Source organism: Vibrio sp. B7 (genome assembly GCF_963888765.1).
Lineage (GTDB): Bacteria > Pseudomonadota > Gammaproteobacteria > Enterobacterales > Vibrionaceae > Vibrio > Vibrio anguillarum.
Window position 1 is genome coordinate 57,672 of record NZ_CAWPKR010000037.1, and the last position, 115,343, is coordinate 173,014.

Genomic DNA, 115,343 nt, shown 5'->3' on the forward strand with positions numbered 1-115,343 from the left:
TCAACATCTTCTTGATGCCCTTCAACTCGATCACTGACTTTTTCGTAGTAAGTATCCGGTGTTGGCATGAAATCCATCCCTCGTTCGCGCAGAGTACGTACCGTCTGGTAGATATCATCAGTGGATAAAGCGATGTGTTGGATCCCCTCACCATTGTATTCACGAATAAACTCTTCTATTTGTGATTTATCGTCAGACGATTCATTAATTGGGATGCGAATTTTGCCGCAAGGCGCTGTCATTGCACGGCTAACTAGCCCCGTTAGCTTCCCTTCAATATCAAAATAGCGAATTTCACGGAAGTTACCGATCCGCTCATAAAAGCCAGACCAAACGTCCATGTGGCCTTGTTTGACGTTATGCGTTAAGTGGTCAATTTCGAACAAGCCAACATTGGCGTGAGTCATTCGTTGTTTGGCATCGGCATAGAACTTGAAATCCACATCATAAATGCTCTGGCTACCATAACGATCGACAAAATAAAGCAAGCTATCGCCAATTCCATAAATCGCGGGAATACTCAGTTCCATCGGGCCAATTTGTGTTTTGTATTCTCGCCCGCCATTTGCCTGCACATGCTGCATGGCGACAGATGCATCATGAACGCGAAACGCCATCCCACACACTGAAGGTCCATGCACTTTGGCAAACGCTGCAGCTTGGCTATGGGGTTGAGAGTTAACGATAAAATTGATATCCCCTTGACGATATAACCACGCCTCTTTTGAGCGATGTTTGGCTATCTCAGCAAAGCCAAGAGAAGTAAACAGCTCTTTTAACTGCGCGATTCCAGCGGGATCAGCCGCGGTGTACTCCACAAATTCAAAACCGTCTGTTCCCAATGGGTTAAATGTTGAGGTCATCTCACGCTCCTTTTTTGTTAACGCTTGTGTTGAGTATTGCGAACATGGCGTAATTTTCAGCAAAAATGAACCCTATAACAAAAAACGGTTTAGCGGAGAACAAATAGTGTCAATGTAATTAAAATGTTACACAAATCTATTAATGAGCAGTAGGATAGTAAATTAGCGAATTTCACAGAGATGATTTGTTTTTATTTGACTGAATAATAAGCACTTTTACTTAATTGGCCACGTTAATCACAAGTCAATCATAACCAGTTGCTCAGTAAGATAAATAGCACGGCGTAACATTTTAGCTACATTTATCAAAAGCCGACACTGCCTCCGGCAAAAAACACACAATCGGGCGAGGTGTTAGGCGCACATGATTTTTATATGTCGAGCTACACGAACAAAACATTAGGCCAACACAAGTGAATCATTAAGTTAAAAACAATAGCCATTGGCTATATGTAAGCGAAAAATTCGGTTGTTTTGTCGTGCTTCTTTGATTTATCGCAGAACATCGCGTCATCCACACGCGATATGGTATGGCTTCTGTTTCCTACGAGATAACAAAATGACCATGATAAATGAACAGCGCTTGGTTGAGCACTTTCTACAACTAATTCAAATTGACAGCGAATCGGGTAACGAAAAACAGATTGCAGAAACGCTGTCTGAACAATTGGGTGAGCTTGGTTTTTCAGTCCAAAAACTGCCCGTACCTGAACATGTTTCCAATGGCTTTAACCTTTATGCTCGCCTAGCAGGACAACTCGATGACAGTGTCGTACTGAGCTGTCACATGGATACCGTCAAACCGGGGATTGGTATCACACCCGTCATTGAAAATGGCGTCATTCGCTCTAACGGTGACACCATTTTAGGCGGCGATGACAAATCGGGTATTGCGGCCATTATGGAGGCGATCCGAACGATTAAAGCGCAAAAACAACCTCATAAAACCATTGAAATTGCATTCACCGTCCATGAAGAAGGCGGGCTACAAGGCTCCAAACACTTTGATATGTCTCATATTCAATCGGCTAAGGCGATTGTACTCGACACTGGTGGTCCAATAGGAACCATCGTTAAAGCCGCCCCAGGGCAGCAAAAAATCATCGTTAATATAAAAGGCAAACCCGCACACGCAGGCCTTGCTCCTGAAGAAGGTATTAGCGCTATCGCCGTCGCAGCCGATGCGATTACCCAAATGAAATTGCTGCGTATTGATGAGGAAACCACGGCGAATATCGGCCTTGTTCATGGAGGTGGCGCAACGAATATCGTCATGCCTGATCTTAGAATTGTCGCTGAAGCCCGTTCATTGAATGATGATAAGTTGAGCCTACAAGTTGAACATATGGTGTCAACATTTCAGGCCGCGGCGCACAAGCATGGCGCGCAGGTTGAGATTGAATCTACTCGTGCTTACAACGCCTTTGTATTGGATGAAGAGCATCCGCATATCGTTGCGATCAAAAAGAGCTTTGAATCGGTTGGGATTGCACCAAAAACCAAACGTACTGGTGGAGGCAGTGATGCAAACAACTTTAACGAAAAAGGATTAGTGACCGTCAATTTGTCAACGGGCATGGCGAAAGTTCACACCACCGAAGAGTATATTGCGATCAGTGATATGGTGAAGATTGCAGAATTCCTAACAACGTATTTGACCGAATAAGCCTTACGATAAAACAGGCCTCATTTTCGCGAGGCCTGCTAAAGAAACATTGGTGGGATTTATATAAATTATAAGCCTATATTTTCCGTTAACGCTTTGATTTGTTCTAAATCCATGCGGTGAACTTGGATCATCTGATCGATTTGGCTAATTCTTGAATTCGCTTCATCTTGCTTATCACATGCGTCTGATTTTGCATCCCACGACTTACCTTCTAGGTAGACATCACAATCGGTTTTGAGCGTTTTGAGCTTCGGTACTAAACTTTCTTTCTCTTTTTGCAGCGCTTCTAACTCTTGCTTAATTTTCAATTCACGTTGGAACAGTTCGCGTGAACGTTCAAAAATCGTTGCCTGCATATCGGCTTGCCGATTTAATTTAGAATTTTTGTTCTCAACTTGCGCTAGTGCATTTTCCTGTGTATTAAGTTTCGCTTGCAGCGCTTTATTTTCTGCCATTAACGCTTGGTATTGGCTTTGCGCTTGATCCAGCTCTTGTTGATACTGCTTTTGTTGCTCTTCTAATGCTTGTTGAAGTTTATTTGCTACTTCAGCGTCGACACTGGCGACTTTTAATTGCACTTTTTCAGCTAATTGGCTTTTATCTTGGGTGAGCTGTTCATATTTTTCTTCTAGCTGATGGTATGTTTTTTGCCAGTTATTCGTGGTGATACTTGAACCGATTAAGCCACCTAATGCTAACCCCAACACCCCTGCTAACGCGATGTAGACGTAGGTGCGTTTGTCTCGTTCTTCAATCACTACGACATCGTCTTGTGCATCAATGTCCGTCTGTTTGTTCACTCTTTCGCTCCTATCTATCTCAGCGAGTTAATTCAGTAATCACAATTGAGGCAGCATAAATGACAAAAGCAGTGAGTAAAGAAACCACCACACCTTTTTGCAACTTTTCGTTGGTACGATAACGAATAAAAATAAAAGCAATGGCGATCAATAAAATAATGGTGATGAGTCGTGTCATTAGCCTATCCTCTCACGTAGTGTATATCATTTATAACACGCGATAAGTCAGAAAAAAGTAGAACAATCGACAACAAGCGTAAAGTTTTCACCCCTCATCCTACGTTTACGTCTATAAATGGTTAACAAACCACCAAACGGCAGAAAATTGAGATCAAAAGCACAATTTTTCTTGTCTTGAAAAACGCTTTATGTAACATATCTCGCCTTGATGGTAAGCGCACTTATCATCAGTTCCGATGAAGACTGCAGGAGAGTAGCCTTAGTTTATTCAAAGTATGAGTAAACAGGCTCGCCGAAGAAGTAAATCTTTCAGGTGCTAATGCTCTCTCTTATGAGAGCTGGCGAGGACTGTAGTTGGAGGAACCTCTGGAGAGAACCGTTTAATCGGTCGCCGAAGGAGCAAACCCTATTTGGGGTGAAACTCTCAGGCAAAAGGACAGAGGAGTGGAAAGTTACAATCATAAATAGGTGTGGTTTCTTCACCACCGGCCTGCTGTGATCTTTTTGTGGGATCTTTTCAGATTACTGCCCTTTCCCTCTTCTCCTTAACTGTCGTTTTATTAAGGGGAACTAATGAACAACCTGCAATCTATTCTTGAATCTATAGACAACTTTGTCTGGGGACCACCACTTTTAATTTTATTGGTCGGTACAGGCATCTATTTTACGTTTCGTCTCGGTCTTATCCAATTTCGACATTTACCTACCGCACTTAAGATGGTGTTTAGTAAAGACAAAGACGCCGGTAAACAAGGCGATGTATCAAGCTTTGCCGCCTTATGTACCGCACTTTCCGCGACTATTGGAACCGGTAATATCGTTGGCGTAGCGACAGCGATTAAGCTCGGTGGGCCGGGCGCGCTATTTTGGATGTGGTTAGCCGCGCTGTTTGGTATGGCGACCAAATACGCTGAATGTTTACTGGCAGTAAAGTATCGTCAAGTGGATGACAAAGGCCAAATGGTTGGTGGCCCGATGTATTACCTGCAATATGGCGTGGGCTCGCGAACTTTGGCGGTTTTATTCGCCCTATTTGCCATCGGCGTCGCTTGTTTCGGCATCGGTACATTCCCACAAGTCAACGCGATTTTAGATGCTACTGAAATCTCTTTTGGTGTGTCACGCGAAATATCAGCAGTGGTTCTAACGCTGTTAGTCGCATTTGTCACGGTCGGTGGTATTCAATCAATTGCTAAAGTGGCTGGGAAAGTGGTACCTGCCATGGCCCTTTTTTACATCCTTGCGTGTTTGAGTGTGATCATCAGCAACAGCGATCAATTACTCACGGCCATCAGTTTAGTTATTACTTCTGCCTTCACTTCCACAGCCGCTACTGGTGGTTTCTTAGGAGCGAGCATCATGCTGGCGATCCAATCAGGGATTGCGCGCGGTGTATTTTCTAATGAATCAGGTCTTGGTAGCGCGCCAATGGCCGCGGCGGCAGCGAAAACTGACTCTTGCGTAAAACAAGGGTTGATTTCAATGACTGGTACTTTCTTTGACACCATCATTATTTGCACCATGACCGGGCTTGCGCTGATCTTAACTGGCGCATGGCAAAGTGATTTTTCTGGTGCCGCCATGACAACCTATGCATTTGCCGTGGGCTTAAATGCGCAAACCTTGGGCCCGATGATGGTCTCCATTGGTTTGATGTTTTTTGCTTTTACGACGATTTTAGGCTGGAACTATTACGGTGAGCGCTGCGTGGTGTTTTTGTTTGGCACCAAAGCAGTAATGCCTTATAAGCTGATTTTTATCGGTTTGGTAGCATCAGGTGCATTCTTGCACCTTGATATGATTTGGATTATTGCTGATATCGTTAACGGTTTAATGGCTATCCCTAATCTGATCGGATTAATCGCATTACGTCATATTGTGCTTGAAGAGACCAAGCTATTTTTTGAAAAACAGTCAGCGCCTTTGGCGCGTAATCCTCAAACTCAATACTGAGTAACCACATCGCAGGTAGGCATTAAATCGCCTACCTGCGGTTTGAAGCCTGTCTTTTCCGCTTTTTAATCTGTTTATCCAAACAAGAATACGATAAGTTTAAAACAGCTAAGATGATTATCGAGGTAGGAACACCGTATCCCAAGGCTAATCCTTCCAGAAACAACAAAAAACACACTAAGATAACTGCACAAATAACCAATATATTCAAATTACCCTCAACACGTGATGTCTCGTAATCCATGCAAGGTTTTATATCGTAAATTTAAAGCAGTAACTTCAAAAAAATGTCATTCTAGCTTTGTTCAGAAAACTCCTACAACTAATTGATTAAATTATCTTTTCTCAAGCATTAATTTTAGACCCAGAGCAACTAGAACCACGCCTGTTGTCCCTTCCATCCATTTCATAAACGACGCATTCTTGAGTAAGTTTTTTGCAAAGCTTAATGCGCCCGCTAAACCGCACTGCCAACACATAGCGATAACAAAATGAATGGAAGCCATCAAAAGCGATTGCAACAACGGAGAATATTCTGGGTTAATAAATTGCGGCAAAAATGCGAGATAAAATACTGCCGTTTTAGGGTTCAACACATTGGAAAGAAAGCCTTCACGCAATGACCGCTTCAGCGTAAATTCACTGTGTGAAATCGCCGTAACCTGCATACCTTGGCTATTTTTCAGCAACGCTTTTAAGCTGGATAGTCCCAGCCAAATTAAATACGCCGCACCAATCATTTTAACCACATGAAACAGCTCGGCCGATTGTGCCAAAATCGCCGAAATACCAACGGCGGAAAAGGTCGCATGCACAAATAGCCCCATGCAAATACCCAAACTTGTTATGCTGCCGTCAGTGAACCCTGCTCGTGATGTGTTACGAATCACCAGTGCCGTATCTAGCCCTGGAGTTAGCGTTAATATAGTAATTGCGATCAGAAAGGCTTCAACGTTTTGGATATACATACCCGTCCTTGTATAAAAGAAATGTCATCGTTTGCCTTTTTATACCTGAGCTCTTTTATAAAGTCTTTAACAGTTTTCACTGGATAAGAAAATAATGAAATACTCACAGCCTTGTCGGTTTGGGTCACGCTCTTTCACCTTGATTGACTTGGATAGCCTTGGTTAGACACTTAATGGTTGCTACACTAACTCTTCTTTTACGTCACGGAAGGCTAATTCCATGGATGCATTCAATCAATTAGTTCAACATTCTAAGAAAATTTCACATTTCAATCATTTAGCGGCTATTTGTGACTGGGATCAAGCCGCAGTAATGCCTGCTGGCGGCGCTCAAGCTCGCTCGGAAGCGATGGCGCACTTGTCCGTTCATATTCATAGTTTACATACTCAACCTCAATTGGCTGAATGGTTTGATAAAGCACAAAATGAGCCATTGGACGATGAGCAAAAAGCAACTCTGCGTGAACTCAAACGCCACTGGCAGCAGGCAAACGTACTGCCTGAAGCTTTGGTGCAAGCGAAATCTCTTGCTGGTTCAAAGTGTGAACATGCTTGGCGTACCCAACGCAAAAACAATGATTGGGTCGGTTTTGAGAAAAACTGGGCTGAGGTGGTCACACTCTCACAGCAAGAAGCGCAGATCCGCGCTGATGCTACAGGTTTAACGCCTTATGATGCGATGCTCGATCTTTACGAACCGGGTACAACAACTCAATCACTGGACGCTGTTTTCAGCGATGTTAAAACTTGGCTGCCAACGTTAATCGATCAAGTCATAGAGAAGCAGCGCGCCGAAGAGATAATCATACCGACTGGCCATTACCCTGCTGAAAAGCAAAAGGCGCTAGGATTAGAAGTCATGAAACTGCTTCAGTTTGATTTTGAACACGGTCGCCTTGATGAAAGCGTTCACCCTTTTTGTGGCGGTGTTCCAACCGATGTTCGGATCACCACTCGTTATAATGAGTCGGAGTTTATTCAGTCTCTAATGGGCATTGTTCATGAAACGGGCCACGCACGTTATGAGCAAGGCTTGCCTAAACATCTTGCTGGTACACCAGCAGGAGAAGCGCGTTCGATGGGTATTCATGAATCTCAATCGCTCTTCTTTGAAATGCAGATGGGCCGCAGTGAACCCTTTATTGAGCACTTAGCCACCCTAGCCGCCCGCTATTTTTCAGGTAGTGAAGATAAAGTATTTGCACAAGCGAATTTCCAGAAGATCTACACTCGCGCCGAAAAAGGCTTTATTCGTGTCGATGCCGACGAGCTCACTTATCCAGCGCATGTCATTTTACGTTATGAAATTGAACGTGATTTGATCAATGGTCATATCAAACATACCGACGTGCCTGAGCTATGGGATCAAAAAATGCAGGCTTACCTCGGCCTTTCTACCCAAGGAAATAACCAAAACGGCTGTATGCAAGACATCCACTGGACAGATGGCGCTTTCGGATATTTCCCAAGTTATACACTTGGCGCGATGTACGCTGCGCAGTTTATGGCAGCAATGAAGAAAACGGTGGATGTTGATGCCGCCATTCGCAGTGGTGATTTATCACCAATATTTACTTGGCTTGCCGATAATATTTGGCAAAAAGGTAGCCTATTAACAACCGATGAATTGGTGAAACAAGCGACTGGGGATGTGCTTAACGCTCAATATTTCCAAGACCACCTAAAGCATAGATACCTTTAGCGCTAAACTTAAAAAGCAGCTTAAATCGCTGCTTTTTTTACACTTAGTTAACGCTCAATAACACGCAGGAATTCATGATGAACTTTTCATCAATGCATCTTTACGCAAGCGCCATACTGTCAGTAACATCGCCAGTAGCGCTAGTACGCTCATGCCAATATAAACCAAGCTAAAACCTTGTGATAATACCTGAGTGGAAACGCCAGCCTGCTCGGCACCGTGTTCAGTAACCATGACTTCGCTCGGCACTCTCAGATAAAAGAGCGCGGAACAGAACGCAACACCGAGTGCACCGCCGAGTTCTCGTCCAAAATTAAACAGTGACATGCCAATGCCGCGATCACGTGCGGGTAAGACACTTTGTACAACAACGCCTAAGGCCGGTAAGGTTAAACCAATACCTATACCCGCAAAACCCAATGCAAATTTCACCCACATATCGTAATGAACTTGCCACAATGCAGCCATAGCCAAAGTAAAACCGACGATCACTAACATCTTATAACGGCCAAACTTCGCGATGAGCTTCCCACCCACATAAGCGCCAGAGGTAATACAGACCATGAAGATCACCATAATGGCACCGCTTTCTGACGGAGTGAGTCCTTTTTGCCACTGAAACTGCAGTGGTAAATAGACCAAAAGCGCAAACATCAGCATTTGCGATCCCATAATAAGAACAATCGCGGTCAGATAATTCGGAAGACGTGCTAAACGCGCCGGTAAAATAGGATCACTCACTCTGCGTTCAACAACCACCAAAGCAACTAAACACGCCAGTAATGCAAACGCGCCCCAGCCAGTAGGCATAAATGAATGTGAAGAAAGTAATAACAGCAGCAAAGTCGTCGCACTCATGAGTAACGCTGCTCCCACCCAATCAAAGCGACTATCTCTGCGTTTATTGAGATGCTTCAAATAGCGGTTAACCATGTAAAGTGCCACCAACCCTAGCGGTAAATTAATACCGAATACCCACCGCCAACTGAGGTAGTCAGCAAAATAGCCGCCAAGCAGTGGCCCTGCAATACTGGACACCGCATAAACCGCTGAAATATAACCTTGGTACTTGCCCACTTCGCGCGCAGGAATGGAATCGGCGATAACAGTAAATGCCAGAGCTATTAAGCCTCCACCGCCAATCCCTTGAATCACACGAGCACCAATTAAACTGGGTAGATCAAAAGCAAAGGTACACAGCGCGGAACCCAACATAAAGATCACGATACTGACATTTAGCATCCGAACTCGTCCAAACAAGTCGCTCAGTTTACCGTAGACGGGCAATACAGCGGTCGATGCTAATAGATAAGCAGTAATCACCCATGTTAATGCTTGTCCTGCCGAGAGATCTTGCCCAATAAGAGCCAATGGTGTGGTAACGATGCTTTTTTCAAGCGAGCCTAAAGCGATGACTAAAGCAACGCTGGCAAAAATAATTTTCGGATTAGCCGAATAAGTTGAATCGGTAGGCATGTGCCCCTCATATGAACTTGATTAGAATGCGCGACCGACACGATAACGTAATAGTGCACATCCTAAAATAGGATAGAATGGGATGGCTTATTGCATAAATGGGATTAATGATGAAACTTGATGATTTATCACTCTTTTTAACGGTAGTGAAATGTGGCAATTTTACGCTGGCAGCAAAACAAAAAGCCTTGTCCACCAGTACTTTGAGCCGCAGAATTCAGCAGTTGGAGCAAGATATTGGCAGCATTCTACTGATCAGAAACAGTAAAGAAGTGGTACTAACGAAAGAAGGCGAGCATTTGTTTGAAACCTATGCCAACCTATTTAGCCAAATAGAAGATAAACAAGCACAAGCTTTAAAAGCCAAACAAGAGTTTAGAGGCGAGATCGTCATTAACGCGCCAATCCTACCCATTCGGCATCAGCTAAGTCCATTAGCATTGGAATTTTGTCAGCAACATCCTAAAGTCAACATTCGTATTCAAGTCGGTGCAGGGCTGGATTATCATACCCAGCACGACCTTGATATAGCGCTACGTTTTGGTCCACAACCGCAATCCGATTGGGTTGCGCGCAAACTAGCTAATAACCCTTCCGTGTTGTGCACAAGTCCTGACTACTCGGCCTCTTTGCTGCTAAAACATCCAGAGCAATTACTTTCTCTGCCACTACTCACTTTAAATACCAAACAAGCGTGGATATTTGAACATTAGCAAAGCAAAGAACGTTTTCAATTTATCCCTCAGGCACGTATTAGCTCTGAGGAAATTGATACGATTTTGCAAGCCACATTCATGAATATGGGTATTGCAAGGTTACCTAAAGGATTAATTGATAAGGAGTTAGAGGAGAAACGATTAGTGCCATTATTGCCTAACTGGCAGATTGAAGGAGCGGATGTTTATTTGCTGCACCCTCAGAGACGTTTTCTTCCTGAGCGAACTCAGGCATTTATTGACTACATCATCAATCACTGGTCACGCTTTGCTTTCAGTTACTGGCGTACTTGAGAATGTACACCACACCATACTGCTCAAATAAAAAACCACTTCTTGCTACTAACGAGCAAGAAGTGGTTGAAAGCGATTGAGTGACTAGATTAAAGAAAGTGGAAGGTCGCGTTGAATGAAACCGTACCAATATCGTCATCGCCCAAAGTGTAATTCATGTAACTTGCACCAACTGAAATTGGCCCCATCAGGAAGTATTCAGCGCCTACACCGTACATGATGTCAAAACCATCATCTATTTTATTGCTGTTTAATTTTTTATCCCAAGAATGCAAACCACCCTTGGCATACACATGCAGAGGGCCAAAATCAATGCTTGGCTTTACCGCAAAATAAACAGAAGAGGCCGCGATTTCATTCGTGGCAGTGACTTCAAATTTGCCATGGTCGGTGTAACCCGCTTCGAGGCCAATCAGAGGAAGAATACCAGTACCGGCATGAATGTTGTACGAAGTACCGCTTTTACCATTCAAATCCGATTGGCCTACCGATGCGCCGCCATAAATCCAAGAGTCAGCAAACGCCATTGAAGATGTACTGATCAGCGCCAGTGCGATTAAAGTCTTTTTCATGATGAACCTTCTTTATTTAATTTGGCAGTGGCCTCAAAACGGCGACCGATTGCCACATAGCGTCAAATTATAGTGAACTGTTGGTTAGATGCAAATCTTATACCTAACAAGCATCAATCGCATTTTTTATACGTTTATCTGAAACTGGATAAGGAGTGCCAAGTTGCTGAGCAAATAAACTCACGCGAAGCTCTTCAATCATCCAACGGATCTCTTTAACATTTTCAGGTACTTCTGCACCACGAGGTATCTTGTTTAGTAGCACTTTGTAATCATTGGTTACCGCTTCAATTTTCAACATGTGCAAACGATCCTTATTTGGATCAATGGGTAACTTCTCCATCCGACGTTCAATCGCGCGCATGTAACGCAGAATATCCGGCAAACGCTTCCAGCCGCATTCGGTGGCAAAGCCTTTAAAGATCAAACCTTCGATCTGCGCTTTGATATCCGATAACGCAAAGGCCATCGTAAAATCGATTTTCCCTTTCAGCTTTTTATTAATGTTGAATGCCGTGGTAAGAATCGTCTCCACTTGTTGGGCGATATCGACCACAGTATCGCCCAATTCAGCGCGCACAAACTCTTTCAGTGCCTCAAACTGCTCCGGCTCCCACACTAAACCGCCTTGCTGTTCAATTAACTTATCAATCCCACAAGCAATACAGTCATCAATCAGGTCCAGTACTTTGCCATACGGGTTAAAGTAGAGCCCCAATTTTGACTTGTTCGGTAAATTGGTGTGCAGATATTTAATCGGTGAAGGAACGTTCAGCAAAATCAGACGCCTTTGCCCTGCTTTCATTGCATTAAGTTGTTCTTGCTCAGTCTCAAAAAGCTTAATTTCAACACTTTCTTTACTATCCACTAACGCTGGATAGGCTTTAACCTCGAAACCGCCGCGCTTTTGTTGGTACACTTTCGGTAATTCACCAAAGCTCCACGTATGCAGACCTTGCTGTTCAATATCATCGTCTGCCACTTGAGAGAGTGTTTCTTGTACTTTCTCTTTCAAACTCTCTTTCAGCTGATATAAATCTTTATGCTCGTTGAGTTTGCGATTTTTATGATCCACCGCGCGAAAAGTGATTTTTAAATGATCCGGAACTTGCTCTAACTTCCAATCTTCACGCTTCACCTCGACGCCCGTCATGCGTCTTAACTCTTTTTCCATCGCATCCAATAAAGGCAATTCCATCGGTGTGACACGAGCTAAAAACGCATCCGCATAGTTAGGTGCCGGTACAAAGTTTTTGCGCAGTGTTTTAGGCAAAGACTTGATGAGGCTGACAACCAATTCATGACGTAACCCGGGGATCTGCCAATCAAACCCTGTCGGCTCAATTTGATTTAGGATCGGCAATGGTAAATGCACCGTGACACCGTCACTATCCACGCCAGGTTCAAATTGATAGCTGAGCTTCAGTTTAATACCGTTTTGGTGCCAAAAGTTGGGATAATCTAAATCAGTGATGTGGCTAGCATCACCTTTAAATAACATCTCTTTTTCAAAGTTGAGTAGATCTGGGGTGGCTTTGCTGACTTTTCGCCACCACGCATCAAAATGACGCCCAGAGACCACATCCGTTGCGACTCGCTGATCGTAGAACTCGAAAAGCTGTTCATCATCAATCAAAATATCGCGGCGGCGAGATTTATGCTCAAGCTCCTCGACTTCAAGTAATAAGCGACGATTTTGCTTGAAAAATGCGTGTTTGGTTTCCCAATCACCTTCAACTAATGCACTGCGAATGAAAATCTCACGACACAATGGCTCGTCAATGGTGCTGTAGTTAATCAAACGTTTAGGCACAATAGGAATGCCATATAACATCACTTTTTCATAGGCCATGACGGCGGCTTGTTTTTTTGACCAATGCGGTTCGCTGTAGCTACGCTTGATCAAATGCTGTGCCAGCGGTTCCACCCATTCAGGCTGGATTTTAGCTGCAATACGCCCCCACAGTTTAGAGGTTTCCACCAATTCGGCGACCATCACCCACTTGGGCTGCTTTTTAAACAGACCAGAAGCGGGAAAGATATTAAAGCGGGCGTTACGAGCCCCTTGGTATTCATTTTTCTCTTGGTCTTTGATACCGATGTGCGACAGTAAACCAACCAAAATTGCACTGTGGATACTTTGGTAATTGCCCGGTTCGTCGTTCAATTTGTAATCCATTTCACGCATCGATTGGTGAATTTGGAAGTAGACATCCTGCCATTCGCGTACCCGCAAATAATTGAGGTAATCTTGTTTGCACTGCTTACGAAATTGGCTGCTGCTTAACGCTTTTTGCTCAGTTTGAATGTGGTTCCACAAATTCACTAGGCTCAGGAAATCGGACTCTTCATCAAAAAATCGGCGATGTTTCTCATCTGAGGCTTGTTGCTTATCTGATGGGCGTTCACGTGGGTCTTGAATCGAAAGTGCAGCGGCAATCACCATCAGCTCTTTTACGCAGCCAAGCTTTGGCGCTTCGAGCACCATACGCGCCAAACGGGGATCAATCGGCAAGCGTGCTAATTTGCGCCCCATATCCGTCAACTGCTTTTTGCTGTCGTGACCATTTTTATTGGTATCAGGAACAATCGCACCAAGCTCTTCAAGCAAACGCACACCATCTTGAATGTTGCGTTTATCCGGCGCTTCCACAAACGGGAATGCTTCAATATCACCCAGCCCAAGTGCGGTCATTTGTAAAATAACCGAGGCTAAGTTGGTACGCAGTATTTCCGGATCGGTAAATTCTGGGCGTGAAAGAAAATCCTCTTCGGAATAGAGGCGTATGCAGATCCCTTCTTCAACACGGCCACAACGTCCTTTACGCTGATTTGCACTCGCTTGAGAAATTGGTTCAATCGGCAAACGTTGGACTTTGGTGCGGTAGCTATAACGGCTGATACGCGCCGTACCTGGGTCAATGACATATTTGATACCCGGAACGGTAAGGGATGTTTCTGCCACGTTGGTGGCTAAAACAATGCGCCGCCCTATATGGGGCTGAAAGATTTTATTCTGCTCTCCGGCGGATAATCGTGCATAAAGCGGCACAATTTCAGTATCACGTAAGTTACGTTTACTGAGCGCATCGGCCGTATCACGAATTTCTCGTTCACCATTCATGAAGATCAGAATATCGCCAAGCCCTTCAGCACAGAGTTCATCGACGGCTTCAAAAATACCTTCAAGTTGATCGCGGTCTGCTTCCTCTTCACCAAGCAGTGGTCGATAACGCGTATCGACCGGATAAGTACGACCCGACACTTCAATGATAGGCGCGCCACTAAAATGGTTAGAGAAGCGTTCAGGATCGATGGTGGCCGAAGTAATGATGACTTTGAGATCCGGACGACGCGGCAGCAGTTCTTTCAAATAACCTAAGATAAAATCGATATTTAAGCTGCGCTCATGCGCTTCATCGATAATGATGGTGTCGTACTGATTGAGAAAACGATCATGCTGGATTTCGGCCAACAATATCCCGTCAGTCATCAATTTGATCTGAGTCTGCTCGGAAATTTGATCGTTAAAACGAACTTTATAGCCAACAAAGCCACCCAGTTCTGTTTCCATCTCTTGCGCTATTCGGCTCGCGACCGAACGCGCAGCAAGGCGACGTGGTTGCGTATGGCCAATCAGGCCATATTTACCGCGCCCAAGTTCTGCGCAAATTTTGGGTAACTGAGTCGTTTTGCCTGACCCTGTTTCACCCGCCACAATTACCACTTGGTTTTCAGCAATCGCTTTGGCGATATCATCGCGTTTTTGGCTTACGGGCAATAAATCAGGGTAGTCGATGGTAACGCGGTTGTTGAGACGCTGATGCGCCACCATCATTGACTGAGCAATATCGAGCGCAATTTGATCAAAAACGGCATGTTTGGCTTGCTCATTTTTTATTTTGCTCGCACCAGAGATGCGTTTACTCAGACGAAAACGATCACGCATCATGCATTCTTTCAATGCATTGCGCAGAGATGCCGCACTGTTGCTGCTAGCGTTCATTGACTTGTGTTGATTGGGCTGTGACGAGGTCAAAGCATTTCCTATTCATTTCATTACATAAAACTGAGCGGATTGTAGCATAATCAACGCTCCTGCAATCAGTTATCCTTTCACAAACGGCGAGCATTTATTCGCTTCCTCCTCGATTCCGGTATGTTTTGCCATCGTTTGTATGATTAAGCGATTTAAAATTGGGTAATCGGATCAGGATTTCTTATGTTTATAAGAAAATCGCCGCTACAATAGCGACATGATTACTGAAACGATAAAACTGTGAAAGCATCTGAACTGAAACACATACTCGATTCACTACCCGATAACACCGATCCAGAATTGGTGATGGGTGAGGCTTGGTTGCCTGAACGTCTTATTGACACACAATTGGACGGCCATTTTCTGTTTCTGGAGTTTGATAATGCGCCCGAGGAAGGTGAAGGAGAGGAAGAAGGTCGCGGTTTTGTTGAACATGAGATTGCCATGATACGGCGACGCTTTGAAGAAATTTTGCTAGAAAAAGCGGACAATAAATCCAAAGCCGATGCCATGTTAGCGCTTTTCCTGATGGGGCATGAATACTCAAGTTCAGAAGTCATTGAAATACTAGAAGACCCTAGCGTTCCTCAAGATCCGAATGATTTTTATCACGAGAACGATGAAGATGAATCTCTTGATATTTAGAATCTCACTTTATTCTGACTTGTGTTTTGCTCAATACGTCACTATTTAAACAATAATGACTCGAAATTTTCAGTAGGTTTTTTATGTTTAATGCCATTACATCGCTATTCAAGCAACTCTTGGACGGAGAAGATTTAGGCCAGCGTTCCAACACTAACCCCAACCTAGCGATTGCTTGTTTGCTCAGAGAAGTGGCAGGAGCCGATCATCAAATTGACACACGAGAAAATGACGCTAAGTTTCAATTAGTTAAACGACTATTAGCGTTAGATGATACAGAAACCACGGAACTGCTCACTCGGGCAGAACAAAGCGTCAAACAATCAGCTTCATTGTATGATTTCACTTCACAATTACGTGAGCTCTCGCAAGACACGCGATATGAACTTATCAAAGCGATGTGGCAAGTGGCACACGCGGACGGTGAGATAGACCCACTCGAAGAGGCGGTGATCCGCAAAGCGGCAGAATTATTGTATGTCGACCACAGTGAATTTATCCGCGCTAAACTTTCCGCTCAAAAATAGAGCGGATTACAACATTGTTAACGCCAATTTCGCAAGGTTGTAAGCATCCACATAAGCGGAGTGCTGTCGCCCTTCCCACTCAATACCTTGCGCTTCTTGTGCGGCGCGGTGACCGATACGTTTTTCTTTCATTCTCTGCTGAATACGGTAGAGCGTTGCTAGGTTGATGAACTCGCTAAAAGGCATAACGATCCCCTTCTGCTCACACTCTTTAGCTAAAATTTGGTCATCACGCCCCCACGAAACATAAATCTTATTTGGGCCGCCAAAGTTCTTAACCATTGATTGAATGACACCTGCGAGTGATCGCCCCTGTTTTTCAATTTTACGCGGAGTTATCCCGGTTAACTCACTACAAAACAGCGAAATATCGTCTTGCTCTGGCCTGACATAATATTGAGCACGCTTCACAATCGTGCCCAACTGCACATCAATTTCAGCTAAACCCACTTCAATGATTTCACCCGTTGTCCCAACCCCATTTTCATTCCAGCAGCACATTTCTAAATCGAAGCAGACAACTCGGTTATAGTTCATTGTTCAGGCGTATCCTTTAAAGATAAGTAGTCAAAGAACGTTATCTTACTCGACTCCTCTCAAAAACTCGACTCTCACCCTTTCGTTCGGACAGTTATTGGGCGATTGAAACTCGGTTGCGACCATTTTCTTTGCTTTCGTATAACTTGCTGTCTGCCAAATGTAATAAAGACTCTTGATCATAAGTATGATTGATCGCCGCCCCAATACTGAGCGTGCAATACAGCACCTCATCCATGAACTCATATCCGGTTGATTCAACAGCCGCTCGTAACGTTTCTAAATAACACTGCAAAGGTTGAAGTTCTGACAATTCACAAATAATGCAAAATTCGTCCCCACCTAACCGAGCTAAAACATCATTATTTCCCATATGACGTGAAATAACCGTTGTGATATGTATTAGCATCTCATCGCCGGCAATGTGGCTATGGTTGTCATTAATCAGTTTAAAATCATCAACATCAAACATTACCAACGAAAAAGCTTTTTTCTGTAAGACGTCCTCTTGCAGTAAACGTCCGAATGCCCGTCGGTTATACAACCCAGTCAAACTATCGTGGTCCGCTAAAAAGCGCAGTTCTTCAGTACGTTCTTCTAGCATCTCGCTAAGATGAAGTTTTTCTCTCATCAACAAATAGACAACATAACCTAACAAGATCGAAATAATTAAACCACCGACGCTGAGCGCCACTAAAATCCACTGTATGTTGCTCGCTATTGGTTCTGAGAACTTAAAATCAATTTTCCAATCACGGTTAGGCAGAGATAAGCGTTTCTCTATTTCTATGCCTTTGATTGAATCCCAATCTGGGCTTTGGAATAGAATCGGATCATCTTCGGCATCAAATCCGAGATCGGTTACTTTCATATACAATCGATGATCGGATGCCGTGCGGCTCACCAATCCATCAAAATAAGTAGAGAGTCGAATAACACCCACTACCACACCAATCATTTCCTGTTTGTTGTAGTTAAAAACAGGATGATATACCAATAATCCATCCTTTTTGTGGTGTGCTTCTATGCCATCTTGCAATAGGCGGACCTTATCGGATATAGCAGGTAGCCCCGTTCTCTCAATATGTGCAGCAATTCTTTGAAAGCGAGGGCGTAGCGAATAGAAGCCGAGCAATTCAAGGTTACTTTTGGTTTGAGGATAAATATCACTCAGAACATAAACGGGTTGTTCATTCTCTTCAGAAAATCCAATCACCTTTTGACCCGCTTTAGGTACTGTAAATAACTCAAATTGAGGCAAACGATCCCTCATTAATGTTACAAATTCGTCAGCATCATCTTTCGTTACTTTCGCTAACCATTGCAAACCGATAAGGCTGTAGGATGTTGACATAACACCATGAGCAAAAACGTCAAATCCTTGCACATTACCCCCCTCGGTAGCATGCAAAAAATTGGCAGCCGAACCAATAAAACTGACATCATTTCCAACCAACGTGTCTAATATGCTTGCTTGATGTTCAGCGTGGCTATCAAACAACATGACAATATGATTCTTTTGATTAATGTAGAGTAATGAGATGACTGACGCTGTCATCATTAAGGTAATAATTGAAATACATAAAGGGTAGATCACCTTTTTGTCGCTCTCTAACATAACAGCCTCTCCGTGGCTCAGGACTCAGGACTCAGGACTCAGGACTCAGGACTCAGGACTCAGGACTCAGGACTCAGGACTCAAATTACTCTTATAAAAGTAGGTAAATCAATAGCCAGTCACCAATTTATTAACCAATTAATCTTAAAGTTGAACCAGAATAGAGAATTAATGATTGATACTGCTCAAAACGCAAGCAATCACTTTAGCTTAAACGTGATGATGCGGACTTTCTATCCTGTATTCGCCTTGAATATGGTAAGCTGCGCCCCTATTTTTAAGTCTATTCACCGTAGGCTCACGAGAATTCCCACGCCTACTTCATTGTGTAAAGAGAATTGTGATGAACTTCGATTTAAATATGATCCCTACCACCTTTGATATGCTGCATGCTGGGCTCAGTGTATCAAGCCTTTTGCTACTTCTCATTGTGGTATCACGCAAATCAAAAGTCGTTGAGAAAGTTGTTGAAAAACCTGTCGAGAAAATTGTCGAAGTCGAAAAGCCGGTTGAAACGATTGTTGAAGTCGAAAAAATCGTAGAAGTAGAAAAAGTGATTGAGCGCGTAGTTGAAGTCGAATCTAAATTAGCGACAGCGCCAACCGATTCCGCCCTACAACTTTTGTCGTTAATGCAGCAAGAAGCTCGTCTGATTGACTTCTTAAATGAAGATGTCACCGCTTTTTCAGATGAGGAAGTTGGAGCCGCGGCGCGCGTGATCCACGCAGGTGGCAAAAAAGTCCTACAAGATTACATTCAGCTCACGCCCATTCGCGGCGAAGATGAAGAAAGCCGAATTACCATTGAAGCTGGTTTCAACCCGCAAGAAGTTCGCTTAACGGGTAATGTGACAGGTTCAGCACCCTTTAATGGCACCTTAGTCCATAAAGGCTGGAAAGCAACAGCTATCACTTTGCCTAAATTGGCTGAACAGTATGATGCTTCAATTATCGCACCTGCCGAGGTTGAATTGTAATGGAACAGACAGCGCCAAAATTTAGTATTGGTATTGACTTAGGCACAACACATTGCGTGCTCTCTTATGTTGATACACAGGATGAAAACGCTCGCGTTTCAGTAATGAGCATCCCTCAACTTACCGCGCCCGGTACGGTTGAAAGCCGTCATCAATTAGGCTCGTTTTTATACCAGCCTCATGAACATGAGATGAGCCCTGCCGCACGCGTTTTGCCTTGGTCGGCCGAGCCAAAAGCTTTAGTCGGTGCCATTGCGCGCAACCTTGGCAGTAAGACACCGATTCGTTTAGTCGCCAGTGCCAAATCATGGCTATGTCATGGTGGCGTCAATCGACGTGATGCATTTTTACCCGTGGGTAGCAGCGATGAAGTGGAAAAGATCTCGCCATTAAAAGCCACTGAGTATTATCTAGAGCATTTAAAAAGCACTTGGGATCACGCTCACCCTGACTTCCCCTTAGCCACACAAGATGTCACGTTAACAGTACCCGCTTCATTTGATCCAGCCGCCCGAGATTTAACCGCTGAAGCAGCACGCAACGTTGGTTTTGAGCAATTAACGCTGCTTGAAGAGCCACAAGCGGCTTTATACAGTTGGATAGATAATAGCCACGATGCGTGGCGCGATGAAGTCAAGGTGGGTGACATTGTTCTTGTGGTTGATATTGGTGGGGGAACCACTGATTTATCCTTAGTGGAAGTGACTGAAGACGCTGGTAACTTAACGCTCAATCGGATTGCGGTTGGTGAGCACATTTTACTCGGCGGCGATAATATGGACCTTGCCCTTGCTTACCGTTTAAAAATGAAATTGGCGCAAGAAGGTAAAGAATTAGCACCTTGGCAAGTACAAGCGATGACGCACGCTTGCCGAGATGCCAAAGAGGCGCTTCTGAATGACAGTGCCCTAAATTCCGTACCGATTGTGGTACCAAGTCGCGGTTCAAAACTGCTCGGTACAACGCTTAAAACCGAATTGACTCAACAAGAAGTGCAACAAACCTTGGTCGATGGTTTTTTCCCACAAGTGAATATCACTGATCATCCCGTACAAAAAGCACGTGGCGCATTAACGCAAATAGGCCTTCCCTACGCGCAAGACGCTGGAATTACCCGCCATATCGCCGCGTTCTTGGCAAAACAAGCCCATGCAATGGATGGCGACATATCCGCTCTGAATGATAATCCATTTGCTGGCATGCCCGGTATGGGCGAAGCTCCGGAGATGGATTTTATCAAACCGACCGCCATCTTACTAAACGGTGGCGTGTTAAAATCCGATTTATTAGCAAACCGTCTTCTCAGCACTATTAATGCTTGGTTGAGCACTGTGGGAGCACCACAGATGAAGCGCTTAACAGGCTTAGACCTTGATTTAGCCGTCGCCTGCGGCGCAGCGTATTACGGCGCAGTTCGTCGTGGACAAGGTGTGCGTATTCGCGGTGGCATTGCCTCGAGTTATTACGTCGGTATTGAAAGTGCTATGCCTGCCATTCCGGGGATCACACCGCCGATGGAAGCCTTGTGCGTCGCTCCATTTGGCATGGAAGAAGGAACCAGTGTCCGCGTACCAAGCCAAGAGTTTGGATTGGTCATTGGTGAGCCTGTACATTTTCAATTCTTTGGTTCAACAATACGCCGCGATGACGAAGCTGGCATGCACTTAGATTATTGGGCTCCAGAAGAACTTGTAGAGCTGCCCGAGATCCACGTCACCTTGCCTGTTTCTGAAGGACGTCGACAAGGCGAAGTCGTTCCGGTTCACTTAGCCTCAACGATCACAGAACTCGGGACACTTCACTTAGAAGCCATTGCGACCGACAACGGCCAAACATGGCACGTTGAGTTCGATGTGCGTGAAGATCCTCAAGTCACTCAATAATCCCCACACGGCATCTTCGGATGCCTTTTTTGAAATTCAGGAGCCTCCATGTCTTCTCCTCGCTTTCTCGTCGGTATCGATTTAGGCACCACCAATACTGTGGTGGCATTTTGTGAAATCACCGAATCGTTAGAAGACTCACCCGTGCATCTTTTTGAGGTCGACCAATTGATTGGCCCCGGTGAAGTGGTTCGAAAACCACTCCTTCCGTCATTTCGTTATCACCCAGCCAACGGGCAGATCGCACCTGATGCCCTATCGCTCCCTTGGCAAATTGAACCGGTTATGGGCGATAGCAAAGAGGTAATTATTGGCCAATGGGCAAGAGATTTAGGTGCAAAAGTAGAAGGGCGACAAGTATCCAGCGCGAAAAGTTGGCTCTCCCATCAAGGGGTTGATCGCAAGCAAGCCATCTTACCGTGGGCAGGCGCTCACGATGTGGCGAAAGTTTCCCCTGTCATTGCCAGCGCCAGTTATCTCAATCACATCCGGCAAGCATGGAACTACCGCCATCCAAGTCATCGACTTGAAGATCAAAATGTCATTATCACCGTACCGGCATCATTTGATGAAACGGCTCGTAAGCTCACCATCGAAGCTGCAACACTGGCTGGCTTAAGCTCAATTGTACTACTTGAAGAGCCACAAGCCGTTTGCTATGACTGGTACGCACGTCACCGCCATTGTGCCTCACAGCAACTGCAATCACTCCCTTTGATCTTGGTTTGTGATGTGGGCGGAGGTACGACTGACCTCAGTTTAATTGAAGCGAAACACAGCGCAGACAACCAACTTTCTCTTGACCGAATTGGCGTGGGCGAGCACTTAATGCTCGGAGGTGACAACCTTGATTTAGCATTAGCTCATCTAGCTGAGCAACGCTTTGACGGTTCGAAAAAATTAACCGCCGCCAGTTTGAGCAAACTAATTCAGCAAACTCGCCAAGTCAAAGAGCAACTCTTATCAAACCAAGCCCCAGAGCAGCTAAAAATTACGCTCCTTGGCAGTGGTTCAAAGCTATTAGGCGCAGCAAAAAGCATTTCCCTGACGAAACAAGAGGTGCATGACATTGCACTGGAAGGCTTTTTCCCACTTTGCTCGGTACAAGAACGTCCAACTAAACGCCGCAGTGCTGTGGTGGAATTCGGTTTGCCCTACGCAGCCGACCCTGCCGTGAGTAAACATATCGCTGAATTTTTAGCTGAACACCAAGCCGTTTCTCGCCTTGCGCTCAAGCAAGAGTCAAACGCAACGGCAATTCCCGTTGGGTTGCTGCTCAATGGCGGCGTATTTAATAGTGAGCTTATCACAAAGCGCATCACTCAATTATTGACCGATTGGCGAGGTTCGCCGATCACCCTGCTTGATAATCCTCACCCTGATTGGGCAGTCGCACTCGGTGCTGTCGCGTATGGTAAAGCTCGCCAAGGTGCACAGCTTAAAATCGGCGGTGGATCGGCACGCTCTTATTTTTTACACCTGCCTGAAAAAAACAGTGCGGGACATGCTCTGTGTGTCTTGGCTAAAGGCACCGAAGAAGGACAAGAGATACGCTTAACCAGCCGTCGATTTTCACTGACGTTAGGTGAACCCGTACGCTTCAACATCCTGACCTCGACTCACGATATGTTTGCTGATCGCCGCGTTCAAAATGGTCTGTTATTGGCTGTTGAACATGAGCTTTTTACGCCACTGCCTCCTTATATAACGGCGTTAAAAGGAAATGATGATGCTCTATTGCATGCTAACCAAAAGCAACGGGTGGAAGTTCAACTGGCTTGTCAATTAACTGAAGTCGGCACGCTCAAGATTGAATGTGTCAGTATTGAGGACGAAAAAAACCGATGGCAACTTGAGTTTGAAGTTCGCAAGCACAGTGAGTCAGACAGTGAAATCCAACGTCATCCTCGCTTGTCAGAGGCGATTTCGCTCATCACACACCTTTATAGTGGCAATAAAAAAGCCTCTGATAACAAAGCCATTAAAACGCTTGGCAAAGATTTAGATAAGCTTTTAGGGCCACGTGATGAATGGGATTTCGCCACGCTACGACCGCTCTTTGATGCATTTTCTCAAGGCCGTAAACGTCGACGTCGCTCAGAGCAACACGAGAAAAACTGGTTGCGTCTGGCTGGATTTGCCCTGCGACCAGGATTTGGCGATCCAACTGATCCTTGGCGTATGGAACAGATGTGGAATCTGTATCAACAAGGTATTCAATTCCAAAATCATCAAGGCTGGAGCGATTGGTGGGTATTTTGGCGGCGTGTGGCTGGCGGACTGAGTCAAGAGCAACAAGAAACGATTCTAGCGGATATCGCTAAGTATCTTCACCCTAGCGCAATCAAAAATCCAAAATCAGCTCAAGAAGCGCACGACAAAGGGTACGAAGCCATGGTACGGCTTGCCGCTTCGCTGGAACATCTAGAAGTGGAAGATAAAGTATTACTTGCAACGTGGTTTTTGAACAAAGCGATTAATCAAACTCAATGTGAACAAGCACACTGGTGGGCCGTTGGGCGGTTAACCTCTCGGACGCTACTGTATGGTAGTCAACATTCAGTCATCCCAAGAGCGCAAGTGGAACAATGGTTACCGAAGTTGCTTGATCAAAACTGGCAAAAAGAACCGATGATTGCCTTTGCCGCGGTAATGATGTGCCGCAAGACAGGAGATCGTCTTTTTGATATTAGCAATGATGTTCGTCAGCTCGTTTTAGCCAAGATAAAGCAAAGTAAGGTTCCAGAAACTTGGTTTACTTTGGTGAATGAAGTGCATGACCTGTCTGACACAGAATCCAAACGTGTCTTCGGTGATACTCTGCCAAGTGGGTTGATACTGCTTAAAAAATGAATCGACCTAATTTGACCACTCTCGTTGCTATGATGACGAGAGCGGTCAAAGATAACGCTGAATGTAGATTACAATTTCCTAAAAATCGCTTCGCAATCCGTTTGCTGCATGTATTTTGGCGCAGGATAATTCCAAAACGCTTCACGAAAAGCTTGTTTGGCCAATTCTGGAATATGCTCTGGCATGAGCCCCTGTAACTGTGTAGGTATATGCAGTGTGTGATTGAGCTCTTTCACATACCCAATGAAGGCGTCCGCTTTCATTGAATCGGTCAAATGTGGATCGGTTATTTTGAGTACGTCGGCCAGTTTAGCCAGCTTATCTTTCGCCGCCTCTTTGGAGTATTCCAATACATGTGGCAACACAACCGCATTCGCTAAGCCATGCGGGAAATGGTATTTCGCCCCAACAGCATGGGCGATGGCATGTGTATACCCTAAACTGGCTTTGGTAAAAGCAAGTCCAGCGTAATAAGAGGCCAGTGCCATGTTTTGTCTCGCCGTCAAATTTTGGCCAAAGAACGCCGCTTTTTCCAAGTTATCGTGGATCAGTTTAACCGCAGCGATAGCATAGCGATCAGTCTCTGGCGTGGCATTACGTGATATAAAGGCTTCCACTGCATGCGTGAGTGCATCCAACCCCGTTTGCGCAGTAATATGAGTAGGTAGGGCCATCATCAGCATCGGATCTAACGCTGCAATAAGTGGCACAAGTTTCGGGTCAGTAATCGGTGTTTTTTGCTGAGTTTGAGGGTCAGAAACCACCGCAATGACGGTCACTTCAGAGCCCGTACCTGCCGTTGTTGGGATCACAAACAGCGGCGCAGGTGTTTTCCATACTTTTAACAGCCCCACTAAACGTTTGATCGACTTGCGGTTAGTAGCACAAGCGGCGATCACTTTTGCACAATCGATTGAAGAGCCGCCACCAATAGCGACAACGCCTTGGCACTTCTCCAATCGATACTGATGGAGGCCGGCTTCAACTTGATCATAAGTAGGATCAGGCAATACATGGTTAAACACCACACAACTGACACCAACGCGCTCAAACTCAAAGGTTAGTTTTTTTACATAACCAAGCTTTTCAATGCCTTGGTCTGTTACGACAAGCACGCGTTCAATACCCATCAAAGAAACCGAATAACAGAGTTGCTTGAGCGATTCTTTACCAATAAACAAGGTTGGCTTGGAGATGGGCAGAATCGCTGCGGCCAATTTGAGCACTTTCATGTATAGCTTATGCTGCCACTGCTGGTACTTGATCTCCATGATTGGTCTCGAGTTGTGAAGTTCTATTAACTAGACTAGGCAATACAACGAGTTATCTCTACCTAGAAAGTCAAATTTTGCAAGATAAGGCAAATAATCGCTGATCATTATTAGATTTAACGCCAACTTAAGCTCGCATTTTAATGCAAACCTTGTAAAATCCACCTCGCTCACTTTTTATACTTATAATTGAAATCATTAGCTGAGTACTCTGCACATAATTTTATGTGTCATAAAATAATCGACACGTCGTTTGGCTTTCGTCTTTGAGGTGCATTCCCTGCACTCAAATGGCATTCAAAAATTGTATTTTATTCAACCAATTACTGTAGAAGTCATGAACGAAGATAAGTTTACCAATGTCTATCGCTTGCCTGGTTCATTGCAAATTCGCATAGCCACATGGCAGCAAACCTTTAAAGGCACTTCTGATTTAGTGCTTCATCAAGTATTAACCGCTAGAAATAATCAGTATAAACAGGCTGACTTTTGGCCTAAGGGCTGGTGTGTGAATCTGTTTGATGAGAGCGATATTTCCATTACGCAGCACGGTACCTACATTCAAACCAGTATGCGAACGATGATTGATCGCAAAATCTCGTATAAGCGCGTTTATCTCTCTCGACTACCTTTAGAAAAAGCCGAGCCCGCCTTGCTTCGCTTTAAGAAAGAGTGGATCCGCAACTACAATAATGTCGCCCAAGAGTATAACAAGAGGAAAAAGAAAGAGTTTATGGCCTTTGCCAGAGAAGAGGTCGAAACACTTTATCCTGCCATTCCTAAAGAACCTTTTGATAAAGCGCTATGGAACCGTTTAGTGGTTTCGATTGTTGGTCACGCCAATAAATTCAACAATCCTTACTTTGTTAAACATGCTGATTTTTAACGTAATAAAATTTAGCGTAATAAAAAAGCCTGAGTAGTTTCACTCCGGCTTTTTTGTCAGACATCGCAAATGGAAAGCACTGGCTGAATAACGTAGAATAGAAGAGCAATTAAGCGTAATTGGCATCCACTAATTCACCAGCAACAACTTTGCTAACTTCAGCACGATTTTCTAACCATTTTACAACCAACGCTTTATCTTCTTCTGTTGCTGAACGGTAGCGATCGGCTGCGCACACAAAGCCGTCAAAGATCTCTAATCCACCACCACCGAAACAAAGACCGATGTTATCAACGTAATCAATAAACTCATCAACGAAGAGATCGTATTGTTCAAAGTCTTTGATAGACGTTGTACAGCTAACTTCAAAACCGAGGATCGCAAATTCACCTAAAAACAGTTTCTTACGGATACGGCGGTTTTTATTTTCTAGCTTGTCGATTTTCATCATATTTTCTCTCTCTGTTTGAATGCGGCATTTATACACCTTTCAGCACCATTTCCAAAATGATTCTTTATATAAACCGCCACAAGCGGACACTTTCACAACAAATTGTTTCAAGATGTGCCAAGACAAAACAAGTTAAAACAAGCCGCTCGTCAAGCTTAGTGACGTCAAATTAAAGTCAAGAGAATCATAATTATTGACTGCTTCGCAACTTAATCTAAAAACTTCGCACAACTTTTGAGCCTGCCACCCATGCACATTTTTATTTCATAGTGCATGGTTAAATCAGCTCATTTAGCCCTTGTAAATCGTATTTTTTGAGGTGGATTTATGTTTGATTTAAACGGTGAATGGCGATTGAGCTCACCCGAGTATCCCGATATCCAAATCGCGATGACACTGCCCGGTGACCAGTATCATGCATTACTGCAAGCGGGTTTGATCCCTCATCCCTATTATGCATCCAATGAGTCTCAGGTTCAGTGGGCTGGTTTATGTCATTGGGTATTAACAAAAGCGATCACTTTAAATGCGGCAGACCTTCAGTGCCCAAACCACTTACTGGAGCTGAATAAGGTCGATACGTTTGCTGATCTATGGATCAACGGACAGAAGGTTTTACAGTGCCATAATGCTTTTCAAACCTATACTGTTAATATTCGCCCTTATCTGCAAATTGGTGTAAATCATTTTGAATGGCGATTTGAACCTGCCGCTTCGGTAGCCAAGCAAAGAGCCGATGAGCTGCCCTTTCCCATTCCGTGGGCGCAAGGGAATAATCAACTTCCTCACATGAACACCGTGCGAAAACCTCAATGCCACAGTGGTTGGGATTGGGGTATATGCCTTGCTGTTTGTGGTATTTTTGCACCAATGCAATTAAAAACGGTACAAGAATATTCACTGCTGGGTGTGGATATTGAACAAGTTTGGCATGCTTTAACACACGTTACGCTGCACGTGAGAATACGGCATAGCGAATCGCTCTCCACACCCATCACACTTACTTTTGGCGATCAAACTATTACGATCGATAGTGAGGCATTTTGCAACCAAAGCAGTGTAGATATTGATGTTCACCATCCGCATCTCTGGTGGCCAAACGGTTACGGTGACCCTTATTTATACACACTGTCTATTACCATGGCACAGCAGCAGATCAACCGCCAAGTTGGCTTAAGACGTCTCACGTTGCGCACTGAGCAAGATTCCATCGGCAGTGAAATGACCTTTACCGTGAATGAGGTCTCGATATCAGTGAAGGGCGCGAATTGGATACCAATGGACGCCATGCCAAGCAAAGTCAATTTTTCCCGTTATCAACAGCTGCTACGAGCCACACAAGAAGCTCACATGAATATGATTCGTGTGTGGGGAGGGGGTGATTATGAACACGATCATTTCTATCAACTTTGCGACCAACTCGGATTATTAGTCTGGCAAGATCTGATGTTTTCCTGTGCACAATACCCTTCAACACCGAGTTTCTTAGAAGAGGTAAAGCAAGAAGTCACACAACAAATACAACGTTTGAAGCACCATGCTTGTCTTGCCATTTGGTGTGGTGATAATGAGGTGATTGGTTCATTAACTTGGTATCCAGAATCTCGAGAAAACCGTGAAAAATACTTAGTCAATTACGACCGACTCAATCGTTTTTTAGAAATCCTCGTCAATGAACAAGATCCAAATCGCCGTTTTTGGGCAAGCTCACCTTGCAATGGTGAGTTAGATTTTGGTGACGCTTGGCATGATGATAATAAAGGTGACATGCATTTTTGGGATGTGTGGCATTCAGGTAAATCCTTTGACGTTTACCATTCAATATCCCCACGATTTTGTTCAGAATTCGGTTATCAGTCTTGGCCTTCATTTAGTGAAGTGAAGCAGATTATCCCAGAAAGCGACTGGAATATCAGTGCGCCTCATTTTGAACATCACCAAAAGAATGCTCGTGGTAATAGCATCATCACCGAAATGTTTACTCGCTATTTCCGTTTCCCGAATGGCTTCCAGCAGATGCTTTATTTGAGCCAAGTTCAGCAAGCCATGGCAATTAAAACGGCTGTCGAAGCGTGGCGGGCAACCTCACCGATTTGCCGTGGCATATTATATTGGCAACTCAATGACAACTGGCCCGTCGCGTCTTGGTCAAGCATTGAGTATTCTGGACGCTGGAAACAATTACATTATCACGCCAAACGGTTTTATAACCCGCTTTTGGCCTGTTTTTCTGAAGATGAGAAACACCTATCACTGAGAGCCATTAATGATGCGCCCGGTGAGCAATACCTTGTGGGTGACATATATTGGTTTGGATGGGAAGGAGAATTGCGAAAGCATTGGTCAATCAATGAACGACTGCCTCAAGAGAGTAACCAAATCGTGTGGCAACACACAATAAAGGATTTCACACCAGAAAAAGGAGCGATCTACTTTGTCAGTACGGATGGCCAGCGGGATAATTTTTGGCTGCCGGATGTACCCAAACGCTTGCCCTTAAAATCGGCCCGCATATTGTGTGAATATCGTGCGGGCAGTCTCTGTTTGACCACTGACCGACCTGCACTTTACGTTCACCTAGAACATGACAACGTACTACAATTTTCTGACTCCAGCTTCTTTTTGCTCCCCAACCAAATGCGGACAATCGCCTTTAGATCAGACGATAAATCTCACTTAAACTGTACTATTTATCAACTGGCTGAATGAACTGAGCCGAATAAAGACAAACGCTCAGCCTTAAGGAAGGAAACGAAAAAGAGCTGCGCATCAAGCAGCTCTTTGCAAGCTAAACCATTTTTACTAATGCATGTTCAACATTGGCTCATGTCGAACACTGACTAATGTTGAACACCAGATGGGTTTTCACCAAATTCAGTCTGTTGATAAATATCTGCAAGGGTTTTTGCACGTTTTGCTGCCTTGCGTCGTTTCGTTGGTTCAAAGTATTGCTCGACCTGCTTCAATGTCTCTTCATGGTCTTGCGCGGATTGGACAAAGTCTGGGTTGGCTAACGCTTCTTGGCGAAGGCGGTTAACTCGTTCTAGCGTTTCCCACAACATATTTCACCTCCAACTTCACTGTGCATACATACAGCTTAGTAAAGAGTGACATAATGTCAAGCAATTAACTGTGGATTTATACAGTTAATTAAAATAAATGCTCATTATTTCAATGAGTCATTAATCTGCGAGGCCTCTTAAGGTGCGCACGTTGATTCTCGAAGCACCAGCTTACCTAGATAGCGATGTATCTTGGCATCATCCGAGCCCTTCCCTTCAGCCAATTGTAGGGCCAAGGCTACTGCGTCCTTCGTCAGTTGCTCAATGGGAAGCGATATTGTTGAGAGATTGGGCACCGAATACGCAGCCGCAGGCTCATCATCAATCCCCATTACAGAGACCTGATTGGGTACCAAAATGGCATGTTCGTAAAGTGCGCGCATTGCTCCTAGTGCCATATCATCGTTACAGGCAAAAATAGCGCTGAACTCACTCTGTTGTTCTAATAACCGTTGAACCGCGGCATAACCCGCCAGCATAGAATTATCACCTTCAACAACGAGCGTGTGATTGAGCTTAATACCAGTCTGCTGCAAGCCTGACTGGTAAGCAGCAAATCGCTGTTGTCCTGTATCACTGTCCAAAGGGCTAGTGATGCAAGCAATGCGGCGATGGCCAAGTTCAAGCAAGTGATTAATCGCTAAAGAAGCGGCTTGATGCTGCTCAAAACCAAAACTATGCAAACCGACTTCTTCCAAGGTTCGATTGAGTACAATCAGTGGCACTGAAACATCAGATTGCAATGATGCCAGCTCATGATTCGACAAATGGCGGCTGTAAAGCATGATGGCGTCACAACGCTGAGTGAGCAATGAGCGCACTGCTGCTAATTCGCCTGCCGCGTTATCGTGACTGTCCATGACAAGTAAGGTCTTACGTGCTTGCTCGGCACCTTGTGCTGCTTGATGCAATAAGCTGCCAAAATAACTCCCTTGAAACTGAGGAAGTATCAGCCCAATCGCATTTGCACTGTTTGTGGCTAATGCTTGCGCCAACACATTAGGTTGATAACCCAAGGTGGACATGGCTTGTAAAACGGCTTCTCGCGTACTTGCTTTTACTTGGCCAGTTTGATTGAGTACGCGCGATACGGTGGCTTTAGACACGCCCGCAGCTTTACAAACGTCATTGATTGTCGCCATGGTGACTCCTAATAAAAACCCCCGACTCTTGGAAGCCGAGGGAGTTTACCTAATTTCCTAAGCTGGATGAACGCTCTCAATCAACAATTATTATTGTTATTCTACGTTTATAATTGTTCGCCATTGGTTTTGATCACGGACTGATACCAGTAAAAGCTTTTCTTTTTACTGCGAGCCATTGAACCAGAACCATCATCGTGTTTGTCTACATAAATGAAACCGTAACGTTTTTTATATTCACCAGTGGTGAACGACACACAATCGATGCAGCCCCAAGGGGTATAGCCCATGACATCAACGCCGTCTATAGCAATGGCCTTCTTCACTTCTCGTATATGTGCTTGTAAATACTCAATCCGATAATCATCTTGCACTTGGCCTTGCTCATCGACTTCATCGATCGCCCCAAAACCATTTTCAACAATAAAAATCGGTTTCTGGTAGCGTTCATACAACTCAGAAAGCGCGTAGCGAAGCCCTACCGGGTCAATTTGCCATCCCCAATCAGACGCTGTGAGATAAGGGTTTAAGCGACTTTGTTTGAATAAACTGGTTGTTTCACCTTCAGCGTTGCGATCATCAGAGACAATATTCGTCATGTAATAGCTGATCGCAAGGTAGTCGGCACAACCCTTACGCAGTATCGCTTCATCGCCATCGAGCATATCAACGGTTATCGATTTTCGCTCCCATTCACGCCAAATATAGCTTGGGTAATAGCCACGAACTTGCACATCGCTGAACAAGTACTTCTCTCTCATCATTTCTTGAGAGCGGATCATATCTTCTGGACGACACGACGCGGGATAAAGCGGCATCATATGAATCATGCTACCCATTTGAAATTGAGGGTTGATCTTATGACCGAGATCGACCACTAAAGCACTGGCAATAAATTGGTGATGCATGACTTGGTACATCACCTGCTCTGGGTTGTCATGTTCAGTGAAGATCACCCCTGAGTTACAGTAGCCAAACAGTGGGAATTCCCAATTTCGCTGGTTATTGATCTCATTGAAGGTAATCCAGTATTTCACTTTCTGTTTATAACGCTCCATCACCACTTGGCTAAAGTTAACGAAAAAATCCACAAGCTTGCGATTTGCCCATCCCCCGTATTGTTGTACAAGGTGGAATGGCATCTCAAAATGCGAAAGCGTAATAACTGGCTCAATGCCGTATTTCAGCAATTCATCAAAAAGATCATCATAAAATTGTAGCCCTGCTTCATTGGGCGAGACTTCGTCACCTTGTGGAAAAATACGAGTCCAAGCAATTGAGGTTCTAAAACATTTAAAACCCATCTCAGCAAAAAGTGCAATGTCACCTTTGTAATGACTATAAAAATCAACGGCTTCATGATTAGGATAGAAATAATTTGCATCCACACCGGAGGTCATCACCCTAGGTACTTCATGCGCTCCTTTTGAGAGCACATCGACAATGCTGACTCCTTTTCCACCTTGGTTCCATCCACCTTCAACTTGATGTGCTGCTACAGCCCCACCCCATAAAAAATCTTTTGGAAAACCATTCGTTGCCATCGTCATCTACCTCGTCTTCATTTGCTGACTCAATGTACCCTTATGTCGATCTAATATGCTATTTCACGCCATGTGGACACGTTGTATAGAAATACATCATCGCTTTGCTACTTTGCGTGACATCATAAACGATTATCGTAAAAATGTAACCGGTTTCGGAAACCGGTTACATTTAAATTAATAATTCTAATGTTCTCGGAAGAAAATACGCACTATTTGTTACTGACAAGTGGCAAACAGAGACATTCCGTAGCACTTTTGCTGTGACTACTGTATGCTTGCGCCTTTCCGCAACGTGATGCGGATCACTTCCTTATTTACATATCGAGACATTTTAATGAGTTTTGCCTCTCTGGGTTTATCCCATGCCATCCTGAAAGCCGTTGCTTCTCAAGGTTACGAAACACCATCGCCAATTCAGGCGCAAGCTATTCCAGCCGTTCTTGAAGGCAAAGATGTGATGGCAGCGGCCCAGACAGGTACCGGGAAAACAGCAGGATTTACCCTGCCCATTTTGGATCTATTAGTTAAAGGCCCAAAAGTAGGCCCCAACCAAGTGCGTGCATTAATTCTGACGCCGACACGTGAATTGGCCGCGCAAGTTGCCGACAACGTGGCAACTTACGGACAAAACCTTCCACTACGCTCTGAAGTTATTTTCGGCGGTGTGAAAGTTAACCCACAGATGATGAAAATGCGTCGTGGAGTAGATATTTTGGTCGCGACACCGGGTCGACTGTTGGATTTATACAACCAAAATGCGATTAAATTTAACCAATTAGAAATTTTGGTCTTAGACGAAGCGGATCGCATGTTAGACATGGGCTTCATTCGTGACATTAAAAAGATCCTTGCACTGCTGCCAGCAAAACGTCAAAACCTACTCTTTTCGGCCACTTTCTCTGATGAAATTCGCCAACTTGCGAAAGGGTTAGTTAACAACCCAGTCGAGATTTCGGTTACGCCACGCAATAGTACCGCCAAAACTGTCAAACAGTGGGTACATCCTGTAGATAAAGCGAAAAAACCAGCACTATTGATTCAACTAATCAAAGAAAATAATTGGCAACAAGCGTTGGTATTTACACGAACTAAACACGGCGCTAATCGCTTAACCGCACAACTTGAAGGCAGTGGCATCAGCGCCGCCGCTATTCATGGCAATAAAAGTCAAGGCGCACGCACTAAGGCATTGGCCAATTTTAAAAGTGGTGAGATCCGCATTTTAGTAGCAACGGATATTGCCGCTCGCGGCATTGATATTGACCAATTACCACAAGTGGTAAACTTTGAATTGCCTAACGTCCCTGAAGATTATGTTCACCGAATTGGCCGTACAGGCCGCGCAGGCGCTGAAGGAAATGCGATCTCTTTGGTCTGCGCCGATGAAGCAAAAGACATGTTTGCCATTGAGCGCCTTACCCAAAATTTACTAGAACGAATTGAGGTTGAAGGCTTTGCGCCAATGAACAAATTACCGGCATCTCCTTCGCTACAACCGATTAAAGCGAAAAAGCCGAAAAAGAACAAACCAGAACATAATGACGGACAGCGCTCTGGTGATGTAGCAAAAGGTCACAGCATAAGCGCGAATACCAGAACTAATGACAGAAAGCCGAAAGCGGCCAATTCCACTCGTTCAAACAGTAACAAACCAAGTGCAAACCAACCCACGAGAAGCGGATCGGCTGGACAAAATAGACCTCGTAGAGCAAAAAAAATCGCGGCGAGCTGATATTACTCACTGACTACGACTCTCTGATTAAAAAGTAAAGGCCACTCTCATCTAGTGGCCTTTTTGCTTTTACGCGCCTTTGGGCGGTGTGAATGCAGTTAGAGGAAGTGGCTCTCCTACATATTTCTCTATTTTCACAATTGAAGAGTTACCAGCACAGCCATTGGCTAACCTTGAAGTAGGTATGTCAGCGGTCAGTACGTTGCATCCTCCGTTTTTACATAAACCATGAGGTTTATCAAAATCAGGCCATGCCCCTTCATGAATACAGACCGAACCTTGCTTAATTCCATCCGTGATCAGCGCGCCAACTAAGACTTGGCCACGTTGATTATAAGCACGAACAAGATCGCCATCTTTGATCCCTCGAACTTTTGCATCTTCTGGATGAATCCAGATCGGTTCACGGTTTGCTATCGCATATTGCTCGCGTAGTGCCGCATAGTTTAACTGGCTATGGAGACGATGAGCCGCATGCGATGTCATCAATTGCAGTTCATCGGCTTGAGCATTCCCTACCCACTCCGTTGGCGGCATCCACATAGGATGTGGCGGGCAATCGCTATATTTGAAGCCTTCGATGGTTTTGGAGAAGATCTCAATCTTGCCACTTGGTGTACCAAGAGGGTTCAGGATAGGATCCTCTCTGAAAGAGGAATAACGCACAAACTTCGCGTTCGCTTCGTTCCATTTCATCTCAATGAGCTGATTTTGTTTCCAAAAATAGCTGAAGTTAGGCATTGCAATCCGATTCTGGCGACCGATAGCTTGAGCTCCTTTATAGAAACCAGCCAACCATTCCATTTCGGATTTATTTTCCGTATACACTGCACGTCCGCCCGGTTTTAACAGCTCCGCCATATCAGCAAATACATCAAAATCATTTCGCGCTTCAAATTGAGGCTCAATTGCCTGTTTCATCGGCACTAAATGTTGATTGCTATAATCCCCTGTCATGGTGAGATCATTACGCTCAAATGACGTCGTGATGGGCAGTACAATATCAGCGTGTTTTGCGGCCGCAGTCCAATAAGGCTCAGAGATAACGATGAGTTCCGGCTTTTGCCACGCTTTAATCAAACGGTTGGTATCTTGGTGATGAGTAAAGTTTGCACCGCCCGCCCACCAGATCATTTTGATGTTAGGAAACGTTTTCTCATGCCCGTTGTGTTGATATTGACCGGATGGGTTTTCCAACGCTTCAACAATACGAGCCACAGGAAAACTATTTACTGCTCCAGAAACGGCCCAATCATTACCCGCAGATGAACCACCATCAATAGCCGCTGATATAGCAGGTAAAACACCCGCAGTTCGCGTTGGGTTACCACCATTGGAATAGTGATATGAAAAACCAAACCCACCACCGGGTAAACCGATCTGCCCTAGCATTGCAGCCAGAGTGACAAGCATCCAGTGTTTTTGTTCACCATATTGCTGACGTTGGATTCCCCAACCAGCCATGATCATAGTTCTATTTTTGCTAAAAATATCAGCCAATAGCTCTAGTTGTTTGGCAGGAACGCCACAAATTGCCTCAGCCCATTGTGCTGTCTTTGGCGTGCCATCAGAATGACCTAGCAGATAAGCTTCAAACTTGTCGTAACCAGCGGTGTATTTATTCAAAAATTCGAGGTTATGTTGGCCCTTTTCAACTAATGAGTGGGCGATCCCCAACATCATCGCAACGTCAGTACCAGGATGCGGTGCAATCCACTGAGCGTTTTCACCAAAAAATTCGATGGTTTCCGAACGCATAGGATCGATAGCGATAATGGTTTTTTTAGAATGTTTGAGTTGATTAAAAAACTCAAGCCCCGCGCCGTCGGTACTGCTCCATGCTATTTTCAGTGTATTAATAGGGTTAAGCCCCCAAAGCACCACAACATCACTACTTTCAAGTACAACAGGGTAAGTTGTTTGTTGTTCATACACTTCTATTGAGCCTACAACGTAAGGCATGATGACTTGCGCAGCACCCGTAGAATAATCACCTAAATGACCCGAATAGCCTCCCGCCATACTCATATAGCGTTGCAGTAGGGTTTGGGCTTTATGTAAAATTCCACTGGATCGCCAGCCGTAAGAACCCGCAAAAATTGACTCGGCTCCATAAGCAGTGCGAATACGAGCATGCTGTTGGTGGATTAATTGCAGCGCTTTTTCCCAACTAACGCGGACGAACTCATCGTCTCCTCGTTTACCATCTGGCATATGGGGATTGGCTAGAAAACCTTTACGCACCATCGGGTATTTGACCCGAGCTTGAGTATGCACTTGATCTGGCGCTGAGGTTTGTAGACTATTGGGTACGGTTTGCGGCAATGCATTCTTGGAGGAAATAATTTTCCCATCCTTAACTTCAACCAGCATAGCGCCCCAACGCCCAGCAGTCAGTACACCGGCTCCTCGCGGTGCGGAAGCGAGAACTGGCATGGGTTTAACCGAAAAAATAGCGACCGCACCTGCAGTTGCACCAGCGCTTTTTAGAAAACTTCGACGTGTGAGAGTAGTCATCACTGAATCCTTATTTCATTTTTTATTGGGCAACAACATCTTTCGCATTGTATTGGAAATATTTCGTGAGGATTTCTAGATCCTCTGCGGAAATAGAGGTACGGTCCCCCATACTTTTTGCCACAGAAGGCCACGCGTTAACCGTAAAATGGTTACTCGGAATTTTGGCATGACATGTTGAACAGTAAACATTGTCCAATTGCTCAGCGTATGCCCAAAGCGAATCCATTTTACTCAACACTGGCGTGTCGATGTCCCCGGCAAGTGTTACTTGACGCCACTGATTTCCGTAGGCATCTTCGTTATACTCTTTTACGCTCAATGCTTTTTGCCCTGCTTCAGTTAACATAGCAATCACAGCACGCTTACCTTCACCCATATACAAGACTTGTTCTGCACCTTGCATCTGATAACCACTCAATTCAACGGTGCGCTTGCCATCGCTTTCATTCAATACTTTCAGCGGCGTCGCTGGATTGATCGTTCCGAAATCAGAAATGGGCGTAGATTGCATCGCATAAACAATAGAAGTGCCCACAGGGGTTAACTTTGCCTCTTCGACCAAATGGGCTAATGCTTGGCTGTCCATTTTGACTTCAGGAAGCATGTGCGCCACACCTTTATGGCAATCAATACAGGTTTGATTATTGTCGATACCGTACTGATGCATTTTTTGTGCTTGCGCCGTTTGGTCGTAAATCTCCATCGCATCTTCACTGTGACATGAACGACAGGTCGCAGAATCGTTCGCTTTTAATTGCGCCCAGACAGTTTCAGCCATCTCGGCTCGATGCGCTTCATACTTTTCAGGTGTGCTGATCTTCTTGGTAATAAACTCATGATAGATATCTTTGGACGCCCTGATTTTAGTGACTAAATAATCCATAGTATCAGTGGGTATATGGCAATCAGCACATTCTGCACGGATGCCTTTGGCATTGCTGAAGTGTACCGAGCCTTGATACTCCTGAAAGGGTGCTTGCATAGTATGACAAGAGAGACAAAATTCCGTACTCGACGTTTTTTCTAAGATGACATGAGTTCCTCCAAGGCTTAACCAACCGAGCAGCACCCCAATAGCAAGAACTCCCACTATCATTCTTTTTTTAATATTCATTATTCCTCACAAATCTCAACGGATGTGGTTTTGACAGAACACGTTGCATTTATGTGATGCGCATCGTATTCCATAAGGAAATCATACCCCTAAAGAGGGATGTCAACTTGACAGTAGTCAATTTAGACAAGGAACAGGCGTGACCTATGTCACCTTTCTTATAAATTGATAAAATAGAAAATAAATAGCCACACAGATGATAGAAATTAAAAATACATAAAACACAACCGATTGATATTAAAAATAAAAGATAAAAACCCCAAAGACCCACCCCAAAGGCCAAAAGATAGGCAGAGCCTTATCACTGATAATGTTGACTAAAAATGGTTTGAAAAGTAACAAAAATCACGAATAACCTGCTCAGATTCCTAATGCTCAATTATTTTAAAATAAATGCTTTACTTTGATTGAGGACCATGCGATTATGTGTCCGCTCTGTTGAACAGGGTTATTAATGTAACAAGTAAGCCAAAGTTCCCTTTCAGATTCAATTCAAAGTGTCCTCTAGTTTCATGGTCTCATTTAAATAATTCGTCTCAAAGCAACACCTGTATTTTAAAATTTTTTATTTTTATAAGGGACATAACATGTCTAACACTACTACTGGCACTGTAAAATGGTTCAACGAAACTAAAGGTTTTGGTTTCATTTCTCAAAGCAACGGCGGTCCAGATGTATTCGTACACTTCCGCGCTATCGCTTCTGAAGGTTTCAAAACTTTAGCAGAAGGCCAAAAAGTATCTTTTGTTGTAGAACAAGGTGCTAAAGGTCCTCAAGCTGCTAACGTACGTGCTGAATAATTTCGCATGAATGTGTGAGCGTTGGCACCACGCCAGCGCTCTTATTTTTACCTAGATTATAAATTATAGTTATCAACGTTATCGCTCAAACTTCTGCTCCGTTCCCTCTGCTTATCCCGTTCGAACATTCAGCCATTTTTGCATAAACCGTTTTGACAATCCTATTTCTATCTATGTAATATTTTCATTTTTACAAAGGAGATTTACTATGTCTCGTACAACCGGTAGAAAGCGTTTTTGGTTTGCTAAATCTAAAGCAACACAAAAATTACGCTCACTATGAATATTCATTTTAATATTAAACATTGCTCTTGGAATGCGACTATTCATCAACTTAATAGTGACATATTGACACGTCATATATTAAGTCAGATAAATTGCAATTTAGACACTCTTCATCTCAATTTTATTTATGATGAAGAATCTTCTCAAGGACAAATATTGAATGCTGATGACAAGCTTATTGGCCATTTTAATATCATCGATTAATACCCAAACACTTTAATAGCCGCCGTTAAAGTTATTTGGGCATTATTCACTTATCTCAGTTTTGCTAGCACTATTTTCTGATCTAGTTCGTTGTGATAGTCTTTATAATCTAAACCTACTTCAAAGATGAATTCTGTTACTAAAGTGCGAACACAATCTACCAGCTCTTTTGCATTCCACGGTTTCTCAAAATACCTATTTACACCTGCAGTGTTAATCGCATTGATAGTATCTGTGTGTGTTGCTTGCCCTGTTAACAGAATTTTCTTTGTTTTCTTAAATCTGGAATCTGCTGCGACCTCGGTTAATAATTCGACTCCTGTCTTTCCTGGCATCACATGATCTGACATCAGCAGCGCAATATGCTCACCTTGTTCGTCAAACTCATCCATTAGATCCAATACTTCATAAGCCGATTCACAATCTTCAATATTCAACCAAGAAGTGAGTGGTTGAAGATCTTGCAGTATCGCACTTAATACTTCCCTTTGATCATCGACACAAATGATATTAAGCTTCTCCATAATCGCTCTCCGTGGGTAATTTAATTCTAAATATTGTTCTTTCATTGTCACTTTTGAGTACGACATTTCCACCATACCCAGAAACAATGCGTTTCACTATTGATAACCCTAGTCCCAAACCAAACGACAACCCTCCTTTTTTGGTGGTGAAGCTTGGTTGGAATATTTTCCGTCTAGTGGCTTCGTTAATTTCAGGACCGTTATTAGCAATGGTTACCAATATACGTTGTTTACTTAATTTGGTTTGTATCTCTATCATTGGCTCTGCTATGTTAGCCATCGCATCACAGGCATTTTTGATGATGTTTACCCAAATTTGTACCAGCTCTGTCTGAGATCCTTTAAATAAGGGTAATGCAGCTGGCCTAATACGGACACTGACACGTCGTAAATCACTCTGTAATAGTGACAATGCTCGATTGATCGTATCGTTAATATCGAACTCTTCATCTTGAGTAATTTCAGTTCGGCCCAGTTGTTTTACTGATTTAACAATGCCAACAGTATGTTTAGAGGCCAAACGTAAATCATGCAAGTCACGGCCCATTTGCCAATAACGGATAGCTAAATGTGGATTTTTCAGCCAGTGCGAAGATAAGTAGTCTTCTGGAACCGCTTTTGCTAAATCTCTTGCCACATTTTTAGGCAGGGCGTATTGCTTTTCGAAAAGAGCACCTCGCCTTCTAGCTTCGTTTGACGATACTTTCTGACCATATATCAAGCCAAAATCGAAAAAGAGGCTCGCTTCAGGATGAACCTCTTCGAGCAGCTCCATAAACAGTACTTCTAATCGCTCAGATTTGCTACTCACTACCCCGATGGCATTGTTCAATTCATGGGCAATGCCCGCCGCTAACTGGCCCAAGGTCGTCATTTGCTCAGCCGAATATAACCTTTCTAATGCTTTTTCTTTTGCCACTGATTCTTGAGTTGCGCGTCGTTGACGGCGGGATAATTCATTCACAATAACGGGGGTAAACTGGGCGGTTAAAGGTCCATATTGATCTTCTTCTAAAACAGCCGTAGTTCGGTCGATCCAGGCAAGCTCTACCGTAGATTCAGCCACCACTGTTGAAGAAGCTATCCATTCACCAGAAAAAAAACTGTGCACGCCAATAAAAGCACCAGCACCGGCTGAAAAAACTTTTATCGGTTTATCGCCTTTTTCATTGTAATAGCCACTCAATTCTCCCGACCATACGAAATAGAGTCGATCATTATAACCTTCTTGCTCAATGACAATTCTTCCCGAAGGCAGTTTCACCATCCGTTCAGGATGGCGAAAATAACGATCAATGAGTGCAACAAGTCTTTTATCCGACATAATGCTACCTAACCGATATGACCAACCGCATGAAGTAACCAAACCATAACAAAACTGAGCAGCACCCCAATCACACCGAGGACAACCCCTACTTTAGCCATTTGGTTACTTTGAACGTGCCCGGTAGCATGCGCCAACGCATTAGGTGGTGTACTGATAGGTAATGACATACCAAGTGATGCAGCAAAGGTAACCACGAGAATCAACGTGATTTCTCCACCTAATGGAGTAAGCGAAGTCATTGAAGCACCAAGCGCGGCCATAATCGGCATTAATAAGTTCGCGGTAGCGGTATGTGACATAAAATTGGCCATAATGAGACACAAAAATGCCGCACCAAATAAAACAACGTAAGGTGAATACTGTGCAAAAGGAATGCTGTTCACCACTAGTTGCGCTAACCCCGTTTTGTCTAATGCAAGTCCTAGCGCAATACCACCAGACACTAACCACAGCACATCCCAAGAAATTTTCTTTAGATCTTCTTTGTTGATGATGCCAGTAAGAGAAAAAACAGCCACGGGTATCAGTGCAACAGTATAAGAGTTCATACCATGGGTTGAGCCCATCAACCAAAGAAGAATGGTCAGAGCAAATGTGACATACACAATAATGGCTTTTGGTGTTTTTAAAAATTTACCTTTAATGGTCAATTCAATTTTTTGTTGCTCTGCTTTAAACATGGCGCTAATCAATACCCATGCGAGTGCCATCATTATGATCACAAACGGCACCCCAAAGGCCATCCATTCACCAAAGGTAATTAAATTTTCACCGACCAGATATTTCAATGCGATCGCATTGGGAGGAGTACCTATTGGCGTACCTATACCGCCAATATTAGCGGCGACCGGAATACACAAAGCAAAAGCAATTCGCCCTGGATCTTTTGGGCCAAACACTGCGATGACAGGCGTTAAGATGGAAAGCATCATCGCTGTTGTTGCGGTATTGGACATAAACATCGAGAAGATGCCAGTAATTAACATTAAGCCTAACATGACATACTTGGGGTTCTGGCCAAATGGTTTGAGCAGCACTCGGGCAAGGTTGACATCCAAGCGATACTTAGTGGCGGCCATGGCTAAGAAAAAGCCACCCAAAAACAACATAATAATTGGGCTGGCAAACGTCGCCATGATATCAGTATGTTTTAGCAAGCCACCAAAATGAGCTTCTCCCTCAGCAAGCCTCATAAACCAGATACCTTTATCCGATACCATTAGGAGCTCTAGCACGATCACGACTACCGATGTGGCATAGATTGGGATCGGTTCAAATACCCAACAAAGAGCGGCGAGCAAAAAGATGGCAATCACTCGCTGCTGTATTACAGTCATCCCTTCAAAAGGGAAAGCGGTCATAGGCAACAATAAAATAAGTAATGGAACTAAAATAGGGATGATAAATTTTAAGTAAGGACGCACCATATAAACTCTTCCTGAGTACTCATAGAAACGATAATTAGAGGTGTACTTGAATCTCGAACAACGTTGCCATTATGTTACAGTTACTCAGCAAAAAGTTTGGTGTTAGATCAATGAACAACGATTACCACTAAGGCAAATACTCAGAATGAGGGGTCGCTTGCAAATCCTCTCACCACTCTTAGGTGTTAAACCAATAATCAACCACCCTCACATCATTAAAATTAATCAATCGTTTTATCTTTGCACAATCAAACATCTGCTACTTTAATAGTATAGGTATCGTCAATTTATAGATAACATGATAATATCCGCGACCAATTAGGATGTAGATCACATTGTCGGTAAATGGATGTTGTTCGCTCAAGCGACTTTTGACAAAAACAATCAAAGGTAACTCATTCATGTTTTTAAAAAATCTATCCATCAGACAGAAAATTGCAGGCTCATTTAGCCTCATCGCTTTAATCAACATCCTCTTCGCTTGGTTTTTATATAGCGAACTCCAAGAAGTCAAAAGTCAGTTGGTGAATTTTGCCGACGATACACTGCCTGCACTACAACACGTAGATTCTATGGGAGATAAACTTTCCTATTGGCGTCGTACGCAGTTTGCTTCCTTGCTCACCGATGATATAAACGAAGTGAAACAACGCCTAGTGACTAGCCGTCAATTACAACAAGAGGTTGATGCAGGTTTAAAACAGTATGGAAAAAGTGTTTGGCCAGGAGAAGAGGAGCAAACATTCAAGAGTTTGATGGCTAATTGGGATAGTTACACAACGATCATGACTCAGTTTAATCAGGCTTTAGCGAACAATGACAAAAATAGTGCGCATAAACTGCTAAACCAATCTCTCGATAATTTTCGTCATATTGAAGCCGACATAAAAACGCTGATTGGTATCTTGCAAAAAGCAATGGATGGCAACAAAAGCTATATTCTTAAAGCAGTTGACACACTGAACACTTCATCAAGTATCAGTAATGTTTCCATTATCGTCGTCATGGTCATTATCACCCTCTTCTTGACTCGCATAATTTGTGGACCTTTACGATTAGTTGTTGACCAAGCAAACGCGATTGCAGAAGGTAACTTAGCAAAACAGATCGATCGTAATGCTATTGGCAATGACGAATTAGGTGAACTTGCCGATGCCTCACAAAAGATGCAGAACAATTTACGTCAACTGATCGAGGAGATCATCTCCGCTGTAACACAACTGAGTAGTGCTGTGGAAGAGATGAGTCAAATCTCCAATATCTCAGCTCAAGGTATGAAAGAGCAGCAATATCAGATCACACAAGTCGCAACAGCGATGACGCAAATGAAAGCCGCAGTGGCCGATGTAGCACGCAACACGGAAGACTCAGCATCACAAGCAAGTAGTGCCAACACTAAAGCCAAAGAGGGTGCGACAGACAATGCCGCGATGGTGAGCTCCATTCAACAAGTGGCTACAATTATTGGTCAGGCTGGCGAAACCGTTGCAAATTTAGAACAACAATCCACACAAATTAACGTGGTACTTGACGTTATTCGTAACATCGCTGAGCAAACAAACCTATTGGCACTGAACGCTGCGATTGAAGCAGCCCGCGCTGGTGAATCTGGCCGAGGCTTTGCTGTTGTTGCCGATGAAGTGCGCACCCTTGCGGGAAGAACTCAAGCTTCAACTGGCGAAATCACAACCATTATTGAAAAATTACAAACCATGGCAGGCGAAGCAAAAGAAGCAACCGAACGTTCGCGCGTCAGCATTGACTCTTGCGTCGTTCAAGGAACCCACTCGCAGCAATTGATGGTTTCAATTGAAAACTCAGTAGCTCAAATTGCGGATATGGGAACACAAATCGCCAGTGCTTGTAGTGAACAAGATTCCGTTGCCGATGAACTAAGCCGCAACATTGAAAATATCCATACGGCTTCACAAGAAGTCGCGCAGGGTTCAGAACAAACGGCGCAAGCTTGCCACGAACTCAGTCAATTATCGGTCACATTGCAAGACGCAATGGGGCGTTTCAAACTTAACTAAAATAGAGTCAGCCCCTAACGGGGCTTTCTTGTTTTTACTTACCTAGGAGATAGAATGAATTTCAAAGCCTCTTTTCTTACACTGTCAATTGCCATGGCTTTACCCTCTTTTTCAGCGACTTCTGCACCTTTAAGCCTTAACGTCAGTGAGCCTTCTATACAAGAAATTCAGCAATCCAATACTTGGCTTGAGATCGATCTTGGCCAATTCAAACAAAATATTGAGCAGTTTAAGAGCCACATCAACAGCCAAACTAAAATTTGCGCCGTGATGAAGGCTGATGCTTACGGCAACGGTATTCGCGGTTTAATGCCAACTATTCTCGCGCAAGGGATCCCTTGTATCGCAATTACCAGTAATGCAGAGGCTAGAGCCGTACGTGAGAGCGGGTTTAAAGGCCAGTTGATGCGTGTTCGCTCTGCGAGCATTGATGAAATCGCACAAAGTGTCGAGTTAGATATCGAAGAGCTAATCGGTAGTAAAATACAAGCTGAGCAACTCGCTCAGCTAAGCCAGCAAAAAGGTAAAACGATAAGAGTACATTTGGCATTAAATGATGGCGGTATGGGACGCAATGGTATCGATATGTCAACCGATGCAGGAAAACAAGAATCGATTGCGATTGCTACTCAAAGTGGCATACAAATTGTTGGGATAATGACGCATTTCCCCAATTACAACCCAGACGAAATCCGCAGCAAGTTGGCCAGTTTTAATACCAATTCAGCTTGGTTGATTCAGCAAGCAAACCTAAAACGCGATGAACTGATTTTGCATGTTGCCAACTCCTACACTGCTCTCAATGTACCGGAAGCACAACTTGATATGGTACGTCCTGGCGGCGTCCTATATGGCGACTTACCAACTAACCCGGAATATCCGTCAATCGTCTCATTCAAAACACGTATTGCGTCATTGCATCATCTTCCTAAAGGAAGCACCGTTGGCTATGACAGTACATACCGCGTAACCAAAGAGAGTGTTTTGGCGAACCTGCCTGTTGGCTATTCAGATGGTTACCCAAGAAAAATGGGCAATCGCAGTGACGTATTGATTAACGGTCAACGAGCAAAGGTGGTTGGAGTAACCTCAATGAACACCACATTGGTTGACGTAACCGATGTGAAAGGCGTCCTTCCTAATCAGGAAGTCACCTTGTTTGGCGCGCAAAAACAAGGCCGAATCACTGTCAGTGAGCTGGAAGAAAATGCAGAGCTCATATTCCCTGAACTGTATACGATTTGGGGAACGGCAAACCCTCGTTTCTACATCCACTAAGCCAAGCCCACTTATTTATCTTTTGGTCCGTGAGTGTTTTGCACTCACGGTATACCCTTTTAATTCACCGCTCGTTGTTCCTATTAACCCCTTTATTTTTCAGGCATAATCGGCCCGTTCCTTTTATTTCATATGGATGCGCATGCGACCGATTAAATCCCCTATATTCTTGGCTGTGTTAACTCTACTTTTGGCCATGACCACCATTCAATCTGGCGCGTCACTAGCCAAGCAGTTATTTCCTATTGTTGGCCCAGGTGGAACAATTGCACTGCGCGTTGGTCTCTCTGCATTAATACTGTTAATGATTTTTCGCCCATGGCAGTTACGACTTTCTCTTTCACAATGGCGCTCAATGATCATTTACGGAGCAAGCCTAGGTGGAATGCAACTGATGTTCTATTTTGCTATTGAACGAATTCCTCTTGGTATTGGGGTTGCGTTGGAGTTTTCTGGGCCATTACTCATTGCATTTCTCTCATCTAAACGCAAAAAAGATCTGATTTGGGTTGCGCTTGCTATTCTGGGCATTGTTTTTTTATTGCCCGATCTAACGGGTGTCGATGCACTTGATCCGATTGGCGTTGCACTGGCTTTAGCGGCCGGCGGATGCTGGGCAGCCTACATATGGTTTGGTCAAAGGGCGGGGAGTGTCGGTTCTGGAGGCGCAACCGTTGCGATAGGAATGACGATTGCGGCCCTGTTTGCGTTTCCAATCGGCGTTGTATTATCAGAGGCGTCTATTTTTACGTGGTCAATACTGCCTATGGCGTTATCTGTCGCGATTCTTTCAAGCGCCGTACCTTATTGCCTAGAAATGTCGGCTTTAAAGCGTTTGTCTACACAACACTTTAGTGTGTTAATGAGCTTAGAGCCCGCCATCGCCGCATTAGCTGGATTAATTATTCTTCAAGAACAATTAAGCTTAACGCAATGGATCGCCATTACGATGATCATCACTGCCTCAATGGGTAGCACGCTATCGGCGAAGAAATAAGGTGAACCGTTCAAAATAGTTCGGCACTACTGTCCCCCTCTTCGTTTTCAATGAATACACCGCTACGCAACAAGTCTTCATAACATTGTACTTGATTGCGGCTGTGGTTTTTGGCGAAGTAGAGTGCTTTGTCTGCTCTATCTAGAATCGTTGAGAGATATTCTCTTGGCGAGATAGAGCAGATACCAATGCTAAGCGTGATATGTTGAACCTGAGGAAAACGAAACTGCTCTATGTGCTGTCTAAACCTCTCGGTTCTGTTTAGCACGACCTCATACTCACTGGCAGGAAAAATAATGACGAACTCTTCTCCTCCAAACCGAAACAGTTGTTCTTGATTAAGAAAAAAATTCTGCATTTGCTGAGCCACCAAGAGCAAAACTTCATCGCCAATCAGATGGCCAAAATTATCATTGATCCGTTTAAAATGGTCGAGATCAATGATGGCAACCCAAGGCATCACTGAGCCTACTGTCGCCGTTTCAGGAAGCACATCAAAGCTAAGGCGCAACCTATCCTCTAACGTCCTTCGATTCAACAACCCTGTCAGTTTGTCACGCTCATTTTCATGCAATAATAAAACGTAATTTTGGTAAATTTTAACAAAGCCTTCAATAAGCATTCGATATTGTTTGGGCGGAACTTTTAGAATCAGAGACAACCTAGCAGAAAAACTATCGTTGATCGCAATAGGGTAAATGCAATGGTATCCGTTTGTACCTAAATCTTCTATTTTGGGCTCGATATCAGAATGGTTATGTTCATAACTTGGAGCCGTCTCGCCCTCATATTCCCAGTTAATCTCAAATTTTCCAGGTATACGGCTACAGATAGTAGCTTTTGCAATGACATAGGAGTGAGGTCCAATATAATGTTCTAAGCAGGCCGATTTCAGAGGCAACATCTCGACTAGAGCGCTGATGACACAATAACCCAATGACACCGCATTTTTCTGCCCCGTAATTTCAACAACAGATTGGAGAATTTTATCGTCCATGCGCCCTCCCGAACATCTCTTATGATCAGTATAGGAAAGAATGGATAGCGTGATGTTATAAAGTTTGTATCAATTAAATAACTCTCGAGTACTGTAGAACGAATAAAAAGCAGCCTGAGCTGCTCTTTATTCGTTTATTCGTTACTTTCTATTACCCAATTTGACTTTGCCATTTGAACCAAACCATAACGCTTGAGCACGGCGACGCCCCAATAAGATTGGTCCATCATCGTAAAATAAGAAATTTTTCCAGTATTTTTTAAATACCGACCATTGGGTTTCGATAATATTGTACTTTTCATAACAAAAATAAACGGTCACGTCATTTTGCCAATCAATATGGGCCAAAATATCAACGGGTAATGATTCATCGTCACTTTCCCATTCTTTCATCCAACTGATTTCATTAATCCAACTGCCTGCTTTACAAGGCCAATCTTGAGAACTTAACCTCTCTGAATCTGGGCTTTGAGCACTGATATTTTCCAGCCAAAACTGAGCCGCTCTGGCTTGAGACATGGGTTTAATATGCACCAGATCTTGCTCAGGAACTGGCATTGATTGGTGAGTGAAAATCCATTTTCTTTGGTATTGATCCAAAGGCAAATACGACATTGAATTTCCTTAATGTTTTAGCTGACTTGTGAATATAGCCGCTTTACTTTTAAAACGATAACCCATTAGCTTGGACGCCAATCAGCATTAACCAATGCTGTTAGGTTGTGATCTTCCCATTGGCCATCAATGAGCAAATAATTTTTAGCGTGACCTTCGGCCTGAAAGCCCATTTTCATCAACACCGCTTCACTGCGTTTGTTGATTGGCATATAACTAGCCATGATACGGTGTAGGTTTTGTACCTTAAACATGTAGTGGCACGCCATTTTTAATGCACGGCCCATGATGCCTTTACCTTGTGCATTCTTCGCTAACGAATAGCCGAGATTACAAGCATAAAATGGAAAGCGTGAGAGGTTACTAAACGAAATGGTGCCAAGCATGTCACCACTGTTAATATCGATGATGAGCAAATAATAGCCTAATTGCATTTTATGCAGCTCACCAAGTTTAATCAGCCGCTGTGCCCACCCGTGAGCCTCAAAAAACGCCGCTTCTCGCTTAGGTTCCCAAGGCCGTAAATGTTCACGATTACTCGTAAAATAGGCGGCGATCATCTCCGCATCTTCAAGTTTTGCGGTTCGCACTAAAATATCATTGTCCACTTCATACACTTGGGACAAGGTGCTGCATGACTGCATCAATTTTTCCTAATTCCGTAGTCGCGTAGCTTATTGGCGATAGAGGTGTGTGATACGTTTAAACGCTTAGCCAACTTACGGCTTGAAGGGAAAGACTGATATAAACGTTCCAAAATTTGAGATTCATACTCTTTCATGATGTCATCTAATGAGCCATCAAGATTGACATGAGTATTGCCAGTATGAACGGTTTCAAGCTGCGGCAGATGGAAGAGATCCACGGTTAACTGATTATCAGACATCTCCGTTAGCGCCCTGAGCACCATGTTGTCCAACTGTCGTACGTTGCCTGGCCATTGGTAATGAGAGAGCTGATCCGCCAAATCTTCCGCTAGTAGTGGTTTGGCCATACCCATTTTCTTAATGTGTTTCGCCACGAACAGTTCAAGCAATGGCTGAATGTCGTTAGACCGCTCACGCAAAGTAGGAATACGGAGAGTTAACACATTCAGACGATAAAAAAGATCTTCACGAAATGCGCCTGATTCGGCTAAATCTGCCAACTTGTGACGCGTCGAGGCAATCACACGAACATTAACATGAACTTCATGCTCCTCACCAACGCGGCGGAATGTACCATCTTGCAAGAAGCGCAGTAGTTTAATTTGTAAATGAGGGCTCATCTCCCCGATTTCATCGAGAAAAACAGTGCCACCATTCGCCTGTTCAAAAATACCTTTATGGCCTTGTTGATGATTAAATGACCCTGGCGCATGACCAAACAACTCCGTTTCCGCAACATCATCCGGCATTGAAGCACAACTCAGAACTAAGAAAGGAAAGGAGGCACGGTGAGAGCGGTTATGGCAAGCCTTGGCCAACATCTCTTTACCCGTTCCGGTTTCGCCTTCTATAAGCAAAGGTTGATCAAGCATTGACAGCTTCTTAGCTTGGCTAATGAGCGCTTTATGGCGGTTAGAAACTCCGACAAAATGTTCAAAACCAAGGTTATTGTGTAAGGGCAAAGCATCATCGACGGCGCCGCTAGGGCTTTTAGAACGAATCATCATCATGGTACTCGCCAAGGTGGATTCTTTCGACTCACCCGTAATATAAACAGGCATCATCTCCATCAGATAATCGAGACCATCGTGCACGATCTCCTCACGTTGTCGTGCTTTGTTGCCTTCAAGCCAGCGTGATAGGTTAAAGAAAGGTAATAATGCCGAAATGGGCTGCCCTATCACCTCTTTCTCTGTTTTGTTAAACAGCGATAATGCTGAATAGTTTGCCATATCAACAAACCCTTTCAGATCAATCGCCAGCACAGCATCAGGCACGTTGTTGAGTAATGAAATTAACTCGGTATTATGCCGCTCCATGGGCATGAATTGAATTTTCCGAACATCTTTTACGCCAGAAATTCGGCGAATTTCAGCCATCAATTCACTGAATGTTTCAAAATCAATGTCAGGGCAGTTGAGGTAAATAATGCCGATGACATCGATTTCAATCCCACGCAAATCAATGTTTCTCGATGCAAGAATATCGAGCAGTTCTCGGGTTAGGCCGAGTCTATCTTCACAAGAGACTTCAAGACGCACTTAAAAATCCTAATAAAAAGTGTCAGGAAAAGTTGACAGTAGTTTCTATCAAGCCTTGTATGGCGTCAAGTTATCTCATGTTTTGAGGTTCACATTCGGGCATATTATTTGATAAATGTTGCTTATTTCACCGTAAGCGCGGCGATTCTTGCGACGATCTGTTTGCGAATCGCCCCTAATTTTACTTTTCTGTCTGGCTGCCATGTCATCGGCCTGAGCAGTGCCATGGCTTTCAAACCAAGACGAGCGGTCAATATTCCCACTCCTAAACCTTGCCCTGCCCGCGCGGATACTTTTCCGGCTAAATCCATAGAAAGGAGATCCATGCTGGCATCGATGGCGAGTTCGCTGGCACCTGCCGCTGCCATATTAACCAATACTGACTTAAATAAAGAGAGACGAGACCAGTAACCCAATGGCACTCCATACAGTTTTGCCAGTTGATCAATCATAGTGAAATTACGCCATGCCACTAACAACATATCTGCGATGGCTAAAGGGCTAATTGCCACTAGTGCTGCCGCTTCTGTTGAATATTGTGAGACGATTTTGGTTGCTTGTTTATCTTGTTCACTCACCACCATAGCATCGTACATATCGAGTATTTCAGCATCGCTGTGTGAAGCATTGACGCTGTTTAACCATCGATCATAGGCTGGGCTTTCGGTTTTTATGCCACTTTGTTTAGCTAGAGCTTGGCAGAACGCGAGCCCATGACCAACGCTGTCGGTTTGCATAAGCTGTTCGCTTTGCTCTTGAATACTAAAATGATGGCGAAGTGCTCGTAACTTCCACAACTCTTTGATTAAGGTACTTAAGCCTAACGATGCCAAACCAGCAATAAATCCCGCCCAGCCTAATGCTAACCAGTCCGCTGATTGAATCGCCGTGATAACTGAATCGATAGCTTGCCAACCGATTAAACCTGCAAAGCTTATAACTAATGCCGCAGCTCGCCATTTCCGACCTTGTGGTGGACGAATGATTTGCTCCAACTCTTTTTCCGCAGCACTCTCTTCATTGCTGATCGGCATTGGAATGAAGGCTTCATTATTTTGAAATTGCTGTTGAGCCGTAAGCTCTGGCGTACTCTTCTGTTGTGGTTCTAATCTTTGATTAAAGATTTGCTTGGTTTTTAAATCACTCATTTCAGCTTATCTCCAATTAAATATTCCAACGCTTTATCTAAACGGATATGAGGGCAAGGTTCATCACAGCTAAATGCTCTTGGTTTAAAACTGGTGAATTCAAACCCTTGATGGTGCCAATACTCTTTGTTAGGTAACTTTTTCGGCACATCGCCGGGAAAAATGGTCAAAGTTTCGCCATCGAGAGTCACACCTTGTAAGGCTGGAATGGTGCGCTCACCGCTATCAATAAAACCCGCTTGTGTGGCCTGTATCGATGCCATACTGATGCAACTCATCTCAATATTTTCATAGGCGGCGCTTTGCCAAGCAGGATGGACCATCTGCTGCAGTAACGACACCAAATGCGGGTGTTGTTCAGGGGTGACATGATCTGCTTTGGTTGCGGCAAACAGCACTTTGTCTATCTTGGGTGCAAACAGACGCTTGAGTAAACCATTACGACCATAACGAAAGCTATGCATAATCTGTTCAAGCGCACGACGCATATCCAAAAAGGAGTCGTAGCCGTCATTGAGTGGAGATAAGCAATCGACTAACACAATCTGCCGATCAAACGTGGCAAAATAATTTTTGTAAAAAGCTTTCACAACCTTGTTTTGGTATTCTTCATAGCGTGCTTTTAACATGCTGTAATTACTATTGGGAGCAGGCTTGTCTTCACCGTACGGATTACGGCATGGGAAAAATTGCAGAACAGGCGCACCTTCTAGCTCTCCCGGCAACACAAAACGCCCCGGTTGCACCCAATGCAAACCGGCATTTTTACACGCGTGCAAATACTCCGTAAACAGCATCGACAGTGAAGCAAGCTTTTGCTCATTGGCGTCTTGTGTTACATCAAGTTTAGCTAACCCTTCAAGCCACGGCTCGGCTAATGAGGAACGTAGCTCACTTAGCGCTGAAAACTGCTGTTCTGACCACTGTTCATAGGTCATGTCGAGCAGAGGCAGATCCAACAGCCATTCACCCGGATAGTCGATAATATCGAGATAAAGTGTGGCCGTGTGACCAAATAATTTTTTACTGCGCTTTTTAGGTTTGTATTTGATCGCTAGGCGAATTTCGCTGACGTCACGAGTGGGCACAGGCCAATGTGGCGGTTCGCTGTGTAACTGTGACATCGCTTCATCGTAAGCAAAGCGTGGAACCATTAAGTTAGTTTGAGGGACACGTTTTGCACCCACAATGCGTCGGTCACGCGTTGCGGAAAATAGCGGTAAATTATCATGGGTAGAGGTGTGCAGTAATTGGTTCACTAAGGAGGTAATAAAAGCCGTTTTCCCCGCTCGCGATAACCCCGTGACAGCAATTCGAACGTGCGAATCTAATCCACGGTTAATTAAATCAGTCATTTCTCGACGAATGTGCTTCATTCACTCACTCCACTTCATTTGATGACGCTATTTTATGTGTATTCATCTTAATCAGAGATGAACAAAAAGCCCCTGACGAGAATCAGAGGCTTAGGCTTTTTTGGCCAAAAAATTCGCTGTTCTGTGTTGAGCCGCTCACATCGGCTCAATCATCTTCTATTAATTTATAAATCACAAACAATGCAGCCTCAAGCATCACCCATAAAACGCAGGTGATTGTGACGTACTTATCATCGAAGATGCTGATGCCATGTAGAATAAGGTCATAGCCGAGGAAAACCCCAACCACAATAGCGATAATAATTTGTAATATTTTAATAAAACGAGGCATCTACCCTCCTAGTTTTGCAAATGAGCATTTCAATTATCTACTGATTTATAGACGATAACTGCAGCCTAAGCTGCAGTTATCGTGAGAACGCGATGAGATCAGATTAAGCTTTCTTTTGAGCTTCGGCAATCTTCACTTTCCATGTGTCCGGGCCTATTTGGTGAGCATTCGCGCCACGCGAGTCCACCGCAACCGTGACTGGCATGTCTTCAACTTCGAATTCATAAATGGCTTCCATACCTAAATCTTCGAATGCCACCACGCGTGCTTTCTTAATCGCTTTCGCCACTAAGTAAGCCGCGCCACCCACCGCCATCAAGTAGACCGCTTTGTGGTTTTTGATTGACTCCACCGTCGCAGGGCCACGCTCTGCTTTGCCTATCATCCCCATAATGCCCGTTTCATCAAGCATCATGTCGGTAAATTTGTCCATGCGAGTCGATGTGGTCGGGCCTGCTGGACCAACAACTTCATCACCCACCGCATCAACGGGGCCAACGTAATAGATAAATTTACCTTTAAGATCGACACCTTTAGGCAGCCCTTCGCCATTTTGCAACATTGCTTGGAGTCGTTTATGTGCGGCATCGCGGCCCGTTAAAATCTTACCGGAAAGAAGCAGTGTTTCACCGGTTTTCCACTCTTGAACCTCTTCTTTAGTGACCGCATCAAGGTTGACGCGGCGCGCGCTTGCTCCTGCGTCCCACACAATTTTTGGCCAATCTTCTAGCTTTGGTGGTGTAAGTTCAGCAGGGCCCGTGCCGTCTAGCGTAAAGTGAACATGGCGGGTCGCCGCGCAGTTAGGGATCATACAAACAGGTTTAGACGCGGCGTGAGTCGGCGCTGTTTTGATTTTTACATCCACAACGGTGGTTAAGCCACCAAGCCCTTGCGCACCAATGCCTAAACGATTCACGCGGTTAAAAATATCTAAACGCAGTTCTTCTTCCGCATTTTGTGGACCACGATCAATCAGTTCTTGAATATCGATATGCTCCATCAGTGATTCTTTAGCAAGCACAGCCGCCTTTTCCGCGGTGCCGCCAATACCAATGCCGAGCATACCCGGAGGGCACCAACCCGCCCCCATCAAGGGTACGGTTTTTTCTACCCATTCAGCAATGTCATCGGAAGGATTGAGCATTACCATCTTGGTTTTGTTCTCACTGCCGCCGCCTTTGGCTGCGATTTGAATGTCGACTTTATTTCCTGGCACCATATTGATATGAACGACAGCAGGCGTATTGTCTTTAGTATTAATACGCTTACCAGCAGGATCCATTAATATAGAAGCGCGCAATGGGTTATCTGGATTGGTGTACGCTTGACGAACTCCTTCATCAATCATTTCTTGCACCGTGAGATCAGACTCCCATTGCACATTCATACCAATGTTGACAAAACAGGTTACGATGCCGGTATCTTGGCAAATGGGTCGATGCCCTTCTGCTGACATGCGCGAGTTAATGAGAATTTGTGCGATCGCATCTTTCGCAGCTTGACTCTCTTCTCGATGATAAGCCTTTTCTAGTGCTTGAATGAAGTCCAGAGGGTGGTAGTAAGAGATATATTGAAGAGCGTCAGCGACACTGCTGATCACATCCTGCTTGCGAATTACCGTCATTGCGTGCCTCGTTATTGTTATGCTTCCCTTGACTGTTGCGTGTTCCTCATTCAATAAGCGGTAAGCTTCTCAGCAAAAAATCAACTTATTGATGTGATTCAATCAAGTAGCAGCTTTTAATTTGCATTTTATGATACTCTTGCTTTACTCAACACGCCATGCAGTGATCGGTCTCTTTGTCACAAATTACGCAAATGAACAACAACGAATTCAATCATATCCAAGTTAACGCACTGACTTACCATGTCGATCTCGCCCACCAATTGTTTTCTAAAATCGAAGACTGCCCGTGGGCTATGCTGTTGCGCTCCGCCTCTAAGACGCATATAGATAGCCGTTTTGATATTTTAGTCGCTGAACCACTGGTCACCTTAGTGACACAAGGGGATAAAACGACGGTATGCGAACCGCAGTCTCGTTATGACTCTCAGGTCGACCCATTCCAACTGCTCAAACAGTTGCAGCAGCAGTATTTGCCCGATGTTCAAAGCGATGTAGACCTTCCTTTCGTGGGCGGTGCACTCGGTTATTTTGCCTATGACTTAGGGCGGCAGATAGAACGAATTCCAACGCTCGCTGAGCACGATCTATCCACACCTGATATGGCGATTGGTCTCTATCAATGGGCTGTGGTCGTTGATCATTTGCACCAAGCCGCCTACGTGGTGGGCAATCATATTGATGAAGCATGGCAATGGCTCAATGCTCAGAGTTCAAAAAATAACGACGATTTTGTATTACGCTCTGATTGGCAATCCAACATGAGTAAAGAGAGCTACCAACGGAAATTTGAGCAAATCCAGCGCTATTTGCTCAGTGGTGATTGTTATCAAATCAACCTTGCACAGCGTTTTCAAGCCCATTATGAAGGCAGTGAATGGCAAGCTTATCAAAAACTGGAAGCGTTTAATTGCGCACCATTTTCGGCTTTTATTCGCTTAGAAGAGTCAGCGATTTTGAGTGTCTCTCCCGAACGTTTTATGCAGGTCAAACACAACATCATCGAAACTAAGCCGATAAAAGGCACCCGACCAAGAAGCGATAACCCCAGCATTGACGCCGCTAACGCGGCAGACCTTGCTTGCGCAGAAAAAGATCAAGCAGAAAACTTGATGATCGTTGACCTATTACGAAACGATGTTGGCCGTGTGGCAAAACCGGGGTCTGTACATGTGCCTAAGCTGTTCGATATTGAAAGTTTTCCTGCCGTGCATCACCTTGTAAGTACCATTCGCGCAGAACTTGATTCTGCCTATTGCGCGGCCGATCTATTAAGAGCCAGCTTCCCCGGAGGCTCAATTACTGGCGCACCAAAAGTACGTGCAATGGAAATTATTGAGGAGTTAGAGCCTCACCGCCGTAGCGCTTACTGTGGCAGCATCGGCTATATTAGCCGCCACGGGACAATGGACAGCAGTATTGCTATCCGAACTTTGGTGGCAGAGAAGAAACAACTGCACGTTTGGGCTGGTGGCGGTATTGTTGCCGATAGTCAGTGTGAGCTTGAATATCAGGAGACACTGGATAAACTGAGCCGCATTTTACCTGTGCTTGAACATTCTCGTTAACCTTTCCAAGGTTTATTGAACTAGGCTAAAAAGAGATAGACGCAAAATTCGAGTAGGTAACGAAAATGAAGAGAAACAGCGTACAGACTGCGACCCCCTTGACAAAAGATCGGCTTATCCAGCGCTTTCAGTTGCAACAACCTGTGCCTTATCATGAAGAATCTATCCGTCGTGTGGCACACCTTGCTCCTCAAACCTTACGCAAGGCTTCAGTGTTAATTGGTTTTGTTGAGCGGCAGAATGGTTTAAATGTGGTATTAACCAAAAGAGCTGCGCACCTTAAACATCATCCGGGACAAATCAGTTTTCCTGGCGGGAAATATGAGGAAGTCGATGGCTCACTGCAGATCACTGCGCTTCGTGAAGTAAGAGAAGAAATTGGAATTCTAGCAAACGACATCACTATTTTTGGGCAACTGCCTGAATTGGTTACCGTCAGTAAATTTGTAGTGACGCCCTTTCTTGCTTTTATCAACCCCAATTACAAAGCTATTATTGATACCAATGAAGTGGACGAAATATTTGAAGTTCCCGCCCACCATCTGTTTGATCGAAACAAACTCTATAGCGAATTATTTCAAGTAAAAAATCAACGACATCGCGTTTTCGCCATCCCTTATCAACATCATTTTATTTGGGGGATGACAGCGCAGATCATTCATGTTTTGCAAAAACAAGTTATTCAACCTCATTAATATTCAAACTATTCAACCATAAGTTTAAATAACACGGATGATTATTTTTCCTTATCACGCCCAAAAGCAAACGTTTGGCATGAATAAATGTTAATCGAAGCATTATATTGATAACTTTTACTAATCCAAATCATTAACATTAATCACATGTAGCACGCCATTTTCGTGATCAAAAATGGGTTTTTGACATATCATTCAATAAGCCAGAACGTTACATGATTTAGATCTAGTTTTCGAATGAGAAAATTATGCAAAATGCGCTCGACTTATTTCCTGTTCCCAAAAATGAGTAATATAATATGAACACAACAACTTCGTCGGCATCTGCCGTACAATCCTCTAGCAAGTGGACTTATAAAGATTTCACTTGGTGTCTTTCACTTTTTGGTACAGCCGTTGGTGCCGGTGTACTTTTCCTTCCAATTAAAGCTGGTGCGGGTGGTTTTTGGCCATTAGTAATGTTAGCCCTAATTGCCGCGCCAATGACTTGGTTCGCACATAAAGGCTTAGCTCGCTTTGTTCTTTCTTCAAAAAATGTTGATTCTGATATTACTGACACAGTAGAAGAGCATTTTGGTAAAACTGGCGCAAACCTTATTACGTTCGCATACTTTTTCGCCATCTACCCTATCGTTCTTATCTACGGCGTTGGTATCACAAACACCGTTGATTCCTTCCTTGTTAACCAAGTTGGCATGGAATCGATTCCTCGTTGGTTACTTTCTGGTGCGCTGATTGTGGCAATGACGGCTGGCGTAGTATTTGGTAAGGAGCTGATGCTCAAAGCAACGTCTGCCATGGTGTATCCATTGGTTTTCATTTTATTAGCACTTTCTTTCTACCTTATTCCAGAGTGGAACACCTCTATGATTGAAGTTGCACCTGATTGGTCTGCGATGCCAACCATCGTTTGGCTTGCAATTCCTATCATCGTGTTTTCATTCAACCACAGCCCAATCATTAGCCAGTTCTCTAAAGAGCAACGCCTACAACATGGTGACAACGCGGTTAAGAAAACCGATATGATCACTGGTGGCTCGGCCATGATGCTGATGGGTTTTGTGATGTTCTTCGTGTTCTCTGTTGTGCTGTCTCTGTCGCCAGAGCAACTCGCGTTAGCAAAAGAGCAAAACATTTCTGTGCTTTCCTACCTAGCAAACATCCATGAATCACCAATCATCTCTTACATGGGTCCTCTTGTTGCCTTTGCAGCGATTACCTCTAGCTACTTTGGTCACTTTTTAGGGGCACATGAAGGCCTAGTTGGTTTGATTAAATCTCGCTCAAATAGCTCAGTAAGCAAGATTGAAAAAATGTCACTGATCTTCATCGTGTTGACAACTTGGATCGTAACGATTGTAAACCCAAGCATCCTAGGCATGATTGAAACCATGGGCGCACCGATGATTGCTGGCATCTTGTTCCTACTGCCCGTATTTGCAATGCACAAGGTTCCTGCAATGGCGAAGTTCAAGACTTCAGCACCAGTACAGATTTTCACAACTATCTGTGGTCTTGCTGCTATTACTTCTGTAATCTACGGCGCTCTTTAATCTGGTGGTTATATCAACCGTCATGAATACTGCATACAGAACATAACTATAATAATGAGCCTCCCTCTTAGCTAGGGGGGCTTACTTTTGAGGTAATCGATATGATTAGTGTATTTGATATCTATAAAATCGGTGTTGGTCCTTCAAGCTCACACACTGTGGGACCAATGAAAGCGGGTAAAGAGTTTATTGATGATTTACGTTCAATGGGAAAATTGCGCGACATCACTAAAATCACCGTGGACGTTTATGGTTCATTATCACTGACAGGGAAAGGTCACCACACAGATATCGCTATCATCATGGGTCTTGCTGGTAATACCCCTGAGAAAGTGGATATCGATGCTATTCCAGGCTTTATCGCACGCGTTGAAGAAACCGAGCGTCTTCCCGTTGGTATGCACTGTCATACCGTATCGTTTCCTAAAGAAGGTGGAATGAATTTCCACAAAACGAATTTGTCCTTGCACGAAAACGGCATGCAGATCCACGCGTGGATCGATGATGAAGTCGTTTACTCAAAAACCTACTACTCTATCGGCGGTGGTTTTATCGTTGATGAAGAGAACTTTGGTAAAGAAAAAGAGAACCCAATTAAAGTTCCTTATGTCTTCACTAGCGCTGACGAGATGATGAACCAATGCAAAGAGAGTGGTCTTTCCATCAGTACGCTGGTTATGGCTAACGAAAAAGCACTGCATTCTGATGAAGAAGTTCGTACTTACTTTGCCAATATTTGGAAAACCATGCGCGAATGTATGGACCGCGGTATGAATACTGAAGGTATCTTACCAGGGCCTCTTCGTGTTCCACGCCGAGCAGCAGCACTTCGTCAACAGTTAATGACCTCAGAAAAAACCACTAACGATCCAATGGCGGTCGTTGACTGGGTAAACATGTACGCTTTTGCAGTGAACGAAGAAAATGCCGCGGGTGGGCGTGTGGTGACAGCACCTACTAATGGCGCATGCGGTATTATTCCTGCAGTGTTAGCCTATTACGATAAATTCATTCAGACCGTTACTGAAAAAGACTATATCCGTTACTTTGCCGCCTCTGGCGCTATCGGTGGGCTTTACAAACGTAACGCTTCTATTTCTGGTGCGGAAGTGGGTTGTCAAGGTGAAGTAGGTGTTGCCTGTTCGATGGCAGCCGCGGGCCTTGCAGAACTGATGGGTGGAAGCCCTGAACAAGTTTGCATGGCCGCTGAAATTGCGATGGAACATAACTTGGGCTTAACCTGTGACCCTGTCGCGGGACAAGTACAAGTGCCTTGTATCGAGCGCAATGGTATTGCTGCAGTGAAAGCGATCAACGCAACGCGGATGGCGCTACGCCGCTCATCGGCACCTCGTGTTTCGCTTGATAAAGTGATCGAAACCATGCTTGAGACAGGTAAAGATATGAACGCCAAATATCGTGAAACGTCCCAAGGTGGTTTAGCGATTAAAGTCGTTTGCTAACGAGCACCTACCTATTTAAAAACCTCGTTCATTAAAACTTAACGCCACTCGCTTAACAGCGAGTGGCGCATTTTACGACTTTACCTCACGATCCCGTGAGGAACTTAAAACTGACCGAGATATTCCCAGCTACTGTTGGTTGGATTGGGATCGGTTGGGTAAGGGAAATAACCGTACTTAGTCACTTTCAAGCGGTAATAATGATAGCCGCCACGGAAAGCGTATTGATAAATATCGTTCACTTGGCCACGCTGGCCATCACTGCCCCACACGCCCATCGCATCTTGTTGATACCACTCCAGTAACGAACGTTCAAAGCTTGCTAAATCACGATTTAATTCCGCAAGGTAAGCTTGAATGGTGCTGTCGCTGCCAAGGTAAACCCAATCTAGGTTTGACTCTCCGAGCACCGGGAAAGCTTCCCCCTCTCCTGGGCGTTTTTGGATAAAGTAATGGTTTTCACCATCAATTTGCCCAACAAACACCGCATTTTGCGCCTTATCCAAAGTGGTTGAGGTACGCTCATCCCATGTCAATAAGCGAGATACACCAAAGTAGCTTTGTACACGCGCTTCAATGCTCACACCAGCCGCTCTATTGAGCTTGATTGGGTTGAAAGCAAAGTTCACATAGCGATCTGCCGAACCTAGGTATTTCCAACCTTGATTACTGGTTTGATCGGCCGGGAATGCGCCAGCATCTACCATACGCATTACAAAGTAATCACGCATGCCCGTTTCTGGGTTCGGGTGGACATACAATGCCCCCGCTCGGCGCTCCGCTTTCGTCACGCCATTGTTTAGAGCGCCACGCCCATAGTGTTCGGCCACAAAAGCATCAAACTCAGCGATCGTTGCAAAATCCGTGTTCAACAGAGTTTCATTCTGCGCGAAGGTTGGTGTCATATCGACCACTTGGCTGTAACCGTACTCTTGGCCAATGATGATTGGGCCTTTGAGCTTATCCAGCGGCGGGTTCTGATCTGGCGTCATTCGAGTCAGTTCTGTTTCACCACCGCGATCCGAACAGTGCAAACTCACTTGAGTTGGTACTCCATTCTCCATCGATAAGTTAACGTGGAACTTGTTACTTTCATTGCCAGCGTGGCGAGAAGCACTCAATAGCACCTGTTCGCGGATCTCATCTGCAAATTCAACATCCAACTGACACTGGCCCTGAACCTGGTAAGTAGGACGCAACACTTCATCGCCACGAATGGCATAGCGCCACGTTTGGCCATTTTTATGCATCACACCTGCAACCTGTTCACAGTGATTACCGACGACAAATCCAGCTCCATCGTGATCATTTCCAGACTTATTGAGTGTACATAGGCTCACTTCACCGACATCGCCCATCGGTGTGTAGGTCACCATTCCGCGACCATACTTGGAAAGCAATTCATACTCGCCTTGTGCAGAAGTCATGTTCACGTTGATGTTCCATGTCACATCGCGTCCAACAGAACAACGATCGGTACTGGGTTCAATCCCACCGACAAACTGCGATCTATCGCCATTGGCCGCTTGAAAAGTAAACTTACACAAACGTTGCTGCTCACCATCTATGCGTATTGTTTGCCAAATATCGCTATCGAGCAGTGCCTGAGTTAGGTTCGCCACCGCTTGCCAACCTTCCAACTGATAATCCCCTTGCTCTGGCTGTGGCAGCTCAAACACGTTGCCATAATTCGAGTAAATCAGAGGATAGATTTGGCTAGGGTTCTCATTCTGCGGATCATAAATCCCCAATAAAGTAACTACGGGTACGCCCACTTGCTGCGGTTTCGGTGTATCGGTTTCTACCGCTTCATAACGTTGGGTACTCTGATCCCACTGCACATAACCGCTTGGGCTGTTGCTATCAAGGTTAAAACCGTTGTTCATCCAACGCTGTGCTTTGCGTGACTGAGCCGGATGCTCCAAGGTAAAGCGGCTGATGGTGCCAACGTACTCTTGTTCACCGCCATTTTGCGCATCACGCAGGAAACGGAACGCATCTTTAAACGGCGGTACAATATCGTCACCTTGCTGTTGGGTGTAAACGTCGCCTTTCCAGTGTAAGTTACCAATAAAGCGTTGCTGGAACGCATCCCAACCCCAGCCAGATTCCATATCGTGAATCGACGCCATATATGGGTAGTGGCCAAGCCCATAGTTATGGCCCAGTTCATGGGACCATTCATTGCCGGTAGTATTTTGCAGGGTTACTTTACCGCCACCGCCACTGCCGCCATGAACCACAACTTGAGCTAAATCTGTACCTTCTTTGGTATACACCCCGACGTTGGTGTGTGCGGTAATGTGGTTGTAGCGGCGGTTGTATTGCTGCGAATAACCCGCACTACTCACAATGCCGACGTTGGCGTTGTTAACACCTGTAGAGACCAACGCTTTACCGATCGCTTCACGCATATCGCCGCTGTGCCAACCACCCGTACTCGCACTCTTATCGGTGTACACCACACCATTTGGCATAGTGACAACAGGAAAATAGGCAGGAGTGTAGTCAGCCATCACCAATTTAGACGCGGGTATTTTTTGGAAATAATCCGCGGCCAAAGTTGGAAGATTTTGAATCATCGTATTGCGGTTACGCGGTTGAGTCAGCATGCCCATGTCGATATTTTGAATCACCAACTCAGGCGCACCACCAAACTGGATGTCTCCTTGGCTGAGCACACCTTCACGGCCTAAGTTGTCGGTCAAGCGCAGTGAGAGCTCCGGCTTCATCCAATTCCATTGCAGCTGCAGTGACCAAGCGTGATGAGATAACACCACCTTCATACGACCATTGTCCGGCTGATCCGAGGCTGCTAATGCACTCGGTGGTAGCATCAATGCGCTGTGAACTAATTCGCCATCGAGGAACACTTCGGCGCGAACTTGGTTAATTTCTTCCCCTTATTGCGGGGTAAACAGCAGCATCGCTTCACGGTTCATGATCACGTCCAAATGACCTTGACCAGTTAACTCATTGCTATTCGGCGCGACTGATGTATGGGTTTGAGTAATGCCCAACCCACCCTCTAAACTGCCTTGCAAATGGTTCGGGGTTGGGATTTCATCGGCAAAACCGACTCGAGCATCTTGAGTAGTAAAGCGCACTACCTTGGGCTCAGCACAATCCACTGAATTACACGAGTTCAACACCATCTCATATGATATGCCTGGCTTAAGGTCACCGATAAAAAAGCCCGCAGAAACCGAATCATAGCGGCGAACATCCTTCGCATCACTCAAATTGGTTAAGGTGAGCTGAGTCTTATCGGCTTCATTTTGCCCAAGCCAGTCAAATGACACACCGACATCAGACAGGCTCGAGACGGTTAACGAGGTAATCTCTGGCTTCACTAACGCACCACAATCAGAGGTTTCGGTACGATAGATGACATCACGTTGCCAGATGTAGCTACCATCGGCGCGCTTAGACCCGTGTGCCGCAGGAATGTATTCCACAAAGCAGCCTTGCTCGTCCGATTCGTAAACACCAAATTCGCGGCTCATCAGATAAAAACCGCCGTCGTACACCATGAATTCCCAACTCTGATCGACAAAATCGATCACATTGCGATAAGGCGTATCATCGCCACTTTGATAAGGTATAAAGGGGAATTGCAGATCATTTTTGTAACTAAGCCGATAATCGAAGCCTTTATAGTGGATCCAACGCTCACCGTTGCGTTCAAACACCCCTTCTCCACGTTCGGCGGTCGCTTTCATCGATTCTAACCGCTCGACGATTTTTTCCCCGATCTGGATCAAGGTGAGCTCATTTTGCGCCCAAACGGGTGCGCTTCCCAGTAGCCCTGCTACCAGAAGCGTTAATGGTTTCTTATTCATCATTGGATTGCTCATTTTAGTTTATAGTGACGTGCCTGAATTTCAGCAGCAGCAACCCACGAAATCTGCGCTGGTTAAGCAACAATCGATTCCGGATATAGACAACTGGGTTACCGATTCATTATTAGTTACCTAATTTCATTTCGATAGAATCACTATGTCCGTAACGAGATAAGGGTTCCAACCCAATGAGGTTGACGTCTTGAAAGTGAGAATTCACGCGAAAAAGTGTGCAACAAAAATGCATACAAACAATAAATAATTTTATTAAAATCAATCAGAAACAATGATACTTAAGAATATAACACGCACACCGAAAGAGAATGATTACGATTGTTCATGAGCATTGAGAGGATTAAGCGATCAACTTTTTTGGCAATTTTATCGCACAGATATTGACTAAACGGCAGCGTGTCAGTCGCGGTAAGAAAAGAGATTGTATATATGCAGACTGCGTAGGTTTTTATGAACACCTTTTTGCACAGCCTTCTGAACGTGAGATCTCCTGCATAAATAATGAAACATCACATACATAACAAATTAAAATGCGATATAGGTTTAATTTATTGACTGAGCAAATGGTTATCTTAGTTGCGATTTAACTATCCAATGAGAAAATTATGACAACGAAAATTTCATACCTTACCCTACTGGCACTGCTTTGCTCTCCCCTTACCAGTGCGCAGACAGAAAATAGTAACGCTGAGCAACCATCAAGCCATGTGACATGTCGCGCTCACAACCTGACTCTGAATTTAACCACCGATCAATATGCTTCTGAAACAAGTTGGGAAATAAAAAACAGCCTCTCACAGGTTATTTATGCGGGTAATAATTACTCAGACTCCACATCTTATAGCCAAGAAATATGCTTATCGGATGGTGAATATCAATTCACCATCCATGACAGTTATGGTGATGGTATTTGCTGTGGCTCTGGCAATGGTCTTTATTCCTTAGCCAAAGGCTCGGAAATACTGGCCTCTGGTGGAGAATTTCAATACAACCAATCAAACAGCTTATTACTTGGTGAATCAACACCTCCCGCTAACCATGACTATTATCAAGCCGCGATAGGAAAAACAGGTTTTGAACTAAAAACGGCCTTATACAACATCATAAAGAATCATAATAGCCGCGGTTATTCCGCAATTTGGACACTATTACAAAATGCAGACATAGATAACTACTATGAGAATGACGGTTCAATGTTAGATATCTATTCTGAGAAACCTGACAACAACGACAGTGTTAGTTTTACTAAAGTCAGCGATCAGTGTGGTCAGTATCGACGAGAAGGCGATTGTTACAATAGGGAACACTCATTTCCTAAAAGTTGGTTTGGGGGCAGCGTTGAGCCAATGAATTCCGACGGTCACCACTTGTTTGCCACTGATGGTTTTGTTAATGCAAAACGCAGTAACTGGCCATTTGGCGAAGTTGGTCATATCACTTATACCTCAAGTAATGGTTCAAAACTTGGCAGTGCAAGCAATACGCTAGGTTATAATGGCACCGTATTTGAGCCTATTGATGAATTTAAAGGCGATCTAGCGCGCGCCTATTTTTACATAGCAACCCGCTACGAGAACCGTATCGGCAGCTGGCAAGGAAATACTGACAACGCTGATGCCATACTTGATGGTACTAGTACCGTGGTTTTTGAAGCTTGGGCTCTGGCGATGCTAAAGCGTTGGCACCAAGAAGATCCTGTGAGTGCTAAAGAACGCCAGCGCAATGACGCCGTTTATCAATTTCAAGGTAACCGAAATCCCTATATCGATCATCCTGAATATGTAAGTCAAATTTGGGGTCATTAGGCTCTTTATATTGGGTAAGTAGATAGGCGCGATAGTAGTGCCTATCTACTTGTTATTTATTGTTTATTGTTTATTGTTTATTGTTTATTGTTTATTGTTGGGAATTATCTGCTGGTATTAGCCTTTATAAATACAACCCGCCGTGCAGGTTTCTTTAATTTCAACTTTGCTGAGCAGTGGTAAGCTTGGCTTTAATTGTTGCCAAATCCATTTCGCAAGCACTTCACTGGTTGGGTTCTCTAACCCTTCAATGTCATTCAAGTAATAGTGATCTAAACGATCATAAATAGGTTTAAATATCGCTTTAATTTCAGAAAAATCAATCACCCAACCAGTATGAGGATCGACCTCACCTTCTACATACAGACGAACTAAAAAAGAGTGCCCATGTAAACGGCCGCACTTATGCCCTGCAGGTACATGAGGTAAACGATGCGCGGCTTCAAACATAAACTCTTTGTATAATTCTGTTTTCATCTTGGTTCTCAAGCTTTTAAAAGAGAGGCAATACTAAGGAATATAGACTCACGAAACAAGTTTCTAGACAGCTTTGTTTACATTGCAAGACAGATGAAGCAGTACAATTTATCACGGTGATACAACGGAAAATCCCACGCCTTTGAGTGATATTTTAAGCATTAATAGGGAATCATGACGTGCCACATCACATTTGTTAAACCTATAATATGTATAGGGTCACACTCCAAAGACTACAACTTTTGCACTAGTGCATATTAACGCTATATTTACACTGTCATCCTCTCAATAATAATAAAATTATCATGAACTCAACAATTACGTCTAAATTGCTACTTACGCTCATCACCGTTTTTGCTTTTGTATTAACGGTATCAACCAGCTATCAATATATACAACAACGTGACCTGCTCAATTCGGTGTTGAGCGAGCAGTTACACGATAAAGCGAGTAACTACTTTGATAGCCTCAATATGATGATGTTGACTGGTACCATGGCTCAGAAAGAGACCTTGCGCCAAAAGGCACTCGCGCAAGATGGTATTGAACAGGTGCGAGTGTTACGTTCAGAGGCGGTCAGTAAACTTTATGGTCCTGGAAAAGAAAATCAACAGCCAATGGACGAGATAGATAAACGCGCACTGGCCGGGGAAACCGTCATTGAACCATTCAATGCTTCCTGGGGGAAAGGATTGGTCGTCGCCTTACCGATGAAATCAAGCCTAGATTACCGAGGCACAAACTGCGTATCTTGTCATATGGCGGAAGAAGGAACCGTTTTAGGAGCTATTCGTCTTGAATATAACCTGAGCCATGTAAACCAAATGATCAGTACTCACACTGTCATTGCCGTTATTATTATGGCTTCCATTGCCTTTATCGGATTTATGATCACGCTTTTTTTGATCCGCAAGATGATTGTTCGCCCTATCCAGCATACGTCACGATTCATGTGTGAAATCAGTAAGAGCAAAGATTTATCAAAACGACTTATCAGCACCAAAAAAGATGAACTCGGACAACTCGCGGTCTCCATCAACTCTTTAATGGACACGGTTTCGGACAGTTTGGCAAAAGTGCAAGAGACCTCTCATTCGCTTGCCGATTCAGCAAACCAGTTAACCGACGTAGCACAAACAACCAACCAAGCGGCAAAAAATCAGCAGCGTGAAACCTCTGACGTTCAGCTCAATATTGAAGAGATGCAATCTCAACAACAGACGGTTAATCAAGCTACCGTTGATGCATCAAAGCTTATCAAACATACCGCTAATGTCGCTCAACAAAGTGCACAGCAAGCACATACAGCTAGCGCAGATATCAAAGGTTTGGTAAGCGATATCGAGTCCGTGAAAGATAAAATTTCTGAACTTAATAATCAGACAGGGCTGGTTTCCTCCATTCTTGAAACGATTAAAAGTATCGCCGAACAAACTAATTTGCTGGCTTTAAACGCGGCGATTGAAGCAGCACGAGCGGGTGAACAAGGGAGAGGCTTTGCGGTCGTGGCCGATGAAGTGCGAAAACTCGCCTCACGAACAGCAGAAGCGACTGGAAACATTGAGAAAATCATAGCTCAATTCCAACGTGACAGTGAAACATCGCTCGCCTCAGTTGATTTGGTTTGCTCACATGCGCATCAACGTTCAAATGAAGTCGAAGTTTTATCTTCCGCAATGAGTAATGCCGTACAAGAGATGCAGCAGGTGCTTGATCATGCAAACAATATTCAAGATCAAACACGAACGACCACACAAGTCAGCCAAGAAATTCAAGGGAAGATCGAAGTCATTACTCGACATGCTGATGATACGTCTCAATCGGCAACGCAAACCCGAGAAATCAGCGTCAATTTAAAACAGCTATCGCAGCGCTTAGAAACATTGATGAATCAATTTACGCTTTCTGCTAAGAATTCGGCCACGAATCGACAATAAAGGTTGATGCGAACGAATTGACAGGTAATATGTGCCATTGAATTAAAAAGTAATAAGCAACCCAATGTTTCGCTTGTTTTTTGTCCACTTTATATAGTGAGAATACCTTTGAACATTGGGTTGAATTTTTACCTCAATGGAGACTATATCAAACATGACTTACGCGCCTGTAACAGACGTATTGAGCGGTAAGCTGGCCGTTGACAGTGAAGTGACTGTCCGAGGCTGGATTCGTTCTCGTCGTGATTCCAAAGCTGGAATCTCTTTTCTTGCCATTTATGACGGCTCTTGTTTCGACCCGATTCAGGCCGTGGTCCCTAATAATCTGAATAATTACAATGACGAAGTGCTAAAGCTCACTACTGGCTGCTCTGTCGAAGTAACAGGTAAGATTGTTGAGTCCCCAGCTTCTGGTCAAGCATTTGAACTTGCAGCAACTGAGGTGAAGGTTGTTGGCTGGGTTGAAGATGCTGAAACCTACCCAATGGCAAAAACTCGCCATTCAATTGAATATCTTCGTGAAGTGGCGCATCTTCGCCCACGCACCAACGTGATTGGCGCAGTGGCTCGTGTACGCAACTCCCTTTCTCAAGCCATCCACCGCTTTTACCACGAGCAAGGTTATTTCTGGATGTCAGCGCCGCTGATTACCGCTTCTGATGCAGAAGGTGCGGGTGAGATGTTCCGTGTTTCAACGCTGGATTTCGCTAACCTTCCTCGTACTGAGCAAGGCAATGTCGATTTCAATGAAGACTTCTTCGGCAAAGAGACATTTCTTACAGTTTCAGGACAGTTAAATGCCGAAGCGTATGCTTGTGCATTAAGCAAAGTGTACACTTTTGGCCCAACGTTCCGTGCTGAAAATTCAAACACGAGCCGCCACCTTGCAGAATTTTGGATGGTAGAGCCAGAAGTCGCGTTTGCTGATCTAAACGATGTCGCGAAACTGGCTGAAGATATGCTGAAGTATGTCTTCAAAGCCGTTCTTGAAGAACGTCGTGATGACCTTGAGTTTTTTGCTTCGCGTATCGACAAAGAGGCAATTACTCGCCTTGAGCAGTTCGTTAATTCAGATTTTGCGCAAGTAGACTATACCGATGCGGTGAAGATCCTAATCGATTCAGGTCGTAAGTTTGAATTTGATGTTGAATGGGGCATTGATCTTTCTTCTGAACACGAGCGCTTCCTTGCTGAAGAGCACTTCAAAGCGCCTGTAATCGTCAAGAACTACCCTAAAGACATTAAAGCATTTTACATGCGTCTAAACGACGATGGTAAAACTGTCGCTGCAATGGATGTTCTTGCCCCAGGTATTGGTGAAATCATAGGTGGCTCTCAACGTGAAGAACGTTTAGATGTTCTTGATGCGCGTATGATTGAAATGGGCATAGATTCTGAACATATGAGTTGGTATCGCGACTTACGTCGTTACGGTACTGTACCGCACGCGGGTTTTGGCCTTGGCTTTGAGCGCTTAGTATCCTATGTGACCGGTATGGGCAACGTGCGTGATGTGATTCCTTTCCCACGTACACCACGCTCTGCAAACTTCTAAAAATCAAACACGATTTTTAAAAACCACCGACGTTAAACTCGGTGGTTTTTTTATTTCCCCAACAATCAGTGTTCACTATCAATAACAATAGAGTGAATTTCAAATAAACATGTGATCAAAATCACCTCAATTTCATCTTCCTTTGTTACATTTAGTTCAATTACATGATCATGTTCACTCTATTGTGCTATGCAACCGAGTTACATTAACCACGTATTCAGATCAATCCATGGCGAGAACTTATATGAAAAAAAATGATGTAGATAATTTGCAGTACAATGGTGAAACAAACGGTGTTCATGGCTGGATGACCCCTTCTGGTCAACCTTACTACTGGCATCCTGATTGGCTTCATATCGCAGAAGATGCTACTGGCTTAAAGCCTAAACAAGCGCTAGATGTGGCAGAAAATGAACAAGCAACAAAAAAACATGCCGTGTCGGCTATTTTGAAGCATATCAATCAATGGGCTTCAGAAAAGCTCGCCGAACACCCTGAAATAGAAACCGAAGCCATCGAATCTCAAATTGGTTTAAAAAAGTAACTACTACGACTTGTTGGGAGCGTCTCAACAAGTCGGTTTCAACTAAAAATAAATGAAGATCTGATCTATAAGTGCCTCGATGAAGCTCGTTGCAATATTTCCTGCGCTATTTGATTGAGTGGTAGCACCGAACAAGCACCACCACGTTCGATTGCCTCTTTGGGCATACCAAAAACGATGCAGCTTGCTTCATCTTGTGCAACTGTATAGGCACCGCTCTCTTTCAACTCATGCAAACCTCGTGCGCCATCATCTCCCATTCCCGTCAAAATAAAACCGACAGCGTTAGGGCCTACATGTTTTGCCGCTGAGCGAAAAAGTACATCGACTGATGGTTTATGCCTGTTAACTGCGGGGCCATCTTTGATTTCGACTTGATAATGTGCACCACTTCGATTCAGTTGCATGTGACGACCACCTGGAGCGATCAATGCCAACCCCGGAAGAACTCGGTCGCCATTCTTTGCTTCCCTGACCTCTATTTGACAAAGCCCATTGAGCCGGTCAGCAAACATCGCGGTAAATTTTTCGGGCATATGTTGCACGATAACAATCCCCGGAGAGACTGCTGGCAATGCTGTTAAGATCGCTTCTAAAGCTTGTGTCCCACCTGTAGATGTGCCGATCACGACCACTTTTTGTGTGGTCTTCAATGTTAATGTCGAGTGATTCGGATTCGGCATTGTTTGCTGTACTTTCTTGAGTACATGAGGTTTGGGTTTAACAATATTTTCTAGCTTTGCTTGTGCGGCGGCGCGCACCGCACTTAACATTTCCTGCCGACTTTCTTGTAGAAAATCTTTCAACCCTGCTTTGGGTTTAGTGATAATCGTCAACGCACCCGCTTGCAATGCTTGCATAGTCACTTCCGCACCACGTTCCGTCAGTGTAGAACAAATGATGACAGGCGTCGGATGCTCCGCCATCAGTTGCTTAAGAAACGTAATACCATCCATACGAGGCATTTCTACATCTAAGATAATCACATCTGGCCATTGAACAGCCATTTTTTTTTGAGCGAATATGGGATCAGAAGCAGGAGTAAGCACTTCAATATCAGGTTCATTACTCAACAAAGCGCTGATCACTTGCCGAACAACCGCGGAGTCATCCACGATTAATACTTTTATTTTTTTCATGTAATGCCTCTATAAGTCGACACTCAATGGCTGATTAATAAGCTACCTCTCTTGCAGAAGATCGCCCATATTGAACCCAAACATCACCATTTTGGACATCAAAAAATACTTTACGATAACGCTTTCCACCCACATCATTGCGGCTTACTTGAAAACCGTGCTCTTTCAGTAACTGCATACCCAGTCGCACATTTTGTTGTGCAACATTTATCGAAGCGACTTTACTGTAGTGACCTGCAAACATAGTGCTACCTCCAAATACTTTAACAACACATTCCTTAGGATTGATTTGATATCGTCGGCACTGAAGGGAAAAGTACGCCACAACATCGCTAGCATAATAGCCTTCAGGTTGTTTGGCCTCTCCACCTAGGGCGGATCGCTGGCTCAACAGATAATGGCACATACCCACTAACTGCGTTTTTGGATGCCATAACGTAATGGCAACGCACGAACCCAGCAGCGTATGAATCCAACCTCTGTGATGACCAAAGAATATCTCGCCAGGCATCAAGTTCAGAGCCTCTGTTTTAGGTAAAAATTCGTTCGCCATTAATCACAAATCCCTCGTTTTTGATAGATAGACGGCTGCAGTAATTGCAAGTCATCGCAGTTGAGTCCGTTTAATGTTTCAGAGTGGCCTATTAATAAAATACCACCACTTTTTAATCGGCTCGTAACGTTACTAATGACTCTTTGTTTGGTATTTTGATCAAAATAAATCATAACATTACGTAAAAAAATAAGATCAAAGTGACCAAGTTCATCCAACTGATTTTGTAAGTTCGCTAATCCGAATTTCACTTTTTTCCTTAATGAATTAACGATTTTCAATGTGTCATGCTTGGTATCGATGCCTTTTCGGCAATACGTTTTGAGATAGGCTTTCGGTATATGTTCATGGCGTAGCATCGGATAAATACCTTGTGATGCAATTTGCAACACTTGACTATTGATATCGGTACCAACTATTTGCCATTCTCCTTGGTAACGGCTGTCTAATAACATTGCCAGAGAATAAGCCTCTTCACCTGTCGAGCTTGCTGCGCTCCAGCAACGGATCTGTTTTTTCCCCCATACAGTGAAGAGATGGTGCTGGATGTAAGCAAAATGGGCCTCTTCTCTGAAAAAGTATGTTTCATTGGTGGTCAGCAAATTGATGACTCGTTGCCGCTCAAGTTTGCGTACTTGCTGATCGCTAAATTTCGTCAAATACTCAAAATACTCCCGATATGAACTTATACCGAGCTCTCTTAAGCGCCCGCTTAAACGCCCAACCACCAACGCTTTCTTACTAGGTGTTAGTGCGATACCTGCAGATTGATATATCCAGCCACGATACAACTCAAAGTCTGCATCACTGATGACGGGCATTTGCTCCATGGCTGAATTCCCAAGTTGCTGAGATTTGTGCTTAACTTGCAAGTTCATTCTGCTCTTTGACCTGTTCCATCATGGCCAACTCTTCAACAGATAGGACTTTATCCTCCGCTAAAATAATGACAAACTCTTCATCGAATTGAGCCATACCACAAATAAATTCGGTCCGGATCTTGGTACCAAAATTAGGGGCAGGTCTCATAAACTTACTTGATATTTCAATGACTTCAGAAACACTGTCAACCATAACACCTAGGTCTTGACGCTGTTCTTCATTCGTCACTTCGATAATGACAACACAAGTCTTTTTATTCACTTCTTGCGGTTTAAGATAAAAACGCCGAGCTAGGTTGACGACAGGTACCACTTCACCACGCAAGTTAATAATGCCTTGAATGTAGTCAGGCATCATTGGCACCTGAGTTACTTTGCCATACTCTAATATTTCCTTAACATGCAAAATCGCAAAGGCGTACATTTCACCATTGAGCTGAAATGTTAAGTACTGTTGATCTTGTGCTAATTCTGTATTGGACTTAGCCAATATCATCGAGTTAGCCTCAACCGGGATAAGATTAGCCACATTCACCTCCAGCCACTAAAAGCGCACATACTCAGGTTCATCGTCCATAGAGACAAACTCAACATCTTTCTTCTGTTTAGGGCGTTGCTGCTCATGGTGAACTGAAGATTTATTTGCTGCTTCACGGCGATTATTTTCTGTTTTGAAGAAGGTCATTAGTTGCTGGAGCTGCTGTGCTTGGCTACTCATCTCTTCAGAGGTCGACGCAAGCTCTTCTGATGCGGAAGCACTTTGTTGCGTGATACTGTTGAGCTGTTCCATCGCTTGGTTAATTTGTGTTGCTCCGGTTGCTTGTTCCATTGAAGCTGCGTTGATCTCTTGTACTAAATCGGATGTTCTTTGAATAGAAGGCACCATTTCATCCAGCAGTTTTCCGGCTTGTTCCGCTAAACCAACGCTATTTTTAGCAACCTCACCAATTTCTTGAGAAGCAACCTGACTGCGCTCTGCCAATTTTCGGACTTCTGCAGCCACCACTGCAAAACCTTTACCATGCTCGCCAGCTCTAGCAGCTTCGATTGCGGCGTTGAGCGCAAGTAAGTTAGTTTGATAAGCGATATCATCAATAATACCAATTTTCTCAGCTATCGATTTCATCGCTAACACGGTTTTAGCTACCGCTTCTCCACCTTCTTTCGCTTCTTTAGCCGCTTTACCTGCCATGCTATCGGTCACTTTCGCATTTTCAGTGTTTTGCGCGATTGAGGCTGACATCTGCTCTACCGACGAGGTAGTCTGTTCAACACTGGCCGCTTGTTCACTCGCACCTTGACTTAAGTTCTGAGCGGTAGCTGAAACTTCTTCGGATGCAGAAGCCAATGCATTACTTGAGCTATTCACTTCACCTACGATGTCTGACAACTTGGCCACCATTTTTTGCATGGCTTCAAGCAAGCGACCCAATTCATCGCCTGACGTCGCTTCAATTTTACCTGTTAAATCACCCACAGCGAGTCGGTTAGCCAGCGACACTGCTTGCTCTAAAGGATTACAGATCCCGCGGATCAAGGTAACCGCAAATCCAATACCAAACAGTAGCCCCAATATAATTGATCCAATGGCTATCATTTGTAGGTTGTCATAAAGCTCAACCTCATGGTTATAAACATTCTGCGCTTCATTAGATTGCAGCTGAATTAATGCATTTACTGTTTTTTCAACGGGTGCATAGAGTGGGCGCACTTTATCAACCGCAAGGCGAGTCGCTTCATCAATGTCTAAACGTCGCAAAGCATCAATTGTTGGTTGCAGCGCTTGATCAACAAAGGCTTTGTTCTGTTCTTCAAACTGTTTGGCTAACTCAGCTTCCTCTTTAGTTAAGTTAGTTAATTTGTATTTGCTCCATTTTTCATCGATTACTTTGAGATGATTCTCGACGGTCTCGATTTGGGCACGAATAATATCCGCTTCTGGGTACAGTTGTGAGAAAGCCAGCGCTATACGATTGCTCAGAAGACGAGATTTAATGTCACCGATAGACAGTGCTGGTACGGTTCGGTCATAGTAGACCGTTTCTAGCCCATGCAGTGTTTTTTGCATGCCATAAAGCCCGAGTGATCCGACCACAATGAGTAACAAACTTAAGATGCCAACTAGCATACTTAGTTTGAATTTAACTGAAATATTTTTAAACATAGCCTATTCCTTTCTGACGATGTAATTGAGCCAAGTTAGTGCATTGCCAATAAGCGATGCTTCGACTCTTCCTTCATAATATGTTGCGATAAACTGGCGATATCTAAGATAAGAGCAATATCCCCGCTGCCCAAAATAGTCGAACCGCTGATTCCTTTAACCCGTGAAAAAATCGGCCCAAGTGGCTTAATTACGGTTTGTAATTCCCCCAACAAATTATCCACGATCAAACCAGCACTTTGCCCCGCACTACTGACCACCACCACATTTTGGCGTTTTGAGCGACGCGCAGTGAGGTTAAATTGCACTCTTAAATCAATTAAAGGCAGCACTTGTCCCCTGAGATTAATATAAGGTTTGCCTTGGCCATCTTTGAGCCACTGGTCATCAAGTTCGACGCATTCTTGAACGGCATCCAATGGCACAACGAAGGTTTCGCTACTCACTTCAATTAGGAAACCATCAATGATCGCGAGTGTGAGCGGCAATACAATGCGGATAGTTGTTCCTCGATTAAGTAGGCTGTGAATCTCTACTCGACCTCGCAAATCAGTAATATTTCGCTTCACTACGTCCATACCGACACCGCGCCCTGAAATATTGGAAACCTGCTGGGCCGTTGAAAAGCCGGGCTCAAAAATGAGCTGAAAAATCTCGTCATCGCTCACGAGTTGGTTTTCATCAAGTAGCCCTTTTTCAATCGCTTTGGCGCGCAATTTTTCGCTGTTGAGCCCTTTTCCGTCATCGATCACATCGATCACTATATTGCCTGAGTCATGGTAAGCATTGAGCGTGATGGTGCCGTGAGAAGGTTTACCATTTGCGACACGCTCTTCCTCTGTTTCAATGCCGTGGTCAATCGCATTGCGCACTAAATGCATTAAAGGATCGCCAATTTTTTCAATCACTGATTTATCTAATTCGGTATCCGCACCGGTAATCGTAAGATGAATACTTTTGTTTAGCTCCTTCGCCATATCACGAACAACGCGTTGAAAACGGGCAAATGTCGCACCGATAGCCACCATTCTAAGCTGTAGTGCCGCGTCTCTGACTTCTTCGAGAAGGCCATTGAGCCGTGCAACAGATTCAATCATTACATTTTCGCCAATTAGCTCCGCCTGTAATGCACTGCCGGCACCTGCGGTGACCAATTCCCCGACTAAATTAATTAAGGTATCTAACTTTTCAGCATCCACTCGCAAGCTTTTTTGCTCTTTGGTTAGCGCCTCTCGGGCTTTACTTTGTTTATCGACCGCCGCATTGAGTACGGGTGCTAATTGAGCATCAGCCTGAGTGATAATTTCGCCTATGGGTATCGCGTCCAAACTCGCTTCTCGCCGCTCACTTTGTTGCTGCAATGCACGCTTCAATTCAGTCTCAGTGAGCGCGCCACAACGAACTAATATTTCGCCAATTCTATAATTTTCATCGGGCATTGATTGAATGTGCTCAATGAAGTCACCCACTTTGGCACTGGGTGGAAAGATGCGAACGTCACCTTCTTCACGAATGAATTCAAACACGTCTTCGATTTGTTGTTTAGATGCCGGCGAATAGAAACGCAGTTCAAAACCCAAATAACAACATTCCGGATCAAAGTTGTGCCAATCAGGTAATTTTCGGTCGACCGCCTCGATATAAATAACCTCTCCCAGCGTAGTTAAATAAGAAAGAAAAGAGAGCGGATCCATACCATCTTGGAATGCATGAAGCGGGAAAGTTAAAGAGATATGCCAGCAGAAATTATCGAGTGCGGTGTGATCAGGTTCAGATTCCGTGGTTGGTGAATGACTTTCTGGTTCAGATTGACCTAAAAACTCAGACAATCGGGCCCCTAAGCGCTGTCCGGTAACGTCATCTTCTGATGACTCTTGCCCCGTTTGAGCATCATCAATCAAGTTCACCATGTGATCGCGGCACTCAAGCAACAAGGAAATATGCTTTTCATGCAACTTAAGTTGTTCTGAGCGCAATAAATCAAGCAAGCTTTCTACTTTATGAGTAAAACGAACGATCTCATTTAAGTTAAATATCCCTGCTGAGCCTTTTACAGTATGCGCTGCTCGGAAAATTGCGTTTAATCGCTCATTTAAGCCATCAAGATTCCCGCTATCCAGTTCAAGAAGGTCAGATTCCATCCCTTCAAGCAACTCCCTACTCTCATTAAAATAAGTTTGGAGCGCCGCAGCCATCATTTCGTCCATAGTATCTCCCTGGGGCTTCGTCAGTAGCTTGTCACTTTGTCTTATTGTGAACTCGAAAGAACGATAGGGTCATGAAACCATCCCACTAGCCCCAGTTTACCCAGCACATCCACCACGACTTCACTGTGATGAATCAGTTCACATCCCTGTTCTATTCTTGCTTTTTTAAATGCCATCAATACTTGTACGCAACTGCTGTCCAGAGCAGTGACTTGGGAAAGTTCAATGGCGATCTTCTCGCTATGAGACACAAAAGGGGTCAGCTGCTCAAACAAATTTCGAGCCTCATAAATCGTCAGTTCACCGTCAAGTTTTAACATTAATTGCTCATCGGTTTGGTGTGGAGTCAGCATAATCCCCCCTTAGGCTTGGATCAGTTTTGCTACGGCGGCAAGCATCTGTTCAGGTGCAAAGGGTTTTACAACCCAAGCTTTCGCACCCGCAGCACGACCCTGTTCTTTCTTCGATGCCTCAGATTCAGTTGTGAGCATAATCACCGGCGTAAATTTTGTGTCTGGCCTTTGCTTCAGCTCTTTAAGTAAGGTAATGCCATCCATATTCGGCATATTTACGTCGCTGATGACCAAATGAACACGATTCCCGGCCAATTTGGATAGTGCATCTTTACCATCATGAGCTTCGATCGTCTGATAGCCTGCTCCTTTTAAGGTCATACTCACAACCTGCCGAATTGAAGCCGAATCATCTACAACAAGTACCGTTTTGTTCATCACAGAGTTCCTCATTTATTCATTTACGGTTCTCAAAAGAAAGTAATGTCCGTGCTAGTCACCTTGCTTTTCACCTCAGTAACCTTGCCTTTGTGGCTTTCATGTTGTTCTATCATGGTGTAGTTCTTGGTCATTTTTTCCAGCCATTTTTGCGGGGATAATTCGCCTGCGATCGCATGATTGCTGTCTTGTTTGAGCAGCTCTAATGAGTCACTGAGTTCTTTGAGATTGGTGCTGATTTGCTCTAATATTTGGCTTACTCGGTCTTGAAATTGCAATTTCACAATCACACTACTGATTGTTTCCTTCACCGAAAATGCATCTTCTTTTAACCGCTCAGACTGTTGCTGTAAGGTTTGTGCCATATCTTGGAAGTGGTTAATGACATAATCGATACGCTGCTCGGTTTGTTCCATTTGTTCACTCTCAGCCGCAATAGCCATTTCAGCCGTCTTAAATGTAGTATTAATCGCATCACTGACAACGTTCACTTTCTCCGTCATGCTGCTAGCGATCTCCCTTGAACGCTGTGAAAGGTTACGCACTTCATCGGCCACCACTGCAAAACCTCGACCTGCCTCTCCTGCTCTGGCTGACTCAATGGCAGCATTAAGTGCTAATAAGTTGGTTTTTTCAGCAATGCCCACCACATCGGTTGCCATTTTTTTTAAATCGACTGTGTATTGATCAAGGCTGCGCATTTCATCAAGCATATGCTCTCTTGTCTTTTGGCTTTCTCTAAGCTCATAAACCGCTTTAGAAAGCATGGCTCGACAACGCTCAATTTCGCTCATTAAATTACGCTCATCTTTTAAGGTTGAACCTTGCGAGAAGGAGAGTGCTTGTGAAAGCTGCGTGACAAGATCACCAAATTGCTGGCTCAGTTGAGTAACAGAATCGGTAAGTTGCACATTAGCTAAATCAATATGACGAGACCACACTGGCAGAGATTGAGCAAAGAGAGGCTCTAAAGAATGATATCCATCCAGTTGGATCTCTTGTGTTTGAGAAAGGTGTTCAATCGTCTTTTTTTGTGCTTTGACTTGGGAAATGAAGGATTCGTAATTCCAAATTGCATAGCTAACACTAGCAAAAGTAACAAATAATAGAGCCCAAACACCAAAATGTGTTGGCTGTGGCATAAGAGCAACTATCGACAATAGCACTAAGGGCACGTAAACACGTACCAGCCTAATGAGGAGCATGATTTATTATCCTTTAGCCATAAAACACTGACGAAAGCTATGACGTTATGTAAGAAGTTGTTATGCAACGCCTAGAGCTCATAACTAAAGATAGGAAAGCTTGGAGGAATCTGCAATGTAGTCGGTAGATGTAATTTTACTTTTGTTGTGTTAGGTAATTTTAAACAGTCCACTCTTATCAGTCAGAGTAACGATTGACTTTCGTTAAGTTTGGCTCAGTAACGTCATTGGGCCCTCTCCTCTGTTCTCATAACATGACGTACTGATCGGATCACATGGGCTTTATTTTATTTAGCTATCTTTCCTAGAAATACATCACTAGAATCCATCACTTTTCTGATCCTCCGCACATCGGTTAATCACGAAAACACAACATCGAACGAATTTAATCACCTAAACTTAAGCATCACATACTGTAATGAAATCAAATTCATGAATAATACCAAGCGAAACAACAGCCAACTCACCGCACTGCTCTACCTCTTAGCTGCGCTGCTATTTGCCACCTATGGCGGACGAATCTGTCCGATGTTGTCCAGTTTAAGCGCATTAGAAATCACCACTCATGTCACGATTAGTGTATTTTGTGCATGGGTAATGCGTCGATATGTCTTTATTCACCATCATTGGGCAAAAACAGAGCAGTATGCAAAACTCGATAGTGTTTTGTTTTTTCTTGTCAGCATTCCACTATCCCTTTACTACAATCAGCACTATCAATTCACTCTCGATAGCAACGTAAAAGTCCTGTTTGGTTTAACACTGTTTGGTTTCTTTACCGGAAGCTTATTACAACTCATCGCTAAACGAGCTCAATATCGCCAGCACGCAGTACAATTGAATCGTCAACAACTCCAAGGTGAGCGACATTCGATTGTTAAGCAGATGATCGGGTTAATGATGCTGATGATCATCACTCTGACAGCCACACTCACGATGGTCGCGGTGAAAGATCTTTTTTGGCTTGAACATAACCCTGCCAGTTTAATCAATGGACATGGCAAGATAAGTATTATTAAAGAGTTTATTTATGTTTCTTTGGTTTTGGGCGGTTATGTGATCGCTATCCTCTGGCAGTGGGGAAAGCTGATGAAGCAAATATTGCACGCTCAAGAGCATTCGCTATGCCAAGTAACTCAAGGTGATATAGCACAACGCTTACCGATTTTTGAAAATAACGAGTTAGGCTCTGTGGCTTGGTTGACCAATCAAATGTTGGATAGCCTACAAAACTCACAGGATGAAGTAAAAACCACGCGTGATGTCGCCATCGTCAGCCTGGCCGCTTTAGCTGAATCTCGCGATAATGAAACTGGCGCTCATATTTTACGTACTCAAGAATATGTCAAAGTACTCGCGCAATATCTAAGCCAAAAACCGAAATATCAGCCTTTATTAACACCCACTTATATTGATTTACTCTACAAATCAGCCCCATTGCACGACGTCGGCAAAGTCGGTATCCCTGATGCCGTCCTACTGAAACCGGGCAAACTCACCGATGATGAGTTCATTATTATGAAGGGGCACCCTGAGATCGGCGCACAAGCGCTGTCGATTGCCGAGCAGCACCTTGGCACAAGTTCCTTTTTAGCAATCGCAAAAGAAATCGCCCTCACTCACCATGAAAAATGGGATGGTTCGGGCTATCCAAAACAACTCAAAGGGGAAGAGATTCCACTCTCAGGCCGTTTAATGGCACTGGCTGATGTATATGATGCGCTCATCTCAAAGCGCGTTTACAAACCCGCGTTTTCTCATGATGAAGCAAAAACCATCATTCTACAGGGCGAAGCGACACATTTTGACCCACAAGTCGTAGAGGCTTTTTTGAGTGTTGAACAACAATTTGTCGCCATTGCCGCTCGCCATCAGGATAAACATTAATCTCTTATTACAGTAACTCCTCCGCTCAATAGCAAAATATCGTATTTGATGATGAATTTTGCCGTTGAGCTGACTACTTCTCAAAGTAAAACCTATTTAATCTCCCCGCCTGAAAACGGTGGATGATAGAGTTTTTTTAAAAAAATCGCCTTTTTACTTATGATTCTTAGCCAACACAAATTATTTTCAGTTTTTCTGTTTTGTGTGTTGTAACGGATATTTCATAAAGGTATAAATACCTTAATTTTATGTTTCTAAAATCCCTTCTAACACTTTACATGGATGATGATTATGTTTGAAAAAGTTGTCGCAGCTCCGGCTGACCCTATTCTTGGTTTAACCGAAGAGTTTAAAAAAGATCCTCGCACTGAAAAAATTAACCTCGGTGTTGGTATCTACAAAAATGAAGCAGGTGAAACACCTGTTCTTGCGACAGTAAAGAAAGCGGAAGCGGCGTTGCTTGAGTCTGAAAAGACCAAATCTTATCTCACCATTGAAGGTACTGCTGAATATGGGCTCGCGGTACAAAAACTCCTGTTTGGCGATGAATCTGAGATTGTGACGCAAAAGCTCGCAAAAACGGCGCAAGTGCCGGGTGGTACTGGTGCACTGCGTGTAGCTGGTGAATTTATTAAGCGTCAAATCGGCGACGTGAAAGTGTGGATCAGCAACCCAACATGGGCAAACCATCACGGTGTTTTTAATGCGGCTGGTTTAGAAACCACGCAGTATTCGTACTACAATGCCGAAACGAAAGATAAAGATTTCGCAGCGATGCTTACCGATCTTGAGCAAGCTCAAGCGGGTGATATTGTTCTTCTACACGGGTGCTGCCACAACCCAACTGGCATTGATCCAACCGATAAAGAGTGGGAAACGTTAGCAAAATTAGTCGCTGATAAAGGGCTTCTTCCTCTGTTTGACTTTGCTTATCAAGGTTTTGCGAAAGGTGTTGAAGAAGACGCACAAGGCCTACGTACTTTTGCGAAATACAATAAAGAGATCTTAGTGGCGAGCTCATTCTCTAAAAACTTCGGTTTGTACAATGAGCGCGTGGGTGCGTTTACCATCGTTGCTGGCTCAACAGATGTCGCTGAAACAACTTTCTCACAAATCAAAGCGATCATTCGTTCCATTTACTCAAACCCACCAGCGCACGGTGCTGCGGTCGTTACTTATATCCTCAACAACGCCGAACTGCGCGCAGAATGGGAAAACGAAGTGACAGAAATGCGTGAACGTATTCAAGAGATGCGTGAGCTGTTTGTTACCACCCTAAAAGCCGAAGGTGTGAAGGCTGATTTTAGCTTTATTGAACGTCAAAATGGCATGTTCTCTTTTTCTGGTTTGAACAAGGAACAAGTTGCTCGTCTGAAAGATGAATTAGCAATTTACATCGTCGGTTCCGGCCGTATCAGTGTGGCAGGCATGACGAAATCGAATATGGGCCCACTGTGCAAAGGTATTGCAGCGGTTCTATAATCGATAATGATAAGAAATAGACAACAATAGCCGCCACTTGTCGGCTATTTTTTTATCTTCAATTCACTGAAATGGCACTTGATTCACATCGAAGCGCGTACACTTTCCCCTCTTGCCTGCAAAGCACGTTCTTTTCATGTACTATAACTCTCTGAATCCTATGTCCAATGCCACCGATGTAACCGGATCCCTTTGACAAGTTACATCGTTTAGCTGGCTCACGACGTCAGAATCCCACAATATGAACTCCGAAACACAAGGAAGCCTCCATGGAAGCAGAATTAATTGAAATCAAGAACTTCCTTGCTCAGTATCCACCGTTCAATGAACTACCTGAAGAAACACTGATCGAAGTGACGCAGAGCGTAGAAATCTCCTATTTTCGACAAGGTACACCCATCATTCATTTTGGTGATCATATCCAAGACTTATATTTGATCCGAAGCGGCGTCGTCGAGGTATACCGTCGCAAAGGCGAATTATACAACCGCCTAACCGAAGGCGGTTTATTTGGTCAAATGGGGCTATTGACCAATAATCGTGTTCGTTTTCCGGTCACAGCGATTGAAGATACGCTGGTTTATTGTATTCCAGAGGCAAGGTTTCAGGATTTATATGACAACTATGATTCCTTTGCTGATTTCGTTGAAGTGCAAGATAACGCGCGCCTTCGCCAAGCCGTGCTGAGTAAAACAGAGCAGAATGATCTCACCACCTCGAAAGTGCGAACCTTACTCAGCCGAGAAGCCCCTTTCGTTTACAAAACAGAAACCATTCAACATGCGGCGATCAAGATGGCGGAAGAGAGTATCTCTTCACTGCTGGTGATTGACCCTGATATTTTGCAAGAGAGTGACGACGATAACAGCCCGGTAATCGGCATCCTGACTGACCGAGATCTCTGCACGCGTGTATTAGCCGTTGGCATCGATCCTAATCACCTCGTCACGGAAGTGATGACAACGGAGGTTATCTCATTAGATCATAATGCTTATGTCTATGAGGCCATGCTGAAAATGCTTCGGTACAATGTTCATCATCTTCCTATACTCAAAGAAAAAAAGCCGATCGGTATCATTGAAGCGACCGACATTGTTCGCTACGAATCACAAAACTCATTGCTGCTCGTAAGTCGCATCTTCCAGCAACAAAGCGTTGAAGAGTTAGCCACACTGTCGCACCAAGTCAAAGACAGTTTTGTTCGTTTAGTCAATGAAGATGCAAACTCACATATGATCGGCACGGCGATGTCAGTGATTGGCCGTAGCTTTAAACAAAGAATCATTGAACTTGCCGAAGAATTACTAGGCTCGCCGCCTATTCCATACTGCTTTTTAGCTTTGGGTTCTATGGGCCGTGATGAACAGTTAATTGTCACGGACCAAGATAACGCTTTAATTTTGGACGATAGCTATGAAGAAACACAGCATGGTGCTTATTTCGAAGCGTTCGCCAAATTTGTCTGCGACAGCTTAGATCAATGCGGTTACAGCTACTGTACGGGGGACATTATGGCCAGCAACCCGATGTGGCGTATGACTCGTAAAGAATGGGAAGCCTGCTTTGCCGATTGGATAGATAACCCTAACCCTAAGGCGCTATTGAATGCATCCATCTTTTTTGACTTATACGGAGTGTGTGGCAGAGCCAAATGGGCAGAACAACTGAATGGGTTTATTGTCCGTCGAGCACGCAAAAACAATCGGTTTCTTGCATGCCTTGCACGAAATGCACTGAACCGCACGCCACCATTGGGGTTTTTCAAAGACTTTGTGATGGAAAAAGATGGACGACACAATAACACCATCAATTTAAAACGTCGCGGCACTGCACCGTTAGCGGATTTAATCCGTGTGCATGCATTGGCTGTCGGTTCACGTTCTACCAACTCGTTTGAACGTTTAGATGACATCATTGAAGCCGGAATTCTACCCAAAGGACGGGCGCAAGATCTGCGTGACGCAATGGAGTTTATCGCGATGGTACGCATTCGCCACCAAGCGGCTGACGTTGAACAAGAAATAGAGCCAGATAACAATATCGAGCCAGAAAACCTATCTGATTTTGAAAGACGTAACTTAAAAGATGCGTTTCAAATCCTAAGCAATGCGCAAAATTTCTTGAAATTCCGTTATCAAGCCAGCAATAACTTTAAGTGAGAGTGATGATTAAACAATGGTTTCAAAAACCGAGCATCGATTGGGTAGCAAAATATGCCAATAAGCAGTCGTTGGTTAACCATCCGTTACTCAAAGATTTTTATTCAAGGCCGATTGCTAAGGGTTGCACGCCAATCGATGAAATAGAGTTTGTCGCTTTAGATTTGGAAACAACGGGTTTAAGTGCGCAGCATGATGACATTATCACCATTGGCTTGGTGCCTTTTACCTTAAACCGTATCTATCTCAACCGCTCTAAACATTGGATAGTTCGGCCACGCCAAGCGTTAAAAGAGGATTCGGTGGTTATCCATGGCATCACACACAACGATATTTTAGATGCGCCAGATTTGGCAGAAGTGCAGGAGTCGATACTGAAGGCCTTATCTGGAAAAATTGTTGTGGTTCACTACCGTCATATTGAACGTAGCTTTCTCAATCAAGCATTAAAAGTGCGATTGGGTGAAGGCATTGAGTTCCCTGTGATCGATACTTTGCAATTGGAAACGGAAATTCAACAACGGTTGCATGGAGGTTTATGGAACCAGTTAAAAGGGCAAAAACCACAATCAGTGCGTTTAGGGCAAGCGCGAGCGCGTTATGGGCTACCAGCGTACACTCCACACCACGCTTTAGTTGATGCTATTGCCACTGCGGAATTATTCCAAGCACAAATCGCTCATCATTTTGATCGGCAGCAAAGTGTCCGAACGTTGTGGCTATAACTTTTTGATTATCCTTTAAAGGGATTCTTTCAAGGTTTAGTACCGTGATCGACACGAGCAAAAAAAGAGGAACCCATGTTAGGTTCCTCTTTTTTAATCACATCTCGGCTTTTACGCTTAGAACTTACAGCTTAAAGCGACGAATTTCATTTTCTAACTGATGCGAAAGCTCAGAAAGTTGTGATGCTTGTGCTGCTGCTTCATGCGCTTCTTGTGCAAGATCGTTAGAAACATCGCGGATCCCTTCCGTGTTGCGAGTAATTTCCGACGTCACAGAAGCTTGCTCTTCAGCGGCCGAGGCAATTTGCGTCGCCATGTCACTGATGCGCTCAACTGAATTATGAATTTGCATCAAACTTGCTGCAGCGGCGTTCGCATCATCTACGCTGGTTCCAGCAAGCATACGGCTATCACCCATAATGCCAACCGCTTTACCCGTCGTTGATTGCAACGTTTCGATCATCTGCTGAATTTCTTTTGTCGAAGCATGTGTACGTTGACTAAGCACACGAACTTCATCGGCAACCACCGCAAAGCCACGACCTTGCTCACCAGCACGTGCAGCTTCAATCGCCGCATTCAATGCTAGCAGGTTAGTTTGCTCTGCTATGTTTTGAATAGTCGCCAGAATCGTATTGATGTGTTTACCGTGTGCTTCCAGCTCAAGGATAACATCAGTGGCCACTTGAACTTCTTGAGCCAGATTTTGAATCGAACCTTGTGTTTGTGAAACTTGATTCGAGCCATGTACGCAAGCCGTTACCGCCTCACCAGAGTTTTGAGCGGTATGATCTGCGTTACCGGCAATCTCTTGTGTAGCTGCGGCCATTTCATTGATGGCCGTAGCCACCATATTAATTTCATCTTGTTGTAAACGGATACGCGCACTACGCCCTTTGGCTTGAGCGGCCGTCTGTTTTGACTGTTCAGACAACGCAGCAGAAACAAAGCTGAGTTTAGAAACCATAGTGTGCATGTTACCGACAAAGATATTGAAGTTTTGTGCTAATTGCCCAACTTCATCATCACTTCTTGGTTCAAGACGTTGAGTTAAATCACCGTCTCCGGAAGCAATCTCCTCTAAGGCTTTGGATACTCGGCTAAGATCTCTAAACAAAAAGCTCACTAACCAAGAGACGATAACAATCACAGCGATAGTAATCACAAGTGCAGTCACAATTAGGTCAATGAGCAAGGATGTATGCGCTGCTTCTTCCGTTGCACGATCCATTTGGATAGCAAAAATCCAATCGGTTTGCGGTACTTTGGCGAAGTAAAATAGCTTATCAACACCTTGTAATGACGCATCTTCAACGGTACCTGAAGCCACTGCTTGCTCTATCATGTTCATCGTCAACGTCTTCGACAATGACGACACTGGTTTTAATAAGAAATTTTTATCTGGATGCGCTAAAAAGGTTCCATCTTGCGCATCAATCAACATCGCGTAGGCATTTTTGCCCGCATCTAAACTGATGACATCTTGGATCAACTGATCGATTAACACATCGGCACCAACGACGCCGACAAATTGCCCATTGCGACGCACAGGATCTGCAATTGTCACCAACAGTGCATTGGTGATCGCGTCTTTATAAGCGGTGGTGATAATTTGTTTATTCGCTGAAACGGCATCTTTATACCAAGGACGTTGGCGAGGATCATAGTCAGCACGGTTACGCTCAGGGTGTGAACGATACATCTCACCTTGCGGTGTACCAAAGAAAATATCATCAAAGCCACCCGCTTTGCGAGCTTGCTGTAAGAAAGGAACGACATCATCTTGAGCGGTGTAGTCATTAAAAGCGGTTGAGATCTCTTTACGGACCACAATCCAGTCCGAAATGCCTTTCGCAGCGGCAGCTGACAAGCTTTCTGCCCGCGAATATACGCCATTTCGAGTTTGTTCAAAGAGTTGATCAGCGGCTAGCCAAGTCAACGCGCTCGCCATAACGACGACGGCAGAAAGACTGGCACCGATTAGCTTTTGCTTTAAGGTTAATTTCATTGGTTTGCAGAATGTTAGATACAGGAACGGAGGCGAATATTAACCAGATTTAACACAAGATGCACGAAATATATGTCGAATTCTGACACAAGATAACCATTTGCTTTTCTTAGTATTTTAGCAAAACACTCTAATGACGATCGTCAAAAAAACATCAGAAAAGGCGACTTTCGTCGCCTTTTCAAATCAATGTCGAAATTAACGTTTCAAGAGCTCGGTTCGCATTCCCAACAGTAGGCTGACACACATCAGCAGCAGCACGATAGTAAATGGCAGCGCCGTTGATATGGCGGCGGCTTGCAACGCTTCAATAGCATTGGTGCCACCAATCCATAACAAGGCTACGGCGATAGCGCCTTCCATCAACGCCCAGAAAATACGCTGTAGGACAGGGGCATCCACTTTGCCTCCAGCAGTAATACTATCAATGACCAGTGACCCTGAATCTGATGAGGTGATAAAAAATACCAACACTAACACAACCGCAATCACTGAAAGTAACGTGCCATAAGGCAGTGCATCAAACATTTGGAACATCGCCAGTGGCACTTCGGTCAAACCATTCGCGCCTAATTGGCCAACATTGTTGATGACTTGATCAATCGCCAAACCACCAAATACAGACATCCAAATCAAGGTAACAGCAGTAGGTACTAATAATACGGCGGTGAGGAACTCACGGATAGTACGACCTTTTGATACTCGCGCAATGAACATTCCAACAAATGGTGACCATGAAATCCACCAAGCCCAATAGAACACTGTCCAACCTTGGAACCAAGCCTCATCAGTTCGACCGTGCGGGTTACTGAGTGGGATGATATTTTCAATATACGCCATTAATGTGGTTGGAATGGATGAAAAGGTTACGGTATAGCCAATCAGTGCAACCAAAATCAGCAGCAAGAACGCAACGATCATATTGATGTTACTGATGACTTTGACACCACCATCAATACCACGCACCACGGAGACCACTGCTAATAAAGTAACGACGGTAATCACGACAATTTGTAAGCCCATTCCGGCATCAATGCCAAATACATGATGAATACCACTAGCCGCTTGTTGAGCCCCCAGCCCTAATGACGTTGCTAAGCCAAACAATGTTGCTAATACAGCCAGAATATCAATGATATGCCCTGCCCAGCCCCAAGCGCGATCGCCAAGCAACGGGTAAAAAATAGAGCGAATAGAAAGCGGAAGCCCTTTGTTGTAAGTAAAGAACGCAAGGGAAAGCGCTACCACACCGTAAATGGCCCAAGGGTGTAGACCCCAATGGTACATGGTTGCACCTAATGCTAGTTTAGCCGCTTCGGGTGTGTTGGCTGCAACACCTAAGGGCGTCTCATACCAACCGGTAAAATACGCTACTGGTTCAGCGACACTCCAGAACATGAGACCAATACCCATCCCTGCGGCAAACAACATAGAGAGCCAAGAAATAAAAGAGTAGTCTGCTGTCGCCTCTTGGCCACCTAAACGTATTTTACCAAAGGGAGAAACTATCAAGCCTAAGCAAAACAGCACAAAAAGATTACCCGACCAAATAAACAGCCAGTCAAAAGTGCCAATAATTTTCCATTTAACGCCATCAAGCACGCTCTTCGCAACCTCAGGATCAACGACTAAAGCGGCGACTAAAAATAGCGCAATAAATCCGGCGCTAAAGCCAAACACTGGGTTATGAACATCAAACCCCCACTTTTGCACGTTATCTTGCCCGACAGTGTAGTCAGTACTGTCGATACTGTACTTATCAATACCTTTTGTCATTTTACCTCTCTAGAAATCTAGACATGATTTTTCAGTTGAGATTAATAACCATGAGAACGAAACAATTTTAAGACAAAAACCAAAAATAACTTCGTACTCATAGCAATTTATTTTTCAATATGCTGAATACCCTACCAACACCACAGAAAAAATCCACTAAAAAGCAACATAAAATGCCATAGAAGGCAAAAAATAAGCTTTAATGGTTAAACTTCAACCAATTTAGGGTGAAAATCGAAAACAAAAACATTCGAACACTAATCATTTTACATCTCAACTTATACACTCATCATCTTAGACCAAAACAAAAGAGGTCGAATGCTACTTTTCAAGTGAAAAGAACTGCGCTATGGTCCCCGCTTATTAATAACTTTCTTTTTGGGACAATGAGTTTGGAAAAACATGAAGAAGTTTTGATCTCAATTCGACAAATTATTCGCGCAATTGATCTGCACTCTAAAAAACTGAATAGAGACGCTGGGCTTACTGGTCCCCAGCTTATTCTAATGCGTTCAATTCAAACCCTTGGTGAGGTGACTATCCGCACATTGTCGGATCATACGAACATGAGCCAGGCCACTGCCACCACCATTTTGGATAGATTAGAGCGCAACGGATACGTACAGCGAATTCGCAGCAATACCGATAAACGAAAAGTGCACGCCCATTTAACGGACGAAGGTAAGAAGCTGCTAGAAAAGGCACCGCAACCATTGCAAGAAAGCTTTGTCGAACAATTTAGGCAGCTTCAAGAGTGGGAGCAAAGCCTGTTGCTCTCATCAGTACAACGTTTATCTTCTATGATGAATGCCGAAAACATCGATGTCGCACCGATGCTCGAAATTGGCTCTATTACCAAAGAAGAGTTGCTTTGATTGCATTTTAAAATTTGATCGTAAAAAAGCCTCGGGGCTACCGAGGCTAATTCATTCACAACGAACAGCAGATTAAATGGCTTTATAGATAACTTTGTTGCCTGCTAACTGCTCTTTCACTACCAGATTTTCTTCTACTAGTTTCTTGAGTGCGCCAGTGGCCCAAGCGGCAGCTTTCGCATCTTCTTGACCAGCACTTAAGCCGATCGATTTAGGATTCATACCTTCTGCGTGGTTAGCGACGATATCTAAAACCTGTTGCTGTTTTGGCGTTAACGCAACATCCACTTTTTTAGAGTTCGCCGCAGCTTTCTCCACAACTACTTTTGTTGCAGCGGTTTTTGCTACGGTCGATTGCGCTGTTACAGGCTTTGCTGATTGAGAGGCGATCAAGTTTGCAACAGTCGCTTTAATACGCTTTTGCAATTTTGCCTGCACCTTACGCTTATGAGCAAGTCTCATCGAATATTTCTCCATTTCACTGCGTTTCAAGCAGTGGTGAAAATTTGAAGCGCGTTTTATATCAAAAATCGTCCTCGATTTGTAGGGCATAGCACAGATTGAGGGGCAAAAACGCATTTTGATGCGGTAACTGACTACAATTTATACAGGTCGCAACAGCCAACAACGATGCTGTAGCTCGAAGGAGTTTCACTGTTTTATGCACACCCAACATTTGTCTAATACGCGCTTTTCTCTGCAATCACCTGTGGTTAAATGGATCAATACGACTTGTATCATCGCTTCAATTTGCATTGTCATATTCTCATCCAACATTATTCATGCGCTGCTGTTAGTAAGTGCACTGGCAGTGACTCTAATCACCTTCTATTTTTTGATTTTGAAAGGAAAAGTTAGCTACACCCTAACCGCTACCCATTTTCAGCAGCATCTCTTTAAAGGAGGTTGGGTTGTAAAATGGAACAATATCAGCCGCATTGGGGTATGCAGTTATGAATATCATGGTTGGCACCAACCTTTGCCTTGGATTGGGATCAAACTGAAGGATTATTCACCTTACCTTGAGAGTGTGTGTCCCAGAATCGCTAGTGAGATCTTGCTCAGCCAGCGCGCGCTGCTCTACTTAGGAGCAAAACAACAGCGCAAAGAGACTCAATTTGAAGATTTGGTACTCGACAGCGCACCTTACACTGCGCCAAACGGTAATTACTATCATGGTCTTATGGCAATGTTAGCCAATCGGATGCGCTATCAACGGCAATTTTTTGATTATGATATTTTTATCTCAGCGCACGATCTGGATCGTGACGCCGAGGCGTTTGTGGGGCTGATTCGGCGCTACCTCGCGGCGGCCGAACCAGACTAAGACATGGTTTAATGGGCGCAGAAGGAACACTCTGAGCCTAATCAAGATCAATACAGGGGCATTTCATCTGCGACATAAGGGTTATTGGCACGTTCACGGCCAAAAGTCGATTGCGGACCATGGCCGGGCACAAACGTCACATCGTTGCCAAGTGGCCATAGCTTAGTTTTGATCGAGTGAATAAGGGTATTGAAATCACCTTGCGGGAAATCCGTACGGCCGATACTACCGTTAAACAATACATCACCAACAAACGCCAATTTCGCTTGCTGGCTAAACAGCACCACGTGACCGGGCGTGTGGCCGGGCGTGTGCAATACTTGTAGAGTTTGAAGGCCAAACTTCACTTCATCACCCTCATTAAGCCATTGGGTAGGTTCAAAGGCTTCCGTCAGTGGAAAACCAAACATTTTGCTTTGACCTTCGAGGCCTTGTAGCCAGAAGTTGTCCGCTTTATGTGGTCCAATAATATCGACGCCGCCCAACTGCTGCGCCAGCGGTTCGGTTCCACCGACATGATCTAAATGGCCATGAGTAAGAACCAAACTGACCACTTTTACCCCGAGTTCATTGATCAACATCACGAGCTGTTTCACATCACCGCCAGGGTCAACCACGATCCCTTCCATGGTGTCATCACACCAAACGATAGAGCAGTTTTGAGAGAAGGAAGTGACGGGCACCACTTGATACTTTAACGACATACTGAAACCTTGTTCGAATTCGCAGTTGGCCGAACTATGACATTGACACTTTCATTTGACAAGTCACGAACAGCCTTATGACCAATGACGTACAGGCCCAGTATCAATGTGCACAAAATCACTGCTAGGATAATAACCAACACCGCCAGCGCCCAATTCGATCGCCGCTTCGCGTACTTGACTCAACTGAACACCATCTAACCGAAAATCAATTGCTTGGCCTAGCATATGGAAACTTTTCTTAGCAACCCCAGAGGAGTGAGTGCGCAACATCTCATTGGTGGCAGGAGATCGATAACCAGAGATGATTTGTACTTCCGCTTGAGTGCCAAGTAGAGATTGAATTTTCGATATTTGGTCAAATAGATTTTTGTCCATTGGATGGACTTCGTTGCGGCGGAAATCACGGCAAATATGGTTGAGCCGATCAAGCTCAGATCGAACATAACGAACACCGTTGAAATAACAGGTTTCAAGTGTTTCACCGGTATGTAAATTATTCATCGCGAGTATGCGAGAGGTTTCAGGGTACGATGCCAATACTATTTGGGGGGCACACGCCGCTACAACTACACCACTACCAGCCAATTTTATAAAGTGACGACGAGAAACTAACAAGGTTTGATACCTTCACAACTGAATTTATTTTCAACAAGCCCGGACACTACCGGACTCCATTGTGAAGATCAAATGCATAAATTGTGCTCGAAATGCTCAAGAGAGAGCCACAGCATCGTTACTCTTTGAACATAAAAGAGATCTTTATTAAGTCATTTTTTGGTAAATTGAGAGACGCATCCCTGCTTACTTAGGTGACCACTGTTTTAGCGGTATCCATTCACCCATTACTGGTACTGAATGCATCATAACGATAGATATCATCTCGGTAGTGCAGTTCCCCACCTTCATACCAAACGGTTTGATAGATAATGTGTACGGGGATGCGCTGCTTTAATGGGATCGTGCCATTCGCAGGCCCTTCTTTTCCCGTTAATTTATCACCATTAATACCTTGGGTTTCTAATATCATCGAAGCAAACTTATCGGCATTTTGTACTCGAATACAACCCGAACTAAAGGCTCGCGACGTATTATTGAATAGGTATTTACTCGGCGTATCATGTAGGTAAATCGCTCTACGATTGGGCGTATTAAATTTATACAGACCTAATGCATTATCTTGCCCCGCTTGCTGACGCATTCGGTAGGGAAAAGAGGCCGGATTCATCGCAGACCAGTTGATGTTGCTTGGGTCAATTTGATCGTTCGAGCGCCAGCTCGAAACAATATCAATATTGTGTTGACGCAAATAGTTTTGATCTTTTTTTACCATCGGCAGAATATCTTCAACCATGATTTTGTGTGGCACATTCCACGTCGGGTTTAGGATCAAAGAATCTAATTTGGTGCTCATGAGTGGCGTTTTGCGTGAAACTCGGCCCACCACCACTTTAGACTGAAAGACTTCTTTACCTAAATACCAGTAGCGCATATCAAAACTGGGAACGTTGACTACGATCTGTGTCTCTTTTGATTCTGGCCACAAGCGAGTTCGCTCTGCATTTAATGCCAACATAGACAGGCGTGCCTGCAAAGACAAATTTAACCACTTTAAGGTCTCGGGGCCAATCATGCCGTCAGCTTTTAAACCGTGCATCGCTTGAAACTCTTTCACAGGTTTGACCAAGCTGTTGTCATACCAAGTTACGTCGTCACGCACTGTGCTAACATCGATATTAACTAATGATAAGCGGGCAATAAGCACACTACGTTGTGAGAGCTTATCGCCAGGTTTTTTTAACCCTTTTTGGGTGTACAACGAGAGCGCTGCATTTTCAGTACTGAGCAGAAAATCATAGGCATGTAGCAGTTGATCATAAGCCGCGTTGTTGGGCGCATAGCCATTGAGCAGATCGCCGATACTGTTAACTTCCACCGCAACATGAAGGGCGAACAAGGCTTCTTGGCTTGGTGGAGCAATAGCAGAGTTGAGCTTACTTTCAAAGAACCAAGCCATACCGACTTTGGGAGCTTGCTCGGCATAACTCAAATACAAAAGTAAAGTATCGGTCGCCAGCAGATCGTATTCGTTGAACGCTTGCTGACTCCGGTACGCTTTCATTTGCGCTAACTGGCGTGAAAATAAAGGGCTAAACCCCGCTCGGCGAATCACTTCCAATTGATGTTCAAATTGACGAACAATCTGCTCATCTTGCCAAATGCGCCGATTCTCATTCTCTTGGTAAATTCGTTCGACTAAATGCGGATATTGGATAAAAGATTGCAACGAGGCATTCTCTTGCGAGACAACCAAAGACTGTACCTTCTCGGCAGAGTAAAGAGAAAAGCTACTAAAAATCAATAATAAAGCAAATAGGATGCTTTTACTCATTCCGATCTATCCAACAACGCTGATTCACGTTTCAGTATGGCAAAAGAAACGGCTATCTGCTAAACGTTGTTGTCGATATCAACAATATATTCATAAACTCTCATGCAATGAGAATTATCATTAAACAAATTTAGTTCGCTTACTCAGCTTTTTTGGCGAGAGTAATTAATGGCAGACCAGTGATTGTCCCATTGGACATTACTACGCGTGCGCATTTCAGGTTGAGGATAGGGTGAATTAACGACCAAGCCAGCTCCTGAACTGACTTGGAACTGCTGATCTTGCACTACCACGCCAGAAGCATCCGGCAAAGAGGCCAACTCAACCAGTTGCAGTGTCTCTTTTGACCAAATCCCGTAACAGTTACCTCGTGGAGAAGTCGCTAAAATCCATTGGTCGGTCGCCGCAATACTGGCAATGTAATGGTTGAATCTTGCCCATTGTTCAGGCTCTGCCAAGAGCGGAATGAGTTCGCCACCTTGGTCATGTAGCGCTACCAAAGGTGGATACTCTTCCGGCTGACCTCGGTATTGTTGGCCGCACAGCACAGTATCTGCACCATCATGAGCAAGATGGCGGATGCTCAAATGGTGGTCGTTCAATATCCGTTGCTCAAGCACTTCTCCTTGATGAGAAAGGTAGGTCAAGCTCGGCATCATGCTCTCTACGTTGAGTGGCTCTCGGCCGAAGGTATGCACCCCACCCACCCCAATCGCGAGTCGGCCATCTGGCATCACAATGACTTCGTGAGGGCCAATACCAAAACCACTGAACTCAGCCACTTTTTGGTAACTGTGCTGCACATCATACACACCAATAATGCCGCGACTTGTCGCTTTCTCGCCTTCAGTTGCATAAAGCCACGCACCATCATTTGAGTAAACGCCGTGCCCATAAAAATGTCGCGTGGGTTGCGCCAGTTGCAATTTGATGAGTTCTCCATTTTGATAGTTAAACACCATCAAAAACTCACCGGGACGACGGGCAAAAGCGACCGCATGCGTCAAGGTGGGATGAATAGCAACACCGTGTCCCCTTGCAGGCAAAGGTAATTGGTGAATCGCTTGACCTTGGGCGTCGGCTACAACGGCGCGAAACTGCGAGCCTTTATGAATAGCGCAACCAATCAAAGCGGGTTGTGGGCCACGGCGCGTAGTGGCGCACCCCAGTGGCAGCAGAGGCGCTGAAGTGCTCAATAACGCCGCTTTCAGCAGCGTACGTCTTGTTAGATCAGTCACCATCGGTTGCATTAAATCCTATCACTACGCCTAGCTCTACCGCGACTTCGTCATGCAGTAAATAATTGAGTTGTTGGAACTTGTTATAGAGCGCAAGCACCTCACGATAGCCTGCTTTCGTTTGCAATAAATCAAATAAGCTGGCTGTTTGCGGCCACGTTTCCAACATCGAGGATAAATGTGCTTTTACGCGCTCGGCCATAGCGACTTGATCTCTTTCCCGCAACATCTGATATAAACCGTTTTTTGCTAAATAGAGTGCTTGCATCGCTTGCACATTCTTTTGCAGGTTATTCAAAGAGACTTTGGCGCGCCACGATTCTGAAAAATAAGGGCGTGGCTGGCCGATATTGGCTAAGGGGCGACTCAGTTTTTTCATGCTGTAATCAAGCTGATTGGAGAGCAGCGCAATGTATTCGGCTTGCCAAGCGCTCAGATCCAGCATCAACCATGGATTCTGTTGCCATTGCTCAGCAATCAAATGAGATTTCGTCGCCAAATTCGCGCTGATCGCTTGTCCAATCATACAGCCAGTTTCTAATTGCTGGTTTTTCAGAAGCGGCGATTGAGCATCGTAGAGTAACCATTCCAATGCGCCAATCCCCTGCACTGTGACACTCTGGTTTGCAATCTGCTCCTCACTCCAGTGCTTGCCACTGCTCGCTAACAGGCTCATTTTTCGCCCGGTAGTGTCTTTTTTATCTGGCCAAAATTGTACGTTCCAACTTTGCTCGAGTGCTTTAGCTGGCCCTCTCTCTTGCCCTTGTAAAAACATCCACGCCCCAATAGTTTGCTGCCACTGTTCTTTCAGCAAGGGCAATGCAACATCGTCCGGCTGGCATTGCTGATCAAATAATTGAGCAAGCTGGTGCGATTGTTGAGCAAAACGCTGCGCCGCAGCAAATTCAACCTCATAAACACCTTGGCTAACATGATTGTTTTTTTGCGGCTCAAGCGCTGATTTCGGCGTGGGTTGGCAAGCCGAAAGTACGCTGGTAACCGCTATCGAAAATAATAGAGGAAATTTCATGCTCGCACCCTATAAAGAATTAAGAAAAGCGATCAACGCGTTGCGTTCGCTGGCATTGAATTGACGTACTTTCTCTTTGGCACTTTGCGCCTCACCACCGTGCCAAAGTACCGCTTCCATGAGATTACGCGCTCGGCCATCATGTAAAAAATAAGTATGGCCGCTCACCTCTTGCGTATAGCCGATCCCCCACAAAGGCGGGGTACGCCACTCTTGTCCATTAGCTAAGGCTTCAGGACGATTATCGGCTAACCCTTTACCCATATCATGCAGTAGTAAATCACTGTAAGGATGGATTTCTTGCTCTGATAAGGCTGGGCGATCCGTTCTTTTTACCGTTTTAAGGTCAGTGCGGTGGCAACTCTCACAGCCAACTTGTTTGAACAATGATTGACCCAGCTTCACTTGTGGATCGTCGACATTGCGACGCACTGGAACGGCTAAATGCTGAGAATAGAATTCGACAAAATCAAGAATGTTGTCACTGACCTCAGGGTCGCCGCCGTTAGGTAAGGTTTGACAGAGTGTTTGCTTCTCGGTGCAGTTTTCTTTGGGGAATAAACGGCTGGTCAATCCTAAATCGCCGTTAAACGCCGCGGCATTCTGTTGCATTAAACTAGGCTGCCCGGCTTTCCAACCAAAACGCCCGATGGCAAAATCTTTTTTTTCTACATCCCAAACACGGTTCACTTTGCCAGAGATACCATCGCCATCACTATCTTCAGGGTCTGCCATTGCTAATAAGCTGGCATCAGCAATGCTTTCAAGTAGGCCAAGGCCAATCATTGGCGGGGCGACACGCGCCGAAAACTGGGTATCAGGATGCATATCACCATAACCAAGTTCAGTAATTTTTAAATTAGGTTTGCGTAACATCACTTGGTGGCCATCCGTAAAAGCAACCGCAATCTCTTGATAAGTGATGTGGATTTGTCCTTCTGCTTTTTGATCGGGCAAAGCGAAATCTTGTAACTGTCCACCATAGATGGGTTCGGGGATCCCCCCTTCTTTGGCATAGATCGCTTTTTGTTCATCCGTCACCGCTGGAATACTCAGGCGAACCAACATCGAAACGGCATGTGTGTCATTTTTTTCTGGCGGATGGCCGCGACCATCTTTGATGTGACAATTTTGACAACCATTGGTGTTAAAAAGCGGCCCTAAACCATCTCTTGCATCGGTAGATGATGGCGCTGGCACCCAAGGGTTACGAAAGAAACTGTTTCCCACGCTAAAATCGAGCCGTTTGCTCATCGGCAAATTGGCCGCAGGAAGCGAGTAAGCATTCGGCCCAGCTTTGGTTGTACTGGTTTTGCCACCCGATTTCACCTCATCGGCATAAACGGGGTTGGCAAACAAGGTTAGGAGCGCGACGGTAAAAAACGATCTCATTGGGCTTTTCTCAACATCTTTATTCAGTGTAAACGTGGAAAAGGGCTCATCTGAGCCCTTGGATTTTTCATCTTATTATTAGAATTCGTGGTCTGCAGTATCTGGATTAAGGTTATCAATTCCAATCACTGAAGCGGTACGTTCTATCGAAGCGGTTTGAGCCACTAAAGCCATAATGGCTCCATTGACTATCGCGTTGCCTTGAGGATTGTTAGCCGCGATCAATTGATCGAAATGCTGATTATCTTTTTCAGCCGACGTGACTAATTTGCCGACTTCAGCGCGCGCACTGTCAAACTGCTTTTGAATCTCTTTGGCTGCTTGTGCATCCTTTTGTGCCACTAAATCATTCAGGCTTGGGCCTGTTAGTACCTTTCCGTCTTGACGCTGGTAAGAACCCGTATAAAGGTTGTAAATACCTTGTTCATTGTAGTAATGAGAGTTATGAGTATTATCCGAGAAACAATCGTGCTCATCTTCAGTCGAGTTTGCTTCTAGCGCCACTTTCATACGCTCGCCCGCTAATTCGCCCAGTGATAAAGACCCCATACCAAATAGCATCTTACGCAAACCATTGTCTGCTGATTCCGCAAGTAATTCGTGACGGTAATTGGCTTTTTCATCCGCAGACCACTGTTTTTCCATCCATGCCAAATCTTGCACGAGCAGCTGAGCTGCCGCTTTTAAGTATTGAGCACGGCGATCACAATGGTTATTGGTGCATTCGCTACCCACGACAAAATCCGTGTAAGCACGAGCACCAGCTCCCGCATTGGTGCCATTTAAATCTTGGCCCCACAGTAGAAACTCAATGGCATGATAACCTGAAGCGACGTTAGCTTCAGAGCCACCGATTTCGTTTAAGCTGGCAATCAGCTCTGGTGTGATAGTGGAGACATCAATCGTTGTCGCACCAATTTTCAACGTTTGGTTGGCAATGATGTTAGCGCTGGCGCCTTCATTGCCCAGTTCATATTGGTAATCAGTAGCGACGTAGTCAATCAGCCCTTCATCAAGAGGCCAAGCATTGAGTTGCCCTTCCCAATCGTCAACAACGGCATTGCCAAAACGGAAGACTTCGGACTGCTGGTAAGGCACTCGCGATGCTAACCACGCTTGTTTCACCTCTTCCAATTTAGCCGCCGAGGGAGTCATCAAGAACTGATCGATTGATTTTTCTAATGATTGAGCGGTCGTCAGCGAATCAGCAAACACGGCATGGGCAATATTGGCATAATGTTCAACCACCTGCTCCTTAGTGACGGTAGCCGCAAATGACGCACTACTTGCGATGGCAAGTGAGGCAGCAATTGACTGAATAAGAAGCGTGTTAACTTTCATGGGAGCATCCTTGTTGAGGCGATTTGAGCGTTATTTTATGGTAGTGCTAATTATTATCATTTGCACTTTTAGTCGCCGATAATACAAATTATCTATTTTTTTGCAAGGTAAAAACGCCAAAAACCTCACCGAAATGAGGTTTTTGGCTGTCATCTATAAGTCTGAATTATAGTTTTAAGTTGTGTTTGCCATGGGAAACTTTGGCCTTGAGGTAATTTTCATTACCCGACTTAATATGTGCCGCGGTATTCACGACCTCTACAATTTCAATACCATGCTCCTTCAGCTCACGACTTTTTTTAGGGTTATTAGTGACTAAACGAATCTTGGTCACATTTAACGCTTTCAACATCTGCGCCGCTTCAGTGAAATCACGCAAGTCGTCACCAAAGCCAAGATGATTGTTGGCTTCATAGGTATTCATCCCCGCACTTTGTAAGCGATAGGCATCAATTTTGTTGTACAGACCAATGCCTCGACCTTCTTGACGCAAATAGAGGATAATGCCGCCAACTTCGCCCATTTTATTAATGGTTTCTTCTAATTGTTCACCACAATCACAGCGTGATGAGTGAAAAACATCGCCCGTTAAACACTCTGAATGCATACGGACTAAAGGAGTTTCCTGAGTAACATCAGCGGATTTAAAAATGACCGCAACATGTTCTTTGTCTGTTTTCAGTCCTCTAAAAGAGAGTATTTCGGCGTCAATATTGCTTTTTAGACCGACTTTGAAATCCACTCTGGCTCGTACTTCCGCCATATCTACACTCACTTGAATAATTGCTTGTTGCAATGCTGAATTGATTTGCATTCGAATTGACCCATTGATGACCTAACTATGGGGATAGATACTCCCCTTTTCAATAAAAAGATCACTTGCTGAGAAATGTTATAATATAACAATTTTCAGCAATCAAAAGAAAAAATCTCACCACTCCACGTTATCTTGTTCAGTTCAAAGACAAAACACGTTGATTATTAGACTATATTCCATAGTCAGGACTCACACTCAACATCCAAAATAAGGAAAAATCATGCTGATAGGTTTCGACATTGGCGGCACCAAAATTGAAATTTGCGTACTGGATAAATCAGGAAACACCCTATTTAAACACCGAACCCCTACCCCACATGAGTACGAGCTTTTTCTAAGCACCTTATGTCAACTGGTTGCAATGGCCGAAAGCGAAACTCAAACTCACTGCCAAATCGGGATTGGACTTCCCGGAGCCATCAGCCCAGCGACAGGGCTTATCAAAAATGCCAATTGCACTTTTTTAAATGGTCGAGATTTAAAAGCTGATCTGTGCGCTCGCCTGCAACGCAATGTTGTTATTGCCAATGATGCCAATTGCTTTGCGCTGTCTGAAGCGGTCGATGGTGCCGCCAAAGATGGTAACGTAGTCTTTGGCGCGATTTTGGGCACAGGTTGCGGCGGCGGTATTGTAATCAACAAGCAGGTATTGGTCGGTGCGAACGCCGTATGCGGTGAGTGGGGGCACAATCCGCTGCCAAGTTTTACCAATGAACGTGATGGACCTAATCGCCACTGTTATTGCGGACGCGATAACTGCATTGAACTCTTTATCTCCGGTTCTGGCTTAACAAAGAGTGCTCAGTTGATTGGTCAACAAGAGTGGAATGCAGCCGAAATAATCACTCGCTACCAGCAGCAAGACCCACAAGCAACAAAGCTTTATCAACAATTGATTGATCAAATGGCGCGCAGCTTTGCTTGCATCGTTAATGTGTTGGATCCTGATGTGATAGTGCTTGGCGGAGGATTATCAAACGTAGCATCGCTGTATGTTGATCTACCTCGGGCAACAGCGAACTACGTTTTTTCTGATAGTGCACAGATTGTGTTTACCCAAGCGAAATATGGTGACAGCAGCGGCATCCGTGGTGCAGCTTGGCTAGGTTTGAACTAGCAGAAAGTGATTAAAGTCACAACTTTAGTCATCGAAAAATTAAGTAAAGCAAGTGTTTTACATATTAAATGACTGATATTTAAAACATACACTCCTAATTCTGTTTATATTTCACATTAACACACAAATACAAATGATAGTAATTACCATTTAGATCCAATATCATTGCGCACAGCTTGAATCTGTTATTGATGAATAAGGTAATAACTCAGATGTACACTAAAACACTACTATCAGCCTCCATATTGCTAGCGCTTTCCCCTGCAGCTCTCGCAGAAGAAGTTTCTCGATTCGATGAGGTTGTTGTTTCGGCAACGCGAACTTCTCAAACCATCGAAAATACCGCCGCTTCTGTTGCTGTCATTTCGAGCAAAGACATTGAAGCCAATATGGCAAAAGATGTCGCAGCTATCCTTGAATATACCCCTGGAGTTTCAACCAATAGCTCATCTCGCCAAGGTGTACAGACCATCAATATTCGCGGCGTAGAAGGTAATCGAATCAAAATCATGGTTGATGGAGTCACACAAGGACAAGCATTCGACGGAGGTCCTTACTCTTTTGTCAATTCGAGCGCTATCAGTATCGATCCCGATATGGTAAAGAGTGTTGAAGTCATCAAAGGTGCGGCGTCAAGCCTTCACGGCAGTGATGCCATTGGTGGTGTCGTCGCTTTTGACACCAAAGATCCTCGTGATTTCCTAAAAGGAGACGCAACCACAGGCGGACAAGCAAAGCTTTCCTACTCTTCAGAAGATAAATCTTTCAGTGAACATATTGCCATTGCAAATAGAAGTGGCAATTTAGAGACCTTGGTCGCCTATACTCGCCGTGATGGACAAGAGCAACAAAATTTTGCAGATCGTAAAGAAGATTATTCGATAGAGAGTCAAGATAGTGCAAAAAATGACTTGCTACTTAAGCTCCAATATCAACTGAGCGATGCTCACCGTTTGGAGTTCTTTGGTGAAGCACTGCATAACAAAACAGATTCTGATATCGCTCATTCCAGTTACAAAAACTATCATGGTCAAGATACAACGAAACAGTATCGCCTTGGCATCAAACATATTTGGCTAGCTGACTCTGCCATCGCAGACACCATCACTAGCCGAGCATCTTGGCAAAGCAAAGAAGATAACGGCTTAACGCACCGTTTTCAGCCAGCATCGTCAGGAAGGCCTCCTTACACTCCAGCCAATGCGGACAACCAACAAACCAAAGATTACTTCTATAATGAAGATAAAATTGAATTAGAAACGCAACTGGATAAGTTAGTTACCTTAGGTCAAACCGAACATAACTTTATTTATGGTTTAAGTTTTGCCAGTAGCGATATTTCAAATACCAATACAGAACTCAACTCGGATCCTGCAACGCCAAATCAAGTTTTGGTTTATACACCGGATGCTACAGACCAAAAAATTGGCCTCTTTGTTCAAGATGAGATCACCCTTTTGAGCGGTAATTTGATTGTCACACCAGGCCTTCGTTATGATTCATTTAGCACCGATCCCGGTGGTAGCACCACAGAACCTCTCGTTAAATTTGACGATTCAGCACTCACCAGCCGTCTTGGCGCACTGTACCGTATCAATAATCAACATTCAGTATTTGCTCAAGTCAGCCAAGGCTTCCGTGCCCCTAACTTTACTGAGCTGTATTACACGTATGACAACATTGCTCACCGTTATGTGAACGATCCAAACCCATACCTTAAGTCAGAAACAAGCTTGGCCTATGAACTGGGTTATCGTCACAATTCAAACGTCTCAGCAACCGAAATTTCTGCATTTTATAGCGATTATGATGATTTCATTGAACGAGTCACAACTAAGAAAGTGAACGGAATAACCCACTACTCCTATGTCAACTTAAGTGAAGCGACGATCAAAGGGGTTGAATTATCAAATCAATTAAAATTGGATCAATTAATTGGAGCCCCGAATGGTATGTCAACACGCCTAGCGGCAAGTTATAGCAAAGGTGAAGATGGTAACGGACGTCCATTGAATAGCGTAAACCCATGGAATGTTGTCGCAGCACTAAATTATGATGATGAAAGTACCACTTGGGGTACTAGCCTGAAGTTGAATTATACTGCTGCGAAGTCAGCCGGTAATATTAACCGTGACCAACTTGATAGCGGTACAGAAAACCAAGTTGAACTGCCGAGTGCGACCATTGTCGATATCACCGCTTACTTTAAACCAATGCAAGATGTCACGATTACTGCGGGTATATTTAACTTAACCGACAAAGAGTACTACCGTTGGAATGATATCCGCGGTAAAACAAGCTTAGATAACGACTACTCTCAAGCTGAGCGTAACTATGCTATTACCGCTAAATATGAGTTTTAGCGATTAAACCATTATTCACAAAGCCAGCGTTATGCTGGCTTTGTTGTTCCATGAACTCTTCAATAAAAAAGGCTAGATAACTAGCCTTTTCTCCCAATGTCCAATGTATCTTGAGCGATTAAGATTACGCGTTGGAAATTTTCTTATGCCCTTCATCAAGGTGCACAAAATCAACCATGTCATCACCAGACACTTGATACGCTTGGCCAAAGCCTTTCACATAAAGACCTTTTTCTACTTTCAATTGGAATAAAGCAAAGTCTTGCAGCTGGCTTAAGCCGTCAATGATCTCGCCAAAACGAGCTTGCATTTGGCCAATGACTTGCTGCCATAACGCCGTTTCACGTGGTACAACACTCGCAACGGCGTCAAACGTCAACCGTTGACGGGCAAAAATCTGTTTTGATGAGCTTTCATCTGCAATCATCATCAAGGAGACGTGCGGGTTCACCTCCAAGTTACGCGCATGACGAGCGATGTGCGAAATCAGCACAAAGTAACCTTTTTGGTTTTGTACAAATGGCGCGTAGCTCACATTCGGACGGCCTTCCGCGTCCACTGTAGCCAATTGCAATGTACGACGTTCTTGACGAAACTCTTGGATTTCAGGTTCCAATCGTCCTTGTAATCGCTCTTGTTTGATCTGCTGATCCATGACTTTCTCCTCGACCCTTTCGCACTGCGTTCAGGGCTTATCGTTATATCAATATTATTGGTTGGAATGAACGTCTTGTTGTAATGCTCTAAAACGTGCGACTTGCTCTGCAATCAGTTCGCGCTTTTCATCTCGGCCTAGATAAATTTTAAAAATGTTATCGCCTTGCTCACTAAAGAAACCAAAGTAATGACTTTCACGTCCCATAAAAGGCTTGCTGACTAAAGCAACGTGCTGGATGGATTCCAATTTTAAGTGGCCGTGTAACTCGCCCTCTTTACCCATCAAGTTATAATAGCCACGAGCCAACTTCCCTTTTGGAAAAGGCGCTTTCACTTCAAATATAGAGCCAAAAGAGTGGACAATCGTTGTGACCATTCCCCAATCCGCTAGTGATTCCAACAGCGATTGAGCCTGAGCACCATCAACAATCGCAGCCATCTCTTTAGGCAATGCCTGCACCACTTCAAATTCAGTCACATTCAACTCTTGCGCCATCGCTGCCGGCAATAAGGTCGGTTGTTGCTCTAATAAAGAGGCCACTTTCTGTTCAAGTAAATCCATATTCATTTCCAGTTCGTTCTTCGCTTTAAATCGCCTTACGCTGGCTCAGTACATCACATTAATCGCCACTAAAAACCCGATCTAGTAAGTAAAATCATGGCAAGGGTGAATTAATTCAGGTTGTTTATGATTGATTGTGGTTGATGGAAAACCCTGTGCTAACAAGGCATTTCTAACCCAGCTTTTCAAATTCATAAAATCATAATTTGATGCAAATGATAATGCAATTGATAATTGATCTTATTTGAATGATAAGTAATAATCTTCTCTCTGAACGCTTTGTTTTTATATGGAGTACAACGTGAATTTCACTAGATATCTTGTCGCTGGCAGTCTATCTCTCGCGATTCACGCGGCGATCTTGTTTGTTGATGACGAATCAAAAGTGTTTGCCATGCCTGCGGGGAATCAATCCACCTCAGTGTCGATTAACTTTGTGGCTCAACCTCAAGCTCAGGTAGTACAAGAGCAAGCAACAAAAACCCCACCTTCAGAAAAGATAGCCAACAAACCCAAACCAGCAAAAAAAGAACCGCAAAAAGTGGTGCAGAAAAAGAGCCTGTCAAAACCGGTAAAAGACAAACCGGCTCCTAAAATACCGACAAAATCAGCACAAGTGCAAACTCCTGTAAAGGAAGCTGTGACATCCTCTGTAGAGAATGAAAATAGCGCTGAATCGACACCGAAAACCGCCGCCGCCCCAAGCAGCAGCGGCGCAACTAATCAACCGAAATTAGTCGATGCGCCGTCTTTTGTTACTCGCCCAGCCCCTCCTGTTTATCCAAGGCTTGCACAAAAACGAGGAATTGAAGGGGTCGCTATGTATGAGGTGTGGTTAGACGAAAACGGCCGCCAAATCAAACAGGTTTTGCTCTCTTCGTCGGGCGCGGCGCTGCTAGATGAATCGGCTCTTAATGCCATCAAACAATGGAAATTCTCTCCTCAAGTGGTGAACGGTGAAAAAATAGCCCACCGAGTGCAAATCCCAGTACGTTTTAAATTGGAAGGATAATGGAACTACTTACTCAACTAGAACAACAACTTGGCCTGATGGCCTGGCCTCTTTTTGCCTGCTCAGCACTTGCGACCATGATCATTACTGAACGGCTTTTCCAAGTACTGCTTAGCCTTGGTGTTGGGAAAGGTGCGATCGGTAGTGCGCTCAACCAAATATCACCGACCCATACAGCGCAAATTGAGGCGTTAGCCAGTGAATTTTCCAGCAAGCGCCCATTGCTTTATAAAGGGGTTGCCATGCTACTTGCTCATCACGATTTCTCTAAAGGATTACGTGAAGATGCGGCGGGCATTTGGTTGCAAGAAAAACGTCATCAACTGCATTCTGGACTGCGTATTTTATCTTTGATTGGTGTGATCAGCCCACTGCTAGGCTTACTTGGCACTGTGTTAGGTTTGATTGAAATGTTCAAAGGGGTGGCTCTCTCTTCTGGCAATATTACGCCAAACGACCTTGCGGATGGCCTAGGCATTGCGATGCGAACCACGGCTGCAGGTTTGCTGATCGCACTTCCCGCAATTACCGGCGCTCAGCTGCTTGGCGTATGGGCTGACAGAGTGATGGCAAAACTTGAGCACACACTCAATTATGTCAACTTATGGCTCGAAGGTGTCTCTTTACAGCATGATTGCACCACCAAACAAGAGCGTGTAGCTAGGTATGAAGACGTCTCTGACAATGATGTGGTTAATGCATCATGATTAAGACACCGCACTCTAACTCATCCTCATTAATGCCAGATTTAACGCCATTGTTGGATATCATTTTTATTGTCATGGTGTTTTTACTGCTTACAGCCGCAGTTAAATTTGAGTCATTAGACGTTTCACTGCCAACAACCGACTCACCCACCGTGAGTGAAGTGAACAAGCAGTCAATCACAGTGAATCTTTTGGCGCACGAACCTTACTGGGCTATCGATGGCAAGCAGTATATCGATTGGAATAACTTCACATTGGCGTTGTTAGAACAAAGCAAAGCGAGTGATCGCCCCATCGTGATTGGCGCAGACAAAACCGCCGAAGTGCAGCAGTTGGTTAAATTGCTGGCGTTCTTGCAAGACAATGGCATCGCTGCCACTCAGTTATTAACCGACCATCCCCAATAGCCTATTCATACGCGCTTTTAAAAACCGTATGATTTTCATGAGTACAACACGATGACACACAAATCTTTTTCTCATTGGCTTGTTGCCATAACGCTCTTCATCTCCTCACCTTGGCTCTGCGCGCAAGAACGGATTATCAGTGCGGGCAGCGCGGTGACCGAAATCCTCGTTGCGTTAGGCGCACAAAATAAACTTGTTGCGGTCGATGTCACCAGTGAAATACCAAACGATCTTGCTCTCCCAAAAATCGGTTATCATCGCCAATTATCCGCAGAAGGATTATTAGCCTTAGCTCCAACACAATTGATTGGTTCTAGTGAAATGGGGCCAGAAAGCACATTGCAACAGCTTAAAGGCGCTGGCGTTAACGTCGAGGTGGTGAATGATGAATCCACACCACAGGGGTTGTTGGCACGCATTGACCAAATCGCGACGCTCGCTGATGAAAAGCCTCAAGCTAAAGCGCTCAAACAGCAAGTTCAAAGCACAATAGCGGCGTTAACCCACCAATCTACCCACAAAACACCGAAAAAAGTGCTATTTCTTCTTATCCACGAAGGAAGAGCAGCTAACGTGGCGGGCAGTGACACCACGCCAAACAGCATTATTGAGTTGGCTGGCGCGGTTAACCCAGCCGCTGAACAAGTGACGTCTTATAAACCACTGTCGATGGAAGCGATAATTGAGATGCAACCAGACGTGATTTTAGTCAGTGGCCGCAGTTATGAAAAACTCGGAGGAGCAGACGCCATTTTGCAATCCATACCGACGTTAGTAGCAACTCCGGCTGGGATAAATAAGCAGATCATCACCATCGATGGCCACGCTCTCGTCGGCGGGTTAGGCCTTAAAAGCTTGGCTGAAGCGCAGCGTCTAAACGCATTGCTCTATCCTTAAGGAGCTTATTTTGTTACGTCATCTCTCAAAAAATGTGGTGAATGCAACGCTGTTAGTTTTGGTAATCTTAGTGAGCCTTTATTCTGTCACCGTTGGTCCAATGAATATCAGCTTCAGTGACAGCATAAAAAGTCTCGTGCTGCACTCCAATGACATTGCCGCGCACATCAATTTAGTCATCCACGAGATACGCTTTCCGCGAACCCTGCTCTGCTTGTTGGTTGGAGCAATTTTGGCGCTGTGCGGAACGGTGATGCAAGGCTTGTTTCGTAATCCATTAGCTGAGCCTGGCATTATCGGTGTTTCGGCAGGTTCAGCCCTCGGAGCCGCACTTGCGATTGTGCTATTCGCCAATTTAGCGCTGTTTTCCAACCCGTGGATGAGCGCTGCGGTGGTACCTATTTTTGCCTTTTTAGGCGGTGCATTGACTACCTTGTTGGTTTATCGATTAGGCACCAGTAAATTTGGTACTTCCGTCACCATCATGCTACTCGCAGGCGTCGCCATCAGCGCGCTATCGGGGGCGGGTATTGGCTATTTGAATTATGTTGCAGACGATCAAATGCTACGCGATCTCTCATTGTGGTCAATGGGATCACTGGCGGGTGCAAACTGGCAAAATATTCTCTTGTGCGCTGTGACCTTACTGCTGCTGCTCGTCTGTTTCTCCCGTCAAGCGATGGCGCTCAACGCATTATTACTTGGCGAGTCTGAAGCGCGTCATCTAGGCATTTCTGTGCAACGGCTTAAACGTTCAATGATTTTACTCAGCGCACTCGGCGTTGGAGTGACCGTCAGCGCGGTGGGTATGATTGGTTTTATCGGTTTGGTCATCCCTCATCTAGGCCGGATGCTGGTTGGCCCCGATCACCGTAGTTTGATCCCCATTTCGGCTTTACTTGGTGCACTCTTACTCACTGTCGCCGATATGTTTGCCCGTATAGCAGTGGCACCTGCGGAGCTGCCTGTCGGGATTGTGACTGCGCTGGTGGGTGCACCTTTCTTCCTTTATCTTCTGTTTCAACAAAAAGGCAAAGTATTTTGAGTACAACGGCAGCGATCCAAGCCAGTAATATATCGGTTAAATTTGGCCATCGAACCATTTTGGATAAGATTGATATTGAGATTTTTTCAGGTCAAGTCACGGCGTTACTTGGCCCCAACGGTGCCGGGAAAAGTACCTTGCTGAAAATACTCAGCGGTGAAATCTCATCAACAGGCAAAATGGCTTACTTCGGTGTTCCGCAAGCACTGTGGCAACCGAATGAGTTAGCAAAGCACTTGGCTATTCTTCCGCAGCAAAGTACGTTGAACTTTCCTTTTATCGCTCAAGAAGTAGTGGAATTAGGCGCACTGCCATTAAATTTAAGCCACCAACAAGTCAGTGAAGTCGCGCTACACTACATGCAACAAACCGATATCAGCGATAGAGCGAACAATCTCTACCCTGCTTTATCGGGTGGTGAAAAACAACGTTTACATCTGGCGCGGGTATTAACTCAACTTCACCACTCCGGTGACAAAAAAATCCTGATGCTGGATGAACCAACGTCAGCGTTAGATCTGGCTCACCAGCACAATACACTGCGCATTGCACGTTCATTAGCACACCAAGAGCAGTGCGCTGTTGTAGTTGTGCTGCACGATCTCAACCTTGCGGCTCAATATGCAGATCGCATGGTGATGCTGCACAATGGCAAACTGGTTTGTGATGCGCCACCTTGGGAAGCGCTCAATGCAGAAAGAATTGAGCAGGTGTATGGCTACTCGTCGCTTGTCGCCGCACATCCAACCATGGATTTCCCAATGGTCTACCCCATCTAATATTGTCCTTAATAATTGTCCGTATTTGTGGGCGCGTCCCTTCGCTATAATGCGCCCCAATTCTTTATCTCGTTTTTTAAAAGGTACCCCATGAGTCAGTACGTCGTCTGTGCACTCTATAAGTTTGTTGAACTCAATCACTACCAAGAGCTGCAAGCACCGCTTCTTGAACTAATGGAGGGAAACCAAATTCGTGGCACGCTATTATTAGCCAGTGAAGGAATTAACGGCACTGTGGCATCAACACGCAAAGGAATAGATGCGCTATTAGCTTGGCTTGATGCTGAACCGGACTTGAAAGGCACGGTTTACAAAGAATCACAAGCCTCAGAGCAGCCATTTAACCGTACCAAAGTGAAACTAAAAAAAGAGATTGTCACTATGGGCGTAGAAGGTATTGACCCTCGTCACGTTGTGGGCACTTACGTGAAACCAGAAAACTGGAATGCGCTAATTTCAGACCCTGATGTGCTGGTTGTCGATACCCGTAATGATTATGAAATCCAAATCGGCACCTTCAAAAATGCGCTTAACCCACACACTGAAACCTTTCGTGAGTTTCCTGATTATGTGAAGAAGAACCTCGCACCAGAGAAACACAAAAAAGTCGCGATGTTTTGTACTGGCGGGATTCGCTGTGAAAAATCCACGGCTTATTTAAAAGAGCAAGGGTTCGATAAGGTGTACCATCTCGAGGGTGGTATTTTGAAATACTTAGAAGAAGTGCCGCAAGAAGAGAGCTTATGGCAAGGTGACTGCTATGTGTTTGATGGCAGAGTGGCTGTAGGGCACGCTTTAAAAGAGAGTCACTACGATGTATGTAACGCTTGCCGTTTGCCGATTACCGATGAAGACAAACAGAGCGAAGTCTACGAGCAAGGCGTCAGTTGCCCATCCTGCTTCGGTACTCACTCTGCGGAACAACTGGCCCGTTTCCGTGAGCGAGAAAAACAAGTTCAGCTCGCAAAACAGCGTGGAGAAGCACACATTGGCGGCGATACCGCATCACTGATCGAGCAAAAGCGTGCGCAAAAATTAGCACGTAAAGCTGAGCAGCGCGGCTCAAAGCGCTAATATTTACCCCAATGCTTACTTCAAAGGATTCAAATCCTATTGGAATAGAAAAAGGCCGCAGCGTTAAAACTGCGGCCTTTTTTTAAAAAAAAATCACTGAATACCGTATTTCGCTAAAATGGCATCAAATGTTCCGTCAGCTTTAATCGTGGCTAACCCTTTGTTATACGCATCAATATATTTCTGCGCATTAGGATTCGCTTTGCCTGAGGTAACATGTAAAGGATTTTTAGACAAAGATGCAGTGGTAAACTGAAAATCACTGCTATTTAAGCCCGCCTCTTTCATGGTCGATAACGCAACCAACTTATCTTCAAGGGTAAGATCAATTCGTTTGGCTTGCAGTTTCTTCAAGTTAGTCGTGAGATCATTAGCGTCTGGTTTGTTGAAATTAGTGGCGGATAAAAAGTCATCCCCATAACCATAGCCCCTAACGATGCCAACTTGTTTGCCACTCAAACTATTTAAACCTGAAAATTCGAAAGCATCGCCCGCTCTTTTAATAAAGCTCAGTTCATTTTCTAAATATGAGTCACTATAAACCAAGTAGGCTGTTCGCTCTTGCGTATACCAAGTAGCTGGAAGCAAGTCGATACGTCCTTTAGTCACCTCATTTAATGCTCGTGACCAAGGCATGATTTGAAAATTGACGTCATAGCCCTGTGTTTTCATAGCCGCAACAGCGATTTCTACCGATAGCCCCGGCATGCTTTTATCCGGTGAAATAAACGGTGGCCATGGATCTTGCGCAGCCGTAATAGTAGCAGCAAAGCTACTCGGTAAGGCCATCATCATACTGAAAATAAAGATCAACAGACGCTTCATACTTTCTTCTCCTTGAAGGTGGAACTTATGTTTTGAACTTACGCATATGAGTTTTAATGTTTGAGCTCAGTTGAAGAACTTCTTTCGTTCTCTGAGCATTATCTTGACCACTACTCGACAGCTCATTAGTGGCCTCTGATGCTTCAACAATCGCCTGACTGACTTCATCAATGGCTTGTTTCTGCTCTTCTGTAGCATGCGAAATCTCTCCATTTCTTTCAGAAATTTCAGAGATAGTATTTTTCACCTGCTCAACAGAATGTTGTGACTCTGATACTCGCTTAGCGGTGCTTTCTAACAAATTAGAGATGCGAATAATTTCTTGCTCAACCGATTCTGTTGCACTGCTAAGTGAGCGAATATTGGTTTGGATTTGTTCGGTGGATTGGCTAGTTTTGGTCGAAAGGTTGCGCACTTCGTCAGCCACTACTGCAAAACCACGGCCATGCTCACCTGCGCGTGCCGCTTCAATAGCAGCGTTCAGTGCCAGCAAGTTGGTTTGCTCGGAAATGTCATTAATCACCCCGACCACCGTTGATATTTTTCGCCCTTCATCAAGCAGCTTATGCATTTCCGCGTTTACCGAACCCATTTCGGAACGCATGTTTACAATCTCGGCAGCAGAGCGTTCTATTGATTGGTAAACATTATCGACCAGTTGAGAAGCCTCACTTGCTTGCCTTGCGGCGTCATTAGCGGTTTCAGCCACTGTTGCCACCGACTGACTCATCTGTGTGGAAGCGGCAGCGACGGTCGATAAACTGTGTTTTTGTTGATCAATTTGCTGCGCATTTCTCATGGCAACCTGACCACTCATCTCTGCGGTGTCTTTTAACTGCACAGAAGCATTCGTTACTTGTACAACTATCTCCCTTAGCGACTCCGTAAAATGATTAATACTGCGGATGATCTGCGAAAACTCTCTATATTTGGGTTCTGGAATGATACGACTTAAATCTCCTTCACCGGTTGCAAGATCGGCCACTCGCTCTGTTAAATCGTTGAGCGGGCGAAGGACGGTTTTCGTTAACGCCAAAATTAGGAATACAATCATTACGCTATCTAAAATCAGCAACTCAATCAGGCTATATTGCAGACTTTGTAACAAGGTTTTTTCTAGCCTATCTGTGTTATAGAAAAGCTCTACCTGACCAACTTCATTTTCCTTTTCATACTCAACAAAGGTGAGCTTTTGCACCGAAGAGAGCATGGATTCGTATTGTTTCCCCTCATTAGACTCCATCTCTTTCACATCTTGAGAGTCGGGTGATGTACTCAGGAAAAGAAGCGGTGTACCACCCGCATCTTTCACTCTAACCGCTTGTATGTCTGGGTTATTTAACTCTGCTGAAATAGTGAGTTTGGCGGCATGTAAATCAAAATCCCAAATTGCTTTAGGTAGGCTGTAGCTCAAACGCTCTTTTGCATTCAAGATTGATGTATCTAGGCTATGCTGTAGCTCCGCTTTCTTTGACTGGTAATCAATGTAACTAGAAATGCCCAACACAATGGACACTGCCAGAACAACTTGGGTAACAAAGATCACTTTGACACTTTTCCACATACTTCATTTCGCCTTAATCAATGGTATGAGTTAAGCACTGTGCGTTGGCTTCATCGCACCGCATGATAACCATCTGACTCTTGTGTTTAATGAATAGGACAATGCAGACCAGAAGAGAGGTCAATATCATCTCTGCTATTGTCTGAACTCATACCGATCATGTTGATCTCACTTATCTTTTACTTAAGGATAGACCAAGAAAGAAAGAAAAAGGCTATTATTTTTTAAGCCGAAAGTTTACTTTCGGCTTAATTTAGAATTGAGTAGCGAATGAAGAAGCGCTGACGGGCTGGATAGAAGAGTATTTGGCCGTGGTCAACGCATTCAATAGCGATACCCCTGTCGCTTCTTGATCGGTAAAAACTCGCGCAGTCATCACAGCTTTTCCGCCGTTGATGAACACTTCTAATGAAGAATTATCCGCGAGAATCTGCAGCTCAACCTGTTCACACTCTAAGGCCAATTCACGAATCACATCACCTTGACGTATCAAAGTATGGGAACGATCAAAACGTAATACTTTTTGCTGGGCATCCAAACTCAGTTCAACGTATTGCTCACCTTTTTCAAACAAACGTAAGCTTGCCCCCCACGGCAAAGTGATACACATTTCAAAACTTTTGGTGTTGAGAATGGTGCATTTATCGCTTAACTCCAAACTTACCGGCTGGTTACATAACTGCTCTAGCTCCTTTATAGGCCTTTGAATAAGTTGACCATTCTCAACACTCAACTCACGCAGTGCCGTAAGTTGATGCAACCAGCCGTTGTCACAACTAGGATGATTAATTTCGTCAGGCAACCCCATCCATGCACACAAGACGCGCCGCCCGTCTACCGTTTGCATGGTTTGAGGAGCATAAAAATCAAAGCCGTGATCCAGTGGTTGCAGATTACAAAAGTGAGGATGATCATTGTCATCCCATAAGACTTTTGCAATACGATTTTGATGGACAACTGTGTGATTCACATTATCTGAAATAATCCCTTGAGGACCAAAAACAAAATAACTTTGGCCCGCGATTTCAAACAGATCGGGACATTCCCACATGTAACCTAGCGGCGCGATTTCTTCACCAAATAGACCATCGAAATGCCACTCTTTAAGATCATGTGAATGGTAAATAGCCAGCCGACCTTGCAACTGCGTTGTTTGCGCGCCAAGCAACATGAGCCATTTCCCTCGGTGGCGCACTATTTTAGGGTCGCGAATGTGTTCCGTGACACCCGTTGGCAAATTACGGATCACTGGGCCACGTTTTTCAAAACGGAGACCATCTTGCGACACGGCTAAACATTGCGTTGTTTGACGCAATCGCTGGTCACCTAACCGAACATTGCCAGTATAGAAGAGCATCAACTCATCGTTGTGACTTAAAGCATGACCAGAAAAAACCCCATGGCTGTCGTACCAATCTGATGGAGTCAGTGCAATACCTTGCCATTGCCAGTGAATAAGATCAGTACTCGTCAGTTGTACCCAATATTTATCCTTGTGCTCACACCCATAAGGATACCACTGATAAAAAAGATGATATTTTCCTTGGTGATAAATGAAACCGTTTGGATCATTGAGCAGCCCTTGCGGCGGAGAAATATGCCAAGTAGGACGAAATGGACAATCGTTTGGCGAGGAATAGGCGTACGCATTAAGCCGCAACTGAGAATCAATCATTCGGCCTAAACTGTTGATCAGT

The 115,343-nt window shown here is 44.3% G+C and carries 92 protein-coding genes, 2 pseudogenes and 1 riboswitch (2 of these 95 cut by a window edge); of the genes and pseudogenes, 40 read left to right on the forward strand and 54 right to left on the reverse strand.

Features of this window, described 5'->3' with window-relative positions; all coding sequences use genetic code 11:
* Positions 1 to 863 carry the 5' portion of a 4-hydroxyphenylpyruvate dioxygenase gene (gene hppD, locus AACV32_RS14045; RefSeq protein ID WP_094148041.1) on the reverse strand. 211 nt of this gene lie to the left of the window's left edge, so 863 of the gene's 1,074 nt are visible here — the first part of the coding sequence; it begins with the start codon at positions 861 to 863; its stop codon lies beyond the left edge, outside the window.
* Between the two features lie 559 nt (positions 864 to 1,422).
* Between hppD and AACV32_RS14050 the strand changes: the two genes are divergently transcribed.
* Positions 1,423 to 2,529: a M20/M25/M40 family metallo-hydrolase gene (locus AACV32_RS14050; protein WP_094166319.1), complete on the forward strand. Its 1,107-nt coding sequence runs from the start codon at positions 1,423 to 1,425 to the stop codon at positions 2,527 to 2,529.
* Between the two features lie 68 nt (positions 2,530 to 2,597).
* Here the strand turns inward: AACV32_RS14050 and AACV32_RS14055 are convergent, their stop codons facing one another.
* Both AACV32_RS14055 and AACV32_RS14060 read right to left on the reverse strand, forming a co-directional pair.
* On the reverse strand, positions 2,598 to 3,332 hold the full coding sequence (locus AACV32_RS14055) for a hypothetical protein (RefSeq protein WP_017050909.1): 735 nt from the start codon (positions 3,330 to 3,332) through the stop codon (positions 2,598 to 2,600).
* A 19-nt stretch (positions 3,333 to 3,351) separates the two neighbouring features.
* On the reverse strand, positions 3,352 to 3,510 hold the full coding sequence (locus AACV32_RS14060) for a hypothetical protein (RefSeq protein WP_010319274.1): 159 nt from the start codon (positions 3,508 to 3,510) through the stop codon (positions 3,352 to 3,354).
* Between the two features lie 358 nt (positions 3,511 to 3,868).
* Positions 3,869 to 3,962, forward strand: a riboswitch (glycine riboswitch).
* Between the two features lie 123 nt (positions 3,963 to 4,085).
* On the opposite strand from AACV32_RS14060, the gene AACV32_RS14065 reads away from it, so the two are divergent.
* Positions 4,086 to 5,465 carry an alanine/glycine:cation symporter family protein gene (locus AACV32_RS14065; protein WP_017050528.1) on the forward strand — a complete coding sequence of 460 codons (1,380 nt, stop codon included), beginning with the start codon at positions 4,086 to 4,088 and terminating at the stop codon, positions 5,463 to 5,465.
* 335 nt (positions 5,466 to 5,800) lie between these two features.
* Here the strand turns inward: AACV32_RS14065 and AACV32_RS14070 are convergent, their stop codons facing one another.
* Positions 5,801 to 6,433, reverse strand: a complete 633-nt coding sequence (locus tag AACV32_RS14070) for a LysE family translocator (protein ID WP_017050529.1) — start codon at positions 6,431 to 6,433, stop codon at positions 5,801 to 5,803.
* Positions 6,434 to 6,653: 220 nt separating this feature from the next.
* On the opposite strand from AACV32_RS14070, the gene AACV32_RS14075 reads away from it, so the two are divergent.
* Entirely contained in the window at positions 6,654 to 8,135 is a 1,482-nt protein-coding gene (locus tag AACV32_RS14075) for a carboxypeptidase M32 (protein WP_017050530.1), read from the forward strand.
* 72 nt (positions 8,136 to 8,207) lie between these two features.
* Here the strand turns inward: AACV32_RS14075 and AACV32_RS14080 are convergent, their stop codons facing one another.
* On the reverse strand, positions 8,208 to 9,611 hold the full coding sequence (locus AACV32_RS14080; RefSeq protein ID WP_170895303.1) for an MDR family MFS transporter: 1,404 nt from the start codon (positions 9,609 to 9,611) through the stop codon (positions 8,208 to 8,210).
* 98 nt (positions 9,612 to 9,709) lie between these two features.
* Between AACV32_RS14080 and AACV32_RS14085 the strand changes: the two are divergent.
* A pseudogene (locus AACV32_RS14085) lies at positions 9,710 to 10,621 on the forward strand (LysR family transcriptional regulator).
* A gap of 89 nt (positions 10,622 to 10,710) precedes the next feature.
* On the opposite strand, the gene AACV32_RS14090 reads toward AACV32_RS14085, so the two are convergent.
* Positions 10,711 to 11,193 carry a porin family protein gene (locus AACV32_RS14090; protein WP_017044743.1) on the reverse strand — a complete coding sequence of 161 codons (483 nt, stop codon included), beginning with the start codon at positions 11,191 to 11,193 and terminating at the stop codon, positions 10,711 to 10,713.
* Between the two features lie 103 nt (positions 11,194 to 11,296).
* A complete protein-coding gene (hrpA, locus tag AACV32_RS14095) occupies positions 11,297 to 15,232 on the reverse strand; it encodes an ATP-dependent RNA helicase HrpA (protein ID WP_170895304.1) in 3,936 nt (1,311 codons plus the stop codon).
* Between the two features lie 240 nt (positions 15,233 to 15,472).
* Here hrpA and AACV32_RS14100 point away from each other — a divergent pair, with 240 nt between their 5' ends.
* Both AACV32_RS14100 and AACV32_RS14105 read left to right on the forward strand, forming a co-directional pair.
* A complete protein-coding gene (locus AACV32_RS14100; RefSeq protein ID WP_017050533.1) occupies positions 15,473 to 15,877 on the forward strand; it encodes a hypothetical protein in 405 nt (134 codons plus the stop codon).
* An 83-nt stretch (positions 15,878 to 15,960) separates the two neighbouring features.
* Positions 15,961 to 16,404, forward strand: coding sequence for a tellurite resistance TerB family protein (locus AACV32_RS14105; RefSeq protein ID WP_010319281.1), 444 nt, complete (start codon positions 15,961 to 15,963; stop codon positions 16,402 to 16,404).
* Positions 16,405 to 16,410: 6 nt separating this feature from the next.
* On the opposite strand, the gene AACV32_RS14110 is transcribed toward AACV32_RS14105, so the two are convergent.
* Both AACV32_RS14110 and AACV32_RS14115 read right to left on the reverse strand, forming a co-directional pair.
* Positions 16,411 to 16,941, reverse strand: a complete 531-nt coding sequence (locus AACV32_RS14110) for a 3'-5' exonuclease (RefSeq protein WP_170895305.1) — start codon at positions 16,939 to 16,941, stop codon at positions 16,411 to 16,413.
* Between the two features lie 94 nt (positions 16,942 to 17,035).
* On the reverse strand, positions 17,036 to 18,559 hold the full coding sequence (locus AACV32_RS14115; RefSeq protein WP_017047599.1) for a sensor domain-containing diguanylate cyclase: 1,524 nt from the start codon (positions 18,557 to 18,559) through the stop codon (positions 17,036 to 17,038).
* Positions 18,560 to 18,902: 343 nt separating this feature from the next.
* Between AACV32_RS14115 and AACV32_RS14120 the strand changes: the two genes are divergently transcribed.
* Genes AACV32_RS14120 through AACV32_RS14130 form a run of 3 tightly spaced genes read left to right on the forward strand, consistent with a single transcriptional unit; the run spans position 18,903 to position 24,271 of the window.
* Positions 18,903 to 19,535, forward strand: a complete 633-nt coding sequence (locus AACV32_RS14120; RefSeq protein ID WP_026027987.1) for a DUF2760 domain-containing protein — start codon at positions 18,903 to 18,905, stop codon at positions 19,533 to 19,535.
* Entirely contained in the window at positions 19,535 to 21,418 is a 1,884-nt protein-coding gene (locus tag AACV32_RS14125; protein ID WP_170895306.1) for an Hsp70 family protein, read from the forward strand. The genes AACV32_RS14120 and AACV32_RS14125 overlap by 1 nt, the downstream gene beginning before the upstream one ends.
* Before the next feature lie 48 nt (positions 21,419 to 21,466).
* Positions 21,467 to 24,271: an Hsp70 family protein gene (locus AACV32_RS14130; protein ID WP_017050536.1), complete on the forward strand. Its 2,805-nt coding sequence runs from the start codon at positions 21,467 to 21,469 to the stop codon at positions 24,269 to 24,271.
* Between the two features lie 68 nt (positions 24,272 to 24,339).
* Here AACV32_RS14130 and AACV32_RS14135 read toward each other — a convergent pair whose 3' ends face one another.
* Positions 24,340 to 25,542: an iron-containing alcohol dehydrogenase gene (locus AACV32_RS14135; RefSeq protein WP_013856800.1), complete on the reverse strand. Its 1,203-nt coding sequence runs from the start codon at positions 25,540 to 25,542 to the stop codon at positions 24,340 to 24,342.
* A gap of 253 nt (positions 25,543 to 25,795) precedes the next feature.
* On the opposite strand from AACV32_RS14135, the gene AACV32_RS14140 reads away from it, so the two are divergent.
* Positions 25,796 to 26,428 carry an MSHA operon transcriptional regulator gene (locus AACV32_RS14140; protein WP_013856799.1) on the forward strand — a complete coding sequence of 211 codons (633 nt, stop codon included), beginning with the start codon at positions 25,796 to 25,798 and terminating at the stop codon, positions 26,426 to 26,428.
* A 109-nt stretch (positions 26,429 to 26,537) separates the two neighbouring features.
* On the opposite strand, the gene AACV32_RS14145 is transcribed toward AACV32_RS14140, so the two are convergent.
* Positions 26,538 to 26,876 carry a YggL 50S ribosome-binding family protein gene (locus AACV32_RS14145; protein WP_026028717.1) on the reverse strand — a complete coding sequence of 113 codons (339 nt, stop codon included), beginning with the start codon at positions 26,874 to 26,876 and terminating at the stop codon, positions 26,538 to 26,540.
* Between the two features lie 330 nt (positions 26,877 to 27,206).
* Between AACV32_RS14145 and AACV32_RS14150 the strand changes: the two genes are divergently transcribed.
* Positions 27,207 to 29,588 (forward strand): glycoside hydrolase family 2 protein, encoded by a 2,382-nt coding sequence (locus tag AACV32_RS14150; RefSeq protein ID WP_170895307.1) that lies wholly within the window; start codon positions 27,207 to 27,209, stop codon positions 29,586 to 29,588.
* Between the two features lie 131 nt (positions 29,589 to 29,719).
* Here the strand turns inward: AACV32_RS14150 and AACV32_RS14155 are convergent, their stop codons facing one another.
* The 3 genes from AACV32_RS14155 to AACV32_RS14165 form a co-directional block, all read right to left on the reverse strand.
* Positions 29,720 to 29,941, reverse strand: a complete 222-nt coding sequence (locus AACV32_RS14155) for a hypothetical protein (protein WP_010319365.1) — start codon at positions 29,939 to 29,941, stop codon at positions 29,720 to 29,722.
* Positions 29,942 to 30,078: 137 nt separating this feature from the next.
* Complete coding sequence (locus AACV32_RS14160) at positions 30,079 to 31,083, reverse strand: LacI family DNA-binding transcriptional regulator (RefSeq protein ID WP_017050539.1); 1,005 nt, start codon at positions 31,081 to 31,083, stop codon at positions 30,079 to 30,081.
* 107 nt (positions 31,084 to 31,190) lie between these two features.
* Positions 31,191 to 32,627 carry a 6-phospho-beta-glucosidase gene (locus AACV32_RS14165; RefSeq protein WP_026028850.1) on the reverse strand — a complete coding sequence of 479 codons (1,437 nt, stop codon included), beginning with the start codon at positions 32,625 to 32,627 and terminating at the stop codon, positions 31,191 to 31,193.
* Positions 32,628 to 32,901: 274 nt separating this feature from the next.
* Between AACV32_RS14165 and AACV32_RS14170 the strand changes: the two genes are divergently transcribed.
* Positions 32,902 to 34,362, forward strand: a complete 1,461-nt coding sequence (locus tag AACV32_RS14170) for a DEAD/DEAH box helicase (RefSeq protein WP_170895308.1) — start codon at positions 32,902 to 32,904, stop codon at positions 34,360 to 34,362.
* Positions 34,363 to 34,431: 69 nt separating this feature from the next.
* Here the strand turns inward: AACV32_RS14170 and AACV32_RS14175 are convergent, their stop codons facing one another.
* Positions 34,432 to 36,879: a molybdopterin guanine dinucleotide-containing S/N-oxide reductase gene (locus AACV32_RS14175; protein WP_088732484.1), complete on the reverse strand. Its 2,448-nt coding sequence runs from the start codon at positions 36,877 to 36,879 to the stop codon at positions 34,432 to 34,434.
* A 22-nt stretch (positions 36,880 to 36,901) separates the two neighbouring features.
* The gene (locus AACV32_RS14180) at positions 36,902 to 37,996 is read right to left on the reverse strand and encodes a NapC/NirT family cytochrome c (RefSeq protein WP_088732485.1); all 1,095 of its coding nucleotides are present in this window, start codon (positions 37,994 to 37,996) and stop codon (positions 36,902 to 36,904) included.
* A 587-nt stretch (positions 37,997 to 38,583) separates the two neighbouring features.
* Between AACV32_RS14180 and cspE the strand changes: the two genes are divergently transcribed.
* Together cspE and AACV32_RS14190 are read left to right on the forward strand one after the other, a co-directional pair.
* On the forward strand, positions 38,584 to 38,796 hold the full coding sequence (cspE, locus tag AACV32_RS14185; protein WP_010317961.1) for a transcription antiterminator/RNA stability regulator CspE: 213 nt from the start codon (positions 38,584 to 38,586) through the stop codon (positions 38,794 to 38,796).
* Between the two features lie 279 nt (positions 38,797 to 39,075).
* On the forward strand, positions 39,076 to 39,285 hold the full coding sequence (locus AACV32_RS14190) for a hypothetical protein (RefSeq protein ID WP_013856790.1): 210 nt from the start codon (positions 39,076 to 39,078) through the stop codon (positions 39,283 to 39,285).
* A gap of 50 nt (positions 39,286 to 39,335) precedes the next feature.
* Here AACV32_RS14190 and AACV32_RS14195 read toward each other — a convergent pair whose 3' ends face one another.
* Genes AACV32_RS14195 through AACV32_RS14205 form a run of 3 tightly spaced genes read right to left on the reverse strand, consistent with a single transcriptional unit; the run spans position 39,336 to position 42,560 of the window.
* A complete protein-coding gene (locus tag AACV32_RS14195) occupies positions 39,336 to 39,809 on the reverse strand; it encodes a response regulator (protein WP_010317964.1) in 474 nt (157 codons plus the stop codon).
* Complete coding sequence (locus tag AACV32_RS14200) at positions 39,796 to 41,133, reverse strand: ATP-binding protein (RefSeq protein WP_170895309.1); 1,338 nt, start codon at positions 41,131 to 41,133, stop codon at positions 39,796 to 39,798. The genes AACV32_RS14195 and AACV32_RS14200 overlap by 14 nt, the downstream gene beginning before the upstream one ends.
* A gap of 8 nt (positions 41,134 to 41,141) precedes the next feature.
* Positions 41,142 to 42,560: an SLC13 family permease gene (locus AACV32_RS14205; protein WP_026028719.1), complete on the reverse strand. Its 1,419-nt coding sequence runs from the start codon at positions 42,558 to 42,560 to the stop codon at positions 41,142 to 41,144.
* Positions 42,561 to 42,964: 404 nt separating this feature from the next.
* Here AACV32_RS14205 and AACV32_RS14210 point away from each other — a divergent pair, with 404 nt between their 5' ends.
* The 3 genes from AACV32_RS14210 to AACV32_RS14220 all read left to right on the forward strand — a co-directional run bounded on the left by AACV32_RS14210 (position 42,965) and on the right by AACV32_RS14220 (position 46,871).
* Positions 42,965 to 44,596, forward strand: a complete 1,632-nt coding sequence (locus AACV32_RS14210; RefSeq protein WP_026028720.1) for a methyl-accepting chemotaxis protein — start codon at positions 42,965 to 42,967, stop codon at positions 44,594 to 44,596.
* Between the two features lie 54 nt (positions 44,597 to 44,650).
* Positions 44,651 to 45,874, forward strand: coding sequence for an alanine racemase (alr, locus tag AACV32_RS14215; RefSeq protein WP_017044758.1), 1,224 nt, complete (start codon positions 44,651 to 44,653; stop codon positions 45,872 to 45,874).
* A gap of 142 nt (positions 45,875 to 46,016) precedes the next feature.
* On the forward strand, positions 46,017 to 46,871 hold the full coding sequence (locus tag AACV32_RS14220; RefSeq protein WP_026028721.1) for an EamA family transporter: 855 nt from the start codon (positions 46,017 to 46,019) through the stop codon (positions 46,869 to 46,871).
* 10 nt (positions 46,872 to 46,881) lie between these two features.
* Here the strand turns inward: AACV32_RS14220 and AACV32_RS14225 are convergent, their stop codons facing one another.
* The 8 genes from AACV32_RS14225 to AACV32_RS14260 form a co-directional block, all read right to left on the reverse strand.
* Complete coding sequence (locus AACV32_RS14225) at positions 46,882 to 47,868, reverse strand: GGDEF domain-containing protein (RefSeq protein WP_170895310.1); 987 nt, start codon at positions 47,866 to 47,868, stop codon at positions 46,882 to 46,884.
* A 141-nt stretch (positions 47,869 to 48,009) separates the two neighbouring features.
* Positions 48,010 to 48,483, reverse strand: a complete 474-nt coding sequence (locus AACV32_RS14230; RefSeq protein WP_170895311.1) for a DUF2947 domain-containing protein — start codon at positions 48,481 to 48,483, stop codon at positions 48,010 to 48,012.
* A gap of 65 nt (positions 48,484 to 48,548) precedes the next feature.
* Positions 48,549 to 49,130: a ribosomal protein S5-alanine N-acetyltransferase gene (rimJ, locus tag AACV32_RS14235; RefSeq protein WP_170895312.1), complete on the reverse strand. Its 582-nt coding sequence runs from the start codon at positions 49,128 to 49,130 to the stop codon at positions 48,549 to 48,551.
* Complete coding sequence (tyrR, locus tag AACV32_RS14240; RefSeq protein WP_170895313.1) at positions 49,127 to 50,671, reverse strand: transcriptional regulator TyrR; 1,545 nt, start codon at positions 50,669 to 50,671, stop codon at positions 49,127 to 49,129. The genes rimJ and tyrR overlap by 4 nt, the downstream gene beginning before the upstream one ends.
* A 122-nt stretch (positions 50,672 to 50,793) precedes the next feature.
* A complete protein-coding gene (locus AACV32_RS14245; protein WP_170895314.1) occupies positions 50,794 to 51,819 on the reverse strand; it encodes a YcjF family protein in 1,026 nt (341 codons plus the stop codon).
* The gene (locus AACV32_RS14250; protein WP_170895315.1) at positions 51,816 to 53,195 is read right to left on the reverse strand and encodes a YcjX family protein; all 1,380 of its coding nucleotides are present in this window, start codon (positions 53,193 to 53,195) and stop codon (positions 51,816 to 51,818) included. The genes AACV32_RS14245 and AACV32_RS14250 overlap by 4 nt, the downstream gene beginning before the upstream one ends.
* 145 nt (positions 53,196 to 53,340) lie before the next feature.
* Positions 53,341 to 53,526, reverse strand: a complete 186-nt coding sequence (locus AACV32_RS14255; RefSeq protein WP_010320694.1) for a hypothetical protein — start codon at positions 53,524 to 53,526, stop codon at positions 53,341 to 53,343.
* A 103-nt stretch (positions 53,527 to 53,629) separates the two neighbouring features.
* Entirely contained in the window at positions 53,630 to 55,150 is a 1,521-nt protein-coding gene (locus tag AACV32_RS14260) for a fumarate hydratase (protein ID WP_170895316.1), read from the reverse strand.
* A 176-nt stretch (positions 55,151 to 55,326) separates the two neighbouring features.
* Between AACV32_RS14260 and pabB the strand changes: the two genes are divergently transcribed.
* The 4 genes from pabB to AACV32_RS14280 all read left to right on the forward strand — a co-directional run bounded on the left by pabB (position 55,327) and on the right by AACV32_RS14280 (position 60,429).
* Entirely contained in the window at positions 55,327 to 56,718 is a 1,392-nt protein-coding gene (gene pabB / locus AACV32_RS14265) for an aminodeoxychorismate synthase component I (protein WP_013856777.1), read from the forward strand.
* Between the two features lie 65 nt (positions 56,719 to 56,783).
* Positions 56,784 to 57,413 carry a CoA pyrophosphatase gene (locus tag AACV32_RS14270; RefSeq protein ID WP_013856776.1) on the forward strand — a complete coding sequence of 210 codons (630 nt, stop codon included), beginning with the start codon at positions 56,784 to 56,786 and terminating at the stop codon, positions 57,411 to 57,413.
* Between the two features lie 299 nt (positions 57,414 to 57,712).
* A complete protein-coding gene (locus tag AACV32_RS14275; RefSeq protein ID WP_170895317.1) occupies positions 57,713 to 58,966 on the forward strand; it encodes an aromatic amino acid transport family protein in 1,254 nt (417 codons plus the stop codon).
* 101 nt (positions 58,967 to 59,067) lie between these two features.
* Positions 59,068 to 60,429, forward strand: coding sequence for an L-serine ammonia-lyase (locus tag AACV32_RS14280; protein ID WP_013856773.1), 1,362 nt, complete (start codon positions 59,068 to 59,070; stop codon positions 60,427 to 60,429).
* A gap of 104 nt (positions 60,430 to 60,533) precedes the next feature.
* Here the strand turns inward: AACV32_RS14280 and AACV32_RS14285 are convergent.
* Positions 60,534 to 64,271, reverse strand: a pseudogene (locus AACV32_RS14285) (M66 family metalloprotease).
* A gap of 620 nt (positions 64,272 to 64,891) precedes the next feature.
* Here AACV32_RS14285 and AACV32_RS14290 point away from each other — a divergent pair.
* Complete coding sequence (locus AACV32_RS14290) at positions 64,892 to 66,091, forward strand: HNH endonuclease signature motif containing protein (RefSeq protein WP_064625287.1); 1,200 nt, start codon at positions 64,892 to 64,894, stop codon at positions 66,089 to 66,091.
* Between the two features lie 117 nt (positions 66,092 to 66,208).
* On the opposite strand, the gene queD is transcribed toward AACV32_RS14290, so the two are convergent.
* Positions 66,209 to 66,568 carry a 6-carboxytetrahydropterin synthase QueD gene (gene queD / locus AACV32_RS14295; RefSeq protein WP_010320709.1) on the reverse strand — a complete coding sequence of 120 codons (360 nt, stop codon included), beginning with the start codon at positions 66,566 to 66,568 and terminating at the stop codon, positions 66,209 to 66,211.
* 305 nt (positions 66,569 to 66,873) lie between these two features.
* Between queD and AACV32_RS14300 the strand changes: the two genes are divergently transcribed.
* From AACV32_RS14300 to AACV32_RS14310, 3 genes are all read left to right on the forward strand, one after another.
* Positions 66,874 to 68,505, forward strand: a complete 1,632-nt coding sequence (locus tag AACV32_RS14300; protein ID WP_017048608.1) for a methyl-accepting chemotaxis protein — start codon at positions 66,874 to 66,876, stop codon at positions 68,503 to 68,505.
* 154 nt (positions 68,506 to 68,659) lie between these two features.
* Positions 68,660 to 70,060 carry an asparagine--tRNA ligase gene (gene asnS / locus AACV32_RS14305; RefSeq protein WP_170895318.1) on the forward strand — a complete coding sequence of 467 codons (1,401 nt, stop codon included), beginning with the start codon at positions 68,660 to 68,662 and terminating at the stop codon, positions 70,058 to 70,060.
* A gap of 244 nt (positions 70,061 to 70,304) precedes the next feature.
* On the forward strand, positions 70,305 to 70,604 hold the full coding sequence (locus tag AACV32_RS14310) for a hypothetical protein (protein ID WP_017043621.1): 300 nt from the start codon (positions 70,305 to 70,307) through the stop codon (positions 70,602 to 70,604).
* Positions 70,605 to 70,669: 65 nt separating this feature from the next.
* Here AACV32_RS14310 and AACV32_RS14315 read toward each other — a convergent pair whose 3' ends face one another.
* The 9 genes from AACV32_RS14315 to AACV32_RS14355 are packed head-to-tail and all read right to left on the reverse strand — an operon-like array spanning position 70,670 to position 79,484.
* A complete protein-coding gene (locus AACV32_RS14315) occupies positions 70,670 to 71,743 on the reverse strand; it encodes a protein-glutamate methylesterase/protein-glutamine glutaminase (protein WP_013856766.1) in 1,074 nt (357 codons plus the stop codon).
* 34 nt (positions 71,744 to 71,777) lie between these two features.
* The gene (locus AACV32_RS14320; RefSeq protein ID WP_017050552.1) at positions 71,778 to 72,296 is read right to left on the reverse strand and encodes a chemotaxis protein CheD; all 519 of its coding nucleotides are present in this window, start codon (positions 72,294 to 72,296) and stop codon (positions 71,778 to 71,780) included.
* Positions 72,296 to 73,174, reverse strand: a complete 879-nt coding sequence (locus AACV32_RS14325; protein ID WP_017050553.1) for a CheR family methyltransferase — start codon at positions 73,172 to 73,174, stop codon at positions 72,296 to 72,298. The genes AACV32_RS14320 and AACV32_RS14325 overlap by 1 nt, the downstream gene beginning before the upstream one ends.
* On the reverse strand, positions 73,158 to 73,706 hold the full coding sequence (locus tag AACV32_RS14330) for a chemotaxis protein CheW (protein WP_228209078.1): 549 nt from the start codon (positions 73,704 to 73,706) through the stop codon (positions 73,158 to 73,160). The genes AACV32_RS14325 and AACV32_RS14330 overlap by 17 nt, the downstream gene beginning before the upstream one ends.
* Before the next feature lie 15 nt (positions 73,707 to 73,721).
* Complete coding sequence (locus AACV32_RS14335) at positions 73,722 to 75,341, reverse strand: methyl-accepting chemotaxis protein (RefSeq protein ID WP_017050555.1); 1,620 nt, start codon at positions 75,339 to 75,341, stop codon at positions 73,722 to 73,724.
* Positions 75,342 to 75,376: 35 nt separating this feature from the next.
* On the reverse strand, positions 75,377 to 77,548 hold the full coding sequence (locus tag AACV32_RS14340) for a chemotaxis protein CheA (protein ID WP_170895319.1): 2,172 nt from the start codon (positions 77,546 to 77,548) through the stop codon (positions 75,377 to 75,379).
* Between the two features lie 41 nt (positions 77,549 to 77,589).
* On the reverse strand, positions 77,590 to 77,901 hold the full coding sequence (locus AACV32_RS14345) for an STAS domain-containing protein (protein WP_013856760.1): 312 nt from the start codon (positions 77,899 to 77,901) through the stop codon (positions 77,590 to 77,592).
* Between the two features lie 9 nt (positions 77,902 to 77,910).
* Positions 77,911 to 78,294, reverse strand: a complete 384-nt coding sequence (locus AACV32_RS14350; RefSeq protein ID WP_013856759.1) for a response regulator — start codon at positions 78,292 to 78,294, stop codon at positions 77,911 to 77,913.
* Positions 78,295 to 78,311: 17 nt separating this feature from the next.
* Positions 78,312 to 79,484: a methyl-accepting chemotaxis protein gene (locus tag AACV32_RS14355; RefSeq protein WP_170895320.1), complete on the reverse strand. Its 1,173-nt coding sequence runs from the start codon at positions 79,482 to 79,484 to the stop codon at positions 78,312 to 78,314.
* A 432-nt stretch (positions 79,485 to 79,916) separates the two neighbouring features.
* Between AACV32_RS14355 and AACV32_RS14360 the strand changes: the two genes are divergently transcribed.
* The 4 genes from AACV32_RS14360 to AACV32_RS14375 all read left to right on the forward strand — a co-directional run bounded on the left by AACV32_RS14360 (position 79,917) and on the right by AACV32_RS14375 (position 85,737).
* On the forward strand, positions 79,917 to 81,371 hold the full coding sequence (locus AACV32_RS14360; RefSeq protein WP_170895321.1) for an HD-GYP domain-containing protein: 1,455 nt from the start codon (positions 79,917 to 79,919) through the stop codon (positions 81,369 to 81,371).
* A 291-nt stretch (positions 81,372 to 81,662) separates the two neighbouring features.
* A complete protein-coding gene (locus AACV32_RS14365) occupies positions 81,663 to 82,853 on the forward strand; it encodes an amino acid aminotransferase (RefSeq protein WP_170895322.1) in 1,191 nt (396 codons plus the stop codon).
* 269 nt (positions 82,854 to 83,122) lie between these two features.
* Positions 83,123 to 85,012 carry a putative nucleotidyltransferase substrate binding domain-containing protein gene (locus tag AACV32_RS14370; RefSeq protein ID WP_170895323.1) on the forward strand — a complete coding sequence of 630 codons (1,890 nt, stop codon included), beginning with the start codon at positions 83,123 to 83,125 and terminating at the stop codon, positions 85,010 to 85,012.
* A gap of 5 nt (positions 85,013 to 85,017) precedes the next feature.
* Complete coding sequence (locus tag AACV32_RS14375; RefSeq protein WP_202599105.1) at positions 85,018 to 85,737, forward strand: 3'-5' exonuclease; 720 nt, start codon at positions 85,018 to 85,020, stop codon at positions 85,735 to 85,737.
* 124 nt (positions 85,738 to 85,861) lie between these two features.
* Here AACV32_RS14375 and AACV32_RS14380 read toward each other — a convergent pair whose 3' ends face one another.
* Both AACV32_RS14380 and AACV32_RS14385 read right to left on the reverse strand, forming a co-directional pair.
* A complete protein-coding gene (locus AACV32_RS14380) occupies positions 85,862 to 87,745 on the reverse strand; it encodes a methyl-accepting chemotaxis protein (protein WP_170895324.1) in 1,884 nt (627 codons plus the stop codon).
* Positions 87,746 to 87,943: 198 nt separating this feature from the next.
* Entirely contained in the window at positions 87,944 to 89,521 is a 1,578-nt protein-coding gene (locus tag AACV32_RS14385) for a BCCT family transporter (RefSeq protein WP_017044778.1), read from the reverse strand.
* Between the two features lie 392 nt (positions 89,522 to 89,913).
* Between AACV32_RS14385 and AACV32_RS14390 the strand changes: the two genes are divergently transcribed.
* Complete coding sequence (locus AACV32_RS14390) at positions 89,914 to 90,396, forward strand: MarR family winged helix-turn-helix transcriptional regulator (protein ID WP_170895325.1); 483 nt, start codon at positions 89,914 to 89,916, stop codon at positions 90,394 to 90,396.
* A gap of 72 nt (positions 90,397 to 90,468) precedes the next feature.
* Here the strand turns inward: AACV32_RS14390 and AACV32_RS14395 are convergent, their stop codons facing one another.
* Positions 90,469 to 90,858, reverse strand: coding sequence for a hypothetical protein (locus tag AACV32_RS14395; protein ID WP_026027541.1), 390 nt, complete (start codon positions 90,856 to 90,858; stop codon positions 90,469 to 90,471).
* Between the two features lie 199 nt (positions 90,859 to 91,057).
* Here AACV32_RS14395 and AACV32_RS14400 point away from each other — a divergent pair, with 199 nt between their 5' ends.
* Entirely contained in the window at positions 91,058 to 91,723 is a 666-nt protein-coding gene (locus tag AACV32_RS14400; protein ID WP_170895326.1) for a DUF2982 domain-containing protein, read from the forward strand.
* A gap of 47 nt (positions 91,724 to 91,770) precedes the next feature.
* Here AACV32_RS14400 and AACV32_RS14405 read toward each other — a convergent pair whose 3' ends face one another.
* The 8 genes from AACV32_RS14405 to AACV32_RS14440 all read right to left on the reverse strand — a co-directional run bounded on the left by AACV32_RS14405 (position 91,771) and on the right by AACV32_RS14440 (position 100,634).
* Positions 91,771 to 92,427, reverse strand: coding sequence for an MBL fold metallo-hydrolase (locus tag AACV32_RS14405; RefSeq protein ID WP_019282382.1), 657 nt, complete (start codon positions 92,425 to 92,427; stop codon positions 91,771 to 91,773).
* A 75-nt stretch (positions 92,428 to 92,502) separates the two neighbouring features.
* Positions 92,503 to 93,045, reverse strand: a complete 543-nt coding sequence (locus AACV32_RS14410; protein WP_017044782.1) for a YcbK family protein — start codon at positions 93,043 to 93,045, stop codon at positions 92,503 to 92,505.
* Positions 93,046 to 93,265: 220 nt separating this feature from the next.
* The gene (locus tag AACV32_RS14415; RefSeq protein WP_170895327.1) at positions 93,266 to 94,819 is read right to left on the reverse strand and encodes a L,D-transpeptidase family protein; all 1,554 of its coding nucleotides are present in this window, start codon (positions 94,817 to 94,819) and stop codon (positions 93,266 to 93,268) included.
* A 143-nt stretch (positions 94,820 to 94,962) separates the two neighbouring features.
* Entirely contained in the window at positions 94,963 to 96,060 is a 1,098-nt protein-coding gene (locus AACV32_RS14420) for a DUF1513 domain-containing protein (protein WP_170895328.1), read from the reverse strand.
* Entirely contained in the window at positions 96,050 to 97,087 is a 1,038-nt protein-coding gene (locus AACV32_RS14425) for an imelysin family protein (RefSeq protein ID WP_170895329.1), read from the reverse strand. Before AACV32_RS14425 ends, AACV32_RS14420 begins: the two co-directional genes overlap by 11 nt.
* A 9-nt stretch (positions 97,088 to 97,096) precedes the next feature.
* On the reverse strand, positions 97,097 to 98,479 hold the full coding sequence (locus AACV32_RS14430; RefSeq protein WP_170895330.1) for a di-heme oxidoreductase family protein: 1,383 nt from the start codon (positions 98,477 to 98,479) through the stop codon (positions 97,097 to 97,099).
* A 78-nt stretch (positions 98,480 to 98,557) separates the two neighbouring features.
* Positions 98,558 to 99,820, reverse strand: coding sequence for an imelysin family protein (locus AACV32_RS14435; protein WP_047691824.1), 1,263 nt, complete (start codon positions 99,818 to 99,820; stop codon positions 98,558 to 98,560).
* 166 nt (positions 99,821 to 99,986) lie between these two features.
* Positions 99,987 to 100,634, reverse strand: a complete 648-nt coding sequence (locus tag AACV32_RS14440) for a GTP cyclohydrolase II (protein WP_013856740.1) — start codon at positions 100,632 to 100,634, stop codon at positions 99,987 to 99,989.
* Positions 100,635 to 100,857: 223 nt separating this feature from the next.
* Here AACV32_RS14440 and AACV32_RS14445 point away from each other — a divergent pair, with 223 nt between their 5' ends.
* Both AACV32_RS14445 and AACV32_RS14450 read left to right on the forward strand, forming a co-directional pair.
* Positions 100,858 to 101,754 (forward strand): ROK family protein, encoded by an 897-nt coding sequence (locus AACV32_RS14445; RefSeq protein ID WP_017050566.1) that lies wholly within the window; start codon positions 100,858 to 100,860, stop codon positions 101,752 to 101,754.
* A 212-nt stretch (positions 101,755 to 101,966) separates the two neighbouring features.
* A complete protein-coding gene (locus tag AACV32_RS14450) occupies positions 101,967 to 104,117 on the forward strand; it encodes a TonB-dependent hemoglobin/transferrin/lactoferrin family receptor (protein ID WP_026028725.1) in 2,151 nt (716 codons plus the stop codon).
* 124 nt (positions 104,118 to 104,241) lie between these two features.
* Here AACV32_RS14450 and hutZ read toward each other — a convergent pair whose 3' ends face one another.
* Together hutZ and hutX are read right to left on the reverse strand one after the other, a co-directional pair.
* Positions 104,242 to 104,772 (reverse strand): heme utilization protein HutZ, encoded by a 531-nt coding sequence (gene hutZ, locus AACV32_RS14455; RefSeq protein ID WP_017050568.1) that lies wholly within the window; start codon positions 104,770 to 104,772, stop codon positions 104,242 to 104,244.
* Positions 104,773 to 104,826: 54 nt separating this feature from the next.
* Positions 104,827 to 105,336 (reverse strand): heme utilization cystosolic carrier protein HutX, encoded by a 510-nt coding sequence (gene hutX / locus AACV32_RS14460; protein ID WP_026028726.1) that lies wholly within the window; start codon positions 105,334 to 105,336, stop codon positions 104,827 to 104,829.
* Positions 105,337 to 105,637: 301 nt separating this feature from the next.
* Between hutX and AACV32_RS14465 the strand changes: the two genes are divergently transcribed.
* The 7 genes from AACV32_RS14465 to trhO all read left to right on the forward strand — a co-directional run bounded on the left by AACV32_RS14465 (position 105,638) and on the right by trhO (position 111,257).
* Complete coding sequence (locus tag AACV32_RS14465; RefSeq protein WP_026028727.1) at positions 105,638 to 106,348, forward strand: energy transducer TonB; 711 nt, start codon at positions 105,638 to 105,640, stop codon at positions 106,346 to 106,348.
* Positions 106,348 to 107,055, forward strand: a complete 708-nt coding sequence (locus tag AACV32_RS14470) for a MotA/TolQ/ExbB proton channel family protein (protein ID WP_017050569.1) — start codon at positions 106,348 to 106,350, stop codon at positions 107,053 to 107,055. The genes AACV32_RS14465 and AACV32_RS14470 overlap by 1 nt, the downstream gene beginning before the upstream one ends.
* Positions 107,052 to 107,462 (forward strand): ExbD/TolR family protein, encoded by a 411-nt coding sequence (locus AACV32_RS14475; protein ID WP_017048630.1) that lies wholly within the window; start codon positions 107,052 to 107,054, stop codon positions 107,460 to 107,462. Before AACV32_RS14470 ends, AACV32_RS14475 begins: the two co-directional genes overlap by 4 nt.
* Positions 107,463 to 107,513: 51 nt before the next feature.
* On the forward strand, positions 107,514 to 108,359 hold the full coding sequence (locus tag AACV32_RS14480) for a heme/hemin ABC transporter substrate-binding protein (RefSeq protein WP_017050570.1): 846 nt from the start codon (positions 107,514 to 107,516) through the stop codon (positions 108,357 to 108,359).
* 100 nt (positions 108,360 to 108,459) lie between these two features.
* The gene (locus AACV32_RS14485) at positions 108,460 to 109,404 is read left to right on the forward strand and encodes a FecCD family ABC transporter permease (protein ID WP_232471681.1); all 945 of its coding nucleotides are present in this window, start codon (positions 108,460 to 108,462) and stop codon (positions 109,402 to 109,404) included.
* On the forward strand, positions 109,401 to 110,183 hold the full coding sequence (locus tag AACV32_RS14490; RefSeq protein WP_017048633.1) for a heme ABC transporter ATP-binding protein: 783 nt from the start codon (positions 109,401 to 109,403) through the stop codon (positions 110,181 to 110,183). The genes AACV32_RS14485 and AACV32_RS14490 overlap by 4 nt, the downstream gene beginning before the upstream one ends.
* A 90-nt stretch (positions 110,184 to 110,273) precedes the next feature.
* Positions 110,274 to 111,257, forward strand: a complete 984-nt coding sequence (trhO, locus tag AACV32_RS14495) for an oxygen-dependent tRNA uridine(34) hydroxylase TrhO (protein ID WP_170895331.1) — start codon at positions 110,274 to 110,276, stop codon at positions 111,255 to 111,257.
* Positions 111,258 to 111,350: 93 nt separating this feature from the next.
* Here trhO and AACV32_RS14500 read toward each other — a convergent pair whose 3' ends face one another.
* From AACV32_RS14500 to AACV32_RS14510, 3 genes are all read right to left on the reverse strand, one after another.
* Positions 111,351 to 112,082 (reverse strand): transporter substrate-binding domain-containing protein, encoded by a 732-nt coding sequence (locus tag AACV32_RS14500; RefSeq protein ID WP_170895332.1) that lies wholly within the window; start codon positions 112,080 to 112,082, stop codon positions 111,351 to 111,353.
* Between the two features lie 25 nt (positions 112,083 to 112,107).
* Complete coding sequence (locus tag AACV32_RS14505; RefSeq protein ID WP_170895333.1) at positions 112,108 to 113,646, reverse strand: methyl-accepting chemotaxis protein; 1,539 nt, start codon at positions 113,644 to 113,646, stop codon at positions 112,108 to 112,110.
* A 253-nt stretch (positions 113,647 to 113,899) separates the two neighbouring features.
* On the reverse strand, positions 113,900 to 115,343 hold the 3' portion of the coding sequence (locus AACV32_RS14510; RefSeq protein ID WP_170895334.1) for a glycoside hydrolase family 32 protein. The gene runs 236 nt beyond the window's last position; the window shows 1,444 of its 1,680 coding nt (coding positions 237-1,680); its start codon lies beyond the right edge, outside the window; it ends in the stop codon at positions 113,900 to 113,902.

Bases quoted from the DNA above. Each gene is read 5' to 3' on its own strand.
- AACV32_RS14325 (WP_017050553.1), bottom strand. From the start codon at position 73,174: ATGAACTTGCAAGTTAAGCACAAATCTCAGCAACTTGGGAATTCAGCC.
- AACV32_RS14450 (WP_026028725.1), top strand. From the start codon at position 101,967: ATGTACACTAAAACACTACTATCAGCCTCCATATTGCTAGCGCTTTCC.
- AACV32_RS14225 (WP_170895310.1), bottom strand. From the start codon at position 47,868: ATGGACGATAAAATTCTCCAATCTGTTGTTGAAATTACGGGGCAGAAA.
- AACV32_RS14230 (WP_170895311.1), bottom strand. From the start codon at position 48,483: ATGTCGTATTTGCCTTTGGATCAATACCAAAGAAAATGGATTTTCACT.
- AACV32_RS14150 (WP_170895307.1), top strand. From the start codon at position 27,207: ATGTTTGATTTAAACGGTGAATGGCGATTGAGCTCACCCGAGTATCCC.
- AACV32_RS14400 (WP_170895326.1), top strand. From the start codon at position 91,058: ATGCACACCCAACATTTGTCTAATACGCGCTTTTCTCTGCAATCACCT.
- AACV32_RS14050 (WP_094166319.1), top strand. From the start codon at position 1,423: ATGACCATGATAAATGAACAGCGCTTGGTTGAGCACTTTCTACAACTA.
- AACV32_RS14430 (WP_170895330.1), bottom strand. From the start codon at position 98,479: ATGAGATCGTTTTTTACCGTCGCGCTCCTAACCTTGTTTGCCAACCCC.
- AACV32_RS14395 (WP_026027541.1), bottom strand. From the start codon at position 90,858: ATGAGACTTGCTCATAAGCGTAAGGTGCAGGCAAAATTGCAAAAGCGT.
- AACV32_RS14160 (WP_017050539.1), bottom strand. From the start codon at position 31,083: ATGGCGACAATCAATGACGTTTGTAAAGCTGCGGGCGTGTCTAAAGCC.
- AACV32_RS14345 (WP_013856760.1), bottom strand. From the start codon at position 77,901: ATGCTGACTCCACACCAAACCGATGAGCAATTAATGTTAAAACTTGAC.
- AACV32_RS14110 (WP_170895305.1), bottom strand. From the start codon at position 16,941: ATGAACTATAACCGAGTTGTCTGCTTCGATTTAGAAATGTGCTGCTGG.
- AACV32_RS14420 (WP_170895328.1), bottom strand. From the start codon at position 96,060: ATGGTGACTGATCTAACAAGACGTACGCTGCTGAAAGCGGCGTTATTG.
- AACV32_RS14300 (WP_017048608.1), top strand. From the start codon at position 66,874: ATGAACTCAACAATTACGTCTAAATTGCTACTTACGCTCATCACCGTT.
- AACV32_RS14080 (WP_170895303.1), bottom strand. From the start codon at position 9,611: ATGCCTACCGATTCAACTTATTCGGCTAATCCGAAAATTATTTTTGCC.
- AACV32_RS14435 (WP_047691824.1), bottom strand. From the start codon at position 99,820: ATGAAAGTTAACACGCTTCTTATTCAGTCAATTGCTGCCTCACTTGCC.
- AACV32_RS14380 (WP_170895324.1), bottom strand. From the start codon at position 87,745: ATGAAATTAACCTTAAAGCAAAAGCTAATCGGTGCCAGTCTTTCTGCC.
- AACV32_RS14370 (WP_170895323.1), top strand. From the start codon at position 83,123: ATGGAAGCAGAATTAATTGAAATCAAGAACTTCCTTGCTCAGTATCCA.
- AACV32_RS14130 (WP_017050536.1), top strand. From the start codon at position 21,467: ATGTCTTCTCCTCGCTTTCTCGTCGGTATCGATTTAGGCACCACCAAT.
- AACV32_RS14425 (WP_170895329.1), bottom strand. From the start codon at position 97,087: ATGAAATTTCCTCTATTATTTTCGATAGCGGTTACCAGCGTACTTTCG.
- AACV32_RS14180 (WP_088732485.1), bottom strand. From the start codon at position 37,996: ATGAATATTAAAAAAAGAATGATAGTGGGAGTTCTTGCTATTGGGGTG.
- AACV32_RS14335 (WP_017050555.1), bottom strand. From the start codon at position 75,341: ATGTTTAAAAATATTTCAGTTAAATTCAAACTAAGTATGCTAGTTGGC.
- AACV32_RS14250 (WP_170895315.1), bottom strand. From the start codon at position 53,195: ATGAAGCACATTCGTCGAGAAATGACTGATTTAATTAACCGTGGATTA.
- AACV32_RS14270 (WP_013856776.1), top strand. From the start codon at position 56,784: ATGAAGAGAAACAGCGTACAGACTGCGACCCCCTTGACAAAAGATCGG.
- AACV32_RS14320 (WP_017050552.1), bottom strand. From the start codon at position 72,296: ATGGCGAACGAATTTTTACCTAAAACAGAGGCTCTGAACTTGATGCCT.
- AACV32_RS14280 (WP_013856773.1), top strand. From the start codon at position 59,068: ATGATTAGTGTATTTGATATCTATAAAATCGGTGTTGGTCCTTCAAGC.
- AACV32_RS14210 (WP_026028720.1), top strand. From the start codon at position 42,965: ATGTTTTTAAAAAATCTATCCATCAGACAGAAAATTGCAGGCTCATTT.
- AACV32_RS14220 (WP_026028721.1), top strand. From the start codon at position 46,017: ATGCGACCGATTAAATCCCCTATATTCTTGGCTGTGTTAACTCTACTT.
- queD (WP_010320709.1), bottom strand. From the start codon at position 66,568: ATGAAAACAGAATTATACAAAGAGTTTATGTTTGAAGCCGCGCATCGT.
- AACV32_RS14065 (WP_017050528.1), top strand. From the start codon at position 4,086: ATGAACAACCTGCAATCTATTCTTGAATCTATAGACAACTTTGTCTGG.
- AACV32_RS14155 (WP_010319365.1), bottom strand. From the start codon at position 29,941: ATGTTGTGGGAAACGCTAGAACGAGTTAACCGCCTTCGCCAAGAAGCG.
- AACV32_RS14340 (WP_170895319.1), bottom strand. From the start codon at position 77,548: ATGGACGAAATGATGGCTGCGGCGCTCCAAACTTATTTTAATGAGAGT.
- AACV32_RS14135 (WP_013856800.1), bottom strand. From the start codon at position 25,542: ATGGAGATCAAGTACCAGCAGTGGCAGCATAAGCTATACATGAAAGTG.
- AACV32_RS14165 (WP_026028850.1), bottom strand. From the start codon at position 32,627: ATGGCAACGAATGGTTTTCCAAAAGATTTTTTATGGGGTGGGGCTGTA.
- AACV32_RS14445 (WP_017050566.1), top strand. From the start codon at position 100,858: ATGCTGATAGGTTTCGACATTGGCGGCACCAAAATTGAAATTTGCGTA.
- AACV32_RS14275 (WP_170895317.1), top strand. From the start codon at position 57,713: ATGAACACAACAACTTCGTCGGCATCTGCCGTACAATCCTCTAGCAAG.
- trhO (WP_170895331.1), top strand. From the start codon at position 110,274: ATGAGTCAGTACGTCGTCTGTGCACTCTATAAGTTTGTTGAACTCAAT.
- asnS (WP_170895318.1), top strand. From the start codon at position 68,660: ATGACTTACGCGCCTGTAACAGACGTATTGAGCGGTAAGCTGGCCGTT.
- cspE (WP_010317961.1), top strand. From the start codon at position 38,584: ATGTCTAACACTACTACTGGCACTGTAAAATGGTTCAACGAAACTAAA.
- AACV32_RS14355 (WP_170895320.1), bottom strand. From the start codon at position 79,484: ATGCTCCTCATTAGGCTGGTACGTGTTTACGTGCCCTTAGTGCTATTG.
- AACV32_RS14200 (WP_170895309.1), bottom strand. From the start codon at position 41,133: ATGTCGGATAAAAGACTTGTTGCACTCATTGATCGTTATTTTCGCCAT.
- AACV32_RS14245 (WP_170895314.1), bottom strand. From the start codon at position 51,819: ATGAGTGATTTAAAAACCAAGCAAATCTTTAATCAAAGATTAGAACCA.
- AACV32_RS14505 (WP_170895333.1), bottom strand. From the start codon at position 113,646: ATGTGGAAAAGTGTCAAAGTGATCTTTGTTACCCAAGTTGTTCTGGCA.
- AACV32_RS14075 (WP_017050530.1), top strand. From the start codon at position 6,654: ATGGATGCATTCAATCAATTAGTTCAACATTCTAAGAAAATTTCACAT.
- AACV32_RS14125 (WP_170895306.1), top strand. From the start codon at position 19,535: ATGGAACAGACAGCGCCAAAATTTAGTATTGGTATTGACTTAGGCACA.
- AACV32_RS14290 (WP_064625287.1), top strand. From the start codon at position 64,892: ATGACAACGAAAATTTCATACCTTACCCTACTGGCACTGCTTTGCTCT.
- AACV32_RS14440 (WP_013856740.1), bottom strand. From the start codon at position 100,634: ATGCAAATCAATTCAGCATTGCAACAAGCAATTATTCAAGTGAGTGTA.
- AACV32_RS14175 (WP_088732484.1), bottom strand. From the start codon at position 36,879: ATGACTACTCTCACACGTCGAAGTTTTCTAAAAAGCGCTGGTGCAACT.
- AACV32_RS14405 (WP_019282382.1), bottom strand. From the start codon at position 92,427: ATGTCGTTAAAGTATCAAGTGGTGCCCGTCACTTCCTTCTCTCAAAAC.
- AACV32_RS14105 (WP_010319281.1), top strand. From the start codon at position 15,961: ATGTTTAATGCCATTACATCGCTATTCAAGCAACTCTTGGACGGAGAA.
- hutZ (WP_017050568.1), bottom strand. From the start codon at position 104,772: ATGGATCAGCAGATCAAACAAGAGCGATTACAAGGACGATTGGAACCT.
- AACV32_RS14120 (WP_026027987.1), top strand. From the start codon at position 18,903: ATGAACTTCGATTTAAATATGATCCCTACCACCTTTGATATGCTGCAT.
- AACV32_RS14090 (WP_017044743.1), bottom strand. From the start codon at position 11,193: ATGAAAAAGACTTTAATCGCACTGGCGCTGATCAGTACATCTTCAATG.
- AACV32_RS14360 (WP_170895321.1), top strand. From the start codon at position 79,917: ATGAATAATACCAAGCGAAACAACAGCCAACTCACCGCACTGCTCTAC.
- AACV32_RS14255 (WP_010320694.1), bottom strand. From the start codon at position 53,526: ATGCCTCGTTTTATTAAAATATTACAAATTATTATCGCTATTGTGGTT.
- AACV32_RS14190 (WP_013856790.1), top strand. From the start codon at position 39,076: ATGAATATTCATTTTAATATTAAACATTGCTCTTGGAATGCGACTATT.
- AACV32_RS14315 (WP_013856766.1), bottom strand. From the start codon at position 71,743: ATGAAAAAAATAAAAGTATTAATCGTGGATGACTCCGCGGTTGTTCGG.
- hutX (WP_026028726.1), bottom strand. From the start codon at position 105,336: ATGGATTTACTTGAACAGAAAGTGGCCTCTTTATTAGAGCAACAACCG.
- AACV32_RS14310 (WP_017043621.1), top strand. From the start codon at position 70,305: ATGAAAAAAAATGATGTAGATAATTTGCAGTACAATGGTGAAACAAAC.
- AACV32_RS14170 (WP_170895308.1), top strand. From the start codon at position 32,902: ATGCTTGCGCCTTTCCGCAACGTGATGCGGATCACTTCCTTATTTACA.
- AACV32_RS14260 (WP_170895316.1), bottom strand. From the start codon at position 55,150: ATGACGGTAATTCGCAAGCAGGATGTGATCAGCAGTGTCGCTGACGCT.
- AACV32_RS14375 (WP_202599105.1), top strand. From the start codon at position 85,018: ATGATTAAACAATGGTTTCAAAAACCGAGCATCGATTGGGTAGCAAAA.
- AACV32_RS14195 (WP_010317964.1), bottom strand. From the start codon at position 39,809: ATGGAGAAGCTTAATATCATTTGTGTCGATGATCAAAGGGAAGTATTA.
- AACV32_RS14070 (WP_017050529.1), bottom strand. From the start codon at position 6,433: ATGTATATCCAAAACGTTGAAGCCTTTCTGATCGCAATTACTATATTA.
- AACV32_RS14365 (WP_170895322.1), top strand. From the start codon at position 81,663: ATGTTTGAAAAAGTTGTCGCAGCTCCGGCTGACCCTATTCTTGGTTTA.
- AACV32_RS14385 (WP_017044778.1), bottom strand. From the start codon at position 89,521: ATGACAAAAGGTATTGATAAGTACAGTATCGACAGTACTGACTACACT.
- AACV32_RS14475 (WP_017048630.1), top strand. From the start codon at position 107,052: ATGATTAAGACACCGCACTCTAACTCATCCTCATTAATGCCAGATTTA.
- AACV32_RS14060 (WP_010319274.1), bottom strand. From the start codon at position 3,510: ATGACACGACTCATCACCATTATTTTATTGATCGCCATTGCTTTTATT.
- AACV32_RS14500 (WP_170895332.1), bottom strand. From the start codon at position 112,082: ATGAAGCGTCTGTTGATCTTTATTTTCAGTATGATGATGGCCTTACCG.
- AACV32_RS14480 (WP_017050570.1), top strand. From the start codon at position 107,514: ATGACACACAAATCTTTTTCTCATTGGCTTGTTGCCATAACGCTCTTC.
- AACV32_RS14470 (WP_017050569.1), top strand. From the start codon at position 106,348: ATGGAACTACTTACTCAACTAGAACAACAACTTGGCCTGATGGCCTGG.
- AACV32_RS14115 (WP_017047599.1), bottom strand. From the start codon at position 18,559: ATGTTAGAGAGCGACAAAAAGGTGATCTACCCTTTATGTATTTCAATT.
- AACV32_RS14350 (WP_013856759.1), bottom strand. From the start codon at position 78,294: ATGAGGAACTCTGTGATGAACAAAACGGTACTTGTTGTAGATGATTCG.
- AACV32_RS14415 (WP_170895327.1), bottom strand. From the start codon at position 94,819: ATGAGTAAAAGCATCCTATTTGCTTTATTATTGATTTTTAGTAGCTTT.
- AACV32_RS14145 (WP_026028717.1), bottom strand. From the start codon at position 26,876: ATGAAAATCGACAAGCTAGAAAATAAAAACCGCCGTATCCGTAAGAAA.
- alr (WP_017044758.1), top strand. From the start codon at position 44,651: ATGAATTTCAAAGCCTCTTTTCTTACACTGTCAATTGCCATGGCTTTA.
- AACV32_RS14485 (WP_232471681.1), top strand. From the start codon at position 108,460: ATGAATATCAGCTTCAGTGACAGCATAAAAAGTCTCGTGCTGCACTCC.